Annotated in this window: 95 protein-coding genes, 1 tRNA gene and 2 pseudogenes (2 of these 98 cut by a window edge); 55 read left to right on the plus strand and 43 right to left on the minus strand. The window is 51.8% G+C overall.

The annotated features are described in order from the left end of the window. From ACOQPM_RS20035 to ACOQPM_RS20070, 8 genes are all read left to right on the plus strand, one after another. Positions 1 to 410: the 3' portion of a hypothetical protein gene (locus tag ACOQPM_RS20035; RefSeq protein ID WP_420632030.1), read on the plus strand. 3,490 nt of this gene lie to the left of the window's left edge; only the last 410 of its 3,900 coding nucleotides appear in the window; its start codon lies beyond the left edge, outside the window; it ends in the stop codon at positions 408 to 410. Between the two features lie 23 nt (positions 411 to 433). After that, a complete protein-coding gene (locus tag ACOQPM_RS20040) occupies positions 434 to 1,003 on the plus strand; it encodes a hypothetical protein (RefSeq protein WP_420632031.1) in 570 nt (189 codons plus the stop codon). A gap of 89 nt (positions 1,004 to 1,092) precedes the next feature. Continuing rightward, positions 1,093 to 1,785 (plus strand): CPBP family intramembrane glutamic endopeptidase, encoded by a 693-nt coding sequence (locus ACOQPM_RS20045; RefSeq protein WP_420632032.1) that lies wholly within the window; start codon positions 1,093 to 1,095, stop codon positions 1,783 to 1,785. 14 nt (positions 1,786 to 1,799) lie between these two features. Continuing rightward, the gene (locus tag ACOQPM_RS20050) at positions 1,800 to 3,866 is read left to right on the plus strand and encodes a PP2C family protein-serine/threonine phosphatase (RefSeq protein WP_420632033.1); all 2,067 of its coding nucleotides are present in this window, start codon (positions 1,800 to 1,802) and stop codon (positions 3,864 to 3,866) included. 5 nt (positions 3,867 to 3,871) lie between these two features. Continuing rightward, positions 3,872 to 6,190, plus strand: a complete 2,319-nt coding sequence (locus tag ACOQPM_RS20055) for an ArnT family glycosyltransferase (RefSeq protein WP_420632034.1) — start codon at positions 3,872 to 3,874, stop codon at positions 6,188 to 6,190. Positions 6,191 to 6,287: 97 nt separating this feature from the next. Next, positions 6,288 to 6,995: a hypothetical protein gene (locus ACOQPM_RS20060; RefSeq protein WP_420632035.1), complete on the plus strand. Its 708-nt coding sequence runs from the start codon at positions 6,288 to 6,290 to the stop codon at positions 6,993 to 6,995. Between the two features lie 324 nt (positions 6,996 to 7,319). Beyond that, entirely contained in the window at positions 7,320 to 10,121 is a 2,802-nt protein-coding gene (locus tag ACOQPM_RS20065; RefSeq protein ID WP_420632036.1) for a DUF7594 domain-containing protein, read from the plus strand. A 222-nt stretch (positions 10,122 to 10,343) separates the two neighbouring features. Then, positions 10,344 to 13,829 carry a DUF7594 domain-containing protein gene (locus ACOQPM_RS20070; RefSeq protein ID WP_420632037.1) on the plus strand — a complete coding sequence of 1,162 codons (3,486 nt, stop codon included), beginning with the start codon at positions 10,344 to 10,346 and terminating at the stop codon, positions 13,827 to 13,829. Positions 13,830 to 13,918: 89 nt separating this feature from the next. Here the strand turns inward: ACOQPM_RS20070 and ACOQPM_RS20075 are convergent, their stop codons facing one another. Further along, positions 13,919 to 14,554 (minus strand): hypothetical protein, encoded by a 636-nt coding sequence (locus tag ACOQPM_RS20075; RefSeq protein ID WP_420632038.1) that lies wholly within the window; start codon positions 14,552 to 14,554, stop codon positions 13,919 to 13,921. Positions 14,555 to 14,695: 141 nt separating this feature from the next. Here ACOQPM_RS20075 and ACOQPM_RS20080 point away from each other — a divergent pair, with 141 nt between their 5' ends. The 9 genes from ACOQPM_RS20080 to ACOQPM_RS20120 all read left to right on the plus strand — a co-directional run bounded on the left by ACOQPM_RS20080 (position 14,696) and on the right by ACOQPM_RS20120 (position 23,035). Next, on the plus strand, positions 14,696 to 15,604 hold the full coding sequence (locus ACOQPM_RS20080) for a carbohydrate ABC transporter permease (RefSeq protein ID WP_420632039.1): 909 nt from the start codon (positions 14,696 to 14,698) through the stop codon (positions 15,602 to 15,604). After that, positions 15,594 to 16,394 carry a carbohydrate ABC transporter permease gene (locus ACOQPM_RS20085; RefSeq protein ID WP_420632040.1) on the plus strand — a complete coding sequence of 267 codons (801 nt, stop codon included), beginning with the start codon at positions 15,594 to 15,596 and terminating at the stop codon, positions 16,392 to 16,394. Before ACOQPM_RS20080 ends, ACOQPM_RS20085 begins: the two co-directional genes overlap by 11 nt. Positions 16,395 to 16,462: 68 nt before the next feature. Beyond that, positions 16,463 to 16,816 carry a hypothetical protein gene (locus ACOQPM_RS20090; protein ID WP_420632041.1) on the plus strand — a complete coding sequence of 118 codons (354 nt, stop codon included), beginning with the start codon at positions 16,463 to 16,465 and terminating at the stop codon, positions 16,814 to 16,816. An 11-nt stretch (positions 16,817 to 16,827) separates the two neighbouring features. Continuing rightward, entirely contained in the window at positions 16,828 to 17,157 is a 330-nt protein-coding gene (locus tag ACOQPM_RS20095) for a hypothetical protein (RefSeq protein WP_420632042.1), read from the plus strand. 49 nt (positions 17,158 to 17,206) lie between these two features. After that, positions 17,207 to 18,178, plus strand: coding sequence for a metallophosphoesterase family protein (locus ACOQPM_RS20100; protein ID WP_420632043.1), 972 nt, complete (start codon positions 17,207 to 17,209; stop codon positions 18,176 to 18,178). A gap of 132 nt (positions 18,179 to 18,310) precedes the next feature. Then, on the plus strand, positions 18,311 to 19,546 hold the full coding sequence (locus tag ACOQPM_RS20105) for an ABC transporter substrate-binding protein (RefSeq protein WP_420632044.1): 1,236 nt from the start codon (positions 18,311 to 18,313) through the stop codon (positions 19,544 to 19,546). A gap of 145 nt (positions 19,547 to 19,691) precedes the next feature. After that, complete coding sequence (locus ACOQPM_RS20110; protein ID WP_420632045.1) at positions 19,692 to 20,627, plus strand: Stp1/IreP family PP2C-type Ser/Thr phosphatase; 936 nt, start codon at positions 19,692 to 19,694, stop codon at positions 20,625 to 20,627. Between the two features lie 215 nt (positions 20,628 to 20,842). Next, the gene (locus ACOQPM_RS20115) at positions 20,843 to 22,483 is read left to right on the plus strand and encodes a ribonuclease J (protein ID WP_420632046.1); all 1,641 of its coding nucleotides are present in this window, start codon (positions 20,843 to 20,845) and stop codon (positions 22,481 to 22,483) included. Between the two features lie 6 nt (positions 22,484 to 22,489). Then, the gene (locus ACOQPM_RS20120; RefSeq protein WP_420632047.1) at positions 22,490 to 23,035 is read left to right on the plus strand and encodes a hypothetical protein; all 546 of its coding nucleotides are present in this window, start codon (positions 22,490 to 22,492) and stop codon (positions 23,033 to 23,035) included. 105 nt (positions 23,036 to 23,140) lie between these two features. Here the strand turns inward: ACOQPM_RS20120 and ACOQPM_RS20125 are convergent, their stop codons facing one another. Then, the gene (locus ACOQPM_RS20125) at positions 23,141 to 23,701 is read right to left on the minus strand and encodes a hypothetical protein (RefSeq protein WP_420632048.1); all 561 of its coding nucleotides are present in this window, start codon (positions 23,699 to 23,701) and stop codon (positions 23,141 to 23,143) included. A gap of 310 nt (positions 23,702 to 24,011) precedes the next feature. Here ACOQPM_RS20125 and ACOQPM_RS20130 point away from each other — a divergent pair, with 310 nt between their 5' ends. The 4 genes from ACOQPM_RS20130 (at position 24,012) to ACOQPM_RS20145 (ending at position 29,573) form a co-directional block, all read left to right on the plus strand. Next, the gene (locus tag ACOQPM_RS20130; RefSeq protein WP_420632049.1) at positions 24,012 to 24,503 is read left to right on the plus strand and encodes a tetratricopeptide repeat protein; all 492 of its coding nucleotides are present in this window, start codon (positions 24,012 to 24,014) and stop codon (positions 24,501 to 24,503) included. 40 nt (positions 24,504 to 24,543) lie between these two features. After that, positions 24,544 to 25,575, plus strand: coding sequence for a zinc-binding dehydrogenase (locus tag ACOQPM_RS20135; RefSeq protein WP_420632050.1), 1,032 nt, complete (start codon positions 24,544 to 24,546; stop codon positions 25,573 to 25,575). Between the two features lie 116 nt (positions 25,576 to 25,691). Next, the gene (locus ACOQPM_RS20140; protein WP_420632051.1) at positions 25,692 to 27,086 is read left to right on the plus strand and encodes an alpha/beta hydrolase family protein; all 1,395 of its coding nucleotides are present in this window, start codon (positions 25,692 to 25,694) and stop codon (positions 27,084 to 27,086) included. Positions 27,087 to 27,176: 90 nt separating this feature from the next. Continuing rightward, positions 27,177 to 29,573 (plus strand): ATP-binding protein, encoded by a 2,397-nt coding sequence (locus ACOQPM_RS20145; protein WP_420632052.1) that lies wholly within the window; start codon positions 27,177 to 27,179, stop codon positions 29,571 to 29,573. Between the two features lie 70 nt (positions 29,574 to 29,643). Here ACOQPM_RS20145 and ACOQPM_RS20150 read toward each other — a convergent pair whose 3' ends face one another. Further along, positions 29,644 to 30,126 (minus strand): aminoacyl-tRNA deacylase, encoded by a 483-nt coding sequence (locus ACOQPM_RS20150; RefSeq protein ID WP_420632053.1) that lies wholly within the window; start codon positions 30,124 to 30,126, stop codon positions 29,644 to 29,646. 86 nt (positions 30,127 to 30,212) lie between these two features. Here ACOQPM_RS20150 and ACOQPM_RS20155 point away from each other — a divergent pair, with 86 nt between their 5' ends. The 15 genes from ACOQPM_RS20155 (at position 30,213) to ACOQPM_RS20225 (ending at position 40,550) form a co-directional block, all read left to right on the plus strand. Next, positions 30,213 to 30,689, plus strand: a complete 477-nt coding sequence (locus tag ACOQPM_RS20155; RefSeq protein ID WP_420632054.1) for a hypothetical protein — start codon at positions 30,213 to 30,215, stop codon at positions 30,687 to 30,689. 575 nt (positions 30,690 to 31,264) lie between these two features. Then, positions 31,265 to 32,884, plus strand: a complete 1,620-nt coding sequence (locus ACOQPM_RS20160; protein WP_420632055.1) for a carboxyl transferase domain-containing protein — start codon at positions 31,265 to 31,267, stop codon at positions 32,882 to 32,884. 137 nt (positions 32,885 to 33,021) lie between these two features. Beyond that, the gene (locus tag ACOQPM_RS20165; RefSeq protein ID WP_420632056.1) at positions 33,022 to 33,918 is read left to right on the plus strand and encodes a hypothetical protein; all 897 of its coding nucleotides are present in this window, start codon (positions 33,022 to 33,024) and stop codon (positions 33,916 to 33,918) included. Positions 33,919 to 33,945: 27 nt separating this feature from the next. Further along, complete coding sequence (locus ACOQPM_RS20170) at positions 33,946 to 34,080, plus strand: hypothetical protein (protein WP_420632057.1); 135 nt, start codon at positions 33,946 to 33,948, stop codon at positions 34,078 to 34,080. A gap of 82 nt (positions 34,081 to 34,162) precedes the next feature. Next, positions 34,163 to 34,321, plus strand: a complete 159-nt coding sequence (locus tag ACOQPM_RS20175) for a nuclear transport factor 2 family protein (RefSeq protein WP_420632058.1) — start codon at positions 34,163 to 34,165, stop codon at positions 34,319 to 34,321. Beyond that, positions 34,318 to 34,527 (plus strand): hypothetical protein, encoded by a 210-nt coding sequence (locus tag ACOQPM_RS20180; protein ID WP_420632059.1) that lies wholly within the window; start codon positions 34,318 to 34,320, stop codon positions 34,525 to 34,527. Before ACOQPM_RS20175 ends, ACOQPM_RS20180 begins: the two co-directional genes overlap by 4 nt. Positions 34,528 to 34,584: 57 nt before the next feature. Beyond that, positions 34,585 to 35,196, plus strand: a complete 612-nt coding sequence (locus tag ACOQPM_RS20185; RefSeq protein WP_420632060.1) for a DUF3267 domain-containing protein — start codon at positions 34,585 to 34,587, stop codon at positions 35,194 to 35,196. Positions 35,197 to 35,386: 190 nt separating this feature from the next. Next, on the plus strand, positions 35,387 to 35,935 hold the full coding sequence (locus ACOQPM_RS20190) for an AlkZ-related protein (protein ID WP_420632061.1): 549 nt from the start codon (positions 35,387 to 35,389) through the stop codon (positions 35,933 to 35,935). Positions 35,936 to 36,035: 100 nt separating this feature from the next. After that, complete coding sequence (locus ACOQPM_RS20195) at positions 36,036 to 36,311, plus strand: amphi-Trp domain-containing protein (protein WP_420632062.1); 276 nt, start codon at positions 36,036 to 36,038, stop codon at positions 36,309 to 36,311. A 19-nt stretch (positions 36,312 to 36,330) separates the two neighbouring features. Next, on the plus strand, positions 36,331 to 36,789 hold the full coding sequence (locus ACOQPM_RS20200; RefSeq protein WP_420632063.1) for a pyridoxamine 5'-phosphate oxidase family protein: 459 nt from the start codon (positions 36,331 to 36,333) through the stop codon (positions 36,787 to 36,789). A gap of 1 nt (position 36,790) precedes the next feature. After that, the gene (locus tag ACOQPM_RS20205; protein ID WP_420632064.1) at positions 36,791 to 37,270 is read left to right on the plus strand and encodes a hypothetical protein; all 480 of its coding nucleotides are present in this window, start codon (positions 36,791 to 36,793) and stop codon (positions 37,268 to 37,270) included. Positions 37,271 to 37,429: 159 nt separating this feature from the next. Then, positions 37,430 to 38,605 (plus strand): YgeY family selenium metabolism-linked hydrolase, encoded by a 1,176-nt coding sequence (locus ACOQPM_RS20210; RefSeq protein WP_420632065.1) that lies wholly within the window; start codon positions 37,430 to 37,432, stop codon positions 38,603 to 38,605. A 24-nt stretch (positions 38,606 to 38,629) separates the two neighbouring features. Continuing rightward, complete coding sequence (locus tag ACOQPM_RS20215) at positions 38,630 to 38,983, plus strand: hypothetical protein (protein WP_420632066.1); 354 nt, start codon at positions 38,630 to 38,632, stop codon at positions 38,981 to 38,983. Continuing rightward, on the plus strand, positions 38,984 to 39,652 hold the full coding sequence (locus ACOQPM_RS20220; RefSeq protein ID WP_420632067.1) for a hypothetical protein: 669 nt from the start codon (positions 38,984 to 38,986) through the stop codon (positions 39,650 to 39,652). It abuts the gene before it with no gap. Continuing rightward, positions 39,645 to 40,550 (plus strand): glutaminyl-peptide cyclotransferase, encoded by a 906-nt coding sequence (locus ACOQPM_RS20225; protein ID WP_420632068.1) that lies wholly within the window; start codon positions 39,645 to 39,647, stop codon positions 40,548 to 40,550. The genes ACOQPM_RS20220 and ACOQPM_RS20225 overlap by 8 nt, the downstream gene beginning before the upstream one ends. Before the next feature lie 22 nt (positions 40,551 to 40,572). Here ACOQPM_RS20225 and ACOQPM_RS20230 read toward each other — a convergent pair whose 3' ends face one another. Further along, a complete protein-coding gene (locus ACOQPM_RS20230; RefSeq protein WP_420632069.1) occupies positions 40,573 to 43,083 on the minus strand; it encodes a GAF domain-containing protein in 2,511 nt (836 codons plus the stop codon). A 158-nt stretch (positions 43,084 to 43,241) separates the two neighbouring features. On the opposite strand from ACOQPM_RS20230, the gene ACOQPM_RS20235 reads away from it, so the two are divergent. Beyond that, complete coding sequence (locus tag ACOQPM_RS20235) at positions 43,242 to 44,309, plus strand: GNAT family N-acetyltransferase (protein ID WP_420632070.1); 1,068 nt, start codon at positions 43,242 to 43,244, stop codon at positions 44,307 to 44,309. A gap of 203 nt (positions 44,310 to 44,512) precedes the next feature. Here the strand turns inward: ACOQPM_RS20235 and ACOQPM_RS20240 are convergent, their stop codons facing one another. After that, positions 44,513 to 44,983 carry a hypothetical protein gene (locus tag ACOQPM_RS20240; RefSeq protein ID WP_420632071.1) on the minus strand — a complete coding sequence of 157 codons (471 nt, stop codon included), beginning with the start codon at positions 44,981 to 44,983 and terminating at the stop codon, positions 44,513 to 44,515. A 98-nt stretch (positions 44,984 to 45,081) separates the two neighbouring features. After that, positions 45,082 to 46,008: a 1,4-dihydroxy-2-naphthoate polyprenyltransferase gene (locus ACOQPM_RS20245; protein ID WP_420632072.1), complete on the minus strand. Its 927-nt coding sequence runs from the start codon at positions 46,006 to 46,008 to the stop codon at positions 45,082 to 45,084. A gap of 197 nt (positions 46,009 to 46,205) precedes the next feature. On the opposite strand from ACOQPM_RS20245, the gene ACOQPM_RS20250 reads away from it, so the two are divergent. Next, entirely contained in the window at positions 46,206 to 50,144 is a 3,939-nt protein-coding gene (locus ACOQPM_RS20250) for a tetratricopeptide repeat protein (protein WP_420632073.1), read from the plus strand. Here ACOQPM_RS20250 and ACOQPM_RS20255 read toward each other — a convergent pair. Next, positions 50,125 to 51,912, minus strand: a complete 1,788-nt coding sequence (locus tag ACOQPM_RS20255; protein ID WP_420632074.1) for a hypothetical protein — start codon at positions 51,910 to 51,912, stop codon at positions 50,125 to 50,127. The two genes, ACOQPM_RS20250 and ACOQPM_RS20255, sit on opposite strands and share 20 nt — an antisense overlap. A gap of 87 nt (positions 51,913 to 51,999) precedes the next feature. Then, entirely contained in the window at positions 52,000 to 52,263 is a 264-nt protein-coding gene (locus ACOQPM_RS20260) for a hypothetical protein (RefSeq protein WP_420632075.1), read from the minus strand. A gap of 67 nt (positions 52,264 to 52,330) precedes the next feature. Here ACOQPM_RS20260 and ACOQPM_RS20265 point away from each other — a divergent pair, with 67 nt between their 5' ends. Genes ACOQPM_RS20265 through ACOQPM_RS20290 form a run of 6 tightly spaced genes read left to right on the plus strand, consistent with a single transcriptional unit; the run spans position 52,331 to position 59,476 of the window. Beyond that, positions 52,331 to 52,933 carry a TetR/AcrR family transcriptional regulator gene (locus ACOQPM_RS20265; protein WP_420632076.1) on the plus strand — a complete coding sequence of 201 codons (603 nt, stop codon included), beginning with the start codon at positions 52,331 to 52,333 and terminating at the stop codon, positions 52,931 to 52,933. Beyond that, positions 52,920 to 54,371, plus strand: coding sequence for an isochorismate synthase (locus tag ACOQPM_RS20270; protein WP_420632077.1), 1,452 nt, complete (start codon positions 52,920 to 52,922; stop codon positions 54,369 to 54,371). The genes ACOQPM_RS20265 and ACOQPM_RS20270 overlap by 14 nt, the downstream gene beginning before the upstream one ends. Before the next feature lie 9 nt (positions 54,372 to 54,380). Further along, positions 54,381 to 54,917, plus strand: coding sequence for a hypothetical protein (locus tag ACOQPM_RS20275; protein ID WP_420632078.1), 537 nt, complete (start codon positions 54,381 to 54,383; stop codon positions 54,915 to 54,917). Next, positions 54,914 to 56,689, plus strand: a complete 1,776-nt coding sequence (menD, locus tag ACOQPM_RS20280) for a 2-succinyl-5-enolpyruvyl-6-hydroxy-3-cyclohexene-1-carboxylic-acid synthase (RefSeq protein ID WP_420632079.1) — start codon at positions 54,914 to 54,916, stop codon at positions 56,687 to 56,689. The genes ACOQPM_RS20275 and menD overlap by 4 nt, the downstream gene beginning before the upstream one ends. Positions 56,690 to 56,691: 2 nt before the next feature. Then, complete coding sequence (locus tag ACOQPM_RS20285; protein ID WP_420632080.1) at positions 56,692 to 58,254, plus strand: AMP-binding protein; 1,563 nt, start codon at positions 56,692 to 56,694, stop codon at positions 58,252 to 58,254. Positions 58,255 to 58,291: 37 nt separating this feature from the next. Then, entirely contained in the window at positions 58,292 to 59,476 is a 1,185-nt protein-coding gene (locus ACOQPM_RS20290) for a mandelate racemase/muconate lactonizing enzyme family protein (RefSeq protein WP_420632081.1), read from the plus strand. On the opposite strand, the gene ACOQPM_RS20295 is transcribed toward ACOQPM_RS20290, so the two are convergent. Then, the gene (locus tag ACOQPM_RS20295; protein ID WP_420632082.1) at positions 59,473 to 59,859 is read right to left on the minus strand and encodes a hypothetical protein; all 387 of its coding nucleotides are present in this window, start codon (positions 59,857 to 59,859) and stop codon (positions 59,473 to 59,475) included. The two genes, ACOQPM_RS20290 and ACOQPM_RS20295, sit on opposite strands and share 4 nt — an antisense overlap. Positions 59,860 to 59,990: 131 nt before the next feature. Here ACOQPM_RS20295 and ACOQPM_RS20300 point away from each other — a divergent pair, with 131 nt between their 5' ends. Next, positions 59,991 to 61,445 carry a bifunctional folylpolyglutamate synthase/dihydrofolate synthase gene (locus tag ACOQPM_RS20300; protein ID WP_420632083.1) on the plus strand — a complete coding sequence of 485 codons (1,455 nt, stop codon included), beginning with the start codon at positions 59,991 to 59,993 and terminating at the stop codon, positions 61,443 to 61,445. Between the two features lie 65 nt (positions 61,446 to 61,510). Then, positions 61,511 to 64,006, plus strand: a complete 2,496-nt coding sequence (lon, locus tag ACOQPM_RS20305; RefSeq protein ID WP_420632084.1) for an endopeptidase La — start codon at positions 61,511 to 61,513, stop codon at positions 64,004 to 64,006. Between the two features lie 65 nt (positions 64,007 to 64,071). Here the strand turns inward: lon and ACOQPM_RS20310 are convergent, their stop codons facing one another. The 4 genes from ACOQPM_RS20310 to ACOQPM_RS20325 all read right to left on the minus strand — a co-directional run bounded on the left by ACOQPM_RS20310 (position 64,072) and on the right by ACOQPM_RS20325 (position 68,530). Next, entirely contained in the window at positions 64,072 to 66,621 is a 2,550-nt protein-coding gene (locus ACOQPM_RS20310; protein WP_420632085.1) for a DUF4132 domain-containing protein, read from the minus strand. Position 66,622: 1 nt separating this feature from the next. Beyond that, the gene (locus ACOQPM_RS20315) at positions 66,623 to 67,015 is read right to left on the minus strand and encodes a hypothetical protein (RefSeq protein WP_420632086.1); all 393 of its coding nucleotides are present in this window, start codon (positions 67,013 to 67,015) and stop codon (positions 66,623 to 66,625) included. Between the two features lie 103 nt (positions 67,016 to 67,118). Continuing rightward, a complete protein-coding gene (locus ACOQPM_RS20320) occupies positions 67,119 to 68,177 on the minus strand; it encodes a hypothetical protein (RefSeq protein ID WP_420632087.1) in 1,059 nt (352 codons plus the stop codon). Continuing rightward, positions 68,165 to 68,530, minus strand: a complete 366-nt coding sequence (locus ACOQPM_RS20325; RefSeq protein WP_420632088.1) for a hypothetical protein — start codon at positions 68,528 to 68,530, stop codon at positions 68,165 to 68,167. The genes ACOQPM_RS20320 and ACOQPM_RS20325 overlap by 13 nt, the downstream gene beginning before the upstream one ends. Before the next feature lie 167 nt (positions 68,531 to 68,697). Here ACOQPM_RS20325 and ACOQPM_RS20330 point away from each other — a divergent pair, with 167 nt between their 5' ends. The 4 genes from ACOQPM_RS20330 (at position 68,698) to ACOQPM_RS20345 (ending at position 72,573) form a co-directional block, all read left to right on the plus strand. Next, the gene (locus ACOQPM_RS20330; RefSeq protein WP_420632089.1) at positions 68,698 to 70,014 is read left to right on the plus strand and encodes a S1C family serine protease; all 1,317 of its coding nucleotides are present in this window, start codon (positions 68,698 to 68,700) and stop codon (positions 70,012 to 70,014) included. A 113-nt stretch (positions 70,015 to 70,127) separates the two neighbouring features. Then, on the plus strand, positions 70,128 to 70,946 hold the full coding sequence (gene trxA, locus ACOQPM_RS20335) for a thioredoxin (protein WP_420632090.1): 819 nt from the start codon (positions 70,128 to 70,130) through the stop codon (positions 70,944 to 70,946). Positions 70,947 to 71,012: 66 nt separating this feature from the next. Further along, positions 71,013 to 71,957 (plus strand): RluA family pseudouridine synthase, encoded by a 945-nt coding sequence (locus ACOQPM_RS20340; RefSeq protein WP_420632091.1) that lies wholly within the window; start codon positions 71,013 to 71,015, stop codon positions 71,955 to 71,957. Next, positions 71,947 to 72,573: a hypothetical protein gene (locus tag ACOQPM_RS20345; protein WP_420632092.1), complete on the plus strand. Its 627-nt coding sequence runs from the start codon at positions 71,947 to 71,949 to the stop codon at positions 72,571 to 72,573. Before ACOQPM_RS20340 ends, ACOQPM_RS20345 begins: the two co-directional genes overlap by 11 nt. Here ACOQPM_RS20345 and ACOQPM_RS20350 read toward each other — a convergent pair. After that, the gene (locus tag ACOQPM_RS20350) at positions 72,570 to 74,651 is read right to left on the minus strand and encodes a molybdopterin-containing oxidoreductase family protein (protein WP_420632093.1); all 2,082 of its coding nucleotides are present in this window, start codon (positions 74,649 to 74,651) and stop codon (positions 72,570 to 72,572) included. The two genes, ACOQPM_RS20345 and ACOQPM_RS20350, sit on opposite strands and share 4 nt — an antisense overlap. A 129-nt stretch (positions 74,652 to 74,780) precedes the next feature. Here ACOQPM_RS20350 and ACOQPM_RS20355 point away from each other — a divergent pair, with 129 nt between their 5' ends. Continuing rightward, the gene (locus ACOQPM_RS20355) at positions 74,781 to 74,924 is read left to right on the plus strand and encodes a hypothetical protein (protein ID WP_420632094.1); all 144 of its coding nucleotides are present in this window, start codon (positions 74,781 to 74,783) and stop codon (positions 74,922 to 74,924) included. Between the two features lie 232 nt (positions 74,925 to 75,156). Beyond that, entirely contained in the window at positions 75,157 to 76,221 is a 1,065-nt protein-coding gene (locus tag ACOQPM_RS20360; protein WP_420632095.1) for a Fic family protein, read from the plus strand. Between the two features lie 28 nt (positions 76,222 to 76,249). Here the strand turns inward: ACOQPM_RS20360 and ACOQPM_RS20365 are convergent, their stop codons facing one another. From ACOQPM_RS20365 to ACOQPM_RS20460, 20 genes and pseudogenes are all read right to left on the minus strand, one after another. Further along, complete coding sequence (locus tag ACOQPM_RS20365) at positions 76,250 to 77,071, minus strand: metallophosphoesterase family protein (RefSeq protein WP_420632096.1); 822 nt, start codon at positions 77,069 to 77,071, stop codon at positions 76,250 to 76,252. A gap of 97 nt (positions 77,072 to 77,168) precedes the next feature. After that, a complete protein-coding gene (locus ACOQPM_RS20370; RefSeq protein ID WP_420632097.1) occupies positions 77,169 to 78,674 on the minus strand; it encodes a complex I subunit 4 family protein in 1,506 nt (501 codons plus the stop codon). Between the two features lie 90 nt (positions 78,675 to 78,764). Further along, the gene (nuoL, locus tag ACOQPM_RS20375) at positions 78,765 to 80,993 is read right to left on the minus strand and encodes an NADH-quinone oxidoreductase subunit L (protein WP_420632098.1); all 2,229 of its coding nucleotides are present in this window, start codon (positions 80,991 to 80,993) and stop codon (positions 78,765 to 78,767) included. Positions 80,994 to 81,083: 90 nt separating this feature from the next. Next, positions 81,084 to 81,395, minus strand: coding sequence for an NADH-quinone oxidoreductase subunit NuoK (nuoK, locus tag ACOQPM_RS20380; protein ID WP_420632099.1), 312 nt, complete (start codon positions 81,393 to 81,395; stop codon positions 81,084 to 81,086). A 3-nt stretch (positions 81,396 to 81,398) separates the two neighbouring features. Next, positions 81,399 to 81,923 carry an NADH-quinone oxidoreductase subunit J gene (locus tag ACOQPM_RS20385; protein ID WP_420632100.1) on the minus strand — a complete coding sequence of 175 codons (525 nt, stop codon included), beginning with the start codon at positions 81,921 to 81,923 and terminating at the stop codon, positions 81,399 to 81,401. 31 nt (positions 81,924 to 81,954) lie between these two features. After that, positions 81,955 to 82,455, minus strand: coding sequence for an NADH-quinone oxidoreductase subunit NuoI (gene nuoI / locus ACOQPM_RS20390; protein WP_420632101.1), 501 nt, complete (start codon positions 82,453 to 82,455; stop codon positions 81,955 to 81,957). 19 nt (positions 82,456 to 82,474) lie between these two features. After that, positions 82,475 to 83,575: an NADH-quinone oxidoreductase subunit NuoH gene (nuoH, locus tag ACOQPM_RS20395; RefSeq protein ID WP_420632102.1), complete on the minus strand. Its 1,101-nt coding sequence runs from the start codon at positions 83,573 to 83,575 to the stop codon at positions 82,475 to 82,477. A gap of 18 nt (positions 83,576 to 83,593) precedes the next feature. Continuing rightward, positions 83,594 to 86,143 (minus strand): NADH-quinone oxidoreductase subunit NuoG, encoded by a 2,550-nt coding sequence (nuoG, locus tag ACOQPM_RS20400; protein ID WP_420632103.1) that lies wholly within the window; start codon positions 86,141 to 86,143, stop codon positions 83,594 to 83,596. A gap of 30 nt (positions 86,144 to 86,173) precedes the next feature. Continuing rightward, on the minus strand, positions 86,174 to 87,457 hold the full coding sequence (gene nuoF / locus ACOQPM_RS20405) for an NADH-quinone oxidoreductase subunit NuoF (protein WP_420632104.1): 1,284 nt from the start codon (positions 87,455 to 87,457) through the stop codon (positions 86,174 to 86,176). Positions 87,458 to 87,488: 31 nt separating this feature from the next. Continuing rightward, positions 87,489 to 88,019: an NADH-quinone oxidoreductase subunit NuoE gene (gene nuoE / locus ACOQPM_RS20410; protein ID WP_420632105.1), complete on the minus strand. Its 531-nt coding sequence runs from the start codon at positions 88,017 to 88,019 to the stop codon at positions 87,489 to 87,491. A gap of 19 nt (positions 88,020 to 88,038) precedes the next feature. Beyond that, positions 88,039 to 89,220, minus strand: coding sequence for an NADH dehydrogenase (quinone) subunit D (gene nuoD / locus ACOQPM_RS20415; RefSeq protein ID WP_420632436.1), 1,182 nt, complete (start codon positions 89,218 to 89,220; stop codon positions 88,039 to 88,041). 106 nt (positions 89,221 to 89,326) lie between these two features. Next, positions 89,327 to 89,848 carry an NADH-quinone oxidoreductase subunit C gene (locus ACOQPM_RS20420; protein ID WP_420632106.1) on the minus strand — a complete coding sequence of 174 codons (522 nt, stop codon included), beginning with the start codon at positions 89,846 to 89,848 and terminating at the stop codon, positions 89,327 to 89,329. Between the two features lie 94 nt (positions 89,849 to 89,942). Then, on the minus strand, positions 89,943 to 90,425 hold the full coding sequence (locus tag ACOQPM_RS20425) for an NADH-quinone oxidoreductase subunit B (protein ID WP_420632107.1): 483 nt from the start codon (positions 90,423 to 90,425) through the stop codon (positions 89,943 to 89,945). Further along, a complete protein-coding gene (locus ACOQPM_RS20430; protein WP_420632108.1) occupies positions 90,416 to 90,793 on the minus strand; it encodes an NADH-quinone oxidoreductase subunit A in 378 nt (125 codons plus the stop codon). The genes ACOQPM_RS20425 and ACOQPM_RS20430 overlap by 10 nt, the downstream gene beginning before the upstream one ends. A 262-nt stretch (positions 90,794 to 91,055) precedes the next feature. Beyond that, a pseudogene (gene rpoD, locus ACOQPM_RS20435) lies at positions 91,056 to 91,865 on the minus strand (RNA polymerase sigma factor RpoD); the annotation flags it as partial. Between the two features lie 489 nt (positions 91,866 to 92,354). Then, positions 92,355 to 92,744: pseudogene (locus tag ACOQPM_RS20440) on the minus strand (sigma-70 factor domain-containing protein); the annotation flags it as partial. A gap of 89 nt (positions 92,745 to 92,833) precedes the next feature. After that, positions 92,834 to 94,831: a DNA primase gene (dnaG, locus tag ACOQPM_RS20445; RefSeq protein ID WP_420632109.1), complete on the minus strand. Its 1,998-nt coding sequence runs from the start codon at positions 94,829 to 94,831 to the stop codon at positions 92,834 to 92,836. Between the two features lie 164 nt (positions 94,832 to 94,995). After that, positions 94,996 to 97,971, minus strand: coding sequence for a glycine--tRNA ligase subunit beta (glyS, locus tag ACOQPM_RS20450; protein ID WP_420632110.1), 2,976 nt, complete (start codon positions 97,969 to 97,971; stop codon positions 94,996 to 94,998). 602 nt (positions 97,972 to 98,573) lie between these two features. Further along, positions 98,574 to 99,356, minus strand: a complete 783-nt coding sequence (gene recO, locus ACOQPM_RS20455; RefSeq protein ID WP_420632111.1) for a DNA repair protein RecO — start codon at positions 99,354 to 99,356, stop codon at positions 98,574 to 98,576. A gap of 3 nt (positions 99,357 to 99,359) precedes the next feature. Further along, positions 99,360 to 100,283, minus strand: coding sequence for a protoglobin domain-containing protein (locus ACOQPM_RS20460; RefSeq protein ID WP_420632112.1), 924 nt, complete (start codon positions 100,281 to 100,283; stop codon positions 99,360 to 99,362). 114 nt (positions 100,284 to 100,397) lie between these two features. Between ACOQPM_RS20460 and ACOQPM_RS20465 the strand changes: the two genes are divergently transcribed. After that, positions 100,398 to 100,676: a ubiquitin-like small modifier protein 1 gene (locus ACOQPM_RS20465; protein ID WP_420632113.1), complete on the plus strand. Its 279-nt coding sequence runs from the start codon at positions 100,398 to 100,400 to the stop codon at positions 100,674 to 100,676. A 3-nt stretch (positions 100,677 to 100,679) separates the two neighbouring features. Continuing rightward, positions 100,680 to 100,937, plus strand: a complete 258-nt coding sequence (locus tag ACOQPM_RS20470; protein WP_420632114.1) for a DUF1952 domain-containing protein — start codon at positions 100,680 to 100,682, stop codon at positions 100,935 to 100,937. A gap of 72 nt (positions 100,938 to 101,009) precedes the next feature. Here ACOQPM_RS20470 and ACOQPM_RS20475 read toward each other — a convergent pair whose 3' ends face one another. The 7 genes from ACOQPM_RS20475 to dnaX form a co-directional block, all read right to left on the minus strand. Further along, entirely contained in the window at positions 101,010 to 102,845 is a 1,836-nt protein-coding gene (locus tag ACOQPM_RS20475) for an aldehyde ferredoxin oxidoreductase family protein (RefSeq protein ID WP_420632115.1), read from the minus strand. A gap of 176 nt (positions 102,846 to 103,021) precedes the next feature. After that, positions 103,022 to 103,420, minus strand: coding sequence for a cytidine deaminase (gene cdd / locus ACOQPM_RS20480; protein ID WP_420632116.1), 399 nt, complete (start codon positions 103,418 to 103,420; stop codon positions 103,022 to 103,024). A gap of 91 nt (positions 103,421 to 103,511) precedes the next feature. Further along, entirely contained in the window at positions 103,512 to 104,534 is a 1,023-nt protein-coding gene (locus ACOQPM_RS20485; RefSeq protein ID WP_420632117.1) for an NTP transferase domain-containing protein, read from the minus strand. A 59-nt stretch (positions 104,535 to 104,593) separates the two neighbouring features. Continuing rightward, a tRNA-Gln gene (locus tag ACOQPM_RS20490) sits at positions 104,594 to 104,664 on the minus strand. A 126-nt stretch (positions 104,665 to 104,790) separates the two neighbouring features. After that, entirely contained in the window at positions 104,791 to 105,393 is a 603-nt protein-coding gene (recR, locus tag ACOQPM_RS20495) for a recombination mediator RecR (RefSeq protein ID WP_420632118.1), read from the minus strand. Then, complete coding sequence (locus ACOQPM_RS20500) at positions 105,394 to 105,777, minus strand: YbaB/EbfC family nucleoid-associated protein (protein ID WP_420632119.1); 384 nt, start codon at positions 105,775 to 105,777, stop codon at positions 105,394 to 105,396. A 53-nt stretch (positions 105,778 to 105,830) separates the two neighbouring features. Next, positions 105,831 to 107,483, minus strand: coding sequence for a DNA polymerase III subunit gamma/tau (dnaX, locus tag ACOQPM_RS20505; protein WP_420632120.1), 1,653 nt, complete (start codon positions 107,481 to 107,483; stop codon positions 105,831 to 105,833). A gap of 372 nt (positions 107,484 to 107,855) precedes the next feature. Here dnaX and ACOQPM_RS20510 point away from each other — a divergent pair, with 372 nt between their 5' ends. After that, a complete protein-coding gene (locus ACOQPM_RS20510; protein WP_420632121.1) occupies positions 107,856 to 111,335 on the plus strand; it encodes a protein kinase domain-containing protein in 3,480 nt (1,159 codons plus the stop codon). A gap of 92 nt (positions 111,336 to 111,427) precedes the next feature. Here the strand turns inward: ACOQPM_RS20510 and ACOQPM_RS20515 are convergent, their stop codons facing one another. Both ACOQPM_RS20515 and ACOQPM_RS20520 read right to left on the minus strand, forming a co-directional pair. Next, on the minus strand, positions 111,428 to 114,421 hold the full coding sequence (locus ACOQPM_RS20515; RefSeq protein WP_420632122.1) for a S8 family serine peptidase: 2,994 nt from the start codon (positions 114,419 to 114,421) through the stop codon (positions 111,428 to 111,430). 270 nt (positions 114,422 to 114,691) lie between these two features. Further along, positions 114,692 to 115,343, minus strand: partial view of a S8 family serine peptidase gene (locus ACOQPM_RS20520; RefSeq protein WP_420632123.1) — the 3' portion only. 2,657 nt of this gene lie beyond the right edge of the window; the window shows 652 of its 3,309 coding nt (coding positions 2,658–3,309); the start codon falls outside the window, past its right edge; the stop codon is at positions 114,692 to 114,694.

The raw sequence follows: 115,343 nt of genomic DNA on the forward strand, positions 1-115,343 counted from the left end.
TGTCGCTTGGTTCTACATACAACGATGTGTGGGTAGATATTGAAAGCGTCAATGCTGGCATTGGGGAAACCGTGCCAATCGTTATCTCTTATGGCAATCGGGGCGGTGCGCTGGCAGAAGATGTAGAAATTTCACTTTTGCTGCCAGGGTCTTTAGTGTTTGAAGGTTCGGATATTGCTTCAATCGATGAATCTACACCCACTTGGCAGATAGGAGGTTTACCAGCAAAAAGCGAAACACAAACTATTGTGGTGTATGTCCGTGTTCGATTAGCCGCACCAACATTTGCGACTCTTACAAACACGGTTTCCATCACAACTACCTCCAACGAACTTGAATCTTTGAACAATACAGTATCTGGAACTGTGTACACAGGTAAATTTATTTATCTTCCAATCACAACAAAATAAAGAGTCTGTTTTGTATAAAAACCATGGTAAAAACGGCCATTTCCCCACGAACGGCCGTTTTTATTTACACATCCCCACAATTCGTTTATGCTAAAGAGATGACCACCTTCATCCAATTTTGCGCTAGGGCCAAGATGCGCCACGACTTTAGTGACCAAATTCAGGTGCGCTACCCGCACCCCAACGGTGAAGACCTTGACACCTGGATCAGTGGCGAAGAAGTCATAAGCCGCCTCAAAACGATGTCGCGGGAGCAGCTCATCCACAGCTTTAGTCGGATGAACTGGACAGAAGCCAAAGCCGCACTCCAGCGGGAAGTGGATGAAGGGGAGGATAAAGCCCGGCGCAGCTTGAAGGATCGGCTGGCAGACATGGTGGAGGACGGCATTGGGGGCAACATCTTTGGCAATACGCTGGCCGACAACATTCGCGGCGTAGACAGCAACGCCGACCCCCGTGAGCAAGAAAAATCGCGCTGGCAGCAGCGGCTGCACAATAACGCCTTCCGAGCCATTGCCCTTGAACTGGCCTGGATCAACCTGGAAGGCACATTCCCAGAAGAGCCATCTGCAGAGCCAGACGATTGGCTGTAGCAATTGACGATTAGCGATTTTAGATTTACGATTGGGCGACTTATTGGGAGCCGGGGCTAGTTTCGCCTCGGCTTTTTTGTTGAAGGTGGATGATGCGAAGTTGGTTGCTTTCTGTTAATGGGGTGCTGGTTACGGCCGTTCTCCTAACCCTCATCGCCGCAATAGAAAACAGCATCCTGCCCTGGTCGCCATTTTACGTGTTGTATGCGCTGTTGGCTCTGGCAATTCCGCTGGTGCTAAAAACCTACCGTTTTGGCAGCCTGCGAGCCGTGCGCTGGTGGCATTGGCCCGCAGGAATCGTAGCCGCCGTGTTGATACAGCTTGTCGGGGGGCTATTTCTAGGCTTGCTGGTGCCACAGCTTTTTAGCGGCATGGATGAAACGGCCGTCAACATCGGGTCTGCGTTATTGGCGATGTACGAAACGGCCGCAGCCCGCCTCAATAGCGATCCCCAAACCATCCAGACCGCCTACATGCTCATGGTTTTTCTCTGGGCAGCCTTTGGCGAGGAGCTATTTTACCGAGGCTACATGCACGGTACGCTGCAAAAAAGCTGGGGCTTTCGTCGCGCTGCGCTCGTCTCGGCAGGCTTTTTTGCGCTGCGCCACGCCACACAACTGCTGCTGCTTTGGCCCGACTATCCTACCGTTGCCGTCCTCGCCTGGATGATTTTTAGCTTTGCCTTTGGTTGGTTGATGAGCTATCTTTACCGACGAACTAACAGCCTTATCTTGCCCATCTTCATCCATTTTGTACTCAACGCTGTACCACTGCTTGGCTAAACATCGGTAAATAAATGCACCAGCTAACTCAACAACTACGTCAGCTTACCATTCAATTATTTCCCGCGCTAAAAAAACGACCTGCAAACTTGCAAGAAATGGGCCATATGGCCATGACTTACGCTTACTTTCTGTTTCCTTTTTTGATTGTGGCGACGGTGTGGTTGTGGTTGGTAACAGACTGGTCTGTTATTGTAGCGAATTGGGGCATTTTGCTCTTTTTGCTGATTCTTATTTCATTATTGGATCAACGGCCGTTTATTCTACCCGTCTCCCTCACAGAAAATCTAACCCTCCCCTTCTCCACCTCACTCTCAGGCCTGTTAAGCATGACGATGTTGCTCATTTTCGGCCCTAGCGCATTGTGGATTATCTGGATAGTGGCGTTGGGAGCGGCCGTGCAATCTGGCTGGCAAAATCAACGGCAAAATTTGCCCTTTCTTTTTATCATCAACGATTTTATACAAGCGTGCGGCACTTCTATTTTTATTTTATTGGTGGCAGATACTGTCTTTACAGCCACGGGCGGCTCCTATCCCTTCGAGGCAAACAATTTGGCTGCCTGGCTACCGGCCGTTTTGGGCATTTTGGCACTGTCAACAACGCCCCTTATCGTCTATTTTTTACCTACCTGGAGCGTCACCATCCAAACTGGGCAACCGCTGAACCGCCAAACTTTGTTTCAGCTTATTGGCGTTGGCGTTCTTCTATCCTTATTGTCTGTGCCTTTTGCCCTGCCGTTGGCGTTGGCTTACGACACCCACAATTTGCCAGTGTTCATATCACTCTGCCTAGCTGTGGCCTTTGCCAATATGCTGGCTTACTTTTTGAGCCAATTTAATATTTTGACCCAAACTCGCAGCAAGGAGCTACGCAAACTGGAGAATCTGGGTGAGGCGCTTATTACTGCGCCAGCCGATGGCTCTACGATCGAAGCCGCGCTAACCGAGCATGTTTCTGATTTATTTCCAAATGACCAGTTGGTAATTCGCTTGTTTAATAATCTCGCTGATGGTACGGAAGCTGCCTGGCCTACGTTTACATTGGAAACGGCCGTAAATTGGCCCCCTGCCCCAGAAGCATTGTGGCAGCGCATTCGTAATGCCCAAGAAAATAGCTTGGTTGATCGGAATGTGCAGCTACCGGGGCAAAAAACCGCTTCGGGGCATCGGTTTTTGGTAAAGATTTTGATTTCGGGCGAGGCGGAAGTGGTGCATTGCGTTGGGGGAGTTTATTTACAACGAATGCCATCACGCCGCACGCCATCCCAATTGCTGCCGACGCTGCAAGAGTTGGCCAGCCAAATCGGCTCTGCCCTATACCGGGCGCAAACCCACCAGGAAACGTTGCAGCGGCAAAAGATGGCACAGGAGCTGGCCTTTGCCGGGCGTATTCAGCAAAGCTTTTTGCCTAACCAAATTCCCCAACATCCCAACTGGGATTTTGCCGCGACGCTCATCCCGGCGCGGCAAACCTCTGGTGATTTTTACGATTTTGTGCCGCTAGAAGACGGCCGTCTCGGACTCATCGTGGCGGACGTGGCAGACAAAGGCACCGGGGCCGCGCTTTACATGGCACTCAGCCGCACCCTGATACGCACCTACGCCATGCAGTTCCCCGATGCACCGGGCAAGGCCCTGCAATTGGCCAATGAGCGCATCCTGACAGACACGGAATCTGACCAGTTTGTGACGGTTTTTTATGGTGTGCTGGATTTAGGGAACGGCCGTTTCACCTATGCCAACGCCGGACACAACCCCACCTTTCACATAAATGGCAGTGTGCAAAGCCTGGCTAAAACTGGCATCCCGCTGGGCATGTTTGAGGGGATGGATTGGCAACAGGAAACCATCCAGATTGGCGTGGGCGATAGCCTGATTTTGTACAGCGACGGCGTGCCAGAAGCGCAAAATGAACAGCAAGATGAGTTTGGCGAAGACCGCATGTTGGCCATCGCTCAGCAGTCATTTGCTACCGCCACAGAGCTACAAAATGAGATTGCCGAAGCCGTGCGCCGGTTTGTAGACGGTGCCCCTCAATTTGATGACATTACCTTGATGGTGGCAAATCGCTTAAAATAGAGGCCATGCGTAACCGTTGGTTTTGGCTGCTGAATGGCCTACTAATTTTGCTTTACGTGTGGACATTGGGAGAAGAAACGGCCGTTTCTATCCAAGTAAGTAACGGCCGTTGCGTGGCCATCGTACCTGATCGGCAAATCGGCATTGATTGTCCGCAAATTGGCGCGGGCAGCCAGGTTGGGCTGTTTGCTACCCGACCCGGCACCACCCGCTCCATGCTAGCAACCTATGCGCCGCTCCGCTGGCTGGCTCCACAATCCGCTTGGGACAATTTGAACCTATTTACGCTGGATGGCCAACTCATCTGGCGGCAGCCGTTTGGCCGGATGGCGTGGGACGAATGGAAGCTGATTAGTGGCGGTTGGCAAACGCGCTGGGGCGAACTGCACGGCCTTGCCAGCCAAAACAGCCTCGTTTTGCAAGAGCCAGTTGGCGATTCGTTCATCCTCACCAGCCACCTGCGCCGCGCCGAGGATGATGCCGGACTGCTGTTGCTCAGCTCCGATGGCCAGACGGGTCTCGTTTTCATCCTCGATGGCGCAAATCGGCGGGGCGTGTGGTGGGAATGGGAAAACGGCCGTGCCACCAACCCACTCATAGGCATCCCCTTCCAAAAACCATTTTTACAGCAGGCCAAAACATTGCTGCGCCTGCTGCTCACGGGGCAGCAGGCGGCGTTGCTTCTTTTGGGGATTTTGTGGGTAGTTAAAAAAGCAGGAACACGGAGTTTCACGGAGGAGACACGGAGGTTCACAAAGAAAACAATCTCCAGTCTCCAATCTCCAATCTCCCAAAAAATAATTGTTGTCTGCCTCACCCTTCTCACCTTTGCCCTCACCCTACACATTGCCAGCGACGTGCTGGCCCGTGTACCACATGTGCAGGACTCGCTCACTTACCTGTTTCAGGCGCAGACGCTGGCACGAGGGGAGCTATGGGCAGAGGCACCCCTACTTCCCCAGTTTTTTGAGCAGGAATTTTTGCTGGTGCAAAACGGCCGTTGGTTTGGCAAATATCCCCCTGGCTTCCCGGCTATCTTAGCAATCGGCGTGCTGCTGAACGCGCCTTGGCTCATCAATCCCTTGCTGGCGACGCTGACAGTACCGCTCATTTATCAATTGGGGCAAAGGGTGGGAAACGGCCGTATCGGCCTACTTGCAGCTGCGCTGATGTCACTTTCACCTTTTTTCCTCTTTCTGTCCGGCAGCCAGATGGCGCACGCAGCCGAGCTGTTTTGGCTGGTTTTGTTTATGCTTTGTTGGTGGATGGTTATTAAAAAGCAGGAACACAGAGAGGCACAGAGGTGTTTACTTGCTTTGGTGGCAGGGTCGGCGGCGGGGATGGCTTTTTTGACGCGGCAGTTAACGGCCGTTGCCATCGTAGCTCCATTTTTCTTGTTCACCATTTGGCACAGCCCGCTGCCGTGGCGCAATCGCTTGCAGCGCAGTGCAGTCTGGCTGGCGGGGCTGCTGCCGCTGGTAGCCCTGCTGTTTGTCTACCAGTGGACCGTGACGGGCGACCCGCTGCAAGACCCGCGCCTGCTGTACTGGCCTTACGACCAGCTCGGCTTTGGCGACGATGTGGGTGAAGCACCTAACCTGCTCACCATTGAACTGCTGGAAGAGGAAGCTGGCTACGCCGTGCTGTGGCGTACCGACCTTGACCAGCCGCCACGCGGCCACACGCCGCAGCGTGGCCTGCACAATATTTTACGCAACTGGCAGGTGCTGCAAAGCGATCTTTTCGGCTGGCTGCCCCTGCTAACTTTCAGCTTTATTTGGCTGGGATTCTTGCTAAAACGGCCGTCCCACACCGACTGGATTTTACTCGCCACACTCATCTCGCTAGTTGCCGCCGAAGCATTTTACTGGCATTCGGGCATCATGTACGGGCCGCGCTATTTATACGGTGCCCTGCCCGCGCTGCTGCTGCTGACGGCGCGCGGTGTGCAGGCGTTGGCTGAGCGCGTTGGTTGGTGGCTTACGGCCGTTCCACTCACACTCCTCATCCTCGGCAACATTTTCACCCTGCCCGCCCGGATGGACAGCCATCGCGGCTTTAATTTTGTGGTAGGGGATAAGGTGGCGCAAGTGGAAACGGCCTTGCCACTCGACGAGAAAGCCCTCATCTTCGTGGAAAGCTCCACAGGGAATTGGTGGGAGTATGGGGAACTGTTTTTGGGGAATGAGGGCGTGGTGAACGGCCGTCTCGTCTTCGCCCGCGACCTAGGTGATGAGACAAACCAGATGCTCTTGGTTCACTATCCCACCTATACACCGTACCAATTCAGCAATAACCAACTACATCGCCTGAACGAAAAATAGCCTCTCGAAATTTTCTCCAAGCCATGCTACAATGTTTGCATTACCTTGTACTGTTATGTAAATGGGGTTTATTTTTGACCCATGAGGATGGTTCCAGATGGATGATCAGCTCAAAGAAGCAATCACATTAGCCAGATCAGGAGAGCGCGAAGCCGCACAGAAACAGTTAACATCGCTCCTGGATGAGAAGCCAGAAGAAGCGCAAGGCTGGTATCTGCTGAGCTTATTGGTAGAGTCCCCGCAAAAACAGGCCGCCTATCTCAGCAAAACGTTGGCAATTAATCCCAATCACCTCAAAGCACAAGAACAGCTTGCTACTTTGCAAGGTTCTGGCGTTTTGGCACCCACATCAACCATCCCCTCGGAATCTGCAATGCCAGCAGATTTGCTTGATCAGGCAGATAGCGACACCTTACCTTCCTGGCTACAGGAGGAACAGGCTGGCGACGCGACACCAACGCCAGCAATGGATGAAGAATCAGCGGATACGGCCGTTCCCAATGAAACCCTTCCCGATTGGCTACAAGAACCAGCCACCATCCCAGAGGAAACAGCCCAAAAACCAGTAGAAGAAGACCCCACCGTCGTCAGCCAAACCGCACAAAACACTGATGAAGAAGCAGACAAAACGGTAACTGCGCTCAAACAACAAACCGCCGGAAAAGAAAAACAACCTGGTAAAAAAACCGTTGGCGCAAAACCTGCTGCCAGCAAAAGCACAACTGGCTTAAACCTTATTCTGGGTATCCTCATCCTCCTGGCACTTGTGGTTGTCGTCATGTTGGCCTTTTTAATCTTTAGCTAGTAGAATATTGCCCAATTGGGCTGTGTCTCCACGCAAAATTAACGTTCACAGCTCTGCAAACCAAAACAACAACCTAGCAAACAACAAGCAAGCATCTGTGACAACAACAAATAATCTTCATTCATTGCACTAACCATAGAGCATGTCACCTTTTGTGAAGGCGACATGCTCTTTTTTTGTCTAGCAAACAAGGCAATTCCGTAAGACCCACTGAAATAGAATCGTGATACAAGGCAATATGGAAGGAAAACGGCCGTTCCCCAGGCCAACACCGGACAACAAGTCAAACATCACCCTATAAGCAGCATTATCCAAGGAGGAAAAATGTTTCGTAAAACACCGCGCATTGTTGTGCCCTTGCTACTCTTGTTAGCAGGCATCTGGTTAGTGGGTCAATCCACTATGCCCACCCCAGAAACCGCCAACCGCCAGCAGGCAATTCAAGCATTTGCCCCAGCTAGCGCTGGCATCGCAGAAAATAGCAACCTTTCCCCAGCCACCTCACAACTGGCCGAACCCTTCACGGTAAACTTGCGTGATGTTCCGGCTGGTGTGCTGGATCCTAACAACCAGCTACACCGCTGGGAACGAGGCGAAATTGATCTTCAAGAACAAGATGGCATTCGTGGTGCGGCACAACTGGCTGAACTGCAGGCCGAAGCAGCCGAACTTGCGCCCAGCCTAGCCATTGAAGAACCAAGTGGACCAAATCCACTCACCCCAGCCCTGGGCACAAACTTCGACAGCATGGATTACAATGAATGCTGCGGTGGTGGAGGCAATGTCCCTCCTGACCCAGAGTTAACCGTAGGCCCCAACCATGTGATTGCCGTGGTCAACGTTGCTCTGGAAATTTACGATAAAAACGGCAACTCCCTCGTTGGCCCCACCACGTTCGACAGCTTCATGTCGGCAAACCCTAGCTGCACGGGCGTTTTCGACCCCAATGCCATTTACGATGAATCCGAAGACCGCTACATTCTGGGAATTGATGCCGATGGAACAGGCTACTGCCTAGCTGTTTCCCAAACAGGCGATCCCACTAGTAGCTGGAACATTTACCATTTTGCCACTGCTAGCGGAAGCCTTTTCTTCGATTATCCACACGCCGGCGTTGGCCGGGATGCCATCTACATGGGTGCTAATATGTTCACCTTCAGCTTCTTGGATTCCCGTATTTGGGCGTTTGACAAGCAAGCGATGTACGCAGGCCAGCCAGCGACTTCAGTTATGCGGAACCTGGGCAGCAATGAAGACACGCCCCAACCAATGAACCTGCACGGCTGGAACCAGGGTACCTGGCCAACCAGCGGCCCACATTACTTCATCACAGAAACTGGCTACAACGGCGCAGACCACACCATTTGGGCCTGGACCGATCCGTTTGGAGCCAATACGTTAACGGCCGTTGGCAGCTTCGACCTCAACGCAACCACAGGCGTGACTGCAGGCTTACCCCTCGATGCCCCGCAATCCGGCGGCGGCACGCTAGACTCCGGGGATTGGCGTCCACTCGACTTTGAGTACCGCAATGGTTCGGCCTGGACCACCATGACGATTGCCTGTAACCCTGGCAGCGGATCCGTCAACTGTGTTCGCTGGGCACAAGTTGATCTGGCCAGCGCCACAGTTGTGCAGTCTGGCGTTTTGGGCAGCAATGGTGAATATCGCTTCCACCCCGACCTGGCAGTGAATCATTGTGATGACATGGCAGTTGGGTATACCAAATCCAGCAGCAGCACCTTCTCTTCAATTTATTACGCTGGGCGACAGGGCACAGACCCGCTCAACACCCTGCAAGCAGAAACCTTAATCAAAGCAGGTGAAATTAATTACACCTCCTTTGAATCATCTTCGCCGCGCCGCTGGGGTGATTACACCGGTATGACCATTGATCCAGACGGCACCACCTTCTGGTATTTGGGCGAATACAGCAAAAACACAGGCACATCTTCCGGCCGTTGGGGAACCTACATTTCGTCAATGAGCTACGCATCCTGTAACCCAGGTGGCGGCCCAACCCCAACACCTCCAGCAACTGCGACAGCATCACCCACGAGCGTTCCGCCAACCCCAACAGGTACGGCCGTTCCACCAACGCCTACCAATACACCTGGCCCTGGTACCGGCTCCGTTACGCTCAACCCTGTAGCAGATGCCTTTGCCATCAGCTCCCGGCCAAATGGCAACCTGGGTGGGGCAACAACCTTACGCATAGATGCCGCCCCCGAAACCAACAGCTACTTACGCTTTGATGTGCAAGGGGTGACAGGCAGCGTCACGCAAGCAACCCTGCGAATTTACACGCAATCCACATCTACCAGCGGGTATAATGTACATCAGGTTGCCGATAACACCTGGGGTGAATTCACGCTCAACGGCAGCAACGCTCCAGCTTTGGGGGCCGTTCTTAACGGCTCCGGTGCCATCACCGCCAACAATTACGTAGACGTGGATGTGACCGGCTACGTGACTAGCAACGGGCTGCTCAGCTTCGGCCTTAGCACGGCCGAAACCAGTCTCATCCAGGTCAGCAGCCGTGAAGGCAGCAATCCGGCAGAATTGGTCGTGCAGTTTGGTGGCGGTGGTGGTCCAACCCCAACACCAACCAGTACAGGCGTTCCGCCAACCCCGACTGTGCCACCACCTACCCCAACTCCAGGGCCCGGCGGCAGCACATTCACCTTCAACAGCAGCGATGACGCGATTGTTTTGGGCAATCGCTCCACTGCCAACTATGGCACGGCTTCCATCTTGGGTACCGATGATTCGCCAGACATTTTGAGCTTCCTCAAATTTGACGTGTCTGGACTGGATGGCTCAGTGGCTTCGGCTACCTTGCGCGTCTTTGTTACTAGCGGTACCTCCACTTTTGATGTGGCCCAAGTTGCCGATAATAGCTGGAGTGAAAGCACAATCACTTACAATACCGCACCCGCTGCGGGCTCTATCATCAACGGGTCTGGCACGGTTAGCGGTGGCTGGGTAGAAATTGATGTTACCAGCTATGTAAATGGTGATGGCACGTTCAGCCTGGCTCTGTTGGCAGATGCCTCTGGGCGCAACCTCTTCAGTAGCGACGAAGGGGCAGACGCGCCAGAATTGGTCATTGTAACGGGTCCATAAACCGCTAATTTGTTTGTTCATTTGAAAAAGAGAGTCTCTACGGAGGCTCTCTTTTTTCGAAACTCTTGCTTAACCAACCCAGTAAGTTTTGCTCACTAAACTTACAATGCCCGAAAAATGACTTTTCCGCTGGAAGTAAGGAGGTGACCATAAATATCATTGGAAACCATAAACATCTAATCCTGAATCGCTCTATCTATCTTTGAAGGAAAACAAATCCACATGATTAAACAACTCACTCAACGCAACTCTTTTGCATTTTTCTCACTTTTGTTGCTTGCCGTTATTGTTGTTCTCTCCTCTGCCTCAATCGGATTTGCCGATGCAGAAGCTGAACAGGTAACGGCCGTTTCCGCCGTAGACACCTCCCATCTGTTAAACGATACTGAGCCCGGCATCTACCTCATTCGGTTCGAGGAAGCGCCATTGGCTCGCTATCGCGGTGGTGAAGGAAACCTGGCACCCACCAATCCCCAGGCGCGAGGAACCAACCGCTTAGACCCCAACGACCCGGCCAGCCGCGCCTACCGCCAATTCCTGGCCGAGCGGCGAGCAAACTACATGAACAACATGGCCCAGCGAATCGGCCGTGTTGTGAACCCAGTTTACGAATATGAGGCAGGCAATCACGGCGTCGCCGTTTTGCTCTCGCCTGAAGAAGCTATAGAAATCGCCAACATGCCCGGTGTTATCTCCGTACAGCGCGACGTTGAACGCGTCCTCATGACCGACAACGGCCCCGGCTGGATCAATGCACCCGATATTTGGAACGGCACTGCCACAGGTGGTCTGCCCGGTAATCAAGGTGAAGGCATCATCATCGGCATCATTGACACTGGCATCAACCCACTCAACCCATCCTTTGCCGACATTGGCGGCGATGGCTACGACCACACCAATCCCTTCGGCTCCGGCAACTACGTTGGCGTTTGTGATCCTGGTAACTCCAGCTTCGATCCCAGCTTCACCTGTAATGACAAGCTAATCGGTGCCTGGGGCTACTTTGGCGTCAATGGCGGCGACCCCACCGATTATGATGGACATGGCTCACACACTGCCAGCACCGCCGCTGGTAACGTTGTACTAGGTGCAACGGTGAATGCCCCTACCTTCTCATTTAACCGCGATATCTCTGGTGTAGCTCCCCATGCCAACATCATTGCTTACAGCGGTTGCTGTCTCGTTTCATCTCTGACAGCTTCTATTGACCAGGCAATTTTGGATGGTGTTGATGTCATCAACTACTCTATTGGTAGTGATGCCGCTTCCAATGTTTGGTCAGATTTTGATACCGTTGGTTTCTTAAATGCGCGCGCAGCGGGCATCTTCGTTGCCACATCGGCCGGTAACAACGGCCCAGGGGCAGAAACGGTTGGTTCTCCAGCTGATGCACCTTGGCTGACCTCCGTTGGTGCCAGCACTCATGACCGCCTGCTGCTAAACGTTTTGGGCAGCATGAGCGGCGGCAACACTACCCCGCCTGCTGACATTGGTGGCAAGAGCATCACCGGTGGCTACGGTCCAGCAACAATTGTGTACGCTGGCGATTTTGGCGATGCGCTCTGTGCGCCCGGTGCCTTCTCACCAGGGACGTTTAGCGGCCAAATTGTGGTGTGTGACCGTGGTGTACACGCCCGCGTAGACAAAGGCCAAAGCGTGCTAGATGGCGGCGCAGGCGGCTTCATCCTGGCCAATGATGAGCCAAACGGCAACTCTCTGAATGCAGATGCTCACGCTCTGCCTGCCGTTCACATCACCTATGCCGATGGCGTTGTCCTGAAAACGTGGCTGGCGACAGGCTCTGGCCACACAGGCACCATCGTTGGCACCGTAATGGATATCAACAGTAGCAACGCAGACATTATGGCTGGCTTTAGCTCTCGCGGCGCAAACCGAGCCATTGATATTTTGTCACCCAATGTAACAGCACCTGGCGTAGACATCATTGCCGCCTACGGCGTTGGTGGCGTCGTTGAATGGAACTCCATCAGCGGAACATCCATGTCTAGCCCGCACGTCGCTGGTGCTGGGGCTCTGATGATGGCATTACATCCAGATTGGACGCCTGCTGAAATTCAGTCGGCATTGATGACAACTGCTTTCACCTCTGTTTTGAAGGAAGATGGGGTCACGCCAGCCGATCCCTTTGATATGGGGTCTGGCCGCATTGACCTCTCAGTAGCTGGTTTAGCCGGTTTGGTTTTGGACGAAACAGAAGCCAATTACCTGGCTGCAAATCCGGCCACTGGCGGTGATCCAAAAGAGTTGAACCTACCCAGCATGGCGGACAGCGACTGCGCCAATAGCTGCTCCTGGACCCGCACGGTAAACAGTACGCTCAGCAGCTCTGTTACCTGGAATGCAACAGTTGAATCTCCTGCTGGTGTCACACTTACCGTTACGCCTAGCAGCTTCGTTTTGGCCCCAGGCGCAAGCCAAACCATTACCATTGACGCCATCGTCAGCAGTGATTCTGGCGGAGAATGGGTGTTTGGCGCGATTGCGCTCACCCCAAGCGGTGGCGAAGCCCCTGCGGCACGTATGCCAGTTGGCGTTATCACTTCTTTGGAAGTTCCAACTTTCAACCCAGAAGCTGATGCTTCTGTCTTCTCCAATCGTTCAACTGGGAACTTTGGCAGCAGTAGCCAGCTACGGCTTGATGCGGCTCCAACAGTCAACTCTTACCTGCGGTTCGATGTTCAAGGTTTGACCGGAACAGTGAACAGCGCAACGCTGCGCGTTTTTGTACAGACGACATCTACCGCTGGTTTCACGGTGCAGGAAGTAGCAGACAACAGCTGGTCTGAAACGGGCATCAACTTCAGCAATGCGCCCGCCATTGGCGCTGTTATCAATAGCTCCGGGGCAACCACGGCTGGCAGTTACATTGACATTGATGTGACTTCGTACATCACAGGCAATGGACTGTATAGCATGGCGTTGACGACAACGGACACGGCGTTAATTGTGGCTCAGAGCCGTGAAGGATTTAACCCGCCGGAATTGGTGGTAGAAACGACAGTTGGTGGTGGGCCGACCCCAACGCCAACAACTGTACCACCGACGGCTACGAACACGCCTGTGCCGCCGACACCAACGAATACACCTGTTGGCCCAACCCCGACGGCCACCAATACACCAGTTCCACCAACGGCGACGAACACGCCTGTACCGCCAACACCGACGAATACGGCCGCACCTCCCACACCCACCAATACACCGACCGCCACGGCAACTTCTGGCCCCGGTGGCAGCACGTTTACCTTTGACGCTGCTGAGGATGCCATTGTGCTAGGTAATCGGCCAACCAGCAACTACGGAACCGCCACAATTCTGGGGACAGACAATGCTCCCGATATCTTGAGCTTCCTCAAGTTTGATGTATCTGGTCTGGACGGATCGGTAGATTCAGCTACGCTGCGCGTGTTTGTTACCAGCGGCAATGCTGACTTTGATGTGGCGCAAGTTGCTGACAATAGCTGGGCGCAAACCAGCATTACGTACAATACCGCACCGACGGTTGGTGCAGTGATTAACGGGTCTGGCACTGTAGTTAGTGGTACTTGGATAGAAATTGACGTTACCGGCTACATCAGCGGCGACGGCACCTTTAGCATGGCACTGATTGACAATGTAGCGGGACGCAACTTGTACAGCAGCTTGGAAAGTGGCAATGGGCCTGAACTAGTGGTTGTAACTGGCCCCTAATCCGTCAATAGAAGTCAGTCATCAGTAGACGTTTTTCAAAAGAGGCTCCGAATGGTCGGAGCCTCTTTTTCGTTTAACTACAATCTTACTTAATCGTCTTGGCCGGGGTTGGGGTGTAAGGGATTGGGGTTGAGTGATGCGTTATCGAGAGGGGGTACCGGGTCATTGCAGTAGGTGAACACGCCGCCCTTACCACTGTGATAGTAATAATCTGTGCCCTCAGCCTGCAAAATCAGTTGTTGCCCGTCTACCAATGCTTGGGTATAAGCCACGCCCTCTTCTGGGCAGCCAATGCTGCCATCTCGCCAGGTGACTTCTAACAAGGAAACGAGTTCAATATCTTCAACGGCAACGCCTAAGCGCTGGCTTAAATCGTTCATGGCTTGCACAATAGGGTCTCTTACGCCAGGATTGCCAGGGGCTGGCTGGACGATTGGCGTGAGGTCAATGGGAACCGGGGTGACATCCCCCAAATTCACCGTCACCGGCTCCGAAACTTGTTTATCCTCCTCGGTTGGGGTCGGTTCCGGTTCAGCGATGGGTTCAGATTCGTTGTTGGGTTCTGCTTGGGGTGTGTCTGTATTCACTGGTTGCTCCTCGGGGATGCTTGTTGTGGGCGGCACGGCCGTTTCTTGCGGTTCTTCTGCGGTTGGAGTGATGGTTACGGCCGTACAGCCAATCAACAAAAACATTGCTGCGCTCAACAAGATATTTATCGTCTTCATTTACATTCTCCTGATTTGCTCGGAAATCATTTGCCACTATACCTTTACAACGTCCGCACAGGCAAAACAGTTCCCCACCAATACTGTATTCAAGCCACGGGTCTGTTCGCGCCAAAGCCCAACTTCGGTACAATACCCGCCATGCGAAAACCATTGTGGCGACCCCTCAGCTATCAACAACGCCTGCGCCTGCTGCTGCTGCCCTACCTGAGCGGGATCGTGCTGTTAGTGTTGCTGCCTGCGCTACTCTCCTTTGGTCTGGCCTTCTTTCGCTACGATGCGCTTTCCCCACCCAGTTGGATTGGCAATCTCAACTTTCTATTGGTCACCACCGACGAGCTGTTTTTGCTGAGTATCCAGAATTCACTGGCATTGGTGATTTTGCCCGTGCCGCTGCGGGTGCTGGGGGCGTTTTTGCTAGCGATTTTGTTGCGAAGGAACGGCCGTTTCCTCAGTTGGTTTCGCGCTTCTGTGTATCTTCCCAGCATCATTCCTACCGCTGCCTATGCGCTAGCCTGGCTGTGGATTTTGAACCCCATTTACGGCCCGATGAACCTGCTGCTGCAAGCAATTGGCCTGCCACAGCCAGGCTGGTTTGCCGACGGGCTGTGGGCCAAGCCGGGGCTTGTTTTGCTCTCGTTGTGGCAAATTGGCGAAGGTTTTCTAGTTTGCTTGGCCGCCCTGCAGGATATCCCCAGCTCAGTGGAAGATGCTGCGCTGGTGGATGGGGCCAATCGCCTCCAACGATTCTTCTACCTCACCCTGCCGCTCATGGCGCCTATCCTGCTGCTGCTCACCTTTCGGGACGCTATTTTGACGCTGCAGGAGTCGTTCACCACCATTTTTCTGACGACGGGCGGCGGGCCGTATTACGCTACTTACACGCTGCCCATGCTCATCTACGAACAAGGATTTGGCCTGCTGCTGTTTGGGGCCGCCAGCGCCGCTTTATGGGTGCTGTACGCCCTCACCGGGCTGATTGTGTTGGCACTGTACCTCATCGCCCGACAGTGGCAAATTGGCACAACGGAGGAGACATTTGTTCTTTAGACTGACTCGGCGTTTTTGGCTGCGGTTGGTGGTCGCAGCAATTTTTCTCCTGCCGCTTATCTGGCTGCTTACGGCGGCGTTGCACCCAGTGGGACGGCCGTTACCCACAAGCCTCACCTTTTCCCTCGACCTAACATTACAAAATTTTCGCCGCGTCTGGGAACTGGTACCCTTTGGTCGCTTCACCCTCAACTCGCTGCTGGTGGTACTTTTGGCCGTGCCGCTGACGCTGATCACTAGCAGTTGGGCAGGCTTTGGCATGGCACAACTGCCCAAGCCAAGCCAACGCCGCTGGATTGTCCTCTCGTTGGCGGTACTGATGGTACCGGGAGTAGCGCTCTGGGTCACGCGCTTTTTGCTTTACACGCGCCTGGGCTGGTACGATTCCATTTTGGCACTCATTGCCCCCGCCTTCATGGGCAGTAGTCCCTTTTTTGTGCTGATGTTTTACCGCGCGTTCCGCCGCATTCCCACCGCTATTTATGAAGCGGCGCGGCTGGAAGGCAGTGGCGTGCTGGCAAGCTGGTGGCAGATTGGTTTACCGTCGGCGCGACCAACGGCCGTTGGCGTGGCCATCCTCTCATTTGTGCTGTACTGGGGGGATTTTGTGTCGCCGCTGCTTTACTTGCGCTCAGAGAGCCGCTACACGCTGCCCATCGCTTTACAGCTTCTGCAGCAGCTTACTCTCTCAGATTGGCCGTTGTTGATGGCCGGGGCAGTGTTGGCAACGGCCGTACCTGTTGGGCTCTTTTTGCTGTTGCAGCCCTATTTTGCCCGATTAGGTCATTAGCTAATTCAGTGAAATACATTACAAATGGGATCAACGCACAATGTCGGCACATATTTTAGGATATTGAGATGGAACTTAATGCTAATCAAGTTGAAAACTTGTATTTATCAAGCCAAGAATTTTTGAAAATGGTTGAGAGTTTCCCTTTCAACGGTACTCCATCAGAATTTATGGCTAATGCTAGAAGCATAATTAGAGATAGGCATATCGCTAAAGTTACAGATCGAAGTGTACGAGTATGCTTTTTAGAAAATCTCCAAGTGATCTATTTTTATAATTTGGGCTTTGGAACAAAAATTCATAACGGTAAAGAAGTTTTCACAGCATCTTATGGGAGTATAGAAGTTGTCGCTGCACCATTAGATCGAATATCAAGATATATTTTGATTACAGATTCGAAAATTGGAAAAATTATATTATAGGTTGGTGGTCATTGTTACGTCAGGGACTTGAATCCTACGGATGGAAATTTTCGGCAGATACGGCCGTTCCTACCTCAAATGACTCACCTTTTACCCCCGAAGAACGTAAATATCGGAGCGAGTTGTTGAATATCCTGAAACAGCATTTTAATAATGAAGAAGATTTGAGGACATTGTATTTTGAACTTGGTTGGATGTATAGTCAGTTTGAATCTGGTGGTATAGATACTCAAGCGCGGGCTTTAGTCGAGAAATATTTTAGAGAAGGCCAACAAAATGAATTGGTTGATTTGATAGTCCAACACCGACCAAAAATCAAATTGCCAAAACCACCAGAATAAGAGAAAAATGGTATGGTTGGTAAGATACCAGCCGCACCGTGAAAGGAATATGATTTTTAAACACTGGCGTTGGTTGTTGGGAGCCTTATTGGGAACAGCCGCAACGGCCATCATCTTCATCATGTTCTGGCGTGAACCCAACCAGGTTTATCAGATTGACACTGTGCTGGCGGGGGATGCCGCCTGCGTGGGAACAACTACCTTTGCCGTCATTGGCGATTATGGCGATGCGGGCCAGCCGGAGGCAGATGTTGCTAATTTGATACATAGCTGGAATGTGGATTATGTACTAACCACCGGAGACAACAACTATCCCGACGGTGAAGCCAGCACCATTGATGAGAATATCGGCCAATATTACCAGCAACACATTGGCAATTACGGCGGCAGCTACGGTACCGGTTCTGTGGAGAACCGCTTCTTCCCCACACCGGGCAACCACGATTGGAACACAGGCACCCTGCAACCATATCTGGATTATTTCACCCTGCCTGGCAATGAGCGTTATTACGACATTGAACTCGGCCCTGTGCATCTTTTTGCCCTAGATAGTGACCCCCATGAGCCAGACGGCCGTACCGCCACCTCCATCCAAGCCACCTGGCTTCAAACCCAACTGAACGCCAGTGCCGCCCCCTGGAAACTGGTGACGCTGCACCATCCACCCTACTCATCTTCCAGCGTGCATGGTTCTATGCTCGATTTGCAGTGGCCGTTTGCAGCTTGGGGAGCAACGGCCGTACTCGCTGGGCATGACCACACCTATGAGCGCATCCACAAAGACGGCATTCTCTACTTTGTCAACGGGCTGGGCGGGCGCAGCATTTACAGCCTGGGCAGCCCAATAGCAGGCTCGGCCGTGCGCTACAATCTGGATTATGGCGCAATGCGGCTGGAAGCAAGCCTAACCTGCCTCACCTTTAGCTTTTACAGTCGCACGGGTAGCCTCATAGACAGTATCACGCTGTACAAGAACGACCATTTTAGCAACCATCTTTTTCTGCCTCTAACCGCCAAATAGGCAACAAAAGTGAGATTCAATCAATCTATGATCCAAAATAGTTTTCCTTTGAAAATATTGCGTGTTGCGTATTGCGTAAATTTTGCTCGTAATACGCAATACGTAATACATTATTTGCTATTTAGCAGTCTGATGCTTCTGTCGGTTAGCTGCTCACCCGCTCAGGAAAGCGTCAGCTTCATGGTGTTTGGCGATCCGGCCGAACGGCAGGCCTATCTCGATTTGGTAGCCGCCTTTGAAGACGCACATCTAGAGATCAACATTGAAGTGACGCACATCCCCTCGCCACGCGATTATCGTGACCGTCTGGCCACCGAATTTGCCGCCGGGTCACCGCCAGACGTGACCCTGATGAATTATCGCCGCTATGGTGCGTTTGTGGCCAACGGCTTGCTAGAACCCGTCGGTCCTTTTTTGGCCGAAAGCGATCTCATCCAGCCAGCAGATTTTTACCCAATTACCATTGACGCCTTTACCTGGAACGGTGAAATCACCTGCATTCCACAAAATATCTCCAGCTTGGTGGTGTACTACAATCAAGAGATGTTCGATGCGGCGAGCATCCCTTACCCGGCAGATGATTGGACGTGGGATGATTTTGTAAAAACGGCCGTTACACTCACCCAAGATTTTGATAACGACGGCATGATTGACCAGTACGGCCTCGGCGTTGAGCCCTCACTGTACCGGCTGGCTCCGTTTGTGTGGCAAAACGGTGGCCCCATTGCCAACAGCGACGAATTCCCCACCCGACTGACGATCACCCGGCCACCGTCGCAGGCGGCGCTGCAATGGTTTGTGGATTTGCGGCAGGTGCATGGCGTGGTGCCAAATCGCGTGGAAGAAGCAGCGCAGGAAAGCGAGAGCCGCTTCATTGGCGGCAGCACCGCTATGTTCCTGAACAGCCGCCGGGGAACGCCCACTTACCGTGAAATTGAAGATTTTGTTTGGGACGTGGCTCCCTTGCCTCGCAACCAGGAAGTGGCTGGCGTGCTGCACAGCGACGCCTACTGCCTCTCTAGCACCACAGAAAACAAGGATGCGGCCTGGATGTTTATCGAGTTTGCTAATTCGCTCACCGGACAAGCCATTATTGCGGGCAGCGGCCGTACCGTGCCATCCCTCATCGCCGTCGCAGAATCGGATGCGTTTTTGGATCCAAATCAGCTCCCTGCCCGCAGCCGGGTTTGGTTGAATACGGCCGTTACGCTACGCCTCGTTCCCATCATCAGTACCTGGGAAGAAATTGAAAGCACCGCCAGCGAAGAGATCGAACGCGCCTTCTACGGCGACATTTCGGTGGAAGAGGCCGCGTTTTTAATAGATAGTCGAACCGAAGAATATTTTCGCCTCGGCATTAGTCGTTAAGTTTTTTTTGCCACAGAGGACACAGAGATAAAAGAGAAAAATCTCATGTTCCTCTGTGCCCTCTGTGGCTATCAATCCTACGATTTGCCTCTGGAACCGAAGTCCTGCTTGATTCTTTTTGGTGTACTGGGTTATAGTCTGGAACATGAGCAATTTAGACCAAATTACGGCCGTTCTCCGCACAGACACGGGCCAAGTCCGTGACCACAACGAAGATTTTGTCTCCTATTGGCAACCCAGTAACGCAGAAGAAGAACAGAAGCACGGTTGGCTCTACATCGTCGCCGACGGTGTGGGTGGCGCAGATGCTGGTGAGGTTGCCAGCGAGATGACCTCGCAGCAAACCATCGAGCATTATTTGGCGCACGAAGATGAGCCAGATTGGGGAAAACGATTGCTCAACGCCATGCACGCAGCCAATTCTGAGCTGCGCCAATTTGTGCTAGAGCGGAACGATAACAGTCGCATGGCGACCACGATGGTAGCGGCCGTTCTGCAAGAAAACCATGCCTACATCTCCAACGTAGGGGACAGTCGGGGCTATTTGTGGCGAGACGGCCGTATCCAGCAAATTACCAAAGATCAGAGCCTGGTAGCCAAGCTGGTGGAAGAAGGAGCCATCACCGAAGAAGAAGCCCAGTTCCATCCCCGCCGCAACGTCATTCTCTACAGCCTCGGCTCCGAACGCTCCCCGCAAATTGATCTATTTGAGCAAGAACTGGAACCTGACGACATGCTGCTGCTTTGTTCCGATGGCCTCACCCGGCACGTACTCGATGAAGAAATCGCGCTAGTGATGGCTGAAAATGAGCCTGGCGAAGCCACAGATATCCTCATCCACCGCGCCAACGAGCGTGGCGGTGAGGACAATATTTCTGTGGCGATTATTCGGTATGCGGGCAGTACGGCCGTTGCGCCTCAAAAATCTGCACAGCCCAACAAAACATCCCTGGTGGTTGCCGCCGGCCAACCTGCCACTCAGCAAACCACAAGTCGCCCTGCCCTCTGGATATACACCCTCGCCCTGGGGCTCGTCCAAGCCTTGCTCATATTTCTGGTTTGGTTTCTACTCCGTGTATAATAACCTCGTTGTATTCGTAAGCACCAGAATTTGCCTCACGTTTACGCATTCTAAGCTAGCCACAACTGGTTTTTACAATGTGAACGGCCGTTTCGGAACAAAGATTCGGGAATGATTGCCGATTTGCCAAAAAAATTTGCAAGCGCAGAGCGTTTGATATTTCCAAGTTAACATCATCGAGGAGAAAGAGACTCCTCGTTACATTCGGAGGTTTTATGAGCGACAAAATTCGCATCACCCCCCTGGGCGGATGCGGGGAAATTGGCAAAAACATGACTGCCGTTGAATACGAAGATGAAATTGTCATCATTGATGCCGGCATCATGTTCCCCCAAAACGATATGCTGGGGGTAGATGCCATTATTCCAGATTACCAATATTTAATGGACAAGCTAGACAACATCGCCGCTGTCCTCATCACCCACGGTCATGAAGACCACGTAGGCGCACTGCCCCACGTCATGCGCCACATTGATGCCCCCATTTACGCCACCCCGCTCACCATTGGCCTGATTGATGTCAAAATGCGGCGGTCGGGCTTGAAAAAAAACATAGAGCTTATCACCTTTGAAGCCGGAGATATATTTCAAGTCGGTCAACATTTCACCATCGAGCCGTTCCACGTAGCCCACAGCATCCCCGATTGTGTCGGCTTTGGCATTACCACCCCCGCTGGGCTCATCGTACACACGGGCGACTACAAGTTTGACCACACCCCCGCCGACGGCTGGCCCCCAGATTTTGCCAAGCTAGCCGAATTTTCGCAGCGAGGTGTGCTGTGCCTGCTGGCAGACAGCACCAACGCAGACCGCCCCGGCTGGACCAAATCTGAAAAAGAAATCGAGGTTGCCTTCGACAAAATGTTCCACGACGCACCGGGACGCATCATCGTCGCCAGCTTTGCCTCGCTTATTTCCCGCATTCAGTTGGTAGCCGATACCGCCAAAAAATATGAGCGTTATCTGGCTATCACCGGGCGGTCCATGCGAGATAACACCAAAATGGCCATGGAGCTTGGCTACCTAAACATTGATGAAGCCACCCTCATTGATATTGGCGACATCTCCTCCTTGCGTCCCCAGCGCGTGGTCATTATGGCTACCGGGTCGCAGGGCGAGCCAGGCGCAGTGATGGGGCGGCTGGCGCGGGGCAACCACAACCGCCTTCAAATTGAAGAAGGGGACACCGTCGTACTGTCTGCCCACACTATCCCCGGCAACGAGGAGCCTGTACACCGCACGATTAACCAGCTATTTCGGCGCGGAGCCAATGTGCTATACGAAAATATTGCCGATGTGCATGTCTCTGGCCACGCCAGCCAAGAAGAGATGAAGCTATTGATCAACTTGGTACGCCCCCAATTTTTAGTGCCGATACATGGCGAACTGCGCCACCTAAAACAACACGGTGTTATGGCGCAAGAGTTGGGCATTCCCGCCGAAGATATTGCCGTCATCGAAAATGGGACACCGATTGAAATTACGCCTGATTCGTTGGATGTACTGCCCCGAATGCGTGGTGGTTACATCTTTGTGGACGGCGACAGCGTTGGCGAAATTGATTGGCCCGTGCTGCGCGATCGTGACAAATTGGCTCAGAGCGGCCTCTTCTTCGCCGTTGTGGGTTTGGATGATGCGGGCAAAATGGTAGGACTGCCCGACATCATCTCGCGCGGATTCATTGACCGACGGGATGCAAATGGACTTATTGATGACGCAAAAGAGACCATTGAGCGTACCGTGAAACAGTTTGATGGACGCGGAAAAAATCTAAACAAGAAGATCGAAGAAGCACTTAGTCGCTTTTTGTATGCCGAAACAGGTCGCCGACCTATCGTAGAAGTGATCATCAAGTAATCACAAATGTCCAATTCAACGAATATCCCTAAACTTAATGAGGCGTTTTCATTTAACGCAGATGCCTTAGCCAAAAATCGATCTGGCATTTTGACAGGTGTACAGGTTAAAAGAGTGCAAAAATATCAGCAGGCACGAGGCTGTGGGCAGCGGGCGGCAGCGATTGCGTTTGGCCTAACGGCCGTTGCATTTTTGGCAGCAGCCCTGTTTTTAGACGCGTCGGGAATTGAAAATGCACGGCCGTTTTTAGTAGGATTTGCCGGGGGTTTCGGCGGTCTCTTTTTGCTGGCGCTGGCAAGAGATTACTTGTCAGGGCGCGATTTGGCTCAAGGCAAGATTAGCGTCATGGAAGGCAAGGTTCAGACCTGGTCGAAGGAAGTAAAAACGCCAGACCGTCGTTTAGGAACAGCCTTCTTCTTCAAAATTGGACGTAAAACTTACCAACTGGAAACCGCGCAGCAGATGGCAACATTGCAACAAAATCAAACGTACCGCTTTTATTTTGTGAAAAACGGCCGTGTCCCCATCATTTTGTCCGTCGAGGAAATTTAGTATTGCGCTCCGAAAGTCCGCATTAGATTTTTGACCAAGGCGCAATACTTAAACAGTCCGGCACACTCGACATAATAACGTCATGGGGACTTCTCCCGGACTGAACTAGTAGGTCGCTATTTCCTCAAGCAGACCAAAATCAAACTGGCTCATGGTAGGCGGCACCTGCCACCAGGGGACTCTAGCTGCGCTTAACGGCCGTTTCAACTCAGACGGTCGTTTTATTTTTACTGGTTCCGCAACGCTGCCATCGGGCAGCAAGATGGCGTGGATGGGTGTGCCTTCAGCTAGCGGCATCTGGCGGTTTGGGTACGCCAAGCAAGGCAGCTTGGCATACAGCTCCAGCTCACGCACAAAGTATTGAGCTTCAGTGCCTTGCTGGTCAAAGCCAAAAATCTCGGCACGGGGGAATTGGTTGCCATTTTCTTTGATCCATTGGTAAACGGCCGTTCCCCGCACCTCGCCCCCCCAATCGTCAATTAAAAAGCTCGGGAACAGGGGGGCTTCTGTGCCCATAAGCACGAAGGCAAAGCGCAGATAGAGCAAATTGGCGGCGTCCCGATCTGGTTTGGGATTGGTGAGCAGCAGAGCAGTACGGCCGTTCCGCTTCGCCTCATTCTCCCACAGCAACCGACCACTCACCCGCTTTGCTACTGCTCTTGTCATAAAACCCTCTCGTTCAGTATACGTTTTTTGAATTAGACACTGATTTACACAGATTCAGACTGATTTTCTCTCCCATCTGTGTCGAGCACCGTTCATTCCTCGGCGTTACTCAGGACAGGTCTGTGTCTTCTTAATAAATCAACTGCGAACATACCAAAACGGCCGTAAACCGACAAGATTCAGGTTGCCAGTTTACCCACCCTTGTTATCATTCAAACATAATCAACAACTGACAACCAACCTCCCGCAGGTTCTATCCGCAACCAGTGCTTGAGAACAAACCTGAGGGAGGTTCTACAGGAGAAGAACCGTGATTGAAGAAACCATCGCCCGCGCCAAAGAGCTGCGCCGCGACGACGAACTGGAAGCATCTCAAGAACTGCTGCTTGAACTGCTCGCCGAGCATCCCAGCGACCCGCTGGTGCTTTACGAAGTTGGTGGCTCTTACGACGTCATGGGGGAAGAAAAAGATGCCATTCCCTACTACCAAAAAGCAATTAAGCAAGGGCTAGACGGCGACGATTTGCAGGAATGCTTTGTTTGCCTGGGCAGCAGCCACCGCAACGTGGGTAACTTTGACGAAGCTGTGGAAATGCTAGAAAAAGCCGTCACCCAATTCCCAGACAACAACAGCGGCAACGTTTTTCTGGCCTTAGCTTACTACAGCGACGGCCGTGAGGATGAAGCCGTTAGCCTACTGCTCGATCTGCTGCTAAAAACCACCAACGACCAGAACATCCTCGATTATGCCGACCCGCTCGATTACTACAAAGACAATCTCGACGAAGTCTGGGACGATTAGAAAACCACAATTAAAACCGACGCTCAAACAGGATTTTGCTATGAAAGCCATTATATTTTATGAACATGGATTGCTGGAAAATATACAGTTCACCGACGTGCCAAAACCAGAAATTGGCCCAAACGACGTTTTAATCGCCGTCAAAGCGGCCGCACTCAATCGGCTCGATTTGTGGGTACTGGCAGGCTGGCCTGGCCTAAACCTGAAGCTGCCCCACGTTATGGGCAGCGATGGCGCGGGCGTAGTGGCGCAAGTTGGCAGCCAGGTCACCGAGTTCAGCACAGGAGATCACGTAGCGATCAACCCTACCCTGGGCAGCAACTCCGACTATTTTGGGCGGCGCGGCCTGGACAACATGAGCGACAATTTTGCCATTTTAGGGGAACATGCGGATGGCTTTTTTGCGGAATATGCGGCCGTTCCCGCCCGCAACCTGCTCAAAATGCCCGACAAGGCCAAATTTGAAGACGCCGCTGCTGCCTCGTTGGTTTATGTAACAGCGTGGCATTCGCTCATCACCCGTGGGGGGTTGCAGGCCGGTGAATCGGTGCTGATTGTAGGGGCGGGCGGCGGCGTGAACACGGCGGCCATCCAGGTTGCCAAGCTAGCCGGGGCAGGTCGCATCTACGTCGTTGGCTCCACAGATAAAAAGCTGACCATGGCGGAATCGCTGGGAGCAGATGTGCTGATTAACCGCAACAAGGAAGATTGGGGCAAGGCGGTGTTCAAAGCCACCAGTCGGCGCGGGGTAGACATTGTGGTAGACAACGTAGGTGCCGCTACCTACCACAAATCGCTGCGTGCGCTCAAAAAAGGGGGGCGGCTGCTCACCGTCGGCAACACCAGCGGCCCCAAGTTCGAGATTGATAACCGTCTCATTTTTGGCAAGCATCTCAGCATCATTGGCAGCACTATGGGCAGTTCAGCAGATTACGAAACGGTGATGAATTTAATTTTCAACGGCCGTCTCCAACCCGTTATTGATACTGTTTACCCACTCAGCGAAGGGATCACCGCCCTGCAGCGGCTAGATGCAGGGGATGTAGCGGGCAAGCTGGTGCTGCGAATTTAATTTTTTGTTACACAGAGTTACACGGAGAAAGCACAGAGCTTCACAGAGAAATTCTCTGTGGCACTCTGAGCGCCCTCTGTGAAGCTCTGTGTTCCTTATTGTAAAATTTCCCAAATATGCGACTCTTTGAAATTCTGATCCTCATTGTCTTGCTGCTGACCTTGCTGTGGCTTTTGTTTAGCCGCAAACGGCCGCATTGGCTGCTTGTTCCACCAGGATTAGCTGTCCTATTTGCCGCGCTGCACCTCGCTTTTGAGGGGTATCGTTGGCAGATGGTTCCGGCGTATGGCTTAACGGCCGTTTGCTTCCTGCTAGCCTTGCGCTGGCGCGATGTTCATTTCCAACCGCCGCGCTTGGCGTGGTTAGGTGCTTTATTGGGCGTGCTGGTATGGTTGGTGGCGGTGACTCTACCAGTAGCCATGCCTGTCCCCAAACTGCCTGACCCTACCGGCCCATACGCCATTGGCACCTTTACCACCTTTTTGGTAGATGAAAGCCGGCTGGAAAATTACACTGAAGACCCTAACGACAACCGGGAGCTGGTGGTGCAAGTTTGGTACCCTGCTGCTAATCGTGCAGGTGAAAAAGCAAACTACTTGCCAGACCTGGGCATTGCGGGCCCAGTGATTGCCGAGCAGTTTGGCCTACCCGCTTTTCTGGTGAGCCATGTGAACCTGACCGAGTTAGATATTTGGCTCGATGTGCCTGTGGCCAACGAAGGCGCACCGTTCCCGGTCATCATCTTTTCGCATGGGCTAACGGGCATTCGGATGCAAAACACCACGATGGTGCGTGAATTGGTGAGTCACGGGTACGTGGTGGCAGCGATAGAACATAGCTACGCCAACGCCATCACTATTTTCCCGGACGGCCGTGTTTTCTTCTATGATCCGGCACGCATTTTCCCTAGCGGCTCGTCGAATCCGGTAGAGGGCAACCCGCTGGTACGCACCTGGGCCAACGATATTGGCTTTTTGCTGGATACAATGACGGCGTGGAACGGTGAGGCTGGGCATCTGCTGAACGGCCGTCTTAATCTAAACCAGGCCGGTGTGTTTGGGCATTCCACTGGCGGCGGCGCGACGATGCAGTTTTGCCTGCAAGATGCCCGTTGCCGAGCCGGTGTGGGGCTAGATAGCTGGCTGCTACCCGTTGGCGAGACTGTTTTGGCACAAGGGCCCAGCCAGCCGTTCATGTTCATCAGCACACCGCGCTGGCTGGGGCCAGACAACCAGGCACGTGGACGGGCCATCTTCAACAACCTCACCGCCAATGGCTACAACCTGATTTTGGCAGAGACGCAGCATTACGATTTCACCGATCTGGCGCTGCTCTCACCGCTCACGCCGCAGCTTGAGCTTTCTGGCAACATCAATAGTGCCTACAGTCTAACCATCCAAAACGAATATCTTCTTGCATTTTTTGACCAATATTTACGGGAACGGCCGTCTAACCTCCTCAACCAACCGCCCCCCTACCCGGAATTAACCATCGAGCGCAATCTCAAATAGGTGATTTTCGTGAAGGGTGAGGGAATTTTGCCGAATCGCCGCTAAAAGCGGCTAACGATTGGCGTCATTTTTGTTTATAATGGGATTGGCATGTCTGAAGCAACCCTTACCCTACTAATTCAGCTCTTCTTCTGGGGGCTAACCCTGTTGGCGTTGGCCGCCTTAGCGCGTTTTCGTACACGGGTGCGCCTGGATATTGCTTTGGTCATGCTCTCCATCTCCCTGGCCCTCACCCCCCCAAACTGGTACCAAAATTTAGCTCCGTTTGGCCAAACGCTATCCACGTTGGCTGTGGTGGCACATCCCTTTTTACTGCTGCGCCTCGTACAACATTTTCGGCAGATACAACCGATCATCCTTCGTCTGGCGCTGGTGGGCATGGTTGTTTCTGGCATCATTTTGCTGCTTTCCACAGGCACCAACGCCTTCTTGCTGCTGGTGCTGGCCTACTTCATTGGCGTAGAAGGTTTCTCTGTGGTCGCTTTTTTTCAGGCAGCTCGCGCCAACAGTGGGGTTTCCCGCTGGCGGCTAAATTTGGTGGCTCTGGGTATTCTGACCTTGCTGCTGGCAATTGTCACATTTTTGCCATTCCGTCAAGTTTTTGTTGATAACGCCACTTTCGGCCTCATCCCCGTCACCTTGACACTCATTGCTGGTGGCGCCTTTTATTTAGGGTTTGCCCCACCCCGCTGGCTGCGAAAATATTGGCAGCTCGCTGAATTGAATCAATTTTTGCATAACGTGCCTGCCCAATTTGCCGATATGGAGCTAGAGCAGGTGGTGAAATATCTGTGTGTAGCCGCACATCGCAGTGTAGATAGCATAACGGCCGTTGCCGCCATGCTCGATTCAGAAAGCGAACAGCTTCTCATTACCCCACCGATAAATTTCTCTGAATTAGCAAACGTACAAATCCCGGCCGGTGCCAATCGTTTGGGGCAAATGTGGTTACAGCGTGGCCCATTTTTTGCAACGACGCCTGGAGATCTGGGGCAAATAGGCCTGGAGTTAACTCATGTTGTAGGTGCCAAGGGAATGCTTACTGTCCCTATCGCCACGCCATTGCATACCTACGGTGTGCTCATTGTTTTGTGCCGCCAAATACCGCTTTTTGTTGATGATGATTTGGATTTACTCTCGCTGCTTACGGTGCAAACGGCCCGCACGTTAAGCTACAGCCATCTGCTAAAAAGCGAGCGCAAAGCCCGTAATCAGGCCGAAACATTGGCCCAAATTGCGGCCCAACTCAGCGCCACTATCGAGCTAGAGCAAACAGTGGCTGTGGTGTGCCAAGAAACGGTAGACACTTTAGATTGTTCGTTTACGGCCGTATTCACCCTCGATGAAGCCAATCCGCAAGCCTGCCAATTTTGGCATGGCGCTGGGCAAATTGAGCCGATTAAACAACTGTCATCTATTATGCCACCAGCCTACAAACACAAATTCTCCTCGCAGGTCCAGCCGCTGCTGCTAAATACAATCCAAGCAAGCCCAGATTGGCCTGCTGCTGCCCAGCTACAGGCCGCTCAGGTACATTCGTTAGCTTACGCGCCACTGGCCTATCAGGAAGCGCTTGTTGGTTTGCTGGTTATTGGGGCAATTGGCGAGGCAGAGCCAATTTCTGAGGATGATTTGGTGCAGCTACAAGCAATTGCAAACCAGGCGGCGATGGCAATTCAGAACGGCCGTCTTTACCGTGAAGTGCAGCTATCTAACGATGCGCTGGAACTCCGTGTGGCGCAACGCACGGCCGCTTTGCAAGCCCGCAATGAAGAACTGGATGCCTTTGCCCACACCGTTGCCCATGACCTAAAAATGCCGATCAGCCATGTGGTTGGGCTGGCAGAAACCGTCTCCAACAAATTTGAAGATTTGCCGCCAACAGATCGGCAACGGTATTTGGAAATTATCCAGCAAAGCGGCCACAAGATGGCCAGCATCATTGATGCGCTGCTCTTGCTGGCAGGCGTGCGCGAAATGGAAGTGCCCATTGCCCCGCTGGATATGTCGCTGATTGTAGACGAAGCGCGACAGCGGCTGGCCCACCTGAATCGGCAATATGGCGTTCACATAACATTGCCAGAAAAATGGCCCGTGGCGTTAGGGTACGCACCCTGGATTGAAGAAATTTGGGTGAATTATTTGAGCAATGGCATTAAATACGGGGGGCGTCCACCTAAATTGATGCTAGGCGCAACGGCCGTTGACCATGACATGGTCAAATTCTGGATTAAGGATAACGGCATTGGCATCACCCCGGAAGCACGCGAGAAGTTGTTTGTTCCCTTCACCCAGCTAAACCTACGCAACGACAGCGGCTACGGGCTGGGGCTTTCCATTGTGCAGCGCATTGTAAAGCGGCTTGGTGGCCAAGTTGGCGCAGAAACCTCCCCTGGCGAAGGGGGGATGTTTTGGTTCACCTTGCCGGCTGCCACAGAAGAGGCTCTAAGCCAGCCGAATCTCTCCACCACACGCATTTTGCATTAGCACCAGTAATAATCAGTAATCGGTGTTCCGTTATCAGTGGAACTGCCTGATTACTGGCCACTGACTACCGTTAACTGATTTGTAATACGGCCGTTCGCTCCCCTACCACTTTTTGTAATTCTGCCACTGTAAGCTGCATGAGGGCATGAACTTCCCCACCGCCCCCATAAATTTGGCCTGTTAGTTGGAGAACGGCCGTTTCCACTACAGTCTCAATAGGTTGTTTATAGCCAAACGGTGGCACGGAACCCGCCACGTACCCCGTGTGGGCCAGCACCTGTTCCGCACTGGCAATCTTCACTCGCCGCCGCGACACGCCCAGAAAGTCGGCCAGCGCCTTGCGGTCCAGCCGCGCCAAGCCGCTGGCAATCACCATCACCGGCTCCCCATCCGCCAAAAACAGCACCGACTTAATAATTTGCTCCGGTGCGACGCCCAGCGCAACGGCCGCATCCGCCACCGTCGGCGTATCCACATCCAGATGCAAAATTTGGGCAGCAATACCCTGTTCATCAATAGATTTCTGTAAATCAGTTGCGTTCAGATTATCCATAAACAAAACTTTCTGATTTTCCCTAAACACCAAACTCATGGATAATTAGTCCATCGACTTGGCAGTGTAAGCTCTCAAATTCAATTATGACAGAATACAAGCTCCAACAAAAAGAAAAAATTTCTGCAAGAAATTCAAAGGAATTGATATTACTTCTTGCAAAATATGGCAGTCATCACCTTGACGGGCCTTCCAAATTTCGGGCAAAAAGCTTTCCTTACAAAACTGATGCTGATGTGAAACGTGCCTATGCTCAAGCAGGCTATGAGTTTAACGAGGTAATTAAACTATGCCGCAATTATGAAAACTCGGTACCGTTATTTGAAAACCAGGTTGGAAGTACATTTAAGACTATTGGCTCACCAAAGATCTCAACAGTTGACATGGCAACCGGAGATGAGAGTACAATCTTAACAAGTCCTGGAAGCTATGCAATCTACGAATACTGGGCAAGATTTGAAAAGGCAGCAAAATCACGCACACGAGCAATTAGAAACACTTCTTTTGCAGAGCTATCGTCGAAGGTATTGCAAGCATTGAAGGCTACATTGCTTACCAAGTAGAGCATTGGAACCAAAGGCATCCTCAAGGGCAGTTAATTGATTCACGTGAAAATAAAGTAAGCTTTGATGACAAAATTAATAAGTGGATACCAAAAATATCGGGCGGGAAAAAGCTAAAGAAAGGCGGGGTTGAATGGGAGCATTTCAAAATCCTTCGGAAGATTCGTGATGATAAGGTTCATCCAAAACAGTCAAGCATTGCAGTTTCATATGAACAGTTAGCAGAACAAGTAAATTTATTCCGAACTGGAATAGCAGGAAATTTGATAAATCTCCACATTTTATTTAGCGAGAAAATTCCGTCCATAATTATTCGTACTCGATATGCGCCTGATGTGGAGGTTATCTCGTTGGACGAGCTATGATTTTTATGCATATCGCATCAAGATTTTATAACATAATCATCGTAAAACTTTCCAATTTTCAACTAGGTATCAATTCAGGCATAATTGCCCACATTTAAATCATTTTTCATCACGAATTTGTCGAATCAACGAATTTAACGCACTTATGAATCATTTGTGCCATTCGTCCATTCGTGTCATTCGTGATTCAAACCAATTCCCAGGAAACCCATGAGCCAAATAATTAGCCATATTCACACGAACAGTTCTGAGTACAAAACAAATTTTGAGCACAATAAGGCGTTGGCCGACCAGCTTCATGAACGGCAAAAACAAGCAGCAGTGGAACGGCCGTCTCGCACCATCGATCGCCATTTGTCACGGGGCAAGCTGCTGGTTCGTGACCGCATTGACGCCATTTTGGACGACGGCAGCCCCTTTTTGGAGCTGTCCCCGCTGGCGGCGTGGGAGATGTACGATGGTGAAGCCCCCAGCGCAGGCATCGTAACGGGCGTGGGGCGCGTGGCCGGGCTGGAGTGCATGATCATCGCCAACGACCCCACCGTGAAGGGCGGTACCTACTTCCCCGAAACGGTGAAAAAGCATCTCCGCGCCCAATACATCGCCGAGCAAAATGAGCTGCCCACCATTTACCTGGTGGATTCCGGCGGCGCATTTCTGCACCTGCAAGCAGATGTCTTCCCAGACCGCGAACATTTTGGCCGGATTTTCTACAACATCGCCCGGATGTCTGGCAAGGGGATTGTTCAGATTTCGGCCGTTTTGGGGTCGTGTACGGCGGGTGGCGCGTACATCCCAGCGATGTGCGACGAGACAATCATCGTGCGGGAGAACGGCACCATCTTTTTGGGTGGTCCCCCGCTGGTGAAAGCGGCCACGGGTGAAGAAGTGACTGCCGAGGAGCTGGGCGGCGCAGACGTACACACCCGCCTCAGCGGCGTCGCTGACCATTTTGCCGACAACGAAGAAGAAGCGCTGGAAAAGGTGCGCGAGATTATCAGCCATCTCAACCAGCGCAAAAATGTACCCGTGGTGCTGCAAGCCCCGGAAGACCCGCTCTACGACCCGGAGGAGCTGTACGGCGTGGTGCCAGCCGACAGCCGCCAAACCTACGACGTGCGCGAAATCATCGCCCGGCTGGTGGATGGCTCGCGCCTGAGCGAGTTCAAGGCTCGCTACGGCCCGACGATTGTGTGCGGCTTTGCCCACATTTTGGGCATCCCGGTGGGCATCGTGGCTAACAACGGCCTGCTCTTTAGCGAATCTGCCCTGAAAGCGACACATTTCATCCAGCTTTGTGGCCAACGGGGCACGCCGCTGCTCTTTTTGCAAAATATCGCGGGCTTCATGGTGGGCAGGCAGTATGAAAATGGGGGCATCGCCAAAGATGGGGCGAAGATGGTGATGGCGGTGAGCAACGTCAATGTGCCCTGCATCACCTTGTTCCACGGCGTCAGCCACGGGGCGGGCAATTACGGCATGATGGGGCGCGCCTACGACCCGCGCTTTTTGTTTAGCTGGCCCAACAGCCGCATCAGCGTGATGAGCGGCGAGGCGGCAGCTAACGTGCTGTGGACAGTGGGGCAAACGCGCGCCCTGCGCCAATTTGAGAATCCTACGCCGGAGCAAATTGCCGAGACGGAAACGAGCTTCAAACAGCCTGTCTTGGATAAGTACAGCCACGAGAGTAACCCGTACTTCGCCACCGCCCGCCTTTGGGACGACGGCATCATAGACCCCGCTCAGACGAGAATGGCGCTGGGGTTGGCGTTTTCGACGACTTTGAATGCGGGGTTGCCAGACGGCCGTTTCGGCACCTTCCGCATGTAGATTTTGCAGCTCGTTCCACGCAGGGCGTGGAATGTATGCGGTCGTGGCGCAGAGCATCCAAACGGAGACCGTTGGAACGAGATAATTTGCAACGATGTTTCTGCAATAGTAACCTTTGAATAACAGGCTGTAGAAAAATGAATTACGGGATAACTAAATTAACTATAGGATTTCCAGGTTTCGTTGAGATAGAAGAACATGAGTACTCTAAATATGTTCAAGCAATTAATGGACTAGCGGAAGCATTATACCTTGAGGAGAAGTTCGATTTTGTTGCCTGCAATTTCTTAGAATATGAAGAAGATTTGCTTAGTCTTGGGGCACGACACATGGTCTCTCCAAGCCAATTTTTCGACAGGGGTCATGAAGAAAGACGGGCTATCAGTCGTAGAATTATCAATCTATTGAGTGCAAGCAGACTGTTTTTAGATCAAAGCACTCACCATTTAAGCAATATTTATGGCTCTGATTCACTCCAAGTAGATCTTATCAAGGAAGAGAAATCAAAGCAGTATGATAAATTACTCGGATATCGGGTGATGGAAGCTCTTAGAAACCATGTACAACATAGAGGCTATCCGATTCACACCATAACTTACGCTTCACACAAAGTCGAGGATTATGTTTTACACACGGTCATTCCACAAATGGAAATCCGATATTTTCTCGATGACAAGAAATTTAAAAGCTCTGTCCTGTCAGAGATAAAAGATTTAGGGCAAAAAATTAGCATTAACCGATACATTAGAGAATTTATGGAAGGTCTGGAAGCAGTTCAATCAAAAATTCGTGATGTTTTAATAGAAGACTTGATGAGTTGGGAAAATCTTCTAAATGATATTGAAGCAAGATTCAAAGCAGCTAATGGTTCTCAGGTCTCACTCGCTGGTCTTGCAGTAGTTATTGAAAATGATAAACGGTATGTCGAAACGCATTCGGTTGTCGCAGATATTATGAAGCGTAGAAAAGCGTTAGCGAATAAAAATACTGGGTTCAACAATCTTTCGTCACAGTATGTTTCAGATAAAACATAGTTCCTCTGCTATCGCAAGGTCTTCATCATGTCCTGTGGTCGGCGTCCTCGCGGCACCGCTTTTCCAGCTTTTTTAGATTCGGTGATAGGTACCGGCATGAACCCGGCGCAAACGCGGACGGTGCTGGGGTTGGCGATTTTGGTGAGGATGAATAGTGGGTAGAAAAACGGGCAACCTCCCAGAGGCTTCAAAAAAGAGTGCAGTTCCGCCGTCAACTTTCGGGAGGTTAAAAAGGAGGCACTCAATGAGTGATTATGAGGCAATTCGTGAAGCTGTTTTTCGCTATTGCGAAGGGTATCGTCACAAGGATCGTGCTCGATTGGAGCAGGCGTTTGCGTTAGACGTGGCAATCATGACGGGCTATACCAAAACAAAGATGGCGAACTTGAACTGTGGTCAATGACGATGAAAGATGCCATTGATTCCTGGGTAGCCCCAGACTACACACCCTTTGAATTTGGCGAGGGCACGATGCTTGCCGTTGATATTTTTCATGCGCTTGGGGCAACGGTGCTTTTTGATTTTGGTGGCCGCTATTTGGAAAGTTACCAGTTGGCCAAGATTGATGGGACGTGGCGCATTGTTAGTAAGTTTATTGTCAACCCGTGATGATGTGGAGGAAACGGCCGTTTCCCCACCTTCCACATATGAACTAAACTGACTATCATGAAACTGCGAATTAATCCTAAACCTCACTCAGATCATAGCCAAGTAGTGCCCGCAGATATTCAGTTTATTCAGCAACCCCAAAAAAGAGTGGGGGTTATTCTTTCTATAATTGCAGGGCTGATCATTCCAGTTGTTCCCTTTATCATCCTTACCGTCGAATCATATCTGTTTCCTCGGCGCAGCACGTACAATGGCGAATCTATTCCCTGGTGGATAATTTTTCCCGTGCTGATCATTTGTATCGTTTTTCATGAACTGCTTCATTTGATCTGGCATCCTGGTTGGGGACTTTCCGAGCAATCTAGCTTGAACATCTGGCCCAAAAAAGTGCAGTTTGGGGTACATTATGATGGCTTTATGTACCGCTCTCGCTGGTTGGTCATGCGGCTGGCTCCGCTGGTGGGGCTGACGCTGTTGCCAACCATTTTCTTGATGGCCGCCCATTTTTTCAGACTGCCCTATTTTTGGCAGCAATTTGTGATTCTTCTGATTCTGATCAACAGTTTGGGGTCTGGCGGCGATTTTTTGGCCTCGGTCATTGTCTATCGGCAAGTTCCGGCACACAGTGAGATTGGTATTTGGAACGGCCGTGCTTGTTGGCGAGCATAGGGGCAAGGCAATCGGCCATGATCTTGACCCAGCAAACGGCCTTCGCTCCGATTGCCTCGCCCAATTCACAACCATGTAGGGCGAGGCGGTGGCGAATAGTGTATGATGGAACGGATCAACTCGTCTCGCCACCGCCTCGTTCCTACCGCACGATTGGTGGAAATTCTGTAAATTTATAAGGCAAAATCACATGATCAAAACATTTGAAGAAGCTCGTGCTTTAATCCGCGCATTGCAAATTTGCACCATTTTCGAGAGTGAAAAAAGTGGCTTGCCCTCGCTATGGGAACACGTGGATTTGCCAGAGAAGCAGGAAGGCGAAAAAGGTTGGGGGGAGAAGATATCTGCAGTCTGGGATTGGAAAAACCGCCTCCCCGCCACCTTCCCCGACGAGATTTTCTACGGCAAAATCAAGGGCGGCTTTGCCGTGCTGATGACGATGGATCATCTCCGCCACACGCACTTTCCCGCTGCCTACAAGCCAGTCAGCCAGCTCAATTCATTGGCTGGGCACGTTTTTGAGAAGATTCGCAACGAGCCCTGGGAAACGACAGAGCTTCGCAAAGAAATCATGGCAGCGCAGGGCTGTTCCAAAAGCCAGTTTGATACCGCGCTCAAGAATCTGCAAATTTCGCTCAACGTCGTGCGCTCCAACGACCCCGCCATCGAGCGGGACACCTGGCTAACGTTTCAGGAGCTTTACCCGGAGATTTGGGAGTTGCATGTTGTAGAGGATTGAGACAGATTTATGACTTTAATCTATGAAATTTGCGTATTCTGTGACTGGATTTTTGTTTTAAAATAGGTGCAATACTGGCTTTGTTTTATGGAGGAATCTGATGGGTAAAGAAGTTAGATTGTTCAAAAGCGAAGAGCGTAAAACACGTGGTGAGGTTTGCGATTTTTTGCATCAGCTCGCAGACAAACTTTCCACAGGTCAAATTGTGTTGAGCCAGGGGCAAGATGATCTCACCGTGAATCTACCGTACAATTTGATTCTGGAAGTACAGGTAGAGGACGAGGACAAGCGGACCAAAGGCATCCAGCACAGCCTGGAGGTCGAAATCAAATGGTTTGACAACGATGGGCAAGGTGGCCCGCTCAAATTGAAATAGTGCGACCCAAAGGAATCGTATGGAAGAGGTAAAAAAATATCCGCAGGTGCCTGGTTTTTCTGAGGAAGAATTGGATACGTTTCTGGCAAAGCCATTGTTAGCTCGGCTGAGCACACACAACGCCGATGGCACTATCCATACAATTCCAATTTGGTACGAACACAAGAACGGGAAGCTGCTGCTGAGCACTCAGACAATCACGCAAAAGGTAAAGAACATTCAGCGCAACCCTCAGGTAACGGTGTTGATTGACAGCAATACAATGCCGTATGCGGGGGTGATGGTAGTTGGCACGGCCGTTCTCGACAAAAATAACGCTGCCAGCAAAAGAGTCTCCATTTTTGAACGGTACATTGGCCAATATGGGGATGCCTACGCCCAACAGCTTGCCGCCAAGTGGGAACCCATCATCATCGAAGTAACGCCCAACCGCATTATCTCCTTCGATTACACTAAAGGGTCGCTGGTATCCACCTGAAATGAAATCGCCACACATTGCCCTGCCGCTCAAGCGGTTTTTGCTCATCGAGGAATGTCTGGAGGCGTGGCAAGGGTTAGATTTATACATTTTTCGGGACGAAGAGGTCGTTTTTTATGTGGGGCAATCCCAGCTAGCGTTTGCCCGCGTGTGGGAGCATTTGCTGGGGGGCTTCAAGGGGCATTCGATTACCGGGCGTTTTATGTGGGTCAACTGGCCCAAATCAATGAGCTTCACCATTGAACTGTTGAGTTCGCAAGACGAATCGTTTAATCATCTGCATAACGATCTAGATGCGGCCGAGCAGTGGCTCATCCGGCAATATGCGCCTTGTTTTAACGTGACGCATAATTCGGTGGCAACGGCCGTACCCCCCACTTACCTCCCCCCCAATGCCAAATTCCGCCGTCGAGCCAGCCTAAGAAAGCTCATTTTTGAAGCAGAGCGCGTTGTGAAGGCTGAAGACAACCTGCTCTGGTAAATATTTTCTCGTAGCCGCGGATTCTTGCCGCGCTATTGATCCAATTTAATTGGACACGGATAAACACGGATTTTCACAGATTTACTGCGATTATCCGTGTCCTGTTTGAGATAGCAAGCATCATTTGCGTGGATTAGAATCCGCGGCTACAAATTGTTGATGAACAAAATTGAGCTACTTTCCCCAGAATTGGAAGCTGAAATTTTAGAACTGGCCCAAAGCTTGATTCGGATCAAAAGTTTGCCGGGACAAGAAGGAGACGTCATTCAGTTTGCTAAGCAAAAAATGGAAGCGCTGGGCTATGACGAGGTAATTCTCGATTCGATGGGTAACGTTTTGGGGCGCATTGGTAACGGTGAAAAATCCATTTTGCTAGATGCCCATCTGGACACCGTGGCCGTGAATGATGCGGCTGAGTGGGAGATTCCTCCATTTAGCGGCAAAATTGCAGACGGCCGTCTCCACGGTCGCGGCTCTGTGGATATGAAATCAGCCGCCGCTGCCGCCATTTATGCAGGTCTGGTTGCCAAAAACAGCGGTCTAGCAGAGGGCAAAACCATCTACATCTCCTGTACCGTCATGGAAGAAGATTGTGACGGAGAAAACCTGAAACATCTCTTTGAAGAGTTGAATCTACGGCCTGATTATGTGCTAATTTGCGAACCATCCAACAATCAAATCACGCTGGGCCACAAAGGGAAAGCCCAAATTGCTATTACAACCCACGGCGTTTCTGCCCACGGTGCTGCCCCAGAAAAGGGCAAAAACGCCATCTACGAAATGGCAGAAATCATCCAGCGCGTAGAAAAGCTAAATGCCCAACTCCCCACCCGCAATGGTCGCAAAGGTACGCTGGTGATGTCAAAAATCAGCAGCACCAGCGCGTCACTTAACGCAGTCCCTACCGAATGCGAGGTCTACCTGGATCGCCGCATGGTTCCTGGTGAAACAAAAGAGACGGTTGAGCAAGAGATGGCGCAACTTACCGAGGGAACCAATGCGTCCTGGGCGGTTGGCACACTTCACAAAACGAGCTGGACGGGCAAAAAAGTACGCTACGAGCCATTCCATCCCGCCTGGAAAATTGAACAAGACCATCCGCTGACAAGCGCATGTGTGGCTGCCTACCGGAAAACTTTTGGCACTGAGCCACAGCAATTTGGCTTCTGGGATTTCAGCACCAATGCTGTCACGCCCGTCAGTTTGGGCATTCCTTCCATTGGGTTTGGGCCAGGCGATTACAAATTGGCCCACATGCGAGATGAAAGTTGCGAGATCAGCCAAATTCTTGATGCTTGCCGATTCTACATTGGCGTAATCCATCATATTTTGTGATTTGCAGTAATTCAGAAATAAGCTATGGACAAACCAAAAGCAATTATGAAGCTGTGGCAGCAGCCCACACGCCAGCTTGCCCAGGATTTTGTAGCGCAAGGGTTTCGGGCTATAACCGTGTGCATCAATGAAAAGCAGCTCGACAGCAACTTTGTTGGACAAGAACTGGATGCCACCTTTTTTGCCAACCTGCCTACCACGGTTGATCCATGTGGCGAAAATGGCGAGTATCATTCTTTTATTTATGATGGCCCCCTGTTTGCCCAACCCATCCCTATTGAGAAAGGGGAGATTGTGCGGCGCACGCTGGGCGCAGAGAACGACAAATTTGACACGGCCTTTTGGTACGCCGACCTTCGCATAAAAGAGAACGTATAAATGGAACAAGACGCAATCAAACGAGTTTGGGAGGCACTGGTAGCCGTGGATAGTTGGCTGCACGACGGATTTATCACCATGCTCAATCAATCTGCCAAAGTGGAGCCAGCCGAGTGGGTAATTGTGCATCAGGCAGCCCAGGTGCTACGCGAAGAACAATTGGCGATACCGAGCGAAATTTATGCGCTGGGTATGGCTGCGTTGCAAAAATCTTTGCAGCCAAATGCCAATGTACTGCTAGACCAAATGCGCGGTTTACTTGCTATCCGGGCAACAGGAAATGATGTTGCTGAAGCCAAACAGCTTCAGGCGCTCAACGATCAAATCCAAAAGCTGGTCTCAGAGTTTCGTCAGCGGCTGCTACAGCTAAAAGCGGTTATTGACGGGGAGGATGCTGCCTTTGTGCTGCCAGACGGTGGCGTTGAGCGCATTTCGCTTTCGATTCTGCACGACCTGCTGTCTGATCGCTTTAGCGACGAGGAACTACGCACGCTTTGCCTGGATTTGAACATTGATTACGACGATTTGCCTGCGCTGGGCAAGTCGAACAAGGCGCGTGAGCTGATTACCTACCTGGCACGGCGCAGCCAGCTAGACAAGCTGCTAACCGTGGGGTTAGAGACGCGCCCAGATGTTCCCTGGCAAGAGGCTCTGCGGGACAGTGATTAAGCCGCTGCGTATTGCCTGTTTGGCTTTAGTGTGGCTAATTGCTTTGGTTTTGTTGATTGCTTGCAACCAAATCAGCCCAACGACTGAACCACTAGTAACAGCGATTCCCGTCGAAAAAATAACGCCATCCGCAACGGCCGTTCCCACCTGCGACCCATTCACCACACCCGCCACCAGCCCACCAATCAACGTCCCAACCTACACCTACCAAATCATCAACAGCTACCCGCACGATCAAGACGCCTTCACACAGGGACTCATTTTTGTGGATGGCGAACTGTACGAAAGTACCGGCATCAAGCGCACGCCTTCTTCGCTGCGGCGGGTGGATTTGGTAACGGGCGAGGCGCTCCAATTTCTGGACGTAGGCAATGATTTTTTTACTGAGGGGTTGGTGCTGTGGGAAGACAGGCTCATTCAGCTCACCTGGCAAAATCGCGTGGCCTTTGTGTACGACAAAGGGAGCTTTGCGCTACTGGAAACCTGGGAATACGAAACAGAAGGCTGGGGCATTACCCATAACGGCCGTTGCCTCATCATGAGCGACGGTACAGACACCCTCACCTTCCGCGACCCAGACACATTTGCTGAAGTGGGGCGCCTCATCGTGCAAGATCAAAACGGCCCGGTGCGGCTGCTCAACGAGCTGGAGTTCATCAATGGCCAGATTTGGGCCAACATTTGGCGATCCAACCGTATTGTGCAAATTGATCCAGCTACGGGCCAGGTAGTGGGCAACATTGATCTAACCGGCTTGCTAGACCCAGCCACCTTGACACAACCTGTGGATGTGCTGAACGGGATTGCCTATGATGAGGGGAACGGCCGTCTCTTTGTCACCGGCAAGCTATGGCCCGCCCTGTTTGAAATCGAACTCATCCCGCAAAACAGTGAGTAAAGAGAAGCGTATCGCGCGAGCATCAAACGGCAGCCACAGGCTCCAGGCTGAGGGGCAATAAAACGTGGAAGGTTGTACCAGGGTAGGTATTTTCATCGTAGCCAGGGCTTTCTAGCCAGATTTTGCCACCGTGTGCCTCCACAATGCCGCGGGTGATAGCCAGCCCCAGGCCCGGCCCGCCTCCCTTAAACTGCGTTTTGGCCGAGGAGTGCAGAGCAACCTCACCTGTTTGGTAAAATTTGGAAAACACCAGCTCGTGCATGTCGGGGTCTATGCCAATGCCGCTATCGCGTATTAAAACTTCCACCTTGTCTGCGGAAGAAATGTTGCCGTTGGCCTGATGCACCACGCCAGACACATGAATGGTACCACCATCTGGCGTATATTTGATAGCGTTGATGAGCAAATGGTAGAAAACTTTTTCCAATGCGGAGGGGTCTGCTTCCACAAGTGGCAAATTACTGATGTTGACGATGGCCAGCGTAATTTGGCGCTCAGCCAAAGCGCTAGCAAAGCCTTCGGCAAGATGGCTAAACAGAGTATCAAGCGATATCTGTTTAGGATAAAGTTCCAGAGCGCGGTTGTCTATTTTGGCAACTTCCAACATGCTGCTGACCACTTCTTCTAACCGCATCGCCCCAGATTCAATGCCTCGCGCCAGTTTCTCAATTTGCTCATCTTGCTGCACACTGTTTTGCTGGAACAGCATTTGGCTGTAACCGCGCAAAATGGTGAGCGGCGTCCGCAGCTCATGTGAGGCGATGGCGATAAAGTCAGATTTTGCCTGATCAAGCTGCTCCAAGCGGGCATACGCTTCCTGGATTGCCTGGGTGCGTTGGGCAACTTCATACTCTAGCTGCTGAGAAAAGCGGGTGGTTTTGTCGAAGCGGCGAGCGTTTTCCAGGCCAACGGCCGCTTGCGCGGCAAAGGTGGTGGCCAAAGCAATGGATTCCTCGGTAAACGGTGCGGTTGTCTCACGGGTGAGCGACAGCATCCCCACCACTTCCTCACCATGAATGAGCGGCACGCCTAACCAGGCGCGCGCCAGGGGCAAGGTTTCAATTTGCTGCCAATCTGGCCATTGCAGCACATCGGGGATGAACAACGGCCGTTGCGTCTCATAAATCTCGCGGAAGATACTTTCATTTTCAAGCGAAATGCGAATTTGGTTGGGTTGGGCAGCCTCTGGGAAGCCTCGCGCCGCCACAAGTTCCAAATGCCCCCCTCTATGCACAAAAACAGAGCCGCGATCATACGCCACCAACTCCGCTAGCTGCCCCAAAATTAACTCCAGCACCTCGTTCCATTCTAGGGTTCCCGTAAGGGCACGCCCCATTTTGTGCATGGTCTCTGCCAAGCTACGCGCCGACCGCTCTCCCTGGTACAGCATGGCATTGTCTATGGCAATGGCTACTTGATCTGCCAACGATTGCAAAAAGGGCAAATCTTCCGGATCAAAAGCGGCCGTTTCATCACTCTGTAAACTCAGCACACCCAGCAACCGACGACCCGCCCGCAGTGGCAAATCCAGCTCAGAGCGGGTTTGGGAGACGAGATCATGGGGAATGTAGCGACTATCTTGTAACACATCATTCACCAGCAGATGACGGCCGTTGCCTGCTACCCAGCCCACCAAACCTTCGCGTCCTACTCGAATACGCATTTGGGAGCGTTTCTGGCCGTTGCTGTTGCCACCCACACCCACTCGACGTTCCAAATACCCACTCAACGCTGAATCCAGCAAATACACAGCAACGTAATACAAACCATATTGCGCCTTGATTAGCTCTGCAACCGTTTGCAGCAGTGCATCCAAATCCAAAATGGAGGTGATGTGCCGCCCCAATGACATGCTGGTTTCCATCTGTTTGGCTCGCCGCCGCAGGAGTGCCTGTCGTTGGCCATCTTGCCAGCGCAGCAGTTCATATCGCACCACCGACTGGCGACGCACAAAAAATACAATGACAGAAATCCCCAGCGACAAGATGAGCAAAATACCGTTATAAACGAGCGATGGCGACAGCGGCCAACGGTAAACGACCAATAACCAGCCAGTCAAGGTGCCAATCAATATAAACCCCAACCAGCGCCAGGAAAGCAAAAAGACACTCATGCCAATGAGCAAAAAGGTGAGGATGCTGGTTTGGCGAGGCTCCATGGATTGGTACAGGTGAATAAAGACGGTAGAAATGGAAAGCGTTGCAATCCCCACGCCCACAGGCTGCGCCCAGCTTGCGGGCATCTCCCAAAAACGTATGACGCCATAAAGTGCCAACAAAAAAACGGCCGTTCCCCCCACCAACGGCACAATCTGCGGTAGCAGCTCTGGCGGCAGAAAAACGGCATAGGCAACGGCCAGGAAGAAGTGGAACAAGGTAAACCCTAATGTTACAGGGGGCAAACTAGCTTTGGCTACCTCATCGAAGGCGGTTGTTAATGACGGAAACACGCCATTGACGACCTCAACCGGAGGCTCTGCCCTGGCGTTAGTTGCTGCGACGGACTCTTGAGGAAATGCGTCTGTGTTGGTCATAAAAGCTGGATTTTCTTGCCTTCAAATAAGGAAAGCGTATGATTGCAGACTTAACGATTGACTTTCGTTTGTTCCAATCATTAGCCATAATCACCCAATTTAGGTGAAAATAGTGTGAAAAATAGGCCAAAAGTCCTACTGGAGCCTTGAGATGAGTGATGAGTGACCTACTGATTAATTCACGTGATGTTGAAATACGGCCGTTCCACCCCGATGACGCCCCGCAGCAACACGCCATCGTCAGCCACCCGCGCGTGGCAGAGATGCTGTTGCAGCTACCCAGCATGGAGCTAGCAGAGACGGAGCAGTGGGCCACCACCGAAAAACCCGGGCGGCACCGATTGGTAGCCATACTAAACGGCCGTCTGCTCGGAGCCATCCACCTCACCCAATATTTGCGCCCCAGAATGCAGCATAGCGGCAGCATGGGCATGATGGTGCATCCCAATGCCTGGGGGCAAGGCGTAGGCAGTAAGCTGGTAGAAGCTGCTCTGAATTTGGCCGACAACTGGCTTAACCTGAGTCGCCTGGAGTTGGAAGTGTACAGTCACAACAGGGTGGCAATTCATCTGTATGAAAAATTTGGTTTTGAGAAGGAGGGGCTGAAGAAAAAGGCTGTTTTTGGCAACGGCCGTTTTCTAGATGAGTTTGTGATGGCGCGACTACACGGCAACTTTCCTGGCCCCGCCGAGCCAGCTGCCCCTCCTGCTCCGCCGCCACCAGCACAGTTTACCTCGAGCGACATCATCATTCGCACACCGCGCCACAGCGACACCGACGACCTGTACAGTTGCTTCAGCCACCCGTTGGTGGCCCGAACCACCCTACAAATGCCCAGCCAAGAGATTGGTTCAACCCGAAAGCGCATAGAAACACAAAACAAACGCCTTCACCGCTTTGTGGCTGAGGTGCAAGGCAAGGCGGTGGGCATGATTACTCTGCACCAATCAGACTCTCCCCGGACGGCGCACGCTGCTGGCTTGGGCATGATGGTGCATCCAGCCTATTGGGGCAAAGGGATTGGCAGCCAGCTTATGGCCGCCGTTGTTGACCTGGCTGACAATTGGTTAAACATCAGCCGCATTCGTCTAGAAGTGAATGTGGACAATCCGGCCGGGGTGCGCCTTTACCACAAATTTGGCTTTGAAATTGAGGGAACGAAGCGGTGGCACGCGTTTGGAGACGGCCGTTTAGCGGACAGTCACTTCATGGCCCGTGTTCGGTGAGCAGTATTCAGTGGTCGGTAATCGGTAGGTCAATCACTGAACGCTACCATCGGCTGCGGCCTGGCCTCTGGCCGTGTCGCCTACATCACACAACTAAATCCTCAATTTTTGGCATAACTTTGTGGGGAACGGCCGTTGCCAACTAAACCATGCACCGAAAAACGGTCGAACTTGGCTTACAACACGGGGAGCTAATAGTAAGGTTACTGATTGCAAGTAGCACGATCGGGTAACACATAGTCGAGCCTAATTGTCAGCACACCTTTATATGTGTTTCTTAACTCTTCATAATCGACAATTTTATGATAATTAATTACAGGAACGTCAAATGCTATTACTTCCAATTTGAGATTGGCACCATAAATATAGACAGAACCTCTTTTCTGCCACTCTAGCATTCTCAACTGCTTCTCGTATTCCTCCATAGCAGCTTCGGTTGAGAGTGAGGAAAAGCCCAACACAAAATAATCCCTGGCATAAAAACATGTTCTTCCAACTGGGGAACCAAATTCTTCTGGCAAGATGCCGACAACTTCACTGTCATTCACTTTTGGCAAATTCTGCTCAACCGCTTGATCCAGCAAACTCCTTGCCTGAAATTGTCTTGTTTTTGGCCAGAACAACCATATAGCTATAAGCCCTAAACCTATTGAAATCAAGCTAAGTTTCTTCATCAATTTACTCTCCCTACTTTGGCACATTCTTTGGTTAGAGGAAATCTTTACCTGGCTGTGGTTGGCGTCTGCACAAATCAGCGAACAAACGAAAGTGGTTACAGGGTTAGGCCGAGACCCAGCAATAAATTAAAGGCCAGAGCCGAGAGAACCATTTGCTTGAGGAGCGGGTTGAGGGCCGTGGGGGAGGTAGTATTTTGCACGGCCGTTCCGTTGCGAACCAGCAGCGGCACCGCCAAAATGTAGAGAAACGCCCAGTAGCTACTAAAAGTGAGTAAAACGTAGAGGGTAGTGAGAAAAACGGCCGTACCCAACAGTCCCCAATGATACATCCGTGCCCGCGCCGGCCCCAGCCGCACCGGAATTGAAAATTTCCCCGCCAATTTGTCCGATTCAATGTCGCGGATGTTGTTGACGTTGAGTACGGCCACCGCCAGCAAGCCACAGCTAGTGGCGGGCAGTAGCAGCGCCCAATCGAGCCGCTGCGCCATTAAAAAATACGGCCCCAGCACCCCCACCCAGCCAAAAAATATGAGGACAAACAGATCGCCCCAGCCAGCGTAGCCATAGGGCTTGCTGCCTGCGGTGTAGTTCACCGCCGCCCAAATGGCCGTACCGCCAAGCAATACAAAAATCAGCAGACCAATCAGCCCTTCCGCGCCAAAGGCCAGCCAAATCAGTGCCAGGCCGCTCACGGCAGACAGCCCCGCAAATAAAAACATGGCGCGGCGCATGGTAGCGGCGCTAATTTGACCAGACTGCACGGCTCGCTGCGGCCCCTCCCGCTGCACATGATCCGCGCCGTGAATGGAATCGCCATAATCATTGGCCAGGTTGGAGAGGATTTGCAGGAAAACGGCCGTTACCAAACAAAGCGTCGTAATCGGCCAACTGTAAGCACCATCGGCCACCGCCAAAAACGTCCCCAGAATAATGCAGGAAAGTGCCAGCGGCAGCGTTCGTGGGCGGGCAGCATCTAGCCACGCTTTTTTTAGAGGTGGAGAGGATTGGGTCGAATCAGTCATAGGTGGAGATTATAAGGTAGGGACGAGGCGGTGGCGAATGATGTGGAGATGTGGAGACTATCAGGGCGAGGCAATCGGAGGGAAGGTCATTTGCTAAGCCAAGATGATGGCCGATTGCCTCGCCCTTACTTGCAAACTCGCAAACTTGCATACTCGCATGGTAAACTTGGTTCAGAATCAACAACGTGGTCAATATCATGCACAATCTGGTTCCTCAATTCATCCTCAATCAGCTAAATACGGCGAACCAACGCGGGTCGTTTACGGCCGTTGGCCTCTTTGTAGACGTTTCTGGCTTTACGCAACTTATGGAAACGCTGATGCAGCACGGGCAACATGGGGCTGAGGTGATGGCTTCGGTGATGCTGGGCATTTTTGAGCCGCTGGTAAAGGTTGTATTTGAACAAGGCGGTTTTGTGGGCAACTTTGCCGGGGATGCGTTCACAGCATATTTTCCCATCGAAACCCCAGAAAAAGAGCAGCAAATTGCCCAGCAAGCAATCACGGCCGCTTGGCAAGCCCAGCAACATCTTTTACAAAACCCAACCAGTCACACTCCGTATGGCGATTTTCAGATGTCGGCCAAATTCGGTTTGGCACTGGGCGAGGCGCAGTGGGGTATTTTGTCGGATGAGGCGCAGGAACGGGCAACTTTTTATTTTCGGGGAACGGCCGTTGACGGCTGCGCCCTGGCTGAAAAGCAGTGTACACCGGGGGATGTAGTGCTGGATGCTGCGCTGGCAGCGACTTTGGCAGAAGCTGTGTCGCTGCTGCCCCGAAATGACTTTTTTGTATTAAACGGCCGTCCTCAAACCATCACCCCGGCGCAACCCATTCCTAAAATTCAGCTCGATATGCCGCTGATGAGCCGCTTCTTCCCGCCCGATCTCATCACCCAACCGCTGCAAGGTGAGTTTCGCCAAATTGTTAACGTCTTCATCAGCCTGCCTGCCGTAGAAAACGAAGCGGAAATTGCCCCTTTTATGCAAACGGTGTTTGCACTGCAAGCTCAGTTTGGCAGCGTCACCAGTCGGCTGGATTTTGGCGATAAGGGCTGTACGCTGCTGCTCTTTTGGGGTGCGCCCATTGCTCACGAGACAGACATTGAACGCGCCTTGAGTTTTGTCATGGCACTGCGTGAGCAATCTGACCTTCCGATCCGAGCCGGGGTCACCTATCGCGTGGCTCATGCGGGCTTCATCGGCTCGCCGCTGCACGAGGAGTTCACCTGCTACGGCAGCGGGGTCAATCTGGCAGCTCGGTTCATGATGAAAGCACCGGTCGGTGAGATTTGGTTGGATACGGCCGTTTTCAACCGCGCCCAACACCAATTCAACCTGCAATTCGTGGATAATTTACCCTTCAAAGGATTCGCTGGTGAGCAGGCTGTCTATCGGCTGGTTGGGCGGCAGCGGGGCATGGCACCCATCTTTTCTGGGCAGATGTTAGGGCGCGAACGAGAGTTGGCGCAGCTACAGGAATTTATACGGCCGTTGGCAGACGGCCGTTTCGCGGGCGGGTTGCGTGTGGAGGGAGACGCAGGCATTGGCAAAAGCCGGTTGCTGCATACCTTTTTTGACACATTACTAGAAACGTTTGGCTCCCACCAAATTTTTCTGTGCCAAACAGACCAGATTTTGCGCCAATCATTAAATCCAATGCGCTACTGGCTCAATCGCTACTTCAACCAATCCACTCAGCAAAGCGATGCTGAAAACAAGGAAAACTTCGACCAGAAATTGCTCGAAATTATTGCGCTTACCGAGGCAGAGAATTTAGCCAATGAACTGGCCCGTACCCGTTCCTTCTTGGGTGCGTTGGTAGATTTGCATTGGCCAGATTCGCTATACGAACAACTGGAGCCACAAGGTCGCTTTGAAAACACGCTCATTGGCCTCAGTACCCTACTGCGTGCCGAAAGTTTGCAAAAGCCAACCCTGCTGGTTGTGGAAGATGTACATTGGCTAGATGACGATACCCGCCACTTTTTGCAGCAGCTGTGGCAGACGGTTACGGCCGTTCCTGACCTGCACTACCCTCTGGCCATCCTCGCTACCAGCCGCCCAGAGCAGCACGAAGAAGCAGAAACCAGCAATTTTCAATGGCAAACCTTGCCGCTGGGGCAGCTAACGCCAGAAGAAGTCAATCAGTTGGCGGCCTCCCTGCTCGGCGGCGCAGCTTCACCCGCTTTGCAAACCGTGTTGGTTAATCGGGGTGAGGGCAATCCATTTTTTACCGAGCAAATTGTGTGCTACCTGCAAGAGCAGAATTTACTGGAGGAAACGGAGGAAGGCTGGGCAGTAACGGCCGTTCAAGAAACCGTTCTTCCCCAGGACGTTCATGCTTTGCTGGTGGCTCGTTTGGATAGATTGACGGCCAAAGTAAAAAATGGGGTGCAGCATGCGGCAATTTTGGGGCGCGAATTTGAGGTGCGGCTGCTGGCACACATGCTGCAAGACGATGCCAATTTTGACACAATCTTGAGCGAAGCAGAGCAAGCCATCATTTGGGCTGCCATCAGCGAACTGCGCTACCTTTTCCGGCATGCCCTGGTGCGCGACGCCGCCTACAAAATGCAGCTACGTGCCCGCCGCCAAAGCCTGCACCAGCTTGCCGTCGCTGCCCTGGAAACGCTCTACGCCCAAGACCTCACCCCTCACTTTGGCGAGCTGGCCTACCATGCCGAGCAAGCCGACCTCGCCGAAAAAGCCCGCGATTACCTGCACAAGGCTGGCGACGTGGCTCGTGAAGCGTACCAGAATAATGAGGCGTTGGATTATTACGGCCGTTCTCTCTCCCTCACCACCAACATTGATTTTGAAACACGCTTTGCCCTCCGCCTAGCCCGCGAAGATGTTTACCACCTACTCGGCCAGCGCGAAGCACAACAAAGCGAAATTGAAAAACTAGCAACCCTCGCCGCTGCCCTCAACAATACCCCAAAACAAGCCGAAGTTTATTTAAGACAAGGCAGATTTGCTCATGTAATCGGCGAACATTCAGAAACAGTTACTGCGTCAAGGGCAGCGATAGAACTCGCTCAAAAAGTGGATGATTTTCAGCGCTGTGCTGATGGTCATACTAATTGGTGTCGAGCTTTTCTTTGGCAAGGGAAATACAATGAGGCCAAAAATCATGCCAAAAAAGCACTCTCGTACCTAAAACAAACTGATGATCCTAAAGGTGAGGAAATAATCTTAATCTATCTTGGCAGAATTGGAATGCAGCAAGGCGATTATATAAATGCAGAAAACTACTACCAAACAGGGTTAAGAATAGCCCAAGAGGATGGCAACCGAGAGTTTAAGGCAAGTGTATTAAATAATATTGGCCTACTTTTTAGCCACCAACAGAAGTATATCGCTGCAAAGGGAAATTTTGAACGTGCCTTAAAATTGTATCAAGAAATTGGTAGCAGGGAGGGGGAAGGAACTGCTCTCAATAACCTAGGGATTATTGCCTACGTTCTTGGGCTGTATGAAGAAGCGTACTTGCATTATGAACAATCCTTATTTATTAGCCGGGAAGTAGGTGTGCAGCAAGATGAAGCCATTGCACTCAACAATTTGGGGGAAGTGCTAACCAAGCAACAAAAACATGATGAAGCGCAAATTTACTTTAACCAAGCTTTACAAATTGAGAGGGAAACGGGGGCTCGTTATTTAGAGGCTCATACCGTGACGATGCTTGGTTTCACCTTATTGGAACTTGGCTTAGCAACCAAAGCAGAAATTGCTTTTCTTAAAGCACTTTCTTTGCGTACGGATCTGGGTCAACCACATTTAACAACATTACCCCAGGTTGGCTTAGCCTGTGTGAGTTATGCTATGGGCAATCGAGAAAGCATAAGCGCAAAGCTCAATACTATTTTAGAGCATTTGAATACAACAAATTTGGATGGATTAGAAGATCCATTCAACACATTCTGGATTTGTTACAGGTTATTGGCGTATCTGGAAGACGAGCGAGCTACCTCACTCCTACAAAAAGCACATTCCCTACTGCTTGAGCAAGGTGCCAAAATTCCCGATCAAATCAGTCGGCATTCATTTTTATATAATGTACCAGAACACCGACTGATTTCGGAAACAGCAGCAAGACTGTCTAATCAGTCAATTAGGCAGCTGGATAAGTAACAAATGTGTTCTGGGTTGAATTTGTCGCTATTACTTGCCCGCCACTGCTGCCCACATTGTTGAATGTGCAGGATCCAGTGGTTGAAGTTGTAACAGATTTTGTCTGATTCGTTCGGACACACTTCAAATTAACTGTAGCATTAATGTTGTTTGTTACGGTAACGGTAACCGTAACATTATTATTGACGCGAGCGGCTGACAGATTAAAAGTAGCACCATTACTCGTAATTCCCCCGCTGCCAAGCGGTCCCTCGTCAGACCAACCAAAGGAGCGGAGTAGCAGGAGCCATTCGGCCGTATCAATCTCAGTGGGTTTCTTTTTGGCTACCTCGCGAATGTGGGTTAAGAAGGGGACTTCAGAATAACTGTCTAGAATTGTATCTAGCTGTTTTTGTGTACCGGTACCGTCGAGGAACAGGTTCACCAATTCATTGTCGTCGTCGGGCATGATGTAGCTATGGAACTCTTGATAGAGCTTAGAAACATCATTGCTGCTTTCCATGCCGTCGTACTCACGCTCATCGGGTACGAAACCAGGAACGGTATCCAGAATAGCGGTGATAAGCGGCTCGATGGCGGTAACGATGGCTTGCCCGGTCATGGGCTGGGCTTGCCCTCGAATGTTGTAACTGCTTTGCAGCGGATGTTTGGCAAGCCATTTACGCCAGTTCTCATCTAGCTTGTCACATTCGTGGGCATAGAAGACGTTGCCATCTTCATCCTTTGCTCGCCGCAGGATGTTGGTTTGGATGAACGGCCGTATCTCCGGAATCGGGTGTTTGTCCGTATCTTCCCGGAAGTGGCTAGACATATCATCATCTAGCATATCCTGGAAATCCAGCACGATGACGGGGCCAGCCAGCAAGAGGGCGTAAGTGTCGCAGAAGATTTCCTCCAGCCAGTTGAGCCGCCAATCCCCTGCCTGGATGCCTGCATTGGCGGCATTCTGCAGCAGCTCTTCACGCAGCTCAATATCTTTTCGGGGATGACGGCCGTTCCAATACAGATGATGCCCAATTTCATGCGGAATAGCCAGATAATCCCGCGAGGGGTGAATGCCGTTCTGAATAGACGCATACGCTATGCTGATAAGCAGCGCATCAAAATAAGGAATCAGCCTGGCTCGTATATTTTTAGCCAGGTAGGTGACAACGGCCGTATCCTCCGGCAAAAAACCTTCATCCACCGCCATGCCCAGTGCCATGTTGGCCAACTGATCGGCCATCGCCACCGCACGAGATTGCTGGGTGGAGCGACCCAACAATCGGCGACGCTGGTTCACAGCATCTTGAATTACGCTCAGATCAAACGAAACCTGGTTCACAATGGTACGCATGACTGAGCGGGGCGGGCAGCCGGGCGCAACGGGCAAATTTTTCTTGTGATAGTAGCCATCCATAAAAAAGGTAAAGCCCTGCTTAGAAAAATTCTTCAACGCTTCCAGCAGCTTGACACAGTTGTTAATCTGCATCGTTTCCTGCACCAGTTGGTAGAAGTCTCTAATTGTAAAGTCGCGTAATTCATGTGGGATTTCAGACGGCCGTGCCGAGGCAGATTTTTTCAAAAATTGACGCGGCGTTTCATTCCCTAAAGCCACCTTGATGGCCTGAAACGGGGACATCATGGCTGTGGACATCTTGTTGGCATCAAATACTGTCAGCACATCATCGCCGTGATCGAGCCACACCTCCTCCACGATGCTTTGGGTTTCAGCAACGGCCGTTTGCAGAGAGTCTATTCGCTTTTGCCAATCTTTAGGATCATCCATCAACATCATATTTCTCCTTAACATCTATCTGAATTTAAGCAACAGGCTTGTGCTGAGCGCAGCCGAAGTAGCACACAGAGGATTGTCTTAATCACCTTGTTGTTCTTTCAGATAGATTCCAATGCTTTGCAAGGCAAGTAGGGATTGCTCATCACAAAGCAAGACAATAATTTGAGGAAGTGTGCCGCGCCGATGTGACAGCAGCGTGACAGATTGTAACACCTTCCCAACGATGGCCGAAAAGTAAAAGTTATCTCCCCAAAACGGCCGTTTTGTGTTATTTTCAAGGGCAAACTTAGTAGACTGACTAGTCGGTTCAATATGAATTGAGCCAGACTTCAAAAGTCTCATAAACCAACTTGGTCAACACCAGAACTAACCAAGACTTTTGAAGTCTACATGCACAAAGAGAAAGAAAATGAATGAATCCACCGCCAAACGAGACCCAGACCAAACCCGCACCCGCATTTTGGATGCGGCACTCAACATTTTTGCCAGTAAAGGGTATTACAACACCAAAATGGATGAAATTGTAGACGAATCCCAAACATCCAAAGGATCGATCTACTTTCACTTTCCCAACAAAGAAAGGCTGTTTCTGGCTCTGGTAGACCAGTTTGCCGACCTGCTAGAGCGGCGCGTTACAGAGGCGATTCAGCAAGAGAAAGTAGGCATTAACCGCGTGCGCGTCGCTCTAGAGACGTGCCTAACCACCTTTGGCAAATATCGCCGTCCAGCCAAGCTGCTGCTAGTACAGGCGGTAGGGCTGGGCAGCACCTTTGAAAACAAGCGCAACGAGGTAAACGATCGCTTCGCCGACCTCATTGCCACCTATTTGCAAGAAGCAATTGACGTGGGCGACATTCCACCAACCGATGTAGAAGTTGTGTCTTACGCCTGGATGGGAGCCATTTACGGAGTGATTATTCGCTGGGTGTACACGAGCGAGCCAGACCCGCAGCGGATTATGGATTCGTTATTGCCAATTTTGTTAAGGAGCGTAGGGTTTGAAACAACGTGAAAAAGAGACTAGAGATTGGGGACCAGAGATTGCACAAAAATCGCCAATCTCCAATCGCCAGTCTCTAAAAAACGGCCGTCTCCTCTCCGTCTCCATCCCAGCACCTGGGGTAGAAACGGCCGTCTTTCTGCAACAAGCCCTCGGCCAGGAACGGTTCTTCTGGAGCGGGGCTAACGGCGGACTCACTCTGGCTGGCTTTGGGACAGCCGCCAATCTCATTGCTTGGGGGGAAGCACGTTTTACACAAATTCAGCAGCAAGCCACTGATTTATTTGCCGATGCAGTGATCCAGGGGAGTGAACGGCCGTTCGTCGGACCTCGTCTCTTCGGCGGTTTCTCCTTCATTGACAACTTCACCCCCGACAACACCTGGTCAATTCATTACCCAGCCCAGTTCGTCCTGCCCCACTACCAGCTCACCCAGCAAGGCAATGAAAGTTGGCTCACTCTCAACGCCATCCTGCCCCCAGACGAATCGCCCAAAACCCTCCTCCCTGAACTCCAAACCGCCCTAAAAGCCCGCCTCAAGCTGCTGCGAAATGTCATGTCACCCAGTCACCCAAGCAACCGAAGGTTTCCCACCCCTTCCCCCCTTCACATCAACTACCCAATGGGTTATAAAGCGTGGAAAAAGATGATCACCCACGCCACCCAAACCATGCAAAATGGGCCGCTGAACAAAGTAGTGCTTGCACGCGTCTGCGAAATTCGCTACGGGCAAAAGGTGAATGTGGACGGTGCATTGGCTTACCTAAACGCCACCTATCCGGACTGCTACCGCTTTTTGTTTGAGCCACGGCCGTTTCACGCCTTTTACGGTGCTACACCAGAGCTCATTGTGGGGGTAAACGGCCGTTCCCTCACCACAATGGGTTTGGCTGGGTCAATTGGTCGTGGGAAAACCCCAGCCGAGGACGAAACCCTCGCCCAAGAACTGCTCAACTCCGCCAAAAACCAGCATGAACACGCCCTCGTGGTGGAATCAATCCGGCGGCGATTGGAACCATTAACCAGTGAACTCAACATTCCCGATCAGCCCAGCATCCTCCAACTGGGCTACATCCAGCACCTGTTCACCCCAATTCACGCCACGCTCAAACAAGCCGATGGCGTTTTGCCTATTGTGCAAAACCTGCACCCTACCCCCGCCCTGGGTGGCCAGCCGCGTGAGCTGGCTATTCCCTTCATTGGCCAGACAGAGCCAGTGCCGCGCGGTTGGTATGGTGCACCCGTTGGCTGGCTGGATCACAATCTGGACGGCGCATTCGGCGTGGCCATTCGCTCCGCCATCACCCAAGATCGCCGCGTCTGGCTCTACTCCGGCGCAGGCATCGTCGCTGACTCCGACCCACAAGCCGAATGGGAAGAAACCGCGCTAAAATTTAAGCCAATGCTCAATGCCCTTGGCTTGTCAGCAACCATCCCAAAGGAATTTTAGGAACTCAACATGTGGGAAACAATGGAATTTATTTGGTCAAGACTGCTTATCTTTTCTTTCTGGCTAGCAATCCCTTGCGTCATTCTGGGCTTTATTGAAATGATGTTATTAGTTCGCAAAGGCGGAACAAAACTTAAACGTGGTTTCAAGATTTACGGCCGTTCATTATCCACCAACGAACGAAACTTTCTGGAATCCCTCAATAAAGATATTGAGACCAAAGAGAAAAGTTTGTTGTGGAAGTACGAATGGGGATCGATCCGCAGAATAAACAATGAAATTCTTGTCCAATTCCGCAGTCCCAAATGGCGAACCAGTTGGCCCTATGTTGGTTACATCAACCTGGCACAACCCCTCACAGAAATGCAATATCGCACAGTAATTTTCCCCCACCTGGTTTTACTGCCATTCATCATATCTGGTGTTGGGGCGCTTTTTGTGGCACCGTTAATGTACTTAAATTTTCGCAACGAAACGCGTGGCATTGACAAGCACCTAGAAAAACTGTCCAAAAACCATCCAGAAAAGAACCAAACCATTTCATGAATCCAAACATTTTGTACTCCAGCTTATTTGTTAACAGTCTGGCAATTGTCGGACTACAATCTGTCGTGATTTCCCCTGGTTCGCGCTCCACGCCGCTGACGCTGGCGTTTGAAGCCCATCCGCAAATTGAGACGTTTCTGCACTTGGATGAGCGGGGCGCGGGTTTTTATGCGCTGGGGATGGCGTTGGCCAGCAACAAGCCTGTGGCTTTGGTTTGTACGTCGGGTACGGCCGTTGCCAACTACCTCCCCGCGATCATCGAAGCTCGGATGAGCCAGGTGCCGCTGCTCGTCCTCACCGGCGACCGCCCCCACGAACTGCGCCACAGCGGAGCCAACCAAACCATTGACCAAGTAAAGATTTTTGGCGACCAAGTGCTTTGGTCAGTGGATATGCCCATCCCTCAAGAAAATCCGCCAGAGGTTGCGCTGAGACATGTGCAGACAACGGCCGTTCGTGCCGCCACCACCGCCAACGGCATCAGTAAAGGGCCAGTGCATGTGAATTTTCCCTTCCGCAAACCGTTGCAGCCAGAGTTCAGTGAACCGTATTCAGTAATTAGTAATCAGGTCACAATTCACAATTCACAATTCACAATTCATAATTCCGCAGGCAAAATCACTCCCACCACAGACCAACTCGACTGGCTAACGGCCGTTCTCATCCAACACCCCCGCGGACTCATCATCTGCGGCCCGCGCTGCCCCAACGACGACTTTCCCACAGCGGTAACGGCCCTGGCTCAGCAAACTGACTATCCTCTAATAGCCGATCCGCTGTCCAGCGTACGTTTTTTTAGCCGCAGAGACGAGGAGATCGCAGAGAAAAAATTCGCGCAATCCGCGGCCAATTCAATCATTAGTGGCTACGAGACGTTTTTACAAAGCGACCCTGGCTGGCCTGAACCTGAAGTGATCGTGCGCTTTGGGCAGATGCCCACCAGCAAATGGCTCAACGCCTACCTCAACAAGATCAATCCGGCGATCCGGTTACACATCCGCGAGAACGGCGTTTGGGCGGACGATAGCCATCGTACCACCCACTTTTGGCAGATCAACGAAACGGCCGTTTGCCAAACCCTCACCACCCGTCTGCACCATCACCAACCCAACCCAACTTGGCAGCAAACCATCCTCGCCACCGAGCAGGCCACCTGGAACACGCTGGAAAGCCAGCTTAACCAACATTGGTTCGATGGCGCAGCCATCGCCACCCTGCTGGCGCAGTTGCCGGAAGGGGCAAACTTGCTCATCGGCAACAGCCTGCCCGTGCGCCACCTGGACCAATACGGCCGTTCCCGCGCCAAAACGATCCACATCTTCGGTAACCGGGGCGCATCTGGCATAGATGGCAATATCGCCACCGGGCTGGGCGTGGCTCAGGCAACTGGCCGCCCAACCTTCATTGTCGTGGGCGACGTAACCGCCCTGCACGATTTGAACAGCCTGCTGCTGGCTCGCCAAATGTCCAACGCCACTATTATCGTGTTCAACAACAACGGCGGCGGCATCTTCCGCCGGTTGCCCGTTAGCCAACACGAGCCACCTTTTTCAAGCCGCTTTCTAACACCACACGGCCGTACCTTTGCCCACGCCGCTGCTATGTTTGAACTGGATTACATTCGGGTAGAGAATCGAAGTGAGTTTGTAAATGCGGTAGAAACGGCCGTTACCAACCTTACACCACGCCTCATTGAACTCATTACCAACGGAACCAAAGACGAAGAAATCCGGCAGAAAATCAATAACATCATGGGAAAGTTTAGGAGCTAACTATGCAAGATTGGCTTTCCAGCCGGGCACAAGCCACACCAAATAAGCTCGCCCTCATCATCGGCACTCAGCACTGGCGTTATGGGGAACTTAACCAGATGGTCAACGCCGTCTGTGCCCGGCTGCAGCAAGAAGGCATAAAGTCTGGCGATTTTGTCGCGGTGCTGCTACCCAACGGCCTACCCTACGTCTGCTTGATACACGCGCTGGCTCGACTAGGTGCCATTCTCGTCCCGCTCAACACCCGCCTCACCCCCGCCGAACTGGACTGGCAAATCAAACATGTCAACGTCCGCTGGCTAATTTCTGATGTGGATTTAGCCAAAGATGCGGGTGAATGGTTAATGGTTACCTGTAAATTGTTAAGGGTTAATCAGGCGTGGTTCGAGCCAACATCATTAATCATTAACCATTTACCATTTAATATTGACCATTATCACTCGGTGGTTTTCACCTCCGGCACCTACGGCAAGCCCAAAGGGGTGCTGCTTACCTTTGCCAACCACTTTTGGAGCGCCACCGCTTCGGCCTACCGACTGGGGCTGCATCCCAACGACATTTGGCTGAGCGTGCTGCCGCTGTACCATGTGGGTGGGCTGGCGGTGCTGTTTCGGAGCTGTTTGTACGGCACGGCCGTTTCCCTCCACGCTCGCTTCAACCTGGAAGCCATCAACCAAGACCTGGACAACAACCCAATCACCCTTATTTCGCTGGTACCAACCATGCTGCACCGCCTGCTGCAAAGCCGCACCCACTGGCCTGCTGGCCTGCGCCTCATCCTCCTCGGCGGCGCGGCCGCTACGCCAGAACTGGTGCAGCGAGCCAATGCGCTACCGCGTTCGGTGAACAGTCATCAGTCATCAGTAATCGGTAATCAGGCAACTGACCACCAATTACCGATCACCGATTACCGATTACCACTAGTCGCCCCCACCTACGGCCTCACCGAAGCTGCCTCCCAGGTTGCCACCATGCTGCCCACGGACGCGGTTCGCAAACCTGGCAGCGTGGGTAAGCCGCTCATGTTTACTAGTGTAAAAATTGTGGATGAGAGTGATGAGGAACGGCCGTCCAACGAAATTGGCGAAATTGTGGTGAGTGGACCAACCGTCACGGCTGGCTACTTCCAAAAAAAGACTAGAGACTGGAGACTTGAGGCTGATCCCAATCTCCAATCCCCAGTTTCCACCATCCACACCGGCGACCTCGGCTACCTGGACGACGACGGCGACCTCTTCCTGGTGCAGCGGCGCAGCGATTTGATTGTGTCTGGCGGAGAGAACATCTACCCAGCAGAGGTAGAAGCCGTGCTTCGGCAACATTCACAAGTTACCGAAGCGTGCGTTGTTGGCATCCCGGATGCAGAATGGGGGCAGCGGGTGGCGGCGATGGTTCAGGTTGGGGTGGAAAAGGCCGTTACTCACCAAGAACTCATCACCTTTTGCCGCGATCACCTCGCTGGCTACAAAATCCCCCGCCAAGTTGAGTTGGTAACTGAATTGCCCCTCACCGCTTCTGGCAAAATCGGCCGCAAGCAAGTGGCTGAACAGTTACAAAAGCGGTAGCGAACGGCCGTTGCCATTAACAAGGAAGGAGCAACCCATGAAAATCGCAACCGTAAAAACCTTCATCGTTGGCGTTCCCCCGCCCCACTTTGGCGGACGCTACTGGATTTTCCTTAAGCTCGTCACCGATGGCGGCGTGGTTGGCTATGGCGAAGTCTACTCCGTTCCCTTTCACCCCCATGTCGTCGCCAAAATGATTGAAGATGTGTGCGAACGGCACGTTATCGGCGCAGACCCGTTCCAGATTGAGCGGCTGTGGCGCATCATCTACTCCAGTGGCTACACGCAACGCCCCGACACCGCAATCCTGGGCATTCTCAGCGGCATCGAGATGGCCTGCTGGGACATCATTGGCAAAGCGGTGAACAAGCCTGCCTACGCCCTGCTGGGCGGCCAGGTGCATGAAAAGCTGCGCTCTTACACCTACATCTACCCCCAGCCAGAAGACAAAACCGATGTGTACCAAGATGCAGAGCTAGCGGCAAAACGGGCTTTGGAATATGTGGCGAGGGGATTTACGGCCGTAAAATTCGATCCCATCAGCCACTACTCCGCCTTCGACCCGCGCCAACTCACCCTAGAAGCCCTCGACCACGCCGAAAAGTTCGTCAAAACGCTGCGCGAAGCCGTAGGCAGCCGTGCCGACCTACTTTTTGGCACCCACGGCCAAATGACCCCCACCGCCGCCATTCGCTTGGCCAAGCGGCTTGAAAAGTACGACCCACTTTGGCTGGAAGAACCCACCCCACCCGACAACCCCATCGAGATGGCGCTGGTTGCTCGCGCCACCAGCATCCCCGTTGCCACTGGAGAGCGGCTAGCTACCAAATATGAATTTGCCCAGTTGCTACACCATCGCTCTGCCGCCATCTGGCAAATGGCACTGGGGCGTGTGGGAGGATTGCTAGAAGGCAAAAAGATCGCCAGTATGGCCGAAGCCCACTACATCCAAATTGCCCCTCACCTCTACTGCGGCCCTATCGCCGCTGCCGCCGACATCCAACTGAGTGCTTGCACCCCCAACTTCCTCATCCAAGAAAGCATTTTGGATTGGAGCGGCTTTCACGCCAAAATACTCAAAAAGCCGCTGGATTGGCAAAATGGCTACATCATCCCTCCCACCGAACCTGGCTTGGGCGTAGAGCTAGATGAGTCCGTCCTTGCCGACTACCCTTATGAAGATGATAAACTTCATCTGGAAATGGTTGAGAATCCAGTTTAGCCCAAAATACCTGTGTTAATCAGGCGCAGGGCAACGCCAAAGAGAAAGAGGTTGCTAAAGGCCAGCACCCACTGCCCTCGGTTGGAATCGTCGCCGCGCAGGGCGGTGAAGTAGATGAAGGGCAGAAAGACGACGACAAATGCCCCGTACAGCACATGCACCTCAGGCCGAGCTAACGCGGAGAGACGGCCGTTTACCCACAAAACCACCCCAATCAAACTTTGCAAAACAAACAATCCCTGACCAATCGCCGCTGCCCCCAAGTAACTGCCATCCACCGACAGCCCACGAATCGCCCGTACCAACCCCCACACACCAATCGCCAAAAAAAACATCCAGGCCATATTAGAAAGCCCTTCATGCAACACAATCACAAATCCCATCTAAATTACTCCCAATTTCAATTCGGCATTCTATTGCGTATTTCGTATCGCGTAGTTGAGAAAGCCATACGAAATACGCACTATTTTCGCCCTCTTCCATCAAACGCCACTATTGGTTACAATCGCAGCCTATGAACAACTTGGCGACTAACACCACAAACAACCAAACCGACGCGGCTGCATACGAGCAGGCGTTGGATTATCTCTATAGTTTTATCAACTTTGAGGCCAAAAAACAGGATCGGTACATGGCCAGCAAGCTGGACCACACCCGCCCTGGTCGCCTCATGGACGCGCTGGGCAATCCCCATACGCAATTTCCCAGCATTCACATCGCAGGCACCAAGGGCAAAGGCTCCACCGCCGCCATCTGCGCCTACACGCTACGCGCCGCAGGCTACACCGTTGGCCTCTACACCTCCCCCCACCTGCAAGATTTCCGAGAACGGGTGCGTATTTTAACACCAGATGATGCAGACGGCCGTATTTCCAAGCCACATTTCATCCACCACATCAACAAAATCCGCGCCCTCGAAGCCCAATTCCCCGATATTACCTGGTTTGAGATTCTCACCGCCATCGCCTTCCTGCAATTTGCGGAAATTGGCGTGGATATAGCCGTGGTGGAAGTGGGTCTAGGCGGGCGGTTAGACGCCACCAACGTCCTCACCCCGCTCGTCTCCGTCATTACCCGCCTCAGTTACGACCACACCGATTTGCTGGGCAACACCCTCACCCAGATCGCCCATGAAAAAGGGGGCATCATCAAGGCCAGCATCCCCGTCATCACCGCTAATCAGGAGCCAGAAGCAGCCCAAGAATTATTGAAAATTGCCACCGAGCGCGAAGTCCCCATTAGCATCATCGGTAAAAATTGGGAATTTGCAGGCAGCGACACCACCCAACCCAATCTGCAAACGCTCACCATTACCCACAGCCCGGTTCCTGAACAGATTCCGCCCGGCAGCCAGTTCAGTTTACCGCTGGGCGGCGAGCATCAACTGGAAAACGCCACAATCGCCCTGGCAACCCTCCAGCAGGTGCAAACTCACTTCCCTAAACTCACCCTGGCAACCCTGCAAGCGGGGCTAGCCAGCGTTCGCTGGCCAGGTCGCCTAGACATTATCCATCCTGGCGACGAAGCGACCCCCACACTACTGGTAGATTGTGCCCACAATCCCGATGCCATCCACAAGCTGCGCGATGCCCTGCACCACAGCTTTAGGTACAATCGCCTCTGGCTCATTTTTGGCGCCCCCGCCGACAAAGACGTGCCGCAAATGTTAGCCGATCTACTGCCGCTGGCGCACCACACTACCATGACCACCGCCAGCCACCCACGCAGCGCCACGCCAGACCAATTGGCAGAAATTGCGGCGGAGTTGGGCTTTGTGAGTACGGCCGTTCCCGACATGGCCACCGCCCTCACCATCACCTGGCACCAGGCCCAACCCGGCGATCTCATCTGCATCACTGGCTCTATCGTTGTCGTGGGTGACTTGCTAAATCAGTGGGAAAGTCTACAATCTCAACTGTTGAACAATGCTCAGTCAATGTCTCATCAAAGGTTAGAGACTGGAGATTAGAGATTTTTTAATCTCCAGTCCCCAATCTCCGCTCTCTTTAATTCAGATTTCCATTGGAAAACCCTATGTCCCTAGACGAAGAATTCGGCTTCGGCCAATACCCAGATTTACTCGACGCCATGCCTGGCTTGGAAGATGACCTCTTCCCCCAACGCGAAGAAATCGCCGATGAAGATGGCCACATCGAACTCGCCTTCCTGCCCTTGCGAGACATTGTGCTTTTCCCACAAATGGTGATGCCCCTCTTCGTTGGCCGCGAGCGATCCCTTGCGGCTGTAAAAGCAGCCATTGCCAACGACGAAAACATGGTCGTCGCTGCCCAAAAAGACAGCGATGTGCCAGACCCCACCGCCAGCGACATCTACAGCCTAGGCACCGAAATCACCATCGGCAAAGCCCTCAAAATGCCAGACAACAGCACCAGCGTATTGGCGCAAGGCCGCCGCCGCGTCGAAATCGTCGAGTTTACCCAATGGGAACCCTACATCCGCGTCCGCGCCAAAGTGATTTATGAGCCGATGGATTGGGATCGCAACACCGAAGCCCTCATGCGCGCCGTCCTAACCCTGTTCGAGAAAACCGTCATGCTCAACCGCAACATGCCGGAAGATGCCTACACCTTCGCCATCAACATTGACGAACCGGGCTGGATGGCTGATTTTGTCGCCTCCACACTCAACATCCCCATTGACATGCGCCAGGACGTGCTGGAAACGTTTAATCCCAGCGAGCGGCTGCAAAAAGTGAGCATGTTGCTGGCCAAAGAGCTGGAAGTGCTAGAGCTGGAAGACCAAATTCACTCCCGCGTACAGCAAGAGATGGATCGCTCTCAGCGGGAACATTTCTTGCGTGAACAGATGCGTGTCATCCAGGGGGAATTGGGCGAAGGCGACCTGTTTAGCCAGGAAATCTCTGAAGTGCGTGAACTGGCTGCTTCCAAGCCGCTGCCTGATGTGGTGCGTGCCAAAGTAGACAAAGAGATTGCGCGGCTTGGTGCTATGCCGCCTATGTCACCGGAGGTGGGCATCATTCGCACCTACATAGATTGGGTGCTGTCGCTCCCCTGGCTAGAAACCTCTGAAGACAATCTAGACGTGGCCCACGCTGCCGAAGTGCTAGACAACGACCATTACGGCCTGGAAAAAGTGAAAGACCGCATTCTGGAATATATCGCTGTCAAAAAGATTGCCTCAAACAAGATGCGTAGTCCCATTTTGTGCTTTGTGGGTCCACCGGGAACGGGCAAGACTTCGATCGGCCGTTCCATTGCCAACGCGCTGGGGCGGGAATTTGTGCGAATTAGTCTGGGCGGGGTGCGTGATGAGGCCGAAATTCGGGGCCATCGCCGCACCTACATCGGAGCCTTGCCAGGACGCATCATCCAGGCCATGAAGCGGGCTGGCACGCGCAATCCCCTGTTCATGCTGGATGAGATTGACAAACTGGGTAACGATTTTCGGGGCGATCCGGCGGCTGCCTTACTGGAAGTGCTGGACCCGGAGCAAAATTATAGCTTTGCTGACCATTACCTGGATTTGGATTACGATTTGTCGCAGATTTTGTTCATTACCACTGCCAACTATCTGGATACCATTCCACCAGCACTGCAAGACCGGATGGAGGTTATTGAGTTTTCTGGCTATCTGGAAGAAGAGAAGCTGGAGATTTGTCGCCAATTTTTGGTAACGCAGCAGCTTGAAGCACACGGATTGGATGATTTAGATTTGGAATTTGCGGATGATGGTTTGCGGACGGTTGTTCGTGCGTACACGCAAGAAGCGGGGGTGCGTAATCTGGAGCGCGAGGTGGCCAATGTGTGCCGTAAAGTCGCGCGGGATGTTGCTGAGGAACGGCCGTATCCCACCCAAATCACCGCCGAAAAAGTAGAAGAGCTGCTCGGTCCGCCCCGCTTCAATCAGGAAATGCTGCAGGATGAAGACCAGGTGGGCATTGCCACCGGTGCCGCCTGGACGGCCGCTGGCGGCGACATCCTCTTCATCGAAGTAAACCTGATGCCCGGCAAAGGCAATCTCACGCTCACGGGCCAGCTAGGCGACGTCATGCAAGAAAGTGCCCGCGCCGCCCTCACCTACACGCGCAGCCAGGCCGAGGTGCTGGGCATTGACAGCGAACGATTCGAAAAGACCGATATTCATGTGCATTTGCCAGAGGGCGCAGTACCCAAAGATGGCCCGTCGGCGGGCGTATCGCTGGCAACGGCACTTATCTCTGCCTTTACCAATCGGCCCATTTACCGGGACGTGAGCATGACGGGCGAAACCACGCTGCGTGGTCGTGTGCTGCCCGTGGGCGGCATCCGCGAAAAAGCGTTGGCGGCACGGCGGGCGGGCATCACGAAATTCATTTTGCCCAAGAAAAACGAGCGGGATTTAGAGAACATCCCAGAAAAGCTGCGGGACAATTTGGAGTTTGTGCTGGTAGAAAAGGTGAGCGAGGTGATTGCGGCAGCGATGCACCCACCGAGGCCACACATTCGGAAACGGCCGTCGCGCAAGCATCCTCCCCTGCCCAAAATCCCGCCGAGCACACCGCCGTCTTAGCATTTACAATTTTGGATTCAAGACTGGAACGGCCGTAACACCAACAACGGAGTGGCGCAGTCAGATTAGCCTCTCGTTGTTCCTTTGATCTGCCTCAAAATTGTTGGGTCTTTAATCTCGGTGTCATGTGCAAGTAACAATATCTTGCTTAAAATGATGGATAACATCCGATCGCCTTCAAACGGCAGAAACATCTTTGATGAAGCCGATTTCCCCCGATTGCTGCCCCGGACAATGCACAAATATTGTCCACTGGATGACAGAAGAATGTTGCCACTGCCCAAATGAATTTTGTAAGTGTGGTACTCTCCCTCAACTTCTACAAAACGCCCCTTCAGCGTACACTGCTCGGCAACTTTGAGCTTAGGTAATATCGTTTCCAGAACCGCTTTGCGCGTCTGTGCAGTTTGGGAAAGATCGCCAATAGAGTAGCTATGCCAGTAATCAATATAGTGTCCTTCTGATCGGCCATCAACCCAGGTAGGATCATTACCGACACTAGCCACACCTACAAACAAATCAACGTCTCGCATAATCTCCGAGAAAACAAGGGCTGGTATTTCTGATAACGGCAGCGGTGCATTTTCCTGATTGTCCTCCCGATACCGTGCCCGGTAACCGCCTCCGCCCGCGTGGGCATAGTTATGAACACTACCTAAAGCATAAAAACGCACCTGATCCGTTGCTACATAATGATAAGTGCCAGCTTCCGTTGTATCCGCGCCAAAATCTTCGCCAATGCCCTCAATCCAAAACTCTGCCCTAAGGTTCCAATGGAGCAGTTCGCGCATGGCGGGCGGATATTCATCGTCCACCAGCAGACGCAATTTGTTGCGCCAGCCGCGCACAGCGCACAAGCTGTGGAATTGATGCTGACGCAAGATATGGGCAGCAAAGCGGTTAGAATAGGTTTCAGTTTGGCGTTCTGCATCGGTTAGCAAATATATTTCGCGGTGGGCTTGTTTAAAGGGCTGCTGAATTTGATGCGCTTCTAGCCACTGTCGCCAGGCAAGAACCGTTTCAGCAGCTTCTTGTAAAGGATGCCAGAGAATAACCTTTGTCTGCTCATTGAGCCATTCAACAGGTTCTCCCGAATTAGTTACCAATTGCCCTTCATACCAAACGGCCGTTGCCTCCGACTCATCATTCGCAAAACGCCACAACAGGCGGCGGGCAATGGTGCCAACTAGCGGATGATTAAGATACCGTTGGCTCCAAGTGGCATAATCCCATGCTTTTTCTGCCAGATAGAAGTTTTCAATGCGGTCGCGCTGGGCCGGCAGCATTTTTTGAATATCTTTTGCCCGCTGCTTGAGCGATTTTAGCTGCTCCGCAAAATTCTCTTTGACAGCTTTAGGCACTGATTTTTGTGGTTTGCCGTCTGGTTTGCGCCATGAAAGCTGGGTAGAAGATGTGCCGGTTACTTGTAAAACGGCCGTATAATCTCCAAACGTTTCTTCTCCTTGCCCAACATCAGTCAAGGAATACGTTGGAACTGCCAGCTCCTCAAGCTCTTCGCGTGGCAATTCTTCCCGCTTGGCCACCGTCACCAAGGCTTTCTCAATTCCTTTTTGAGCAGTGCTAAATTTAGCTTTCACCTTCAACAGCATCAACTGTTCAATTCCTACTTGCCCAGGTATGTTGCCCAACGCCCAAATGCAGGCATTCCCCACGCGCAAACAGCGCGGCCCCACACCAGGCACCTTGCGGTATGCTGACAATGCTAAAATGGTCAGGGCACGGGCAATTTCACCGTCTTCTCGGTAGGCACAAAGCCAGGCTAAGCCTTTTAAGACATCAGCATTTGAATTATCAATCAGCAAATTTGGATCTGCCCCCCAGGCAACGGGGTCTCGTTGAATAGTAGGTGGTTTGTCTACCAGAGGAAACCAAATCAGGACGTTGTCTTTGAACTGTTCATAAGTGACCGCGTCCAATAGGTTTTGTGCTTTTTCAAGCCATTTTTTTGATGGTTGACCGCCGCTAGCCGATTGTGCATGATCCAGTAATTGAATCCAGGCAGATTGCTGCGCTTTCGACTGTTGTTGAACAGCAGCAATCGCCACATCACTCCATGCTTCCCCAGCAAGAATCGGCAGCGTATAGGTTTCTATTGCGGCTAATTTATTTAGCTGAGCAATTTGGCGGCGTAGGGTCGGATTAGAATAAGATGAACTGCTAACTTGATTGATGACATTTTCTACAGCTTTACTTACCTGTGGCGTCAGTTGATTGTTCTTTAAGTAGTGCTTTATCTGTTTGATAACATTGCTGAGCGGCGGCTGATACATCTGCTCAAAATCAGCTAGCCATTCCAAAAGAGTAATTAGTTGGGCATGGGAAAAAGGCAGATGTTTATTTAACAGTTGGTAAGCCACTTGTTGGCATAGAACTGCTTGTTGTCGGGCTTTTTGAGAGACCCCGTCAAACCGAATGTATTTAATCGCATCCAGTACGAAGATACATTGATCTTCCCGACTTAGCGCAAATATTTTTTTACCAACATCCGATGATTCAAGGTCAAATTGCCAGTAATCATCATTTGCTTCGGCCAATAATTCATTCAGCGAGGGATTACCACTTTTTGAGCCAAAGATTTGATTAAGCAAGCCCATCTTACCCTCCCACTAACGGGAACAGTTTTATAAAGACAATATTGGCATCTGATTTTAACCGTACCAATTCGTCTAAATCATCCACCTGGCGATCATTGACCAAGAGTAAAAAACCATTGGCCTGAAAAGATTCTAAGGCGCTGGCGTACTGTTCTTCCCAATTAATCTGACGCGGTTTGCGAAGTTTAAATCCGTTTAAGGCTACTTCAGCATCGGTAGGTTGCACCAAGCCACGAAACAGACCGCTTTTTCGGGCGTTGTACTGGCGCACTTCTTCATACACGCGGCTCCGAATGATCTCACGCACGGTGACGATTTCGGTTAGAAAATCCAGGGTTAAGGTTTGGGGCTCTCTCTCAAAAGTGGTTTGATCTGTGATGGTTAATGTTGGCATCTTCTTTCCTTAGCTCTATTATTGGAACACATGTTCTATTTTAATATTTTGACTTGCATTTGTAAAGTCTGAATCGAGCAAGAAAATCCCCTTCTTTTGAATTCTAATTCTCTGTGGGCATGACACGGCCGTTTTGCGTTGCAGTTGGCGCGTAGCGGAAAGTTTGCAACTGTTGATTGACGCTTACCCAGGGATGGTAGCGCGTTTGCACAGCTTCCAGCGGATAGATAAGCTGCTTTTTGTGCGTGGTTTCCATGATGTAGGTACGGCCGTTTTCCTGATACGATATCCAGGCATGTGAAATCAAACGCCCCTCATTGCCATTCTCACCAAACGCAGTTCGCCCCACCACGAACTCCGCCGGAATGTTTAGTTCCTTTAGCTTGCGCCAGGCCCACAAAGCATGATCTTCGCAATCCCCCTGGCGGCGCGATTCAAATTCGCTGGGATGCTGCCACACGTCCCCTTGGCCAAACAGCTCCCGATCCCCAACATATTCGCACTGCTGTAACCAATGGCAAATGTCGTCGAGTGATTGCACCTTAACTTGGCTTTCGCCGTTGAGGTAGTGAGTAAACGGCCGTCTCGACCCTGCCCCAAACTGTGTGTGATGAATTTTGGCAGCTTCCCTCTCGTAACGCAGCGGCAGCCGATAATGATACACCATCATTTCCAAAAGCTGCGGGATGGGTACGGGCATTTCTTGCTGAGTGATACGGCGGGAACGGCCGTTTGCCAGCGTCAGCACCAGCACCTTTGTCGGTTCAGGGGAGCGGTTGCTTGTGATTGTGTGCATACTTAACGAAGCAAGTTCCTCTACCCAAATTTCTTGCTTGTGGAAGGGAAAGCAAATCACAATTCTGTCCGGCAGCAGCGTCAGCCGCCAAGTAAAGTAAAAGCTCAAGTACAAAAACAGCCCGCTGATGAGCAGCGGCCATAGACCAAAGAAGATCATAAAAGCCGCCTCAAAGCCTGCCTCATCGAATGCGCTCCAGATGATGCCGCCGCCCACAAACCCGCAAAGCAGGCTAATGCCCAGACTAAACAAGAAGGCTCGGAAACGGCCGTTAATTGTTTGCGGCAGCGGTTGGCGAACCTGTGCCTTCCGGTCTGTCTGCAAGGCTGGCGCACGATATTTTAGTTCGCCGATCAGATCAAACACATCGTTGATGTGTCGCTCCAGAAAAATCGTTTTGTGTGGGTTTTAATGGTGAGTGCAATTTGGCTCCGTCGCACATTCTGAATCGAATCGTACGACAATGCCACCGTCCGACCAAACTGCCGAACGATTGCTTCATCGCTCGTCAGCTCAACAGAGCCAAACGTTGCCAGCAACGACCAGCCTGAATAAACGCTGTAAAGTAAAATGAGCCCTTCCACCAGCAAGAGCCAACCTCGGCCATTAGCTGGCCAAACAGCCCAAACCAACCCCAACATGCCCAGTGTAAAGGGAAATCCGATTAACCAAAAGATGCGAAAGAAACGGCCGTATTCGTAACGTTTTATTGTCTTCACAGCTATAATCATAACTGAATCTCTTACGAACAAAATGGCAGATTGAGGCAAAGCAAATTCTCATAAGCAACTTAGGTCATGTTTATTCTTTTTTTACAACTTTGTGTCACAATCTACCCTGCAAAAAAGTATGATAGCTTTGCAAAAACGCATTGGAGGAACCATCCGTGAAAAGAACAACTTACCTGCTAACAATCCTGACCCTTCTTGGCCTGCTTTTGGTCGCCTGTGGCAGCGCAACCACCACCAACTCAGATAGCGATACGGCCGTTGTCACCGACGACGACGGCATCCTCAACACCTCAGCCCAAACGAGCGTGGTGGAAGATGAAGATGAAGTGGCGCAGGATACGGCCGTTGCTGGCGACATCGTAACCACCCAAACCTACATCAACCTGTACAACCAGCTCAACCCATCCGTTGTCAACATCCAGGTATTGGCCGAAGGGATCCCCATTGATCTCAGCCAATTTGAAATTGACATCATCCCCGACCCAGACAACCCCAATGATGGGCCACTGGAAATACCCGACGACTTTCATCAGGAATTAGGCGAACGGCCACAAGAAATACAGGGCTCTGGCTTCGTCTACGACACGCAAGGGCACATCATCACCAATAACCACGTCGTGGCCAATGCCATTCGCGTCACCGTCGTCTTCTCAGACGACACCGAAGCGGAAGCCGAAATCATCGGTACAGACCCCGGCTCCGACCTAGCCGTCCTTAAAGTTGATGTTGATCCGGATCGTCTACATCCCGTAACCATGGGTGACTCAGACAGCTTGCAGGTGGGGCAACTGGTAGCCGCCATTGGCAATCCGTTTGACTTGGCTGGCTCCATGTCCACTGGCATTATCTCCGGGCTTGGTCGCTCGCTGCCCAGCGAGGCACGCGCCCCCAACGGTGGCGTCTTTACCATCCCCGAAATTATCCAAACAGACACCGCCATAAATCCTGGCAACTCTGGCGGCCCACTGCTCAACCTCAGCGGCGAAGTAATCGGCGTCAACACGGCCATTCAAACCAACGGCTTCATTGGCACAACGCCCAGTTTCGGCGGCATTAGCTACGTTGTGCCGTCTAACATCGTCACCCAGGTTGTGCCTCAGCTCATTGAAACTGGTGAAATCGCCTATCCCTGGCTGGGTATTTCTGGCACGACTCTGGATGATGATTTAGCGCGCGCCATGGATTTGCCCGTAGAGCAAAATGGCGTCCTTATTTTCCAAGTGCTCGAAGGCAGCCCAGCTGATGAGGCCGGTTTGCGCGGAAGCGAAGAACCAATCCAGATCAATGGCTTCAACACCGTCATCGGGGGCGATGTCATCACCAAAATGAATGATGAAACCATCAACGATTTTGATGATCTGTTAACCTACATCGTGCGGCGCACCAGCGTTGGGCAAACCGTCACGCTGGAAATCATCCGCGACGGTGAACCGCTAACCGTTGAGGTTACCCTCCAGGCACGGCCAGAGTAAGAAAGGGTTCGAGTTTGCAAGTAGCAAGTGCTGTTACAGGCACAGTTGCATACCTGCAAACTTGCTTCCTTCATGCTAAAATTTAACCAAGACCACGCAACGAGGTTATTCCCGTGATTATTGATGTCAATGAAGAAACTTTTATTCAGGATGTATTGGAGCAGTCTGAAGAGCTACCGGTGATTGTAGATTTTTGGGCACCCTGGTGTGGCCCTTGCCGCATGTTAAGCCCCATTTTAGAACGTCTGGCCGAAGACCCTAGCCTCAATTTTATATTAGCAAAAGTGAATGTGGACAACAACCCGAATCTGTCTATGCAGTACCGCGTACAAAGCATTCCGGCCGTTCTTGCCTTTGTTGATGGCGAGATAGCTGATGACTTTATTGGCGTGCAGCCAGAGCCAAAAATTCGCCAATTTATTCAGCAACTCATTCCCAGTGAGTTAGACGAAGCGTTGAGCGATGTTCAGAGCCTGTTGGGAACCCGTCACTGGGTAAAGGCGGAGCAAGCCTTGCGCGATCTCATTGAAGAACATCCAAAGCGACCCGATGTGGCCTTAAACTTGGCCAAGACGTTGTTGGCGCAGGGCGAAGGTTGTGAGGCGCGCGGTTACTTAAAAACGGTCAAAGACGGGCAGGCTCTCATCGAAGCAGAAAAATTGCTGCCATTAGCCAATTATCTCTGCCTAGTGGCCGAAGATTTAACTGACGAGCCAGAACTGCCTGAACTGGAAATTCAGTATCGTCAGGCGGCGCGGCTCATTAGTCGGGGTAATTTGGCGGCAGCGATGGACGGTCTACTGGACGTGCTGCGCCAGGACAAACGGTATGGTGAGGCACGACAGGTGATGCTCGCCATGTTTGCGCTGTTGGGTGACGACGATGATCTGACACAAGCCTATCGTACTGAGTTGGCAACTGTATTGTTTTAACTTTTTTACCGCTGCGGTGAAAATTTTTCCTACGCCCGATGAGCTATGTCGGGCGTTTTGTTTTTTATGATTGTTTCGTCAAAGGTTACGGCCGTATTCCACCGAAAACCCTTGCTAGATTACCTAGCAGGTCGCTTCACATACCAAACGCTGGAGACGTGGCAGGCACGAATTGAAGCTGGGAATGTAACCTGCAACGGCCGTATCGCCACCCCACAGCAAATTGTACGCCAGGGGGACGTGGTCGCTTGCAATTTACCCGATCCGCCCATGCCAGACGTTAACCTGGATTACCACATTGTGCATGAAGACGATTGGCTATTGGCTGTCAACAAACCGGGGAATTTGAAGGTTCATGGACACGGCCGTTTCATCAAAGCCAATCTCATTTACCACCTACGCCACAATCACACACCGCCCTACCCGAAAGCCACGCTCATCAATCGGCTGGATCGGGACACTTCTGGCATTGTGCTGCTGGCGCGGGACGCTGACACGCTGCGCGCCGTGCAAACCCAGTTTGCCGAGCACACCGTGCAAAAAACGTACCTGGCCGTCGTTCAGGGCATTCCAGCCTGGCAATCGCGCACAATCAACCTACCAATTGGTCGCTTGCCCAGTGCCGAGGGGGTTTACCGCTTTGGGATTACAGAAGAAGGTAGAGTGGCGCAAACAACGGTGGAATTGGTACGGCCGTTTCCCCCAAATCACGCCCTCGTCCGCCTAACACCCAAAACAGGGCGCACCCACCAACTGCGCGTGCATCTGGCCACGTTGGGGCATCCCATCGTCGGCGACCGCCTGTACACAATGAACGACGCGGATTATTTGGCCTGGTGTGAAGACAAAAGTAGCGACGGCACCCCTCTGCCTCGCCACGCTTTGCACTGCGCTCAGACGACGATTTGGCATCCGCACTGGGAACGGCCGTTCACCTTCAGCGCCCCCCTCGCCCCAGACATCCATACCTTTTTGCACGCTTTAGACCCCAGCTTTGCCGATGTCCTCTGAATTTGCCCCCGTTTACTGGCTTGGCGGCTCCCCCTGTGCCGGCAAAAGCAGCATCGCCCAGCAACTGGCAACGCAATTTGGCCTGCACCTCTACCATTGCGACACGGCATTTGAGCAACATCTTAAGCGAGTTACGGCCGAATCTACGCCAACCATCCATCATCTGCATCATCTTTCATGCGATGAGCTGTGGCTGCGCCCCATAGCTGAGCAGCTACGCACCGAAATTGCTTATCATGAAGAGCAGTTTCAACTGTTTTTGTCCGATTTGCGCCAGCTACCAGCCAAGCCCAAAATTTTGGTTGAAGGGGCTGCGTTGATGCCAACCGCCGTATTCCCCCACTTGAGCCGTCCCAACCGGGCAGTCTGGCTGGTGCCAACCGCCAACTTTCAGCGACATCATTATGCCCAACGCCCCTGGATTCATAATGTGCTGCAAGATTGCAGTCAGCCAGCCCAAGCGTTTGAAAATTGGATGCAGCGGGATATTGCCTATGCGAAGTGGGTGCGGCAAGAAACGGCCGTTCGCAACCTTAATTGCCTTGTTGTGGATGGCTCGCACTCAATCGAAGAAAATTGCCAGCGCGTTGCTCGCTTGCTCCAGCTTATCAGCTAATCCAGGCGGCGCAGCCAAACGCGGCTGCTGTGGAAGGTGGATTGTCCGGCCATGTCGCCTAGCGCGTCGGAGGTGAGCCAGTTGATGTTACGGCCGTTTCCCCACTTGCTCCACCTGCCCTTGGACGAAGCCACCACGCCGCGCCGCACTCTGTCTGTCACTTTGGCCTGTAAATCACACCAGCCGCGGCTGTTTTCCAAGCGCACCAAATCACCGGTCTGAATGTTTTGCCTGGCGGCATCATCCGGGTGGATTTCGACAAACGGCTTCCCCTCTCGTGCTAGCAAATCCGGCTGGTTAGCAAAGGTACTGGTGGTGAAGTGGTGCGATGCTGGCGAAATGAGGGTGAGGGCTTGGTCGGATGGGAAACGGCCGTTCAACTTCGTCCCATCCCGCCCACCAGAATCCGCTACCTCACGCCAGTGCGGCAGCGGATCAAGTCCCATGTCGGCCATCGTTTGCGAGTACAGTTCCACTTTGCCGCTGGGGGTGGGGAAACGGCCGTCGGCAAATGGTACGTCTGGTTCAATGGTGAGAGGCATCGTGCCTGCTTGCTTGAGTTTTTCTAGCGTAATACCAGCCAAAACAGGATTGTTAGCGGCCGTTGTCGAAAGCACCTCCGCCAACACCTCATCGGCAGACTGGTGCAGCCACGGCTCATCAAAGCCCATTTCTTGCGCCAAAGCGCACATCACATCCCAATTGCTCTTGCTCTCGCCCAGCGGCGGAATGGCGGGTTGATTGTACGTCAGGTAGGTGTGGCCGTACCCTTTGTGTAGATCAACATGCTCCAATTGGCTCGTGGCTGGCAAAACGATGTCGGCTAAATCGGCCGTATCGGTCATAAACAGTTCATGTACCACTGTAAACAAATCTTCTCGCTGCATCCCCGCGGCGACGCGCCCGGCGTTGGGCGCAATGGCCGCCGGATTGGAACCATACACAAACAGCGATTGAATGGGCGGGTCGCTCACCTCACCCAGCAGCGCGGCCCCCAACCGATTCATGTTTACGCTGCGTCCCGGCGGCGGGCATTCAGAACCTTTGCCAACCGCTTCGCTATCCCACTGCAAATAGCCGCTGGTGCTGTAGGCCAAGCCGCCTCCGCGACGGCCGTATTGCCCCATAATCGCTGGCAAAGCACAAATGGCCCGAACCGTTTGCCCCCCGTTGAAATTGCGCTGCAAGCCATCGGCAATCTTGATGAGTGCAGGTGTGGCTTCTGCATACAGCCTGGCCAGGCGCGTAATCTCCTCAACAGGCAAACCAGTGATGGCCGCGACACGCACCGAAGGATACTCTTCCAATCGCGCCTTGAACGCAGACCAGCCAACGCTATTTGCCGCCAGCCACGCCTCATCCTGCAAACCAAGCTGCACCAGATGGTTGGCAATGCCCAAGGCCAACGCCCCATCGCTGCCCGGTTTGGGCGCAATATACCAATTCGCCAGCTTGGCGGTGCGCGTTCGGCGCGGGTCTATGACGATGACCTGCGTGCCATTTTTACGCGCCCGCAGTAAATGCGGCATAAAGTGTGGGGCGGTGCTCACCGGATTATGCCCCCAAATGATGACCAGCTTGCTGTGCTGCACGTCTTCGTACTTCTGGCTGCGGCGGCTGCCCAGCGTGGCTTCCACGGCAAATTCAGCCGCTGCGCCGCAAATGGTGCGTTCTAGCTGGCTAGCCCCAAGTCGATTCCAGAAACGGCCGTTCACTACCCCCATTTGCAGCAAGCCCAGCGTCCCGCTGTAGCTGTACGGCAAAATTGCCTCCGCACCGTGCTCACTGATGATGTCTCGCCAGCGGTTGCCAATGTCACTAATCGCCGCCTCCCAACTGATGCGTTCCCACTGGCCGCTGCCCTTTGGCCCCACGCGCCGCAGCGGGTGCGTGAGGCGGTCTGGATGATAAACGTGGTCTAGATACGGCCGTACCTTCGCACACAACCAGCCCTGGGTGATGGGATGGTCTGGGTCGCCGTAGAATTTGATGGGACGGCCGTTTTCTACCTCCGTCACAAAACCACAGGTATCTGGACAATCATGCGGGCACGCCCCCCTTATAGATTGGACTATCATTGTTAGCCTCTGAAATAATCTCTTGAAACTAAATGTAAAAGATAAAGAACTCTGAAAATTCTCGTTTGTCTCTCAATGTAACCCCACTTACAATAACTGTCCATAATTCACTTCACAGGAATATTGCCAATGGATACTAAAACTCCGGAAAACTTAGTGTTTAATCAAGATGAAATTCAAAAATTGAACGAAAAAATATATACCCTTCCCTCCATTTACGCATTGGGCTTCAATACTTATTCAAAGAAAGAAGTGGAAAAAAAGGGTAAATGAACTCAATAACAAAAGAGACAAATTAAACCCTACTCAAGTCGAAGAAGCCCTCAAAAGGACAATTCGTGCGGCGGCTATTGATACAGGGGCTATCGAAGGACTTTATGAAGTTGATCGTGGTTTCACGATTACTGTTGCACTGCAAGCTGCAACTTGGCAAATTGAGGCTGACAACAGAAATAAAAATATTAGAAGGTTTTTCAAAGCACAATCTCAAGCCTACGAATTAGTATTGGATGCTGTCACAGATAAAACACCTGTCAGTGAAGCATGGATTAGAGTGCTTCATGAGAATCTGTGTGAGCCGCAAGAAACCTATCAAGTCATTACGCCGGTTGGTAAACAAGAGCAGCCTTTCCCAAAAGGCGAGTATAAGAAATATCCTAATCACGTAGTACGGCAAGACGGTTCAATTTTCGCTTATGCTCCAGTTGATAAAACTGCCGATGAAATGAAAAGATTGGTCGACGAATTACGCACAGAAGAGTTCATTAACTCTCATCCTGTTTTGCAGGCTGCTTATGCACATTACGCCTTTGTGCGAATACACCCCTTCGCCGATGGAAATGGTAGAGTCGCCAGAGCGTTTGCTTCACTTTATCTATTTCAAGGTGCTAGGATTCCCCTAGTGATATTTGCTGACCAACGAGAAGAATATTTTCGAGCATTAGATCAGGCAGATGGAGGAGGATATAAAGTCTTTGTAGAGTTTATTTCATCATGTGCAATTGAAACAATCAAGATTCAAATCGAGTTTTTAAAATCAACATCAAACCCACCCTTAGACGAAACAGTGCAGAAGTTAACTAAACTTTTTGTTACTGACACAGGTTTTCGTTATCACGAGCTTGATGACAAAGCCTATCAAATAACTAATTTAGCTGAAAATGAATTAAAAAGACAAATAGCAGCGCTTGATCTCCCTAATGAAATATCTATCCAAGTATCTCAATCACTCGCAAAGTACGATAACCACGGTGCTTATCGTCCACCTATCAAGAATCAGGGAAGAAACCTAAGTATAGCCGCAACCTCTCAACCTCCAGCAAACGCAAAAATTAATGTCACTTTTCAGGTCTATATATCAAAAGGTGATGTAAATGCTGGAGAATTATTGCTGAGGGCTATCAAACTTGAAGACCAAAACCTAAATGCTCACTCCAAGAATGTCGAATCAAACTTGAAACAGGCTATAGAAATTCAATTGACACTTTGGGCACAAGGAGTTATTGCAAACGTCCTAAAAAGATTAGAAGAAAAAGCTAGTGAATCACTCAACCAATCTGGATATATATAATTTATATCCTAATGCTAAAAGTATCCTCTCACTTTATAGAATTTGGTCGGGGGAATGTATGTTGATGAACGATTGTCTGGTCAGGCAAAAGATGGATGAAATTGAAACCGGGTAGGTAGTCACGATCTTCGCGAACGGCCGTATCATTGGGCCAGGCAGCAAATTGAGAGAATAAGCTGGGAACGGCCGTATACAAAATGCCATCTCGCACTGTCTGCATAGATTGGTGAACGTGTCCATAAAACACCCCGCGCAGCCGCTCTTTGGCCGGAAGCAACGCCTGGTGCAACTGCTCCCCATTGATCACCAACATGTACGCATCCATCCAGATTGAGTTCAGCGGCAGTACTGGGAAATGAAGAAAAACGGCCAACGGTGGCCCATCGGGAGTGGCTTCTGCCCGGACTATTTCCATCTGCGCCTCAGACAGCACCCCATGCGGATCAATTTCATCCGGGCCGCGCGCGTCCAGCACCAAAAAGCGGTATCCCTTCACATCAAATGTGTACGCCAATGTATCTAAATTGACAGAAAAATCTTGGCGCGACCCCAGTTTAAGGTACTGTTGAATGAGCCGTGCGCGATCATGATTGCCTGTGGCAAAATAAACAGGCATCTTCAATTGCCCAAAAATCTTAGCTGCCCGCTCATACGAACCCACATCCGGGTCAGTGACCACATCCCCCGTGTGAATCACAAAATCAGGCGTTGTCGGCAAGTTGTTTATAATTTCCACGGCGCGCTCGGCACACGGTTGTGAACGATACCCATGACGACTGTAAACGGCCGTAGGCCCGATGTGCGAGTCACTTATATGAACAAAATAAACAACCTCTGTTGGTTTTTGCATACAGTCCCAAAGAAGAAAAAGCGACGCTGAGTGCACCTATCGTACACAGCAGCGCCGCCTGCGTCAATGCTGAAATATTGACTGTTTCCCTAAAAGATCATTGACCAGCCACCAAAACCGAGCCAAGATCAGCCACCAACTGTGAAACAGTCCCATCCATGAGGTCAAAGAAGCCAGAAGGCGCAACACCAATCCAAATGATGAACAGCAAGAAGGAAAGCATAATGGCCAGCTCGCCACCATTCAAATCGCGCAGCTTTTCATTCTCAGGATTGTCTAGCGGCCCCATAAAGACCCGTTGGAACATCCACAGCAGGTAAACGGCCGCTAAAATCACACCCGTGGTTGCAAACGCAGTGAAAATCCACGCATGTGCACCCAAAGCATAATCCTGTGTCGCACCCATCGAACCCAGCAAAATAGTGAACTCGCCCACAAAGCCATTCAAACCGGGCAAGCCCATGCTGGAAAGCGTGACAATGAGCGTCAAGGCACTGAATACCGGCATTACCTTCCAAACGCCACCATATTCTTTAATTTCGCGCGTGTGGCGCTGCTCATATAGCACACCCACAATAAAGAACAACGCGCCAGAGCTGATGCCGTGATTCACACCCTGCAAAATTGCGCCCTGAATACCCTGATCGTTCAGCGAGAAGATACCCAGCATCACAAAACCCAAGTGGCTGATACTGGAATACGCTACCAGCTTCTTTACATCTTTCTGGGCAAAGGAAACAATTGCCCCATAAATGATGCCAATGATGGCCAACACCGCAATTGCCGGGGCAAATTTGCTGGCTGCATCCGGGAACAATGGCAGGTTAAAGCGAATAAAGCCATACGTCCCCATCTTTAGCAACACGCCTGCCAAAATCACAGAACCGGCCGTGGGAGCCTCGGTGTGCGCGTCTGGCAACCAGGAGTGGAAGGGGAAAATCGGTACTTTAATGGCAAAAGCAATGGCAAAACCAATAAACAGCCAATTTTGCGCTTCGGCAAACATAGAACGCCCAGCAATCAAATCTGGTAGTGAGAAAGTGTCGTTGGTGATGCCCATGTACAAAATGCCCAGCAGCATCAGCAAAGAGCCAGCCATCGTGTAGAGAAAGAACTTGATGGCTGCATACACACGGTTCTTGCCGCCCCAAATGCCAATGAGGAAGTACATCGGCACCAGCGTAAATTCCCAGAAGATGTAGAACAGGAACAAATCCTGCGCCAAGAATACGCCAATCATGCCCACTTCCAGCAGAAGCATGAAGATATAATATTGCCGGATTTGGGTGGTGATGGCGTTCCAGGAGGAAGGAATTGCCAGCATCATGATGAAGGTGGTGAGCAGCACCATCAAAATGCTGATCCCATCAATCCCCATGTGGTACTCAATACCCCACGGCTCAATCCAATCAAAGCGATCCACCCATTGCAGGCCAGCAACCCCCGTTTCAAACTGCCCTAGTACAACCAGCGACAAGGCAAAAGTGGCAATTGAGGTGCCAATTGCCACCCATTTCATGGCGTTGTCAGACGCTTTACGCATGATCAGCAAGATAACAACGCCGATCAGCGGGAAAAATGTTAGAAGTGATAAAATGCCCATTCTTTCTCCAAACCAAATCTGCGGAGTTCGCATCCTCAGATGCGAACGTTAGGCATCTAAGGATGCCCACTCCTCGCAGTTTTTAAATAATTAGCCAGCAAAAACCGGCCACAAGAAGTAAGCCAAAAGCGCAACCGTACCGAGCAAAATGCCTAAAGCGTAGGTACGGGCATATCCAGTTTGCGACATCCGCAAGCCGCCAGCCAGCCAGCGAGCCGCCTGCCCCGCGCCGTTCACCAAGCCATCAACACCTTGTTTGTCTAGCACGTCAGAGGCAAAGTTGGCAAAGACTACAAAGGTATCGCGGATGATGCGTTCATGCACAAAGTTGTGCCATAAATCCCAATCAATGGTGAAGCCCAAAAAGCTAGCCAGACGGTTGAACAGCGGGATGATGCCTTTCATGTAAAGTGTGTCAAAGGGCAGCACGGCCATCCACCAGATGGGTGTGCCTTGCAGCGGATCCCGCTCATCGGCGGATTGCCAACGATTTCGATAAACCAAATAAATTGCCGCCGCCAAAGCCAGCACTGCCAAAATGGTAGAGATGATTGCCACATCAAACTGCACCCAGGTGGGCGTATGGGGCAAATGGATAATGCCTTCCTCTGAAAGATGGAACGATTCAATGGAATGCTCTAACCAATGCTCCAATGCTAAATTGATGCCGTAATCATGTGCTTCTGAGGCTGCTTTGTAAGCGGGTTCGCTAAAGTAAGGCAAGTTGAGTAAGCCACCCAATACAGCTAAGGCAGCTAGAATCATTAACGGCCGTGTCATAATTGGCGGGCTTTCATGGGCATGTTCGGCCGCTTCGTGACGCGGTTTGCCAAAAAAGGTCATCTTGAGCTGCCGCCCCATGTAAAACGCCGTGCAAAATGCCGCAATCGTTAGCAGCCAGTACACAATGGTAAAGATTGTGCCGTCGTTGGTGCTGGCATGAGCCAAAATCTCATCTTTAGACCAGAAGCCAGCCAACGGCACAATGCCTGCCAGAGCCAAAGAGCCAATCATGTAAACCGCAAACGTTGTGGGCATCTTATGCCGCAGACCGCCCATCGTCCGCATGTCTTGCGGATCGAAGGTGTCGTGCTCGTCATGGTGGCCATGCGAAATGTGGTGATGCCCATGCTCCATGCCGTGAATGACGGAGCCAGAACCGAGAAACAGCAATGCCTTAAAAAAGGCGTGGGTAATCAGGTGGAACATGCCCGCCACATAGGCTCCCATGCCAACAGCCGCAATCATAAACCCTAGCTGGCTCACCGTGGAGTAGGCCAACACTTTTTTGATATCGAACTGCGTAAAGGCAATCAACCCGGCAAAAAGTGCCGTCGCTGCCCCGATCAGTGCCACTAAATCGGGGGATGAGATGCCCAAGAAGCTAATAACTGCGCCACTTTCGCGCACAATCTCAAACAGCACGTTGCTGCGTACAATCAGGTAAATGCCAGAAGTCACCATCGTGGCGGCATGAATAAGTGCAGAAACAGGCGTGGGGCCAGCCATAGCATCTGGTAGCCAGACATACAGCGGAATCTGCGCCGATTTACCAGCGGCGCCTGCCAAAAACAGGGCGGTGATGGCCGTCAGTACGCCACCTAGCGACGCTTCAAACAGGCCAAAGTGAACCATGTGGCCGCTCTCAAACATCTCTACCGCGCTGTCAAAAACGGGCTGGAACTCTAACGATTTGAACGTCCAGAAGGTGAGGCTCATCGCCAAAATCATGGCCAGGTCACCCACGCGGTTGGCCACAAACGCTTTGCGGGCAGCGTCGGCATTCATCGCTTCGCCCTGCTCATTTACCCGGTCAAACCAGAAGCCAATCAGCAGGAAGGAACATAAACCGACGCCTTCCCAACCCACAAATAACATCAGGTAGTTGTTGCCCGTCACCAGGATGAGCATGAAAAAGAAGAACAGGTTCAGGTAGGTAAAGAAGCGAGAGAAGTGAGGGTCGCCGTGCATGTAGCCGATAGCGTAAATGTGAATGAGAGACCCAACCCCCGTCACCACCAGCATCATCGTCACGGAGAGGGTGTCAATTTGTATCGCCCACGGCACATAGAAATCGCCTACGTTGATCCAATCAAACAGTAAAACAATTTCCGCGTGAAATTCGTGTGCGCGTAAGCCAAAAAACAGAGTGACAGCGATGGCAAACGCCGCCAAGGCCATGAGGCTGGCAAACCAGCCAGACCATTTTTCACCCGTTTGCCTGTTGTACGCCACAAAGCGTCGCCCAACCAAACCGTTGAACAAAACGCCAATAAGCGGAAAAATCAAGATTAGGGGAGCTAAACCAAAAATTCCCATAAATTATGCAATTACCTAATTACCTAATTACTAAATTACAATTAGCTATAATTGAGTAACTGAGTAATTGAGTAATTTCCTCCTCTTCAATCAACCCTTCATTAAGTTGATTTCATCAATGTTGATGCTCTTCTTGCTGCGGAAAATGGTGACGATGAGTGCCAGACCGACAGCAACTTCGGCCGCCGCCACGGTGATAACAAAAAAGACCAAAACCTGCCCGTCCAGGTCGCCGAGGTGGCGCGCGAAGGCGACAAAAGCCAAATTTGCTGCGTTGAGCATCATTTCAATTGACATAAACACGATAATGGCGTTGCGGCGCGTTAGCACACCGAGCGCACCGAGCGAAAATAGAATGGCACTCAGAGCAATGTACCAGTTGATGGTGAGTTCCAGTTCCATAATTTATGCCTCTTTCTTCTTTCTGCGGGTGAAGACGGCCACGCCAATGATGGCAGCCAAGAGCAAAACACCGGTTACCTCAAAGGGGAGTACGTAAGCCTCAAATAGCCTGAGACCTAAAGCAGAGGGGCTGGCATCTATTACGGCCGTTTCACCCCCACTCCCAACGCCACTCTGCGCCAGCGCAAAACCAAAACCCGCCACCAGCAACCCTACTAGCACAAACGCCACCGCCCGATGATACCGTTCGCTACCTTCAACCCCGGCAATGCCCTGCAACTGTTCCGCGCCCAAAAGCATGATCACGAAGAGGAACAGCACCATGATGGCTCCGGCATACACCGTAATTTGCACCATCGCAATAAAGGGGGCATTCAAAACCACATACAGCACGGCAATTGCCGTAAAATTAAGTACCAGCCAGAGCGCACTATGCACCGCATTTTTGCTAAGCAGCATCATAATGGCTGAGGTAATAGAAACCAGCGCCATCAAGATAAACACAATAAAAACTGATCCACTTCCCATTTCTAGTCGCCTTTCCTTAACCCAGCTTTGTTTAATCCGGGTCTTCCATATCGGGGATGGATTTATCGAATGTGCCTGGCTCTACGGTTTGCGGAGTGGAACGGCCGTTCACAGGCACATCCACAATCAGCATATCCTTCGTATAAATGGCACTCGCCCGATCGTAAAAGCTCAATTCATATTCGTTTTCCAGCACAATTGCCTGTGTGGGGCAAGCATCTTCACAGTAGCCACAAAAAATGCAGCGCAGCATGTTGATCTCATACGTACTGGCATACCGCTCACCTGGTGAAAAACGTTCCTCATCGGTATTTTCAGACGCTTCTACAAAAATGGCATCTGCCGGGCAAGCGGCCGCACACAAAGAGCAACCAATACACCGTTCCAGGCCATTGTCATACCGCTTCAGCTCATGCCGCCCCTTAAAACGACGACGCACTGGGCGCTTAATGTCGGGGTATTGAACCGTAACCGGATCCTGAAACATATGCTTCAGCGTGGTTGCCATCCCCTTGAGTAATTCACCAATCATAGAAATCTCCGAAAAACCGCTAACCTAAACCAATCAGTCGCAGCAGCGAATCAAACACGCCCTCTTCTCGCAAAACAATAAATACCGCCACAATAATGAAATTGAATACAGAAATGGGCAGTAGCCGCTTCCAGCCAAGCCCCATCAACTGGTCGTAACGAAAACGGGGGAATGAGGCGCGAATCCAAATCATCAAGAAGAGGAAGAATACAATCTTCAAAATCATGTAGAGGAAGCCCAGGCCAGGCAGGGCATCTACAAAGGGACCCCGATAACCACCAAAGAAGAGAACCACAATGATGGCACTAAAAATAATCATCTTCATGTACTCAGCCATGAAAAACATGCCAAAGCGCATCCCGCTGTACTCAACCGAATACCCAGCAGAAAGCTCCTGCTCCGCCTCCAGCAAGTCAAAAGGCGCACGTTGTAGTTCCGCCATCATGCCAATGAAAAAGACAATGGCAGCAATCGGCTGCCGAAATGCAAACCAACCATCTGCCTGGGCAGCGACAATGTCACCCAAATTCATAGAGTCGGCCAGCATGATGGGGATGAGAATAGTTAACCCTAACGCCAATTCGTAGCTAATCATCTGGGCAGAGGCGCGAATGCCGCCCAACACGGCATATTTACTGTTGGATGCCCAACCTGCTAACACAACCCCGTAAACGCTAATTGAGGTGATGGCCAACAAAAAGAGTGCAGCGACGTTCAAACCAGGGGCAATGGCAAAGTATGGGGTGAATTCAGCCCCAAAAATATTAATCTCACCTGCCCAGGGAATCACCGCCAGCAAAATGATCGCGGGCATCACGGTTAGCATCGGGGCCAGCGTGTATGTGATGCGATCTACTTTGGCTGGTGTCATGTCTTCCTTGAAGAACAACTTCACGGCATCGGCAGCGGGCTGAAAAAAACCAGCCAGCAATTTACGCTCTGCTCCACCGCCCCGGCGCGGCAGCGGGATGTACCCTGCCCGATTCGGGCCAACCCGTGCCTGCAAGCGAGCCAACAACTTTCGTTCCAGTAGCGTGGTGTAGGCAAAACCGGTAATGACGGCAAATGAAATGATGAATCCTACAATTAAGGCACGTAGCGCAATTTGTCCTGGTGTCATACGTTTCCTCTTGTTACGTTAGTTCGCGGTTTGACGCAGTTTCAGCTCGAAAAATCCCGCCTGGTAAGGCACACCGCGTAGCAAAGCAACACCTTCTGGCGCATCTTCATTCACACGCAGCTGCGCTTGCAGTGGCTTGTTATGAAGATCAAGCTCAATGCTGGCTCCATTGTTTAGCTGCAACCCGGCGGCATCATTGGGGTGCAGAATAAGCGTTGGTTGCGCCATCCGCTCTGCCAAAAGCTCTGTGTGATTGATAAGTGTGCCCGGGGTGAAGAGTGCGGCCGTTCTCACCACAGCCATCCCATCCGGCAGATCATCACTCACATCCGCCACTTCAAAATGATCCACGTCGCCAGCTTCCGCCTCGACTGCCCACTGCATCCCCAAACCAACCCGGTTTTCGTAGGCGTTGCCGCCGTAATACAGGTCATCGCCACCCACGTCTGGCCACTGCTTTTCTACTTTGGCCAGAGCGCGATAGTCCATCGCTTTGTATTGCGGCACAGCCTTGGCCAAATCGCGGAAAACAAGGCTGGCAGCAAAAGCTGGCTTCTCCAGGCCAACACGTTCGCCAATTTGGGCCAAAATTTGCCAGTCGGGGCGGGCTTCGCCGATGGGCTGGATGGCGGGGTAGTACCGCTGCACCCGGCGTTCGCCGCTGGTGAAGGTGCCTTCGCGCTCCGCCCAGCTTTGGGCTGGCAAAACGACGTCAGCATGTACGGCCGTCTCCGTCAAAAACAGCTCTTGCACCACCAAAAAGTCCAGCTTGCCCCGGTCAGTCATCAGCCCATCACCGATGGGGTCGGCTGCTAGCACAAACAGTGCGTTCAATTCACCACTTTGGGCAGCGGCATAAATTTCACTCGCGCTCATGCCTGGCTCAGCAGCCGCCTTGTAACCTGGCTCCAGCGCGGGATGAATGCCCATGTCCCAAGCACCCTGCGTATTGTTGTGCGGCCACACCGGAATCAGGCCGTTATTCGGCCGTCCGGCGTGGGCTTCTTCATTTTTAATCAGAAGCAGATTGGCTAACAGTTTGGCCACTGCCTCTGTTTCTTCGTACTTCAGCCCTTCTGCGCCATAAAAAGCCACCACATTGTTAGCCTGCATAATCGCATCAGCAGCCGCCTTGATCGGGCTGTTATCGGCATCGGCAACGGCCACTTTGGCATCATTCACCAGTTGGCGCAGGGTGGCAACTGCCTGCCCTGGCCGGTAATGAATGAGATGACGGGCATTTTGATCCAGGCGCGTCGGACGCAGGTTCAACAGAACCAATGCCGCCCCGCGCTCGATTGCCTGCTTCACACGCAGCCACCAGACTGGCACCTCTTCGTGCAGGTCACTGGCAACCACCACAATAGCATCTCCCTGCCCCAAATTAAGCAGGTTGCTGCCCTGGCTAATGCCCACCTTGGCCACGACATCGCCCCCAGCCAAACGACGGTTAGCTAAGTCAATACTACTACTGCCCAGACCTTTACGGATGAGCTTTTGGAAGAGGAACATATCTTCGTTGCTGACGCGGTCGCCACTAACGCCAGCAACGGCCGTGCCATACTGCTGCAACTTCCCGGCCACCGCATCCAGCGCCTCGTTCCATTCAACCTCAACCAGCTCACCATTTTTACGCATCAGAGGCTTCGTCAACCGGTCCGGCGCATCGGCAAAATGGTGGATAAATCGATCTCTATCCGAAATCCAAATCTCATTCACCTGCTCATTCTGCCGCGGCATGATGCGTTTAATCACGGAACGGCCGCCCGACTTCGCCTCACGCCGCGTGCTAAAGGTCATGTTCGCACCGGAGGGTGAGTGCGGCGATAAGGTCGCCACTGGCGTTAACTCCCACGGACGCGCCCCAAACCGGAAATCGGCCGTTGTCAGCGCACCTACTGGGCAAATATCGGTGGTATTGCCGCTCCAGTAAGAGTCAAAACCGGGGTCAGACATCGTCACAATTTCCAGGCTGCGTCCCCGGTTGTGAAAGTGAATCACCGGATCGTCCACAATTTCATCCTGAAAGCGCACGCAACGGCCGCATTGAATGCACCGTTCCCGATCCAGGTAAATCAGTTCACCCAGCGGCACATGCTTTTCCAACTTCAGCTTCAGACTGTAGTCCATCCGGCTGGTGCCTTTCCCGTGCTCCATCGTTAGATTTTGCAGTGGGCATTCGCCCCCTTTGTCACAGACAGGGCAGTCCAGCGGGTGGCTGGTGAGCAAAAACTCAATGACGTCTTCACGCGCTTCGGTCACGGGGTCGGTGGTTGTGCGAACCACCATGCCTTCACTTACCGCCACCGTGCAGGCCGTTTGCAGCCCACGGAAGTTTAGCTTGGGAGTGCCATCTTCTTCTAGAGCCAGTTCACCCGTAGCGCGGTCGCGCACTGGCAAGCCGATTTCCACCAGGCACATGCGGCACATGCCCACCGGCTCCATTTTAGGGTGGTAGCAAAACACCGGAATGGGATTTTCAATCATTTTGGCAGCGTCAACGACTAGCGTTCCCTTCGGCACGCTCAGTTCCACGCCATCAATCGTCAAGGTAACCTGATCGCTCATACAGTTCCTCTTCCAGAGGGTTTTGTAAATTTAGTCGGTGGGAGTGGGAACGGCCGTTTCCTGCCGCCCTGCCTTCACCTTAGCTTCATACTCGTTGGCAAAATGCTTATAAGTACCTAACACCGGGCTCGTCGCAAAATCACCCAGCGCACACAACGTCCTGCCGCCAATCTTGCTGGCAACGCTCCGCAGCACATCCAAATCCTTTTGCGTGCCTTCACCCTTGTTGATCCGCGTCAGCAGCTTATCCATCCAGAAAGTCCCTTCACGACAAGGCGTACACTTTCCGCAAGATTCATGCTTAAAAAAGTGAGACAGCTTCATCGCCACCCACACCATATCCACCGTTTCATCCATCACCACCACAGAGCCAGAGCCCATATCAGAACCAAACGGCTTCAAACCTTCATAGGTGATCGGCGCATCCAGCGCATCTACCACCACCACCGGGCCAGACCCACCAATGGGCAGCAATGCCTTAAACTGCTTATCATTCAAAATGCCGCCACCAAACTCCTCACCATAGATCAGTTCACGGTAAGGCATCCCCATATCCACTTCATACGTGCCTGGGTTTTTGATGTGGCCGCTCAAACACATAATTTTGGGACCAGGACTTTGCTCCGTACCCATCGAGCGGTACCAATCAGCCCCATTCAGCAAAATTGACGGTACATTAGCCATCGTCTCGGTGTTATTCACCACCGTTGGCTTCTGGTAAACCCCCTCAACGGCTGGGAAAGGCGGGCGCGACCACGGCTGCCCCAACTCCCCCATCAAAGAGTTCAACAGCGCCGTCTCCTCGCCACAAATGTAAGCCCCTGCCCCAAAATAGTTAATCATCTCGCAGCTAAACTCCGAGCCAAAAATATTATCGCCCAAAATGCCGGCTTCGTAACAATCCCGAACGGCTTCCTCGATGCGGTGACCAATCCCCATAAACTCGCCGCGCATGTAGTTAAACACGGTCTGCGCCCCAACGGCATAAGCGGCAATCATGGCTCCTTCAATAATCTGGTGCGGATTATGCTCCAGCAAAGCCCGATCCTTAAACGTCCCCATCTCAGACTCGTCGGAATTCACCGCAATATATTTTTCGCCCGGTGCTTTGGGAATAAAGCTCCACTTCAAACCGGTAGGAAAACCCGCGCCCCCGCGCCCTCGCAAACCAGAAGCCTTGACAATATCAATTACTTCATCCGGCTTGTATTCTTTCAATACTTTTTGCAAGGCCTCATAGCCGCCATTTGCTTGATAGACGTCCAGCTTATGAATATTCTCAATATCTCGATGACGCAGTAAAACGTGAGCCATTACTTAACCCCATTCACTCAAAACGTGCGAATTACTTCGCAAACGCAGAAATTTGCTCAACAATTGACGGTTCCGGATTTTCAGCCGCTGCCTCAGCCCGCAAGCGAGAAATCAACTGGTCGAACTTTTCTTCATCCAGATTTTCCTCAAATTTCAAATTGCATTGCAGCATCGGTGCGCGATCACAGGCTGCCAAACACATGACCGTTTTCAGCGTAAACAAACCATCATTCGTCGTACCCTCAACCGGAATATCCAGCTTGCGAGAGGCCATCTCCACAAATTCATCCGCGCCGCGCAAGGCACAAGCTAAATCATTGCAAACTTCCAACACAAACTTACCAACTGGTTCCTCATAGTAAAGTGTGTAAAAACCAGCTAAAGACAAAACGTGTGTCGGGTCTAAATCCAGGATACCTGCCACCTCGTGCATCGCTTCACGGCTGGTAAAGCCATATGCTTCTTGCGCCAGATGCATGAGTGGTAAAACGGCCGATTTCTTATGCGGAAACCGTGCTAAAATCCCTTCAACCTCTTCAGGATACTTTTCTTGAAGCAACATACCTATCTACCCACCGGGTTTACCGGTCAATTTCACCTAAAACAATATCAATCGAGCCAATAATCGAAACCAAATCCGCCACAAACAATCCCTTAGACATAATTGGCAGCGAAGCCACATGCACATACGATGGCGTACGGAAATGTACCCGTGCCGGTTTCGGCCCACCATCACCACGCAAGTAACAGGCAAACTCACCACGCGGTGATTCGATGCTTTGGTACACATACCCCTCTGGAGCGCTAAAACCTTCCGTCCACAGCTTGAAGTGATGAATCACGGCTTCCATACTGTGTCCCAGCTCAGACCGAGGCGGCGGTACGATTTTACGGTCATCAATATTCACTGGCCCTGGAGATAAGCGATCCATTGCCTGCTGGATAATCCGCAGGCTCTCCCACAGTTCCTTCATGCGACAGCGATAGCGCGCATACACGTCCCCATCCGTCTCCACGGGCACATCAAACTCATATGTTTCGTACCCTGAATACGGCTGTGCTTTGCGAATGTCCCAATTTACGCCAGAGCCACGCAGGCTGGGGCCAGTCATCCCCCAATCCATTGCTTGTTCGGCTGTAACCACGCCAATCCCTTTAGTGCGGTCCAAAAAGATAGGATTGTTCTTGAGAAGCGCTTCATAGTCAGCTATTTTGGCCGGAAAAAAGTCTAGGAACTGACGCACAGCCGGTTCGAACTCTTCTGGCACATCTCGCCACAAACCACCAGGGCGGAAATAGCTCACCATCATCCGCTGGCCAGCCACCATCTCAAACAAATCCAGGATGTATTCACGTTCCCGGAAGCAATAGAGGAACACTGACATGGCCGCTAAATCCAGTGCATGCGTGCCCAGCCAAACCAAATGGCTAGAAATCCGCGCCAATTCGGTCAAAATAATGCGGATTGTTTGGGCACGAAAGGTTGCTTCAACACCCAACAGTTTTTCTACCGCCAGGATGTAGCCTAAATTGTTGGACATGGGCGAGAGGTAATCCATGCGGTCTGTCATCACCAGCGCCTTGGTGAAGGTTTTGGATTCCATGCTCTTTTCTACGCCCGTATGTAAAAAGCCAATGTCTGGAGCCAGATTGACGATATTTTCACCGTCCAGCTCGACCAACAGGCGGAGAACGCCGTGCGTACTGGGATGCTGCGGCCCCATGCTGAGGAGCATATGTTCTTCAGCATTTTCAATTTCCATGCCGGTGCCAACTTTGGCCCGAAGTTCTTCTACAGTTAACTCTTGGATGGTGTCACTACCAGAGAGAATGGTCATAATCAGCCTCTTTATTGCCCAGCTTTACGTTTTATTCTTTGGCGTATGGCTTCTTAGTGTTAATTTCCTCCCAGTTAAAGGAGAACTGAACTTCTTCGTATCCCAATGGATAATCCTTGCGTAGTGGGTGACCTTGCCAATCTTCTGGCAAGAATAGGCGGCGCAGACTCCCATTGTCCTTAAAACGAATGCCCATCAAATCGTACACTTCCATTTCCAACCAGGTGGCAATAGACCAAATGGAGCCAACCGTTTCCGGGCCATCTTCCGGGTCTTCTACCCAAGTACGCAACCGCAAACGGTGGTTGTTATCGTATGAGTAGAGATGGTAATTGACAGCAAACCGGGGGAAATCGGGCAAAAAATCGTCTGCACAAATATCTGAAAGGAATTTGTAACTTAGATCAGGGTCTTTCTTCAGCAATTGACAAACAGCCTTAATCTGGTCTTTGCGGATGTACAGTGTTTGTTCACCCCGAAAATCGTTACTATCTTCAATGGCATCTGGGAAAGCAGCTTCAATCTTCCCAATAACTTGTTGATCGACATTCATACTTGTTCATCTCCAGAGCAAATCTCTGATTTGTAACTATTGGGTGTCATACCCTCGAAAGCGTGAGTGACAAACGTTAATAGTCACTCTGATTTTAAGCGTGGTCGGTGAGTTTTTCGCCACGTACTTTTTCGTGCAGGGTCATAAATCCGTCAATCAAGGCTTCTGGACGAGGCGGGCAGCCTGCCACATATACATCAACCGGCACAATTTCATCAACGCCTTGCACAATGGCGTAGTTGTTAAAGATTCCGCCACAAGATGCACAATCACCCATGGCAATGACCCATTTAGGTTCGGGCATTTGGTCGTACAGGCGGCGTACCACAGGGGCCATCTTGCGCGACACGCGACCAGCGACAATCATCAGGTCTGATTGGCGGGGAGAGGGACGGTTAAGTTCCATCCCAAAGCGGGAAGCATCATAGTGGGACGCTTGGGAGGACATCATTTCTATGGCGCAACAGGCCAAGCCAAAAAGCATGGGCCACATGGCATTGGTGCGCCCCCAATTAACTAAATCTTCTAAACGAAGGGTGATAACACCCATGTCTCCTAATTTTTGTTCTATTCCCATTCCAATATTCCTTTCTTCCACACCCAAACATCGCCGAGGATGAAGAGCACCATGAAGATGCCCATCACGGCCAGACCGTAAAGACCTAGTTTGCGGAAGGTGACGGCCCAGGGAACCAGAAGAATAATGTCAACATCAAATAGAATGAACAGTACCGCAATGCGATAAAATTTAACGGGCAGCCTCCGCTGTGCCTCGCCAATGGCCACGATGCCAGATTCGTAAGGAATCATTTTGCTGCGGGCATTTTCTTTTGGTTTGGGGCCTAAATTCAAGGACAGAACCGGGAGCAGAACCGCAAAAAAGAGGGCAATACCGATGAGGACAGCGATGGGCAGGTATTCAACTAATACAGGATTATTTTCCATAAGGTAAGCTACTCATGCCTGGGTGATTATTATCACAATTTAGAAAATTTTTGGCTGAAAATGTTTGTAGCGATATGTTTTTTCTTCCCGGATGATCTTCTGTGCATTCTATCACAAGCAATTTTGGGGAGCAACAAAGGCAAGGTGGAAAAAAGGGGAAATTAGCGCCTTTTTGTATCGGCGATTGTGTGCCAAGTGGAATGAAAAACCCAACGGCCGTTTCCAACCATTGGGCTCTATTTTTGGGGAAATTACGGCGAGATTAGCTTAAATAATCCCGCAACGCTTTGCTGCGGCTAGGATGGCGCAATTTGCGTAGCGCTTTGGCTTCGATTTGGCGAATGCGCTCGCGGGTCACACCAAAACTGCGGCCTACCTCTTCCAGTGTGTGGTCTTTGCCATCATTCAGACCAAAGCGCATCTCTAGCACTTCACGCTCACGCTCACTTAGGAAGCCAAGCACGTTGCGAATTTGCTCACGCAATAGCTCTTTGGAAGCTGCATCTACCGGTTCCTGAGCACTTTCGTCAGGGATAAAATCGCCATATTCGGTAGAATCCTCATTGCCCACAGGCGATTCTAGCGACATCGGATCCATTGAAATGCGCTTGATGTCCCGAATTTTGGAGACTGCTTGCTTCCATTTGCGGTTGAGTACCGGATCGACAGGTTGCTCATCCTTGAGGGCTTGTTTAATCGCTTCCGATTCATCTGGCGTTAGATAATCGAGTTCCAATGCCAATTCCTCGTCACTTGGCTCGTGGCCTAGTTGTTGCACCAAATCTCGCTGGAGCTTGACGATTTTGTTGATGGTTTCAAACATGTGTACAGGGATGCGAATGGTGCGTGCCTGGTCGGCAATGGCGCGACTAACGGCCTGGCGAATCCACCAGGTAGCGTAGGTGCTAAATTTGTATCCTTTAGTGTGATCAAACTTCTCCACAGCCCGCAGCAAGCCGACATTGCCTTCTTGAACCAGATCAAGCAGATGGATGCCGCGCCCCATGTACCGTTTGGCGACTGAAACAACCAGACGCAAATTGGCTCCGGTGAGGTTCACTTTGGCTTCTTCGGCCAGTTCGTAAATCATGAATTCGTTGTATTTGAGACCAACCATATCTTCAGACAGCCATTCACGGAAGGTATCTGAGGAGGAGAATCCATTATTAGCTTTGTATTCGTTGGCAACGCGGCGGGAAATATCTAGTGGCAATAGGTAAACGGCCGTAAACATATGAAAGCAGGATTGTGCCAAATCTGTCCAGGTATCATCCTGACCCCAATTACCGTTGTTTAAATATTGACGCAAATAAGAGCTCTCTTGAGTCCGCCAACCTCGGCGCAAATTACGTGCTTCTTCTATAAAAGCAAGCACATCAATGCCATCTACCTCCAACACCTGACGCGCTTCTTCGACCACTTGCCAATTTTCTAGCAAGTTAGCGTAGTTTGCGTTCATTGCTAGGAAATCAACTTCCTCTTCGGAATCGGCCCCGTCCTGGTTCACATCATTGTTGAGTCGGTCTAGCACAGATGCGGCCGTTAGCTGGGTAGAGAGCCAAATTTCCTGATCGGCCGTAAGCAATGGCACTTGCCCAATCTCTTTGAGATAAGTGTGTACCGGATCGTCCTCCACGGTGCCAGTTAGATAAGACGTGGTTTCTTCTTTATTGTTTTCTTCGTCAGGATCGCTAAGCAAGCGAGAGGTTTCGCTAAAATCATCCAGCGTCTCCCCATTATCAGAGACGATGCGAATATTGAGTTTTTGCAGGCGTGCATATAAACGTTCGGCCTGCTCTTCATCAGCTGACGCGAGCAGCGCCTGCACATCGGATTCGTTGATTTCACGAGAGCGGCGAGCTTGCTTCACCAACGCTTCGATGTCAATAACTTCTTCGTTCTCATCTTCAACGTTTTCTTCGAAATTATTGTCTAATTGAGATAAATCCATTGCTTTATATTCCTAACCTAATGGTTATCGGATTATGGTAGTTCTTTATGAAATGAATCGGCCACTACAAACAGATATTCTTAGCAGCTTCAAAAACGGCCGTTCAAAGCATCTTCTGCCCTGCGACGACTGGTGGCAGACATGGAATCTCTGGCTTTATTAAGCTGTAAGACAGCCACGGGCAATTCGCGGAGCTGTTGCTGGTAAATAGCCAAAGCTTCTGTGTCGCCCTCATTTTGTGCCTCATAAAGCAGATGTTTGACTTCACTCAATAACTGTCGCACCTGGGCCAGACGCCAGTCTAGCACTGACAAAACAAGCGTATCGGAAATTCGCTCAAGCTCAGTTTCAGGTGATTGGGGTAATGTTAGCAAGAACTTCAACCGATTTTGGAGCGTCTGCTCTAGACTATCCCACAATTCATCAATCGTGACAACCGGGGAAGCAGCAATTAAATGGTACATTTGTCGTATGATAGCGCGGTCTTCTGCCAGCAGAAAATCTTCATCCGTAACCTGAGTTTGGTCACATTCTTGCAGCTTCTGGTTAACGCGTAGAATAACGTTGGGCAATCGAATCATTTGGTGCAAAAAGTCTGCCTGACGCATGTCTGTAGCAATGGATCCAACGCCGCCCCGCCCCTTTTTGGGCACAGTTGCCCAACCAGCGTGTTCTTTTTTACTGGGCTGAGGCGTTTTTTTGGGGGTAACGGCCGTTTCTTCTCGCCTCAGAGTTCGCTTAGGTCTTTCTGGCAAGCGAATTTGCCGCAAGGCACGTTCGTCAATTCGCAGCGTCCGCGCCAACTGCTGCCAATAATGGTCACGCTCAATCGGGTCTTGAATATCTTTGATGAGTGGGAGGACTTGTTGGGCAACGGCCGTTTTCGCCTTGGCATCATTCATATCCAACCCAGCCGTCGCCACAGAAATCACGTAGGCCACCACGGGCTTCGCTTGAGCCACCAGTTTGGGCCATTCTTCCGGGTTTTCCTGGATGATATTGTCTGGGTCCTTACCCTCTGGCAAGGTGATAACGCGAATGTCCGCCTGGAGACGGCCTTCGTGATGAACGAGACCACGGGCATCAAACTTCACTTCCACTTCGCGGTCGAGCGTTTCACGGGCTACCTGCAAGCTCCGTAGCGTGGCTTGGGCGCCTGCGGCGTCGGCATCCAGCGCCAGCACAAACTGTTTGGTATACCGCTTAAGCAAGCGTAGCTGCCGCTCTGTTAACGCCGTGCCCATCTGAGCCACCACGTTGCGAAACCCGGCTTGCCAAGCCTGCATCACGTCCATGTACCCTTCCACAATTACCGCCTGCCGCGCCTCACGGATGCCGCGTTTAGAGCTATCCAGCCCGTAAAGCAGATGGCTTTTGTCAAAAAGGGCGGTTTGGGGCGAATTCAGGTATTTGGGGATGCCGTCTTTTTCTAATGTGCGTGCGCCGAATCCGACGATACGGCCGTCTACATCCCGAATCGGTATCATCAAACGGTTACGAAAGCGGTCGTACTTGGTGCCTTTGTCTGGATTTTCCGTCAGCAGCCCAGCCGCTAACAACTCCTGGTCGCTGTACCCCTGCATGTTGAAGTGCGAGCGGCACGCATCCCAGGAATCTAAGGCAAAACCCAAGGCAAATTGGGCAATCGTTTCCTCATGCAAACTGCGTCGAGCCACATATTGTCTGGCTCCTTCCGCCTGGGGCGCGTGCAAAAATAGCTGGTGGAAGTAATCAGCGGCGGCTTGCAGCAACCCAGCCTGCTTGTTTTGCGCCTTTTGTTTTTCCTTGTCAACGGGCTTCCGCTCTTCCAGCGTCACGCCAGCCCGCTGCGCCATATTTTTGAGCGCTTCCTTGAACTCCCAGCCCTCTTTTTTCATGACAAAGGAGAACAGATCACCACCTTCGGCGCAGGCACCAAAGCAACGCCACGTTTGGGTTTCTGGGAAGACAAAAAAGGCGGGTGTGCGGGTGTTTTGGTGGAAGGGGCAAAAGCCAGCGTAATTCCGCCCTGAACGGCGCAATGAAACGCTTTCAGAGACAATATCTACTAAATCAAGCCGACTTTTAATTTCTTCAGTAACGGTCATATGGTCAAGGACAAATCCAATTAGTTGAGCCTGCCCAAATTATACCGTAGACCTTACAAATGTTCTAAAAGATGGGGCGGAACGGCCGTAATGTTTACGACCATCTAACATTGGGCATACGGCCGTAAAAACAACAACGAATTTAACTTAGCGTAAGGAGCAAATTAGAACCCCTCAAGCTCCGACAAGTCTGCCAGACCAGTCGTTAATGAAGCAATTTTTTGCAACAACGCCAGACGATTTTCACGCACGGCCGTTTCCTCATCCATCACCAACACATCATCAAAAAAGCCGGTAATCACTGGCTTCAAATCACGCAAGGTGGCGACGAAGGTGGTCATCGTGCCATCTTGCTGAGCGGCGGCTTGTTGAGTGGCGGCGAGAAGCTGCTGCTCTGCGGGCAAGGTGAAGGCGTCGGGGCGCAGGGTGAACGTTTCGCTTTGGCTGCGGGTGATGCGGACGCAGCGGGCGTAGGCATCCAGCAGCTCCGGCCAATCCTCGGCGGCGATGGCTGCGGTAAGCGCGGTGGCAACCTGGGACGCTTTGTACGGATCGTGCCCCAATTCTGCCAAAACCGCCTTCACCACAAAGGCAGAGTGACCTAAATCGCGCAAGACGCCTTCGAGACGGCCGTTTACAAAGCCCATCATCTTCTGCAACACAGCCTCGTCACACGGCACCGGCAGCAGTTTGGCTGCGGCGGCAAACGCGGATCGCAAATCAAATGGTTGCTCATGGGCAACCAGGTTCTCGATAAGGTGCAGCGCGGCGCGGCGCAACGCAAATGGATCGTTGGAACCTTTGGGAGCCAAGCCAGCAGCAAACAAACCAGCCAAACTGTCCAATCGATCCGCTAAGGCCAGCGCCATGCCCGCTTGGCTGCTGCTGACGGCGTTGTACTGCCCCGCAATCGCCTCGGCGACGGCCTCGCTTTCACCGCTGCGCTGGGCGTAATGCCCACCCATGATGCCCTGCAAGGAGGTCATCTCGACGACCATGTTGGTAGCCAAATCTGCTTTGGAGAGGGCAGCGGCGCGAACGGCCGTTTCCATCTCATCACCGTCCAAACCCAGCATTTCAGCCACGGCGGGCGTCAATTTTTCCAGTCGATGCACCTTGTCCAACATCGAGCCGAGCTTGGCCTGGAAGGTGAGCGTCGCCAAATCGGGCAAGAAATCTTCAAGCTGGCGCTGGCTGTCCTGGTTGTAGAAAAATTCGGCGTCGGCAAAGCGGGCTTTTAGCACATGCTCGTTGCCATTCACCACAAAATTGAGGTGCTTTTCATCCCCGTTCCGCACAGCAATGAAGTAAGGCAGCAGTTGATTGTTGGCATCGTAAACCGGGAAGTACCGCTGGTGCTTACGCATGACGGCCACCAACACCTCGGCAGGCAACGCCAAAAAACGCTTGCTAAAGCGGCCCCGCAGTGGCGTTGGTTTTTCCACAAGATTAGTCACTTCGTCCAGCAAAGCGGGGTCATCGGGGATGGTTCCCCCCATTTCGGCGGCGAGCTTGCTGGAAACGGCCGTAATCTGCTGCTGCCGCTTCGCTTTGTTGATGACGATGCTGTTCATCCGCATGATGCCGCCGTAGTTGCGGGCATCGTTGATGATAATTTCCGGGGAGTCGTACGGCCGTAACCCACGACTGGTACGCCCGCTGGCAATCCCGGCGTAGCTGAACGGAATGACATCCGGGCCAAACAAAGCCACAATCCAGCGCAGCGGACGGCTGTAACTAAGGTTGGTTCGGTTCCAGCGCATACTCCGGTCAAACTTGAGACTAGCAATAAAATCAGGCAGTTGTTCAGCTAAAACCGCTGCGGCGGGACGGCCGTCTTCGCGCACAACCGCAGACACATATCGCTTATTCCCTTCTTCCACAATTTGCAAATCAGCCACGTCCACGCCCTTGCCCCGCGCAAAACCGATGGCGGCTTTGGTGGGGTTGCCATCGGCGTCGAAGGCGCGATCTGCGGGCGGCCCTTTGGCAACAGATTCCAAATCGGGCTGGCGACCAATGAGGCCGTGCACCTGCACCGCCAGACGGCGAGGCGTGCCATCCACTTCGATGCTGCTGTAGGTGAGACGGGCATTTTTGAGCAGGTTGGGTACGGCCGTTTGCAACTGCTTCAACGCCGAATCCAAATCAGACACCGGGAGCTCCTCACTGCCTATCTCCAGCAAAAACGTTTGCGGCGTCTCCGACTGAGCAAACTGCACGGTTTGAGGACGACTGAGGGAAACGGCCGCTTCCTGCAAATCTTTCAGCAGCGGATGACCCAATTCCTCACGCTGTGCTACATACAATTCAGATACTTTTCGTGCCATGCCGCGCATCCGGCGGAAATAGTTGGCCCGCTCTGTCACGCCCACCGCGCCTCGCGTATCTAAAATGTTAAATAGATGGGAGCATTTCAGATTGTAATCGTGCGCCGGAATGACCAACCCGGCCTCAATGCACCGCTTGGCTTCGCTTTCGTAAGTGTCGTACACCTGGCGAATGCTGTCTACGTCGGCCACCTCAAAATAGTAGCGGCAATGTTCAATTTCGCTTTGCAGCAGCACATTTTCGTAGCTGATGTCCGTACCGTAGGCCATCTCCCAGACGCTATCCACACCCTGCAACGCCAGGGCAATGCGATCCAAGCCATAGGTAATTTCCACAGAAACCGGATCGAGCGTGACGCCACCTGCCTGCTGAAAGTAGGTGAATTGGGTGATTTCCTGGCCGTCGAGCCACACTTCCCAGCCCAGTCCCCAGGCGCCCAGCGCGGGGCTTTCCCAGTTGTCTTCCACAAAGCGGATGTCGTGGTGGCGGGGATTGATGCCAATCGCTTCTAAACTTTTGAGATACAACTCTTGCGGATTGCCCGGATCAGGCTTGAGAATGACTTGAAGCTGGTGGTGCATCTGCATGCGATTGGGGTTGTCCCCGAAACGGCCGTCGTCTGGCCGAATACTGGGTTCCACGTAGACCACATTCCACGGCTCCGGCCCCAACACCCGCAGCACCGAAGCAGGGTTCATCGTACCAGCCCCCACCTGCACGTTGTACGGCTGCTTTACCAAACAACCTTGACTTTTCCAATAATCAAGCAACCTTAAAATAATATCTTGAAACGTCAGCGATTCGCTCATGAAAACCTTTTTTGCCACAGAGGTCACAGAGGTATTTGAGAAAATACCATATCAATTATTGTGCTGTCACTGTTCAAAATCAAAGATTACGCAGATTGAAAAGATTAAAAAATCTGGTAAATCAGCGAAATCTTTGATAAAGTCTTTGCCAAGCACATTATTTGTTGAAGTAGGGCTTTTCAGTAGTCCAACTCTATCAAAAAACGGACGCGGACGAGCGCGGAAAACGCGGAAAATAAAGGATTTATCCGCGTTTTCCGCGTTAATCCGCGTCCCTTCGGCTAATAATGCGGACTTTTGAAAAACCCTTTTTGTTGAAGAGCCTAAATTCTAAACTCGAATGAACAGCCGACGATTATAGCATGGGGGGGAGGTGATGGCATCCTACCCGAAATGTAATCACGAATTTAACGAATAGACAAATAACACGAATTTCTTATTCGTTTCATTCGCTAAATTCGTATCATTCGTGATTTAGTTTACCTACATGTGCAACTTTCATTTTACCAGAGAGGAGTTGGTATCCTCAGATGCCAACGGTCGCATTTGAGAATGCTCCCTCCTCTGGATGCAGTGTAAAAGTTGTACATTGCGTTTAGTTTTTATTCTGGGGAGAGCAGGAGGGCGGCTTCACGGCGGAGGCGGTGGAGGAATTCGACGGATTTGAGGTCGCGTTCCAGGACGTAGGTGATGTAGAAGTGCATCACGTTTTCTAGCTCGGTGTGGACGGTGCGCTTGAGGCGCAGGGCATGAACCGTGTCCCATGGCCGTGTTTGCAGGTAGCGGAGGACTTTGATGGCAACAGCCGTTACCGCCATCGCTCGCCGATCTTCATCCTTGCACTCAGGACACAGCACCCCGCCCAGCTCCCCGCTAAAAAATTGATCCTGCTCCTCAATTGCCTCGCCGCAGGCAACACAGTGGAACAACTGTGGCCGAAAACCAGCCAGCCCCAGCAAACGCAATTCGTAAAAACGAGCTACTAACAACACATCATCGTGGTTGGTGAGCCAACCTAGCGCATCGGCTAGCAGCTGGTAGATGCCGCTGTGCTTGTCTTCTTCCACCGTGAAGCGATGGAGCAATTCAACCAGATACGCGGCGTAGGTTGTTAGGACGAGATCATCTCGCAGAGCACTGTATGGCTCCACCATTTCTGCCTGGGTGAGGATGGCGATGTCTCGCCCGCTGGCAAAGAGGAAGTTTGAGCGCATAAACTGCTCTACATGCCCCGTTTTGCGACTTTGCGGCTTGCGTGCCCCCTTGGCAATCGCTTTTATCTTGCCAAAGTCACGAGTGTAGAGGGTGAGCAGACGGTCTGCTTCGCCAAAGTCAGTGCGGCGTAGCACAATGGCTTCGCTGCGGAAGGTACGTTCTCTTGCCATTGATTAACGCCCTGGAGGGAAGATGCTCACTTTGTCGCCTGGTTGAATAATTTGGTTGGAACCGTTTTCAAAGCTGATGTTACGGCCGTTTAGCAACACCAGCCACCCCTTTTTGGCCCAATATCGCTTTTCCGGAACCAGCCAGGGGCGACCCTGTTCATCCACCCTATCTTTGCCGAGCCACTCCACAGCTAGCGCATCAGGACGTATCTTGGGGAAATAGTTAAAGAAGCGTCCCAGTACGGTTGCCATGCGGCTATCTTCTGGTAGGTGCATCACCATACTATGGCGCCTTGTATAGTTCCGCACCCGGCCAAAAAAGGATAGCTCTATCGGGAAGTCTCCTTCATCCCAGGCACGGGCGGTTTGGTAGCCCAGCAGCATCAGGTGCAGATGCAGGCTCAGCAGTTTGTTCCAACTAGCAAGGGCAGCTGGCACAATGGGGTTGCCAGGCATTTCTTCTGTAAGGAAGCGAGCAAACGTCGCATTCACCAAGCTAATGGAGCCGATTACATACATCTTTGGTACGTGTACCTGACGTGGGCCGTGCGCGGCATGAACCTGCCCAGCATGAAAGAGATAGTGTGCAAAATCGTGGCTTAAATCCAAACCCAGCGTGCGTGCCAGCCAAACGGTGAAGAAGCGTCGCCGCTCGGCTAAATGTTCTGGGTTGGCCCCTTTCTCCCAACCGAGAATTACGGCCGTATCGTGGTGATTCAGCAAATAATCATACGTGCCTACCACCAGCTCATGCCCCCGCCGAAACAGAGGTTCCACCGTGGCCAGCATGGCATCAAAATCTGGCTTACCCAACCCCAAAAAGTGCTGAAGCCTGTCCCACTCTTCTTCCGGGGTTGGGCCTAATTTTGACAGTTGCCAAGTATCATCGGTGGCGGTACGGCCGTTAAATTGGGCAAATGCTTTCATAAAAAGTTCCTGTGAGGCTACAAAAATTGGTCTGCCTATCTTATCATGAAAACTACTATCGTGTCATTTTGTGGTAAGATTTATTGACCAACCCGACTCAGGAGAATAACCGCTATGAAAGTGAACTTTTTTGCCACCCTGCGCCCCATTGTGGGTCAAAAAACAGTCGAAATCGATCTGCCGGAAAATACAACCGTGCAGCAGTTTGTGGAGATGGTGGTGACAGAATACCCCCCCATGCGTAAAGAGCTACTGGATGAAGATGGGAATCTGTACCGGCATGTCCACGTTTTCGTAAACGGCCGTGACGCACCCTTTCTGGAAAACGGCATGGACACTGTTATTCAGTCAGAAGATACGCTAAATATTTTCCCAGCCGTTGGAGGAGGATAAATCGTGTATAAAGAATCGAGACAAATACGAGGCATCCCCCTTTGGCTCCTGCGGGAATATTTGGAAGAGTTGGGGGGAACGGCCGTAACTGAAAACCGCGTTGAGGGCGAAGGCTGGACCATTACCCTCGCTAAAATGGAACCCTTTGCGCTTGGGTCGCTGCGCGTAGGGCAGGTGATGATGGAGATTGAAGGCGAAGACGAAGTCATCGCCCGCCTCAATCCTGAACTGGAAAAGAAAACGATGCGCGCTGGCGCGTAAATAAAAATTGGGTAATTGCGTAATTTTATCAATTACCCAACTACCCAATTCTCAAATTACCCAAATTGTTTACTATAAAATCTGCAATTCCTTCAACTTACCTTCCGGCACAACGCCATTTTCCCAGCCGCGCGCTGTGTAATACTCATCCAGCATCAGGTCTAGTTCGCAAACGTGGCCTTCAGAGCCGGGGTTGGTTGAGGGTTCTTCTGTAAACCGCTTCGGCAAGTAGTCGCTGCCTTCGCCAATGCCAGCCAGATTGTTGTAATAACGTTCCAAGTTGTAAATGCGTTCGCCAGCCAACAGCACATCATCGGCTGTAAATTCCTCCAGCCCCACGAAAGCAGCATACTGCTGGGCATATTCATCTGCACCCATGGCAAAAGCACTAAATTTACACAAATCTAAACTGTCAGAGAAAGCGTGAATGTCCTGGAAGATTTTCACCAATTCACCCTTACCTTTCCACTCCAGCGGGTCTACACTCAGCGATTGGAAGGGCATAATGTTTAGCTCGGCCGCTGGCGTGTAGGCACGCAGATGGCAAGCACCCCGGTTGCTGGTGGCGTAAGCAATGCCCATACCCTTCAACCCGCGCGGGTCGTAAGCGGGAATGCCTTGCCCCTTGACCGACATAGCAATTTCTGGATGCCCAAAGTGGTTGGCAACAGCATTCACCCCATCGGCCAATACATTACCAACACCCTCGCGGTGAGCTACCTTTTCGATAGTGGCTACCATAGACATATAATCGCCTTCAGCTAGGCCACCATCACCATTGGTCCACCCCTTGGTGGAAGCTTCAATATACGTCGCCAACACATCGCCGATTTCAATCGCATCCATCCCAAAATCGTTGGATTGATCAATCATCTTGGCGACGGAAGCAATATTGTCGTTACCGCAGTTAGCACCCAAAGCCCAAGCGGGTTCATACTCCACACTTTCCATACGCAGCCCAGCAAATTCACCGTCGGTGATTTCAACTTCTTTTTTACAGGCTACGGGGCAGGCGTGGCAGGTGGGATCGTTAACCAAATAGGTGTCGTTGACGTATTCGCCGCTAAGTGATTCTGCCCGTTCACCAAAGGAGGTGGTACGGCCGTTCAATGTCGGCAATGCACCCATTGTGTTGGTAATGTTCATCAAAACGTTGGTGCCATAAACAGACAAGCCCCCCTTCCTGGGGCTGGTAATGTTGGCCTCATCCATAATTGACGATAAGGCACGGGAGTGGGCTGGCTTCCAACGCTCTTTGCTGGCAGGGCGGGGCATCTTCTTCTTAGCTTTAATAACCACTGCTTTTAGATTTTTGCTGCCTCCCACGCAGCCGGTGCCACCACGGCCGCTGGCGCGATCATCTTCATTTACCCAGCAGGCAAACTTCACCATATTCTCGCCCGCCTGGCCAATGGCAATGACGGTCAAATCTTTTTCGCCATATTCCCCCTGGAATGTTTTGATTGTATCGTGAACACCCTTGCCCCAAACATGCGAGGCGTCACGCAACTCGATGGTATTGCTCTCTTCCTCAATATAGAGATATTTGGGCGATGCCGCTTTGCCCTTAAAAATGAGGCCATCGTACCCCGACCAGCGCAAGCGGGCGGCCGACCACCCCCCATGGTGACTGTCGGTAACAGTGCCGGTAAGCGGGGATTTGGTAACGATTGCCATACGGCCGCTCATATTTGCGGCCGTTCCAGTCAGCGGGCCATTCATAAAGCAAAGCCAGTTATCTGGCGAGAGAGGATCAACCGTGGGGCCAGCTTCTAACATATAACGCACGCCCAGGCCACGAGCGCCAATATATTTAAGTGCCCAATCTTCCGGTATCGGCTGAATATCGATCTGACCACTGGTCATATCAACATGAGCGATGCGATTTGCATATCCTTTAAGATTCATATGTTTTCTCCATTTGGGGTGCTATCGCCTAAAACAATAAATATTGCTGGCAATAAACATAGCTTTGGCTGATCAAATCAAAATAACGAGGATGTTGTGTAACAGTGTACATAAACTTTTTTAATTCCGCAAAAAGATTATGCTTACGACTGAGTTTCTTCACATTGGTTCGCCGATCACCCTAAATGCTCTGGTCCAAAATGGTCGGGGAGGAGTGTGTAAAGGGTCGTGTCACGGCCGTTTCCAGACCCATCTACCAAATAAACAGGCACGTCTCTGGCAAACTCAGTAAGCACCTGACGGCAAGCACCGCAGGGGGAACCCGCATTGTCGGTAGCCACAGCCACCGCCAAAATCTTACGATACCCGGCAGTGATAGCTTTGGTAACGGCCGTTCGCTCCGCACAAATCGTGAGGCCATAAGATGAATTCTCGACATTCACCCCAGTCACAATCGTGCCATCTTCCATTAGGAGTGCTGCGCCAACGGGATAGTTGGAGTAGGGAACATAGGCCTTTGCCCGAATTGCAATCGCTGCCTGAATGAGTGTTGTGCGTTGTTCTTCGTTAATCATCCTGTACTCCCGCACTGTAAATAAGTAAGGGCGAAGCAGTTGGTGAGAAGATGATTTTGCAATCCCAACATTTCGTCCAACTGCCTCGCCCCTATGCCTTGACGATTGAAAATGGGGCAACGGCCGTTCCTGCCGCCAACTTTGCCCCTTCAATCACCGCCTGTTCAATGTGGCAATTATCACCAACGGCCGCATTTCGCAAAATTGTGTTGGGGCCAATGATACAATCTTGGCCAACGGTCGTTTGCCCCTGCAAATAACTGTTCGGCCAGATAATTGTATCTTGCCCTATCGTTACGTCTGGGTCAATGTAGGTGCTGTCTGGGTCTACAATTGTTACCCCTTGCGCCAGCCAGCGGTTGTTGGCCCGACGACGAAACGCTTTTTCCACTGCCACCATCTCTGCCCGCGTACCAGCTCCCAGGCACTCGTCCGCATCGTCAGTAACAATAGCCTCAACGCCCCGATTTTGCTGCACCGCCAGTTCAATCATGTCGGTGAGGTAATACTCTTGCCCATTACGCGCTTGCCGCAAGGGCAGCTTGCCGACATTGGCCCACAGCCAGTCGGCGGCAAAGCAGTAGACGCCCACGTTTTGTTCTGGGATAGCTAGTAATTCAGCGGCATTCGGCCGTTTTTTAGCCTGCGCCACTTCTAGAATTTCGGTCACACGGCTATTTTCATTCCGCACCACCCGACCAAATGACGACTCTAGGCTACCCAGCACACTCAGCATCGTCACAGAAACTTTGGTTTCTCTTTGCAAATCAGCCAATCTGCCAAGCGTCGCCGCTTGCAATAGGGGCATGTCAGCATAGGTCACAATGACCTGCTCTGCCTGGCCGTCCAGCAGCGGTTTGGCCATTTGCGTCGCGTGGCCCGTGCCCAGCAACTCACTTTGCACTACATATTGCGCCCGGTTGCCAAACAACTGCTTCACGCCATCCCCACCTTTGCCAATAATTAGGACGGGGGGGATGGATGTGAGGGAAACGGCCGTATCAAACAAATGCTGCACCATTGGCTTACCGCCCACTTCGTGTAAAATTTTCTGCTTCTTGGAGAGCATTCGGCTGCCATGCCCAGCCGCGAGGATTACAATTGCTAGGGTCATATACATATAATTGAGTAAGATAAAAAAAGGACTGAGCTAAAACCCAGTCCTTTTATCTGCTGCGGTGCCTGGGATCGAACCAGGGATGGCGGATTCAAAGTCCGCTGCCTTACCACTTGGCGACACCGCAAAGACGGGGAAATGTTAGCACATTGAAAGGACGCTGACAAGCAAATCAATCTCTAATACAGGCAGTCTTCACAATAAAATGCAGGGCAGTTGGAGATTAAATTCACTAATCTCCAGTCTCCTGTTATTACAGTTCTTGCCGCCCTTCCAACGCCCGACCCAGCGTAATTTCGTCAGTGTATTCCAGGTCGCCGCCGACGGGCAGACCGCGCGCCAGGCGGGTTAGGCGCACATTTGTTTCTGCTAGGCGGCGCTGGAGGTAGAGTGCGGTAGATTCTCCTTCAAGCGTGGGATTTGTGGCGAGGATGATTTCCTGAAAATCACTTTGCTGCACGCGAGCAACCAGTTCAGCAATCTTCAAATCTTCCGGCCCAACCCCTTCTACTGGCGAAATTGCACCGTGGAGGACGTGGTAACGGCCGTTAAATGCCTGAGATCGTTCAATGGCCAACACGTCCAGCGGCTCCTCCACCACGCACAGCAGCCGGTCATCCCGCGCAGAGTCAGTACAAAGTGTGCAGGGGTCTTCTTCGGTGATGTGGAAGCAGCGACCGCAAAAGATGGTACGCTCTTTCATCTCTTGGAGCGCCCCAGCCAAATCCAGTGCCTGCTCATCTGCCATACGCAACAAATAAAAGGTAAGCCGCGCGGCAGATTTGGGGCCGATGCTGGGCAGGCGGGCAAACTCATTGATGAGCCGCTGCACGGGCTGCGGTAGTGCCGAAGCCATCTAGCCTAACCCCAATCCGCCCAGCATGTCGCTAAGACCGCCACCCAAACCACCAGTGATGCCTTCCATGCGTTCAGCAGCCATTGCCTGCGACTGCTCGATGGCGGCGTTGACGCCAGCTACGAGCATGTCTTGCAACATTTCGGCATCTTCTGGCGTAAGCAAGTCTGGGTCTACGGTGATGGATTGGATACGCTGATGCCCGGTGATGACGATGCTAATAGCCCCGCCACCTGCGGTAACGGTGATGGTTTCGTTTTCCAGTGCCGATTGGGCGTTGGCCATCTGCTCCTGCATTTGCTGCATTTGGTTCATCAGGCCGCCCGCGCTGGGTCTTTTGTTTTTCTTCGGCTTTGGCCGACCACGAAATGATCGTTTAGACATAGGTTTCTCCTTTACGCGCTAAGAAGCTAAGAAAGCGCGGCTACTTTACAAAATTACTCTTCTGAAACGGTGCCACCCAGTTCTTCTGCCAGGGCGCGGAAATCGTCCGGCTGCACCGGAACGGTGTATTCGCTGGTGACGACGCCCCGCACGGCCGTTTCTTGCCCTAGCAACTCTGTCAACGTATCGCCAACCAGCCGAGCCGCCCCCGCTAGGTTATCAAATTTATCTTTGAACAGCGGGTAATCGAAGCCGATGACTAGCGTACGCCCTTCAGCGGCGAGTGGTTTGCCCATGTTGAGCAACGCAGGCAGATTTTTAATTTTTTGGCCAGATTGTATTACCAAATCGGCCCAAACTGCCTGAACCTGCCGGACGGTGAGCGGTACGGCCGTTGGCTTTTCAACCGTTTTACCTGCTGGTTTGGCGGGTTCTGGCTGTGGCTCTGGTTCCATTTCAGGTGGTGGTTCGGGAACGGCCGCTTTAGCAGACTTCGCCTTTTTTTTCTTTTTCACAGGCTTGCTAGGGGGTGGTTGGGACTTAGGTGTTTTCGTGGGAACGGCCGCTTCGGAAGACTCAACTTTGTTAAGTAGCTCAGTACTGGCCGTTGTCGCCACCATTGGCGCATCTGGTAATAGTTGAATAAAGGCCATTTCCAAAGGAAGCTGGGGTTGCCAGCTACCAGCCGCAACCAGTGCGGCCTCGTTAAAACGCTTAATCGCCTCGATAAGCCCCTGGCGCGGGGCGCGCTGCGCCTGAACCGCCATCTCTTGCCGCTGCTCTGGCGTGGCCTCCAAAGGCAGTGCCTCGCCGGCAGCTTGCAGAAGCAGAAGTTCGCGCAAGTAAGTGACCATTTGGCGGCAAAACTGGCGCGGGTCTGTGCCAGATGCCAGCGCCTCGTGAATAAGCGCCAGCCCGCCAGACCCATCCCGATTGAGCCAAGCGTCGGTGAGCTTGCCCACCGCTTCGTTGGAGGCGGTTCCCAGCACCATTTGTGTGCGCTCGGCGGTGATCACATCATCTTTACCCACCACGAGCTGATCGAGCAAACTCTCTGCATCGCGCAGGCTACCTGCCCCTTGCCGGGCGATCATTTGCAATGCTTCTGGCTCAATGGTGAATGCTTCCTGGTCTGCTAGCCAGCGCAGTCGCCCGCTGATTTCCTCCTGGTTGAGCAGGCGGAAGTTAAATTGCTGGCAGCGGGATTTGATGGTGACGGGGACTTTGTGTTCTTCGGTGGTGGCTAGGACAAATTTAACGTGCGGCGGTGGCTCTTCCAGCGTTTTGAGCAAGGCGTTGAACGCGGCGGTAGAAAGCATATGTACTTCGTCAATGATATACACTTTGAAGCGGCCTTCGCTGGGGGAAAAGTTGATTTTGTCTCGCAGTTCCCGAATATCGTCCACGCCGGTATTAGAGGCGGCATCAATTTCGATCAGGTCGAGGAAACGGCCGTTGGCGATAGATTGGCAAATGGTGCATTCGTTACACGGCCGTTCCGCCAAATCCTCATGCAAACAGTTGACTGCTTTGGCCAGCAACCGGGCGCTAGTAGTTTTACCCGTGCCGCGCGGCCCACAAAACAGGTAGGCATGTCCCAAACGATCTGCGGCAACGCTATTTTTTAGCGTGCGCGTCACATGTTCCTGACCAATCACATCATCAAAACGGGCAGGTCGCCATTTACGATACAAAGCTTGGGACATGACGTTAGTTTAACATTCACCCTACCCCCTGACAAGCAGCCAGGAATAACCACCAGGATTTTTCAGTTGTCGCATTTTAGGACGCAGACAGGCGCAGATGACGTGGAAAACTGCTTGTGATCCTTCGACAAGCTCAAGACAAGTTTGCGCTCGTCCGCGTTCATCCGCGTCCTATTGAGTTACGAAAGGTGACCATTTGGCTAGGACCTACGTTCGCTAAAAATCGTATAATCCGCCTTGTGCCTATGTTATAATTTCGGCGCAACTTTGAACTGGCAGAACAGATTTTGCAACTGTTCAGTCTCTTTGGAAATTTACGGCTACCCGCCAGATTTTTACGCAGCTACCAACAAGGTTCTAACTTTTTATTTCATGACCCTTCCGCAAGTTACTTCGCCCCCTCCACTCCCTGAAGTTAAAAATATGACGGTAAACGGCCGTTACGTCATCCATGAAAAAATTGGTGAGGGCGGCATGGGCGTTGTGTACCGCGCCACAGACCGGCTAGCCGAACATATTCTGGCCTTCAAGCAGGTCATTGTGCCCACTTGGGAACTTGACGCTGACAATGGCGGCATGGCAAGCGATCTGGAAGAGGATCTGCGTCTGGCATTGGCCCACGAATTTGAAACGCTGGCTTCCTTGCGCCACCCCAACATTATTTCTGTTTTGGATTACGGTTTTGACGAAGAGAGACGGCCATACTTCACCATGGATTATTTGATGGGAGCCAAAACCATCCTGACAGCCGGGCAAGGGCTGGACGAGATGGGCAAGGTGAACTTGATCCAGCAAATGCTCCAGGCATTGGCTTATTTGCACCGACGCGGCATCCTGCACCGCGATCTGAAACCGGCTAATGTATTGGTCACTTACCGCACAGTGCGTATTTTAGATTTTGGTTTGGCAACCACCCACAAAAGCACCATGCAAGCAGCAGGCAGCATTCCTTACATTGCCCCGGAAGTATGGGAAAACGAGCCACACACCGAAGCGGCAGACCTTTACGCGGTGGGCATCATGGCTTTTGAGCTGTTTGCGGGTCGGCATCCATTTGACATCAATAGTCCTCAGTTTCTTGAGCAGGTTATGGATAAAAGGCCTGATTTAAGTTTGCTAGATGCCTCTCCAGAGATAACGGCCGTTATTGACAAACTCATCAACAAAAATCAGGAAAACCGCTACAGCACCGCCGAAGCGTGCATTGCTGCCTTTAGCCAGGCAATAGGGCTTCCTGTTCCTGCCGAAAGCATCGCCATCCGCGAAAGTTACCTGCAGGCGGCCACCTTTGTTGGGCGCACCGAAGAGACAAACGCGCTTCTAAAAGCATTAGAGGCAGCCAAAAACGGGCATGGCTCTAGCTGGTTGGTAAGCGGTGAGAGCGGCGTTGGCAAGTCGCGCCTGCTAGACGAAATTGGCACGCAGGCATTGGTGCAAGGTGCATTGGTGCTGCGCGGCCAGGCAATTGAAGATGTGGCAGGCTCTCCATTGCAATTATGGCACGAGGCGCTGCGCCGCTTGGTGCTGACCGTGCCGCTGGATGATCTGGCGGTAGGGGTTTTGCAGGCACTGATCCCAGACATTGGTCGTTTGCTCCAGCGAGAAGTCGTCCCCGCGCCGAAGCTGGACGCCGCCGCCGCCAGGCAACGTTTAATTAGTACCATCACCAGCTTATTTAACAACCAGAATCAATGGATTTTGCTAATTTTGGAGGATTTACATTGGGCTGACGCGGGTCTAGAAATTTTGCAGCAGCTCACGCGCCTTGCGCCTACATTGCCGCTGCTCATCATTGGAAGCTACCGAAACGACGAACAGGTATCATTGCCAGAAGCGCTGCCGTTGATGAAGGCTTTGCCGCTTAACCGTCTTTCACCAGATGAAATTGCTTCCCTTAGCACTAGCATGTTAGGAGATGTCGGTAAAAATCAAGATGTGCTGGCGCTGCTGCAGCGAGAAACGGAAGGGAATGCGTTCTTTTTGGTAGAGGTGGTTCGAGCATTGGCTGAAGAAGCAGGACGCCTCAGTGCCATCGGGCATAGTTCACTGCCCCAGCAACTGTTTCCTCAGGGGATTCAAACGATTGTACAGCGTCGCTTGGCTCGTGTGCCGGATGCCGCTATGCCGCTGTTGGTTGGCACGGCCGTTGCCGGGCGGCAGCTCGATCTCAATTTGCTGCCCAAACTGGCTGATACGACCAAAACCAGGATGCCGGTGGAAACCTGGCTGGCAACTTGTGCAGAAGCGGCCGTTTTAGAACTGTTTAACGGCAATTGGCGCTTTGCCCACGATAAGCTGCGGGCTGGCATTTTGGAAACTATCCATCCAAACAGACAAACCGGATGGCACCAAACCATTGCCCAGCACGTTGAAAATATTTATCCGAAACAGCCTGAAAAGGCAGCGTCTTTAACCTACCATTGGCAACAGGCCGGCAACGATGAGAAAGTGCGTCATTACGCACGCCTAGCCGGAGAATACGCCCAGCAGCAATTCCTCAACCAAACCGCCCTCAATTATTATGATCAGGCACTGACTTTAACCCCGTCCGATGATTTGCTGTCGCAGTTTGACCTTCATTTGGCGCGTGAGCAAATCTTCCATCTGCTGGGACAGCGCGAAAAGCAACAAGCTGTTCTGGCTACCCTGGGCAACCTGGCTGCCAAGCTGGCCGAAAGCCAAAATGAAGACAAGCGTGCGGCCGTTGCCCTGCGTTTGGCAAATTATGCTGAAGCAACAGGAGATTATGCCTCTGCAGTTGCGGCCGCAGAGCAAGCACGACAGGTAGCACAAGAAAATAAAGATACCTACGATGAGGCGGCCAGCTATTTGGCTATTGGGCGTGCTCTGCTGCGGCAAGGCAAATACGAAGAAACCCAAAATCATTACGAAACGTGCCTACAAACCGCACATACTCACCATTTCACCAAGCTCGAAGCCGACAGTTTGCGGGCGCTGGGCGTGCTTGCCTACGATACGGGTCAGTTGGAAACGGCTCTATCATTTTACGAACAATGTTTGCCTCTGTATGAAAAACTGAACAACAAACAGGGCGAAAGTACGGTTTATAACAATATTAGTCTGGTTGCTTTTGCCAAAGGCAATATCGAACAATCGTTGGTTTCTTTGGAAAAAGCACGGCAAATTGACGAGGAAATTGGTGACCGTGAAGGTCGCGCCCGCATTTTGCTCAATTTAAGTTCCCTGTATTTAGATTTGGGTGCCTTTGAGCTGGCGCAAACGTATGCCAACAATGGATTGGCACTTTGCCGTGAAATTGATGTGCCGTTTGGGGAAGTTTTAAATTTGATCAATCTTAGTTTGGCCGCCCACTTCCTGGAGGACAACGCGCAAGCGGAACTGTACAGCCAGAAAGCATTGACCCTGGCCGAGAAAATTGGCAGTCCGTTTTTACATGGGTTGGTGCTAAAGGATCGTGGCTTTTTGTTGTTGAGCCAGGAAAAATTCCCAGAAGCGGCCGAAGCGTATCAGGAATCTTTGACGGCATTGGCGCAAACAGACCAGGTTTTGGAGGCACATGCGGGCTTGGCTTGGCTGTCGCTGAACCGAGGGGATGAAACGGCCGTTTCTACCCACGTAACCCCCATCATCACCCACTTAAAAGACGGACAGTCGCTGGACGGCACCTCCCGTCCCTTTTACATTTTACTGCTCACCTACAAAGTGCTAGCTGCACAAGAAGACCCCTATGCAGATGAGATTTTGGCAATGGCATACGGCCGTCTTGTGCAGTGGGCCAACCAAATCACGGACGATGACCGGCGCGACTCCTTCCTGGAAAGAGTACCCACCAATCTAGAAATCTCTATTCTATTCGAAGCAAAATTCTAAGCTGGAATTTTTTCAGATTCTAAAGGCAAAGAAACAATAAAGGCCGTATGCAAAGCGGAACATTGGATTAAAAGTACCAGGGTGCTTTCCGCTTATGGTTGTTCATCCTGGAAATTGCCAAAGTTAAAGGATGCCAGGAACCTGGAGATAGTGGCTACGGCCGGGTCATTCCAGTAAAAATCATTATTGGAGAAGTAAGAACCAGCCCAGAAGTTGCCCCCAGCCCAGAAGTTGCCCCCAGCCCAGAAGTTGCCCCCGGCCCAGAAGTTGCCCCCGGCCCAGAAGTTGCCCCCGGCCCAGAAATTACCGCCATCCCAAAAGAAGTTTTCGTCTTCTGACAGCGGTTTGCGATCAGAATCTACTAGCAGATAGCCGCCGCGCTCTTCATCATAAATGACGGGGCCAACGTACGCCTCGCCCGGCTTCATGCCGCTATTAGCCTCACCGGTGTAGTTGCCCAATACAGCATCCGGTGCCCAAAGGCGACCTGCACCTTGCTGGAAGATGCTAAAGGCCAGGTTGCCTTCGGTCGTAACCGCCGGCTGTGCTGAGACCCACAGGCGGTATTTCACTTCGTTTGGCGTCAGATCGGGGTTGGCTTCTAACATGAGAGCCACCACGCCGGAGGTAACGGCCGTTGCCGCCGACGTTCCCGACCCTAGATACCAGCCCTTGCCTACATAAAGCTCTGGATAAAGCGACCCATAGCGACTTTCCGGGTGTACCTGCATGAGCAAATGCGCTCCCGGTGCAATGATGTCTGGCTTTATAAAGCCTGCTTCAGAAGGCCCAGCCGAGCTAAAAGGTGGGATGTAATCGTCACCCTGGAACGTGGGTGAATAGTTGTCGGTAAACGCACCCACAGTAATGACAAACGGGTCGTTGCCCGGGGTGGTAATGGAACCAGCCGAAGGGCCTACATTGCCTGCAGCTACCACAACCACCATGCCAGCATCCCACAACGCCTCTACCGCCAGGTTTAAGGGATTCATCCAGTAAGGTCCAGTTACTGCCCCCGTGAGAGACATATTCACAACGCGAATATCATGTGCATCCCTGTTTTCCAGAATCCAGTTCAACCCATCAATAACCTGGGAAGAAGTCCCTACCCCATAGGCATTCAGCACCTTGACATCAATCAGGTTGGCCTGAGGGGCAATGGCTACCGGGTAGCCCATGGCATCCAGGTTTTCGCCTGCCGCCAGACCCGCCATGTAGGTGCCGTGTCCGTTTTCATCAATTTCGGTACCGCCAATTGCATTGTAGGCAGCCAGGATGGGTTTATTTAGGATATGGCCGTCTATACCGGAATCAACCACTGCAATGGTCACATCAGAGCCAGTCAGCCCTAGCCCACGTAACGGCTCTACACCCGTTGCCTGCAAATAATCATTGGGCTGAGTGTTAGCCGTACCAGAGGCCAGAATTAGGTTATCAACCAGGAATTGGCAGCCACCGCACGAGGGTTGGGACGGCCGTACAATAGCCACAACCTCAACTGTTCCTTCTGGTGCATAGCTGGAGACGGAAAAAGGTACCCATTGCTCACCTGCAGGGTAAAGCCTGTTCCACGTTTCTGCCAAAACAGCACCAGATTCGTCCAAATAGCGCATGATAATGACATTTGAAAACAGCGGGTCATCACTCTTAACCCAGCCATTCAAGGTATACAGCTGATTCTCAGAAGCAATGCGGGACTGCTGCGCCTCGCTTCCGCCAGGAACCAGCAGGCTTGTCTCGTCAAAAGGCGATTCGGGGAAAACCATCAGGCTTTCACTGTTGAACAAATCTTGCCAGTAGGCCACGCCATTGTTAAAGCTGCCATTGTCCAGCAAATTATTGTTCAAATCTGCTACGCTGGGTGCCGGTTCCAAATAAAACGCATCCAAGAACATAGTGTCGTCGCCAAATTTGGCTACGCGCACACCCACCTGGCTGCTATTTGGTGGGGCAAAGGCTGCCATCTCAAAATATTGATATGCGTCACCGCTAGGCAGCAAATCCATGCTCACCTCAGCCAGTTCATTCCCATTGGCATCATAAAAGATTAGGTAAGCGTAGGCCCAAGTAATGTTGGTGCCACGTTTGTACCAACCACGCAGAACGTAATGTTGTCCAGATGTAATGCTGATAATTTGGGTGGCGCGATCAAATTCGTAATAGTCATCCAGATTGAGGGCCCAATTCCCCTCATAAGTATCTGTGGTGAGCCGGGGAATGCCATCAATCACCCAACCAGAGGCACCGCTTTCAAAACCAGGGTTTTGCAAAAGGCCGGGATTATCTGATTCAAGGACGGCATTGTCTATACGAATAAAGCCATCGGCATCTTCTTCAGTGTAAACTCGCACAACGATGTACGCTGCCTCGTCCGGCGCATCCTTTTTAATACTGTAATGGCTGAACCAGACGCCTTCTATCTTTCCAGTTTCTTTTTCCAGCATGTTGCCATTATTGTTGTAATACTCAATCTGATAATGAAAGTCTCCCGAATCGCCAATACCTTTGGCCCACAAGCTAAAGGTATAGCTATACCCCGGAATCACCTCAATTCGTTGGCTCGCTTCACCGTATAGCTCTAGCGAATTGCTGCCTGCGTAGGCATCGTCTGAGATGAGCGCTTTGCCACTTAGCTGCCAACCAATGGTGCCAGACTCAAAGCCGGGGTTTTGCAGGCGGTTGTGGGGCATGTTTGCCGCGCTGGTTTCTATGGCCGTATCAAATGATATGTAGCGAACGGCCGTTATTTGACTCAGTTGAGCAATGCTGTTGGCGTCCATCTCTGCCGCAAAGCCATTGATGATGGGCAACGCTTTCGTAACCGTGCCGCCCAGTGCTGTTACTGTGGCTTCCACCGAGGCATCAGCCTCTGTTTTCTGCACAATCACTGGCAACGTGGCATCGTCAGCCTCAGCCATCAGCGTCTGTAGCGTTGGCTCTACTTTTTGCATGTCTGCTGCCTGTACCAGAAGCGTGCTGGTGGGTGCAGGTTGCACCAGGCTACTGCCAATCAGAAGCAAACAAATGAGCATAAGTACGGCCGTTAATCGGCCAAAAACTGTAGGGAACTTCGTTGACTTATCCATTAACTCCCCCTTAGAAGTTAGGCTTCAAAAGCTCAAGTTTCGCTTTTGAGCAAATGGATTGTGTAAAAGCCAAAAAGAATTTTGAATTAGAACGGCTTCGCAATTGGCTTTTACTTGAGCAAACCACAGAGAAATCGCCCTTCGGCTTTCAAATTGCTTTCTGTGGTTTGCCTGAAAAACTCTTCGCTAAAAAAATTTACAAATCCCTACTTACGGCTTCTGTTACATTGCTCGTAAAAGCGAGAAATTGGTTCTAACGTACCAAACAGCCTATTCTTGCGGCACCCAACTGTTAATAGACATAGCTGAATTCAGATCAACATTTGTTTCTGAGTCAAAGCTGCCGGCCCAGAAATTGCCACCAGCCCAGAAGTTACCGCCTGCCCAGAAATTGCCGCCCGCCCAGAAGTTACCGCCTGCCCAGAAATTGCCGCCCGCCCAGAAGTTGCCACCAGCCCAGAAGTTGCCACCAGCCCAAAAATTACCTTCGGTGCCTGTATAGCTACCATCCCAAGCATAAGCATCACCAATGAAGTTGCCATTGGCATCTACCAAGTTGTAAGTGTTGGTTGTTTCGTCAAAGTCTGCCGGGCCCTGGTAATGTTGGCTGCCATCTAGATCAGCGGCAATATCCATACCCTGATTGGCGCAACCGCTTTCTGTGCTGTTGCTCGCAGCTTCGGCATTAACCAGGCCTGCCCCTTGTTGGAACAAGCTGTAGCTCAAAGAGCCGTCAGCATCCATCATTGGCGCAGCGGTGATCATCAACCGACATTTCACATCATCCGGCGTCAACGTCGGGTCTGCTTCTAGCATCAGGGCCACAACACCGCTTACAACGGCCGTTGCCTGCGAGGTTCCAGACATTTCAAAGTAATCTGTTATGGGGTCGAAGAACTGCGGGAATTGAACACCCAACTGG

Source organism: Candidatus Leptofilum sp. (genome assembly GCF_965223525.1).
In the GTDB taxonomy this organism is placed as follows: Bacteria; Chloroflexota; Anaerolineae; order Promineifilales; family Promineifilaceae; genus Leptofilum.

Excerpts from the sequence above, each read along its gene's own strand:
- ACOQPM_RS20040 (WP_420632031.1), top strand. The coding sequence starts at position 434 with ATGGTAAAAACGGCCATTTCCCCACGAACGGCCGTTTTTATTTACACA.
- ACOQPM_RS20045 (WP_420632032.1), top strand. The coding sequence starts at position 1,093 with ATGATGCGAAGTTGGTTGCTTTCTGTTAATGGGGTGCTGGTTACGGCC.
- ACOQPM_RS20050 (WP_420632033.1), top strand. The coding sequence starts at position 1,800 with ATGCACCAGCTAACTCAACAACTACGTCAGCTTACCATTCAATTATTT.
- ACOQPM_RS20055 (WP_420632034.1), top strand. The coding sequence starts at position 3,872 with ATGCGTAACCGTTGGTTTTGGCTGCTGAATGGCCTACTAATTTTGCTT.
- ACOQPM_RS20060 (WP_420632035.1), top strand. The coding sequence starts at position 6,288 with ATGGATGATCAGCTCAAAGAAGCAATCACATTAGCCAGATCAGGAGAG.
- ACOQPM_RS20065 (WP_420632036.1), top strand. The coding sequence starts at position 7,320 with ATGTTTCGTAAAACACCGCGCATTGTTGTGCCCTTGCTACTCTTGTTA.
- ACOQPM_RS20070 (WP_420632037.1), top strand. The coding sequence starts at position 10,344 with ATGATTAAACAACTCACTCAACGCAACTCTTTTGCATTTTTCTCACTT.
- ACOQPM_RS20075 (WP_420632038.1), bottom strand. The coding sequence starts at position 14,554 with ATGAAGACGATAAATATCTTGTTGAGCGCAGCAATGTTTTTGTTGATT.
- ACOQPM_RS20080 (WP_420632039.1), top strand. The coding sequence starts at position 14,696 with ATGCGAAAACCATTGTGGCGACCCCTCAGCTATCAACAACGCCTGCGC.
- ACOQPM_RS20090 (WP_420632041.1), top strand. The coding sequence starts at position 16,463 with ATGGAACTTAATGCTAATCAAGTTGAAAACTTGTATTTATCAAGCCAA.
- ACOQPM_RS20100 (WP_420632043.1), top strand. The coding sequence starts at position 17,207 with ATGATTTTTAAACACTGGCGTTGGTTGTTGGGAGCCTTATTGGGAACA.
- ACOQPM_RS20105 (WP_420632044.1), top strand. The coding sequence starts at position 18,311 with ATGCTTCTGTCGGTTAGCTGCTCACCCGCTCAGGAAAGCGTCAGCTTC.
- ACOQPM_RS20110 (WP_420632045.1), top strand. The coding sequence starts at position 19,692 with ATGAGCAATTTAGACCAAATTACGGCCGTTCTCCGCACAGACACGGGC.
- ACOQPM_RS20115 (WP_420632046.1), top strand. The coding sequence starts at position 20,843 with ATGAGCGACAAAATTCGCATCACCCCCCTGGGCGGATGCGGGGAAATT.
- ACOQPM_RS20120 (WP_420632047.1), top strand. The coding sequence starts at position 22,490 with ATGTCCAATTCAACGAATATCCCTAAACTTAATGAGGCGTTTTCATTT.
- ACOQPM_RS20125 (WP_420632048.1), bottom strand. The coding sequence starts at position 23,701 with ATGACAAGAGCAGTAGCAAAGCGGGTGAGTGGTCGGTTGCTGTGGGAG.
- ACOQPM_RS20135 (WP_420632050.1), top strand. The coding sequence starts at position 24,544 with ATGAAAGCCATTATATTTTATGAACATGGATTGCTGGAAAATATACAG.
- ACOQPM_RS20140 (WP_420632051.1), top strand. The coding sequence starts at position 25,692 with ATGCGACTCTTTGAAATTCTGATCCTCATTGTCTTGCTGCTGACCTTG.
- ACOQPM_RS20145 (WP_420632052.1), top strand. The coding sequence starts at position 27,177 with ATGTCTGAAGCAACCCTTACCCTACTAATTCAGCTCTTCTTCTGGGGG.
- ACOQPM_RS20150 (WP_420632053.1), bottom strand. The coding sequence starts at position 30,126 with ATGGATAATCTGAACGCAACTGATTTACAGAAATCTATTGATGAACAG.
- ACOQPM_RS20155 (WP_420632054.1), top strand. The coding sequence starts at position 30,213 with ATGACAGAATACAAGCTCCAACAAAAAGAAAAAATTTCTGCAAGAAAT.
- ACOQPM_RS20160 (WP_420632055.1), top strand. The coding sequence starts at position 31,265 with ATGAGCCAAATAATTAGCCATATTCACACGAACAGTTCTGAGTACAAA.
- ACOQPM_RS20165 (WP_420632056.1), top strand. The coding sequence starts at position 33,022 with ATGAATTACGGGATAACTAAATTAACTATAGGATTTCCAGGTTTCGTT.
- ACOQPM_RS20170 (WP_420632057.1), top strand. The coding sequence starts at position 33,946 with ATGTCCTGTGGTCGGCGTCCTCGCGGCACCGCTTTTCCAGCTTTTTTA.
- ACOQPM_RS20175 (WP_420632058.1), top strand. The coding sequence starts at position 34,163 with ATGAGTGATTATGAGGCAATTCGTGAAGCTGTTTTTCGCTATTGCGAA.
- ACOQPM_RS20180 (WP_420632059.1), top strand. The coding sequence starts at position 34,318 with ATGACGATGAAAGATGCCATTGATTCCTGGGTAGCCCCAGACTACACA.
- ACOQPM_RS20185 (WP_420632060.1), top strand. The coding sequence starts at position 34,585 with ATGAAACTGCGAATTAATCCTAAACCTCACTCAGATCATAGCCAAGTA.
- ACOQPM_RS20190 (WP_420632061.1), top strand. The coding sequence starts at position 35,387 with ATGATCAAAACATTTGAAGAAGCTCGTGCTTTAATCCGCGCATTGCAA.
- ACOQPM_RS20195 (WP_420632062.1), top strand. The coding sequence starts at position 36,036 with ATGGGTAAAGAAGTTAGATTGTTCAAAAGCGAAGAGCGTAAAACACGT.
- ACOQPM_RS20200 (WP_420632063.1), top strand. The coding sequence starts at position 36,331 with ATGGAAGAGGTAAAAAAATATCCGCAGGTGCCTGGTTTTTCTGAGGAA.
- ACOQPM_RS20205 (WP_420632064.1), top strand. The coding sequence starts at position 36,791 with ATGAAATCGCCACACATTGCCCTGCCGCTCAAGCGGTTTTTGCTCATC.
- ACOQPM_RS20210 (WP_420632065.1), top strand. The coding sequence starts at position 37,430 with ATGAACAAAATTGAGCTACTTTCCCCAGAATTGGAAGCTGAAATTTTA.
- ACOQPM_RS20215 (WP_420632066.1), top strand. The coding sequence starts at position 38,630 with ATGGACAAACCAAAAGCAATTATGAAGCTGTGGCAGCAGCCCACACGC.
- ACOQPM_RS20220 (WP_420632067.1), top strand. The coding sequence starts at position 38,984 with ATGGAACAAGACGCAATCAAACGAGTTTGGGAGGCACTGGTAGCCGTG.
- ACOQPM_RS20230 (WP_420632069.1), bottom strand. The coding sequence starts at position 43,083 with ATGACCAACACAGACGCATTTCCTCAAGAGTCCGTCGCAGCAACTAAC.
- ACOQPM_RS20235 (WP_420632070.1), top strand. The coding sequence starts at position 43,242 with ATGAGTGACCTACTGATTAATTCACGTGATGTTGAAATACGGCCGTTC.
- ACOQPM_RS20240 (WP_420632071.1), bottom strand. The coding sequence starts at position 44,983 with ATGAAGAAACTTAGCTTGATTTCAATAGGTTTAGGGCTTATAGCTATA.
- ACOQPM_RS20245 (WP_420632072.1), bottom strand. The coding sequence starts at position 46,008 with ATGACTGATTCGACCCAATCCTCTCCACCTCTAAAAAAAGCGTGGCTA.
- ACOQPM_RS20250 (WP_420632073.1), top strand. The coding sequence starts at position 46,206 with ATGCACAATCTGGTTCCTCAATTCATCCTCAATCAGCTAAATACGGCG.
- ACOQPM_RS20255 (WP_420632074.1), bottom strand. The coding sequence starts at position 51,912 with ATGGATGATCCTAAAGATTGGCAAAAGCGAATAGACTCTCTGCAAACG.
- ACOQPM_RS20260 (WP_420632075.1), bottom strand. The coding sequence starts at position 52,263 with ATGAGACTTTTGAAGTCTGGCTCAATTCATATTGAACCGACTAGTCAG.
- ACOQPM_RS20265 (WP_420632076.1), top strand. The coding sequence starts at position 52,331 with ATGAATGAATCCACCGCCAAACGAGACCCAGACCAAACCCGCACCCGC.
- ACOQPM_RS20275 (WP_420632078.1), top strand. The coding sequence starts at position 54,381 with ATGTGGGAAACAATGGAATTTATTTGGTCAAGACTGCTTATCTTTTCT.
- menD (WP_420632079.1), top strand. The coding sequence starts at position 54,914 with ATGAATCCAAACATTTTGTACTCCAGCTTATTTGTTAACAGTCTGGCA.
- ACOQPM_RS20285 (WP_420632080.1), top strand. The coding sequence starts at position 56,692 with ATGCAAGATTGGCTTTCCAGCCGGGCACAAGCCACACCAAATAAGCTC.
- ACOQPM_RS20290 (WP_420632081.1), top strand. The coding sequence starts at position 58,292 with ATGAAAATCGCAACCGTAAAAACCTTCATCGTTGGCGTTCCCCCGCCC.
- ACOQPM_RS20295 (WP_420632082.1), bottom strand. The coding sequence starts at position 59,859 with ATGGGATTTGTGATTGTGTTGCATGAAGGGCTTTCTAATATGGCCTGG.
- ACOQPM_RS20300 (WP_420632083.1), top strand. The coding sequence starts at position 59,991 with ATGAACAACTTGGCGACTAACACCACAAACAACCAAACCGACGCGGCT.
- lon (WP_420632084.1), top strand. The coding sequence starts at position 61,511 with ATGTCCCTAGACGAAGAATTCGGCTTCGGCCAATACCCAGATTTACTC.
- ACOQPM_RS20310 (WP_420632085.1), bottom strand. The coding sequence starts at position 66,621 with ATGGGCTTGCTTAATCAAATCTTTGGCTCAAAAAGTGGTAATCCCTCG.
- ACOQPM_RS20315 (WP_420632086.1), bottom strand. The coding sequence starts at position 67,015 with ATGCCAACATTAACCATCACAGATCAAACCACTTTTGAGAGAGAGCCC.
- ACOQPM_RS20340 (WP_420632091.1), top strand. The coding sequence starts at position 71,013 with ATGATTGTTTCGTCAAAGGTTACGGCCGTATTCCACCGAAAACCCTTG.
- ACOQPM_RS20345 (WP_420632092.1), top strand. The coding sequence starts at position 71,947 with ATGTCCTCTGAATTTGCCCCCGTTTACTGGCTTGGCGGCTCCCCCTGT.
- ACOQPM_RS20350 (WP_420632093.1), bottom strand. The coding sequence starts at position 74,651 with ATGATAGTCCAATCTATAAGGGGGGCGTGCCCGCATGATTGTCCAGAT.
- ACOQPM_RS20355 (WP_420632094.1), top strand. The coding sequence starts at position 74,781 with ATGGATACTAAAACTCCGGAAAACTTAGTGTTTAATCAAGATGAAATT.
- ACOQPM_RS20365 (WP_420632096.1), bottom strand. The coding sequence starts at position 77,071 with ATGCAAAAACCAACAGAGGTTGTTTATTTTGTTCATATAAGTGACTCG.
- ACOQPM_RS20370 (WP_420632097.1), bottom strand. The coding sequence starts at position 78,674 with ATGGGCATTTTATCACTTCTAACATTTTTCCCGCTGATCGGCGTTGTT.
- nuoL (WP_420632098.1), bottom strand. The coding sequence starts at position 80,993 with ATGGGAATTTTTGGTTTAGCTCCCCTAATCTTGATTTTTCCGCTTATT.
- nuoK (WP_420632099.1), bottom strand. The coding sequence starts at position 81,395 with ATGGAACTGGAACTCACCATCAACTGGTACATTGCTCTGAGTGCCATT.
- ACOQPM_RS20385 (WP_420632100.1), bottom strand. The coding sequence starts at position 81,923 with ATGGGAAGTGGATCAGTTTTTATTGTGTTTATCTTGATGGCGCTGGTT.
- nuoI (WP_420632101.1), bottom strand. The coding sequence starts at position 82,455 with ATGATTGGTGAATTACTCAAGGGGATGGCAACCACGCTGAAGCATATG.
- nuoH (WP_420632102.1), bottom strand. The coding sequence starts at position 83,575 with ATGACACCAGGACAAATTGCGCTACGTGCCTTAATTGTAGGATTCATC.
- nuoG (WP_420632103.1), bottom strand. The coding sequence starts at position 86,143 with ATGAGCGATCAGGTTACCTTGACGATTGATGGCGTGGAACTGAGCGTG.
- nuoF (WP_420632104.1), bottom strand. The coding sequence starts at position 87,457 with ATGGCTCACGTTTTACTGCGTCATCGAGATATTGAGAATATTCATAAG.
- nuoE (WP_420632105.1), bottom strand. The coding sequence starts at position 88,019 with ATGTTGCTTCAAGAAAAGTATCCTGAAGAGGTTGAAGGGATTTTAGCA.
- nuoD (WP_420632436.1), bottom strand. The coding sequence starts at position 89,220 with ATGGAAATTGAAAATGCTGAAGAACATATGCTCCTCAGCATGGGGCCG.
- ACOQPM_RS20420 (WP_420632106.1), bottom strand. The coding sequence starts at position 89,848 with ATGAATGTCGATCAACAAGTTATTGGGAAGATTGAAGCTGCTTTCCCA.
- ACOQPM_RS20425 (WP_420632107.1), bottom strand. The coding sequence starts at position 90,425 with ATGGGAATAGAACAAAAATTAGGAGACATGGGTGTTATCACCCTTCGT.
- ACOQPM_RS20430 (WP_420632108.1), bottom strand. The coding sequence starts at position 90,793 with ATGGAAAATAATCCTGTATTAGTTGAATACCTGCCCATCGCTGTCCTC.
- dnaG (WP_420632109.1), bottom strand. The coding sequence starts at position 94,831 with ATGACCGTTACTGAAGAAATTAAAAGTCGGCTTGATTTAGTAGATATT.
- glyS (WP_420632110.1), bottom strand. The coding sequence starts at position 97,971 with ATGAGCGAATCGCTGACGTTTCAAGATATTATTTTAAGGTTGCTTGAT.
- recO (WP_420632111.1), bottom strand. The coding sequence starts at position 99,356 with ATGGCAAGAGAACGTACCTTCCGCAGCGAAGCCATTGTGCTACGCCGC.
- ACOQPM_RS20460 (WP_420632112.1), bottom strand. The coding sequence starts at position 100,283 with ATGAAAGCATTTGCCCAATTTAACGGCCGTACCGCCACCGATGATACT.
- ACOQPM_RS20465 (WP_420632113.1), top strand. The coding sequence starts at position 100,398 with ATGAAAGTGAACTTTTTTGCCACCCTGCGCCCCATTGTGGGTCAAAAA.
- ACOQPM_RS20475 (WP_420632115.1), bottom strand. The coding sequence starts at position 102,845 with ATGAATCTTAAAGGATATGCAAATCGCATCGCTCATGTTGATATGACC.
- cdd (WP_420632116.1), bottom strand. The coding sequence starts at position 103,420 with ATGATTAACGAAGAACAACGCACAACACTCATTCAGGCAGCGATTGCA.
- ACOQPM_RS20485 (WP_420632117.1), bottom strand. The coding sequence starts at position 104,534 with ATGACCCTAGCAATTGTAATCCTCGCGGCTGGGCATGGCAGCCGAATG.
- recR (WP_420632118.1), bottom strand. The coding sequence starts at position 105,393 with ATGGCTTCGGCACTACCGCAGCCCGTGCAGCGGCTCATCAATGAGTTT.
- ACOQPM_RS20500 (WP_420632119.1), bottom strand. The coding sequence starts at position 105,777 with ATGTCTAAACGATCATTTCGTGGTCGGCCAAAGCCGAAGAAAAACAAA.
- dnaX (WP_420632120.1), bottom strand. The coding sequence starts at position 107,483 with ATGTCCCAAGCTTTGTATCGTAAATGGCGACCTGCCCGTTTTGATGAT.
- ACOQPM_RS20510 (WP_420632121.1), top strand. The coding sequence starts at position 107,856 with ATGACCCTTCCGCAAGTTACTTCGCCCCCTCCACTCCCTGAAGTTAAA.
- ACOQPM_RS20515 (WP_420632122.1), bottom strand. The coding sequence starts at position 114,421 with ATGGATAAGTCAACGAAGTTCCCTACAGTTTTTGGCCGATTAACGGCC.